At 35.3% G+C, this 115,343-nt stretch carries 96 protein-coding genes and 3 tRNA genes (2 of these 99 running past the window's edge); 51 read left to right on the top strand and 48 right to left on the bottom strand.

Translation table 11 applies throughout. The annotated features are described in order from the left end of the window. Positions 1 to 105 carry the 3' portion of a PorP/SprF family type IX secretion system membrane protein gene (locus MR053_RS01460; protein ID WP_242130727.1) on the top strand. Its footprint begins 897 nt before the window's first position, so the window shows 105 of its 1,002 coding nt (coding positions 898-1,002); its start codon lies beyond the left edge, outside the window; its stop codon occupies positions 103 to 105. A 148-nt stretch (positions 106 to 253) separates the two neighbouring features. Here the strand turns inward: MR053_RS01460 and MR053_RS01455 are convergent, their stop codons facing one another. Then, on the bottom strand, positions 254 to 970 hold the full coding sequence (locus MR053_RS01455; RefSeq protein ID WP_242130726.1) for an SIMPL domain-containing protein: 717 nt from the start codon (positions 968 to 970) through the stop codon (positions 254 to 256). A 209-nt stretch (positions 971 to 1,179) separates the two neighbouring features. Between MR053_RS01455 and MR053_RS01450 the strand changes: the two genes are divergently transcribed. The 4 genes from MR053_RS01450 (at position 1,180) to MR053_RS01435 (ending at position 5,691) form a co-directional block, all read left to right on the top strand. Further along, positions 1,180 to 3,351, top strand: coding sequence for a histidine kinase (locus tag MR053_RS01450; RefSeq protein WP_242130725.1), 2,172 nt, complete (start codon positions 1,180 to 1,182; stop codon positions 3,349 to 3,351). A 266-nt stretch (positions 3,352 to 3,617) separates the two neighbouring features. After that, positions 3,618 to 3,953 (top strand): GIY-YIG nuclease family protein, encoded by a 336-nt coding sequence (locus tag MR053_RS01445; protein ID WP_242130724.1) that lies wholly within the window; start codon positions 3,618 to 3,620, stop codon positions 3,951 to 3,953. Positions 3,954 to 4,247: 294 nt separating this feature from the next. Beyond that, positions 4,248 to 4,982 (top strand): LytR/AlgR family response regulator transcription factor, encoded by a 735-nt coding sequence (locus MR053_RS01440; protein ID WP_242130723.1) that lies wholly within the window; start codon positions 4,248 to 4,250, stop codon positions 4,980 to 4,982. Between the two features lie 190 nt (positions 4,983 to 5,172). Continuing rightward, a complete protein-coding gene (locus tag MR053_RS01435) occupies positions 5,173 to 5,691 on the top strand; it encodes a gamma carbonic anhydrase family protein (RefSeq protein ID WP_242130722.1) in 519 nt (172 codons plus the stop codon). Between the two features lie 11 nt (positions 5,692 to 5,702). Here MR053_RS01435 and murI read toward each other — a convergent pair whose 3' ends face one another. The 8 genes from murI to MR053_RS01395 all read right to left on the bottom strand — a co-directional run bounded on the left by murI (position 5,703) and on the right by MR053_RS01395 (position 14,208). Continuing rightward, positions 5,703 to 6,482 carry a glutamate racemase gene (gene murI / locus MR053_RS01430; protein ID WP_223551404.1) on the bottom strand — a complete coding sequence of 260 codons (780 nt, stop codon included), beginning with the start codon at positions 6,480 to 6,482 and terminating at the stop codon, positions 5,703 to 5,705. A 218-nt stretch (positions 6,483 to 6,700) separates the two neighbouring features. Continuing rightward, positions 6,701 to 7,207 carry an OmpH family outer membrane protein gene (locus MR053_RS01425; RefSeq protein ID WP_242130721.1) on the bottom strand — a complete coding sequence of 169 codons (507 nt, stop codon included), beginning with the start codon at positions 7,205 to 7,207 and terminating at the stop codon, positions 6,701 to 6,703. A 33-nt stretch (positions 7,208 to 7,240) separates the two neighbouring features. After that, complete coding sequence (locus MR053_RS01420) at positions 7,241 to 8,269, bottom strand: OmpH family outer membrane protein (protein WP_223551402.1); 1,029 nt, start codon at positions 8,267 to 8,269, stop codon at positions 7,241 to 7,243. A 243-nt stretch (positions 8,270 to 8,512) separates the two neighbouring features. Further along, a complete protein-coding gene (locus tag MR053_RS01415; protein WP_242130720.1) occupies positions 8,513 to 11,161 on the bottom strand; it encodes a BamA/OMP85 family outer membrane protein in 2,649 nt (882 codons plus the stop codon). Beyond that, complete coding sequence (locus MR053_RS01410; protein ID WP_242130719.1) at positions 11,094 to 11,834, bottom strand: isoprenyl transferase; 741 nt, start codon at positions 11,832 to 11,834, stop codon at positions 11,094 to 11,096. The genes MR053_RS01415 and MR053_RS01410 overlap by 68 nt, the downstream gene beginning before the upstream one ends. Further along, complete coding sequence (porG, locus tag MR053_RS01405) at positions 11,835 to 12,524, bottom strand: type IX secretion system protein PorG (RefSeq protein WP_223551399.1); 690 nt, start codon at positions 12,522 to 12,524, stop codon at positions 11,835 to 11,837. 134 nt (positions 12,525 to 12,658) lie between these two features. Continuing rightward, positions 12,659 to 13,543: an NAD kinase gene (locus MR053_RS01400; RefSeq protein ID WP_223551398.1), complete on the bottom strand. Its 885-nt coding sequence runs from the start codon at positions 13,541 to 13,543 to the stop codon at positions 12,659 to 12,661. Positions 13,544 to 13,548: 5 nt separating this feature from the next. After that, entirely contained in the window at positions 13,549 to 14,208 is a 660-nt protein-coding gene (locus tag MR053_RS01395) for a CBS domain-containing protein (protein ID WP_223551397.1), read from the bottom strand. Positions 14,209 to 14,296: 88 nt separating this feature from the next. Between MR053_RS01395 and MR053_RS01390 the strand changes: the two genes are divergently transcribed. The 7 genes from MR053_RS01390 (at position 14,297) to clpX (ending at position 20,862) form a co-directional block, all read left to right on the top strand. After that, positions 14,297 to 15,013, top strand: a complete 717-nt coding sequence (locus MR053_RS01390) for a pyridoxine 5'-phosphate synthase (RefSeq protein WP_223551396.1) — start codon at positions 14,297 to 14,299, stop codon at positions 15,011 to 15,013. Between the two features lie 79 nt (positions 15,014 to 15,092). Beyond that, positions 15,093 to 15,854 (top strand): alpha/beta fold hydrolase, encoded by a 762-nt coding sequence (locus MR053_RS01385; RefSeq protein ID WP_242130718.1) that lies wholly within the window; start codon positions 15,093 to 15,095, stop codon positions 15,852 to 15,854. 8 nt (positions 15,855 to 15,862) lie between these two features. Further along, complete coding sequence (locus MR053_RS01380; RefSeq protein WP_242130717.1) at positions 15,863 to 16,723, top strand: class I SAM-dependent methyltransferase; 861 nt, start codon at positions 15,863 to 15,865, stop codon at positions 16,721 to 16,723. A 139-nt stretch (positions 16,724 to 16,862) separates the two neighbouring features. Further along, complete coding sequence (locus tag MR053_RS01375) at positions 16,863 to 17,210, top strand: phage holin family protein (protein WP_223551394.1); 348 nt, start codon at positions 16,863 to 16,865, stop codon at positions 17,208 to 17,210. Between the two features lie 93 nt (positions 17,211 to 17,303). After that, positions 17,304 to 18,632 carry a trigger factor gene (gene tig, locus MR053_RS01370; protein WP_242130716.1) on the top strand — a complete coding sequence of 443 codons (1,329 nt, stop codon included), beginning with the start codon at positions 17,304 to 17,306 and terminating at the stop codon, positions 18,630 to 18,632. Between the two features lie 257 nt (positions 18,633 to 18,889). Then, positions 18,890 to 19,564, top strand: a complete 675-nt coding sequence (gene clpP, locus MR053_RS01365) for an ATP-dependent Clp endopeptidase proteolytic subunit ClpP (RefSeq protein ID WP_223551392.1) — start codon at positions 18,890 to 18,892, stop codon at positions 19,562 to 19,564. A 65-nt stretch (positions 19,565 to 19,629) separates the two neighbouring features. Beyond that, complete coding sequence (gene clpX, locus MR053_RS01360) at positions 19,630 to 20,862, top strand: ATP-dependent Clp protease ATP-binding subunit ClpX (RefSeq protein ID WP_223551391.1); 1,233 nt, start codon at positions 19,630 to 19,632, stop codon at positions 20,860 to 20,862. Positions 20,863 to 21,097: 235 nt separating this feature from the next. On the opposite strand, the gene MR053_RS01355 is transcribed toward clpX, so the two are convergent. Beyond that, the gene (locus MR053_RS01355) at positions 21,098 to 22,612 is read right to left on the bottom strand and encodes a GH3 auxin-responsive promoter family protein (RefSeq protein WP_223551390.1); all 1,515 of its coding nucleotides are present in this window, start codon (positions 22,610 to 22,612) and stop codon (positions 21,098 to 21,100) included. A 42-nt stretch (positions 22,613 to 22,654) separates the two neighbouring features. On the opposite strand from MR053_RS01355, the gene MR053_RS01350 reads away from it, so the two are divergent. Continuing rightward, on the top strand, positions 22,655 to 23,449 hold the full coding sequence (locus tag MR053_RS01350) for a DUF2797 domain-containing protein (RefSeq protein WP_242130715.1): 795 nt from the start codon (positions 22,655 to 22,657) through the stop codon (positions 23,447 to 23,449). Between the two features lie 91 nt (positions 23,450 to 23,540). Here MR053_RS01350 and MR053_RS01345 read toward each other — a convergent pair whose 3' ends face one another. Together MR053_RS01345 and MR053_RS01340 are read right to left on the bottom strand one after the other, a co-directional pair. Further along, positions 23,541 to 26,225, bottom strand: coding sequence for an AsmA-like C-terminal region-containing protein (locus tag MR053_RS01345; protein WP_242130714.1), 2,685 nt, complete (start codon positions 26,223 to 26,225; stop codon positions 23,541 to 23,543). A 202-nt stretch (positions 26,226 to 26,427) separates the two neighbouring features. Continuing rightward, on the bottom strand, positions 26,428 to 27,132 hold the full coding sequence (locus MR053_RS01340) for a queuosine precursor transporter (RefSeq protein ID WP_242130713.1): 705 nt from the start codon (positions 27,130 to 27,132) through the stop codon (positions 26,428 to 26,430). A gap of 72 nt (positions 27,133 to 27,204) precedes the next feature. Here MR053_RS01340 and folK point away from each other — a divergent pair, with 72 nt between their 5' ends. Continuing rightward, positions 27,205 to 28,335 carry a 2-amino-4-hydroxy-6-hydroxymethyldihydropteridine diphosphokinase gene (gene folK / locus MR053_RS01335; RefSeq protein ID WP_242130712.1) on the top strand — a complete coding sequence of 377 codons (1,131 nt, stop codon included), beginning with the start codon at positions 27,205 to 27,207 and terminating at the stop codon, positions 28,333 to 28,335. A 105-nt stretch (positions 28,336 to 28,440) separates the two neighbouring features. On the opposite strand, the gene hemG is transcribed toward folK, so the two are convergent. The 3 genes from hemG to MR053_RS01320 all read right to left on the bottom strand — a co-directional run bounded on the left by hemG (position 28,441) and on the right by MR053_RS01320 (position 30,406). Next, positions 28,441 to 29,022 (bottom strand): menaquinone-dependent protoporphyrinogen IX dehydrogenase, encoded by a 582-nt coding sequence (hemG, locus tag MR053_RS01330; protein ID WP_242130711.1) that lies wholly within the window; start codon positions 29,020 to 29,022, stop codon positions 28,441 to 28,443. A gap of 158 nt (positions 29,023 to 29,180) precedes the next feature. Then, positions 29,181 to 29,840 (bottom strand): class I SAM-dependent methyltransferase, encoded by a 660-nt coding sequence (locus MR053_RS01325; protein ID WP_242130710.1) that lies wholly within the window; start codon positions 29,838 to 29,840, stop codon positions 29,181 to 29,183. Between the two features lie 29 nt (positions 29,841 to 29,869). Beyond that, a complete protein-coding gene (locus tag MR053_RS01320) occupies positions 29,870 to 30,406 on the bottom strand; it encodes an RNA methyltransferase (protein WP_242130709.1) in 537 nt (178 codons plus the stop codon). Between the two features lie 173 nt (positions 30,407 to 30,579). Between MR053_RS01320 and mutS the strand changes: the two genes are divergently transcribed. From mutS to MR053_RS01300, 4 genes are all read left to right on the top strand, one after another. Next, a complete protein-coding gene (mutS, locus tag MR053_RS01315; RefSeq protein ID WP_242130708.1) occupies positions 30,580 to 33,210 on the top strand; it encodes a DNA mismatch repair protein MutS in 2,631 nt (876 codons plus the stop codon). A gap of 117 nt (positions 33,211 to 33,327) precedes the next feature. Next, a tRNA-Gly gene (locus tag MR053_RS01310) sits at positions 33,328 to 33,399 on the top strand. A gap of 38 nt (positions 33,400 to 33,437) precedes the next feature. Next, positions 33,438 to 33,522: transfer RNA gene (locus tag MR053_RS01305), tRNA-Leu, on the top strand. A 480-nt stretch (positions 33,523 to 34,002) separates the two neighbouring features. Further along, positions 34,003 to 35,325, top strand: coding sequence for an alpha-L-fucosidase (locus tag MR053_RS01300; RefSeq protein ID WP_242130707.1), 1,323 nt, complete (start codon positions 34,003 to 34,005; stop codon positions 35,323 to 35,325). Positions 35,326 to 35,522: 197 nt separating this feature from the next. Here the strand turns inward: MR053_RS01300 and MR053_RS01295 are convergent, their stop codons facing one another. Both MR053_RS01295 and MR053_RS01290 read right to left on the bottom strand, forming a co-directional pair. Next, positions 35,523 to 35,681 (bottom strand): hypothetical protein, encoded by a 159-nt coding sequence (locus tag MR053_RS01295; protein ID WP_242130706.1) that lies wholly within the window; start codon positions 35,679 to 35,681, stop codon positions 35,523 to 35,525. Positions 35,682 to 35,848: 167 nt separating this feature from the next. Then, the gene (locus MR053_RS01290) at positions 35,849 to 37,111 is read right to left on the bottom strand and encodes a 3-deoxy-D-manno-octulosonic acid transferase (RefSeq protein ID WP_242130705.1); all 1,263 of its coding nucleotides are present in this window, start codon (positions 37,109 to 37,111) and stop codon (positions 35,849 to 35,851) included. Between the two features lie 126 nt (positions 37,112 to 37,237). Between MR053_RS01290 and MR053_RS01285 the strand changes: the two genes are divergently transcribed. Beyond that, positions 37,238 to 38,371, top strand: a complete 1,134-nt coding sequence (locus MR053_RS01285; RefSeq protein WP_242130704.1) for a DegT/DnrJ/EryC1/StrS family aminotransferase — start codon at positions 37,238 to 37,240, stop codon at positions 38,369 to 38,371. Then, positions 38,364 to 39,383 (top strand): UDP-glucose 4-epimerase GalE, encoded by a 1,020-nt coding sequence (gene galE / locus MR053_RS01280; protein ID WP_242130703.1) that lies wholly within the window; start codon positions 38,364 to 38,366, stop codon positions 39,381 to 39,383. Before MR053_RS01285 ends, galE begins: the two co-directional genes overlap by 8 nt. A 52-nt stretch (positions 39,384 to 39,435) precedes the next feature. Here galE and MR053_RS01275 read toward each other — a convergent pair whose 3' ends face one another. Together MR053_RS01275 and MR053_RS01270 are read right to left on the bottom strand one after the other, a co-directional pair. Further along, positions 39,436 to 40,551 (bottom strand): sensor histidine kinase, encoded by a 1,116-nt coding sequence (locus tag MR053_RS01275; RefSeq protein ID WP_242130702.1) that lies wholly within the window; start codon positions 40,549 to 40,551, stop codon positions 39,436 to 39,438. 8 nt (positions 40,552 to 40,559) lie between these two features. Further along, positions 40,560 to 41,354, bottom strand: coding sequence for a LytR/AlgR family response regulator transcription factor (locus MR053_RS01270; RefSeq protein ID WP_223549015.1), 795 nt, complete (start codon positions 41,352 to 41,354; stop codon positions 40,560 to 40,562). A 523-nt stretch (positions 41,355 to 41,877) separates the two neighbouring features. Here MR053_RS01270 and MR053_RS01265 point away from each other — a divergent pair. Together MR053_RS01265 and MR053_RS01260 are read left to right on the top strand one after the other, a co-directional pair. Further along, positions 41,878 to 44,949 (top strand): SusC/RagA family TonB-linked outer membrane protein, encoded by a 3,072-nt coding sequence (locus MR053_RS01265; protein WP_242130701.1) that lies wholly within the window; start codon positions 41,878 to 41,880, stop codon positions 44,947 to 44,949. A gap of 11 nt (positions 44,950 to 44,960) precedes the next feature. After that, positions 44,961 to 46,532, top strand: a complete 1,572-nt coding sequence (locus MR053_RS01260) for a RagB/SusD family nutrient uptake outer membrane protein (RefSeq protein WP_242130700.1) — start codon at positions 44,961 to 44,963, stop codon at positions 46,530 to 46,532. 45 nt (positions 46,533 to 46,577) lie between these two features. Here the strand turns inward: MR053_RS01260 and lspA are convergent, their stop codons facing one another. From lspA to MR053_RS01240, 4 genes are all read right to left on the bottom strand, one after another. Beyond that, a complete protein-coding gene (gene lspA / locus MR053_RS01255; RefSeq protein ID WP_223549010.1) occupies positions 46,578 to 47,066 on the bottom strand; it encodes a signal peptidase II in 489 nt (162 codons plus the stop codon). Continuing rightward, positions 47,067 to 47,960, bottom strand: coding sequence for an ACP S-malonyltransferase (gene fabD, locus MR053_RS01250; protein ID WP_223549009.1), 894 nt, complete (start codon positions 47,958 to 47,960; stop codon positions 47,067 to 47,069). Between the two features lie 123 nt (positions 47,961 to 48,083). Further along, positions 48,084 to 49,139, bottom strand: a complete 1,056-nt coding sequence (locus tag MR053_RS01245) for a DUF6340 family protein (RefSeq protein ID WP_242130699.1) — start codon at positions 49,137 to 49,139, stop codon at positions 48,084 to 48,086. 11 nt (positions 49,140 to 49,150) lie between these two features. Next, positions 49,151 to 50,062, bottom strand: a complete 912-nt coding sequence (locus MR053_RS01240; protein ID WP_242130698.1) for a dihydrofolate reductase — start codon at positions 50,060 to 50,062, stop codon at positions 49,151 to 49,153. A gap of 277 nt (positions 50,063 to 50,339) precedes the next feature. Here MR053_RS01240 and MR053_RS01235 point away from each other — a divergent pair, with 277 nt between their 5' ends. Further along, entirely contained in the window at positions 50,340 to 50,636 is a 297-nt protein-coding gene (locus MR053_RS01235) for an isoamylase early set domain-containing protein (protein ID WP_223549003.1), read from the top strand. A 54-nt stretch (positions 50,637 to 50,690) separates the two neighbouring features. On the opposite strand, the gene MR053_RS01230 is transcribed toward MR053_RS01235, so the two are convergent. From MR053_RS01230 to MR053_RS01210, 5 genes are all read right to left on the bottom strand, one after another. Further along, on the bottom strand, positions 50,691 to 51,515 hold the full coding sequence (locus MR053_RS01230) for a thymidylate synthase (RefSeq protein ID WP_242130697.1): 825 nt from the start codon (positions 51,513 to 51,515) through the stop codon (positions 50,691 to 50,693). Positions 51,516 to 51,711: 196 nt separating this feature from the next. Then, positions 51,712 to 53,247 carry a NupC/NupG family nucleoside CNT transporter gene (locus MR053_RS01225; RefSeq protein ID WP_394800311.1) on the bottom strand — a complete coding sequence of 512 codons (1,536 nt, stop codon included), beginning with the start codon at positions 53,245 to 53,247 and terminating at the stop codon, positions 51,712 to 51,714. Between the two features lie 10 nt (positions 53,248 to 53,257). Beyond that, complete coding sequence (locus tag MR053_RS01220; protein ID WP_223548999.1) at positions 53,258 to 53,869, bottom strand: bifunctional nuclease family protein; 612 nt, start codon at positions 53,867 to 53,869, stop codon at positions 53,258 to 53,260. A gap of 122 nt (positions 53,870 to 53,991) precedes the next feature. Next, entirely contained in the window at positions 53,992 to 54,951 is a 960-nt protein-coding gene (locus MR053_RS01215; RefSeq protein ID WP_242130696.1) for an electron transfer flavoprotein subunit alpha/FixB family protein, read from the bottom strand. A gap of 95 nt (positions 54,952 to 55,046) precedes the next feature. After that, positions 55,047 to 55,793 (bottom strand): electron transfer flavoprotein subunit beta/FixA family protein, encoded by a 747-nt coding sequence (locus MR053_RS01210; RefSeq protein ID WP_242130695.1) that lies wholly within the window; start codon positions 55,791 to 55,793, stop codon positions 55,047 to 55,049. 234 nt (positions 55,794 to 56,027) lie between these two features. On the opposite strand from MR053_RS01210, the gene MR053_RS01205 reads away from it, so the two are divergent. Together MR053_RS01205 and MR053_RS01200 are read left to right on the top strand one after the other, a co-directional pair. Then, a complete protein-coding gene (locus MR053_RS01205) occupies positions 56,028 to 57,005 on the top strand; it encodes a pyruvate dehydrogenase complex E1 component subunit beta (protein WP_223548994.1) in 978 nt (325 codons plus the stop codon). 45 nt (positions 57,006 to 57,050) lie between these two features. After that, positions 57,051 to 59,573 (top strand): DUF5686 and carboxypeptidase-like regulatory domain-containing protein, encoded by a 2,523-nt coding sequence (locus tag MR053_RS01200; RefSeq protein WP_394800310.1) that lies wholly within the window; start codon positions 57,051 to 57,053, stop codon positions 59,571 to 59,573. Positions 59,574 to 59,708: 135 nt separating this feature from the next. On the opposite strand, the gene MR053_RS01195 is transcribed toward MR053_RS01200, so the two are convergent. From MR053_RS01195 to MR053_RS01185, 3 genes are all read right to left on the bottom strand, one after another. After that, entirely contained in the window at positions 59,709 to 60,584 is an 876-nt protein-coding gene (locus tag MR053_RS01195; RefSeq protein WP_242130694.1) for a hypothetical protein, read from the bottom strand. 158 nt (positions 60,585 to 60,742) lie between these two features. After that, complete coding sequence (locus MR053_RS01190; RefSeq protein WP_223548990.1) at positions 60,743 to 61,234, bottom strand: YdcF family protein; 492 nt, start codon at positions 61,232 to 61,234, stop codon at positions 60,743 to 60,745. 35 nt (positions 61,235 to 61,269) lie between these two features. Then, the gene (locus MR053_RS01185; protein ID WP_242130693.1) at positions 61,270 to 63,441 is read right to left on the bottom strand and encodes a M1 family metallopeptidase; all 2,172 of its coding nucleotides are present in this window, start codon (positions 63,439 to 63,441) and stop codon (positions 61,270 to 61,272) included. Between the two features lie 176 nt (positions 63,442 to 63,617). On the opposite strand from MR053_RS01185, the gene MR053_RS01180 reads away from it, so the two are divergent. The 3 genes from MR053_RS01180 (at position 63,618) to MR053_RS01170 (ending at position 67,770) form a co-directional block, all read left to right on the top strand. Next, positions 63,618 to 64,145 carry an inorganic diphosphatase gene (locus MR053_RS01180; RefSeq protein WP_223548986.1) on the top strand — a complete coding sequence of 176 codons (528 nt, stop codon included), beginning with the start codon at positions 63,618 to 63,620 and terminating at the stop codon, positions 64,143 to 64,145. Between the two features lie 127 nt (positions 64,146 to 64,272). Further along, a complete protein-coding gene (locus MR053_RS01175; protein ID WP_242130692.1) occupies positions 64,273 to 66,666 on the top strand; it encodes a sodium-translocating pyrophosphatase in 2,394 nt (797 codons plus the stop codon). A gap of 108 nt (positions 66,667 to 66,774) precedes the next feature. After that, the gene (locus MR053_RS01170; RefSeq protein WP_242130691.1) at positions 66,775 to 67,770 is read left to right on the top strand and encodes an App1 family protein; all 996 of its coding nucleotides are present in this window, start codon (positions 66,775 to 66,777) and stop codon (positions 67,768 to 67,770) included. On the opposite strand, the gene MR053_RS01165 is transcribed toward MR053_RS01170, so the two are convergent. From MR053_RS01165 to MR053_RS01150, 4 genes are read right to left on the bottom strand one after another with little or no spacing between them, the layout of a single operon-like run. Beyond that, complete coding sequence (locus tag MR053_RS01165) at positions 67,767 to 68,381, bottom strand: deoxynucleoside kinase (RefSeq protein ID WP_223548980.1); 615 nt, start codon at positions 68,379 to 68,381, stop codon at positions 67,767 to 67,769. The genes MR053_RS01170 and MR053_RS01165 overlap by 4 nt on opposite strands. Before the next feature lies 1 nt (position 68,382). Beyond that, the gene (locus MR053_RS01160; RefSeq protein WP_242130690.1) at positions 68,383 to 69,162 is read right to left on the bottom strand and encodes a hypothetical protein; all 780 of its coding nucleotides are present in this window, start codon (positions 69,160 to 69,162) and stop codon (positions 68,383 to 68,385) included. Between the two features lie 34 nt (positions 69,163 to 69,196). Further along, positions 69,197 to 69,880 carry a response regulator transcription factor gene (locus MR053_RS01155; protein ID WP_223548976.1) on the bottom strand — a complete coding sequence of 228 codons (684 nt, stop codon included), beginning with the start codon at positions 69,878 to 69,880 and terminating at the stop codon, positions 69,197 to 69,199. Continuing rightward, positions 69,873 to 71,378: a sensor histidine kinase gene (locus MR053_RS01150; RefSeq protein WP_242130689.1), complete on the bottom strand. Its 1,506-nt coding sequence runs from the start codon at positions 71,376 to 71,378 to the stop codon at positions 69,873 to 69,875. The genes MR053_RS01155 and MR053_RS01150 overlap by 8 nt, the downstream gene beginning before the upstream one ends. A gap of 123 nt (positions 71,379 to 71,501) precedes the next feature. On the opposite strand from MR053_RS01150, the gene MR053_RS01145 reads away from it, so the two are divergent. The 5 genes from MR053_RS01145 (at position 71,502) to MR053_RS01125 (ending at position 77,376) form a co-directional block, all read left to right on the top strand. Then, positions 71,502 to 72,356 (top strand): GLPGLI family protein, encoded by an 855-nt coding sequence (locus MR053_RS01145; protein ID WP_242130688.1) that lies wholly within the window; start codon positions 71,502 to 71,504, stop codon positions 72,354 to 72,356. Positions 72,357 to 72,459: 103 nt separating this feature from the next. Next, positions 72,460 to 73,320, top strand: a complete 861-nt coding sequence (locus MR053_RS01140; RefSeq protein ID WP_242130687.1) for a GLPGLI family protein — start codon at positions 72,460 to 72,462, stop codon at positions 73,318 to 73,320. Positions 73,321 to 73,423: 103 nt separating this feature from the next. Then, positions 73,424 to 74,287: a GLPGLI family protein gene (locus tag MR053_RS01135; RefSeq protein WP_242130686.1), complete on the top strand. Its 864-nt coding sequence runs from the start codon at positions 73,424 to 73,426 to the stop codon at positions 74,285 to 74,287. A 36-nt stretch (positions 74,288 to 74,323) separates the two neighbouring features. After that, positions 74,324 to 77,044 (top strand): TonB-dependent receptor, encoded by a 2,721-nt coding sequence (locus MR053_RS01130; RefSeq protein WP_242130685.1) that lies wholly within the window; start codon positions 74,324 to 74,326, stop codon positions 77,042 to 77,044. Between the two features lie 249 nt (positions 77,045 to 77,293). Next, a tRNA-Tyr gene (locus MR053_RS01125) sits at positions 77,294 to 77,376 on the top strand. Positions 77,377 to 77,651: 275 nt separating this feature from the next. Here MR053_RS01125 and metK read toward each other — a convergent pair. Next, positions 77,652 to 78,905 carry a methionine adenosyltransferase gene (metK, locus tag MR053_RS01120; RefSeq protein ID WP_242130684.1) on the bottom strand — a complete coding sequence of 418 codons (1,254 nt, stop codon included), beginning with the start codon at positions 78,903 to 78,905 and terminating at the stop codon, positions 77,652 to 77,654. A gap of 693 nt (positions 78,906 to 79,598) precedes the next feature. Between metK and ilvD the strand changes: the two genes are divergently transcribed. From ilvD to ilvA, 5 genes are read left to right on the top strand one after another with little or no spacing between them, the layout of a single operon-like run. Next, the gene (ilvD, locus tag MR053_RS01115; protein WP_242130683.1) at positions 79,599 to 81,284 is read left to right on the top strand and encodes a dihydroxy-acid dehydratase; all 1,686 of its coding nucleotides are present in this window, start codon (positions 79,599 to 79,601) and stop codon (positions 81,282 to 81,284) included. Positions 81,285 to 81,324: 40 nt separating this feature from the next. Next, positions 81,325 to 83,061: a biosynthetic-type acetolactate synthase large subunit gene (gene ilvB / locus MR053_RS01110; RefSeq protein WP_242130682.1), complete on the top strand. Its 1,737-nt coding sequence runs from the start codon at positions 81,325 to 81,327 to the stop codon at positions 83,059 to 83,061. Positions 83,062 to 83,072: 11 nt separating this feature from the next. Continuing rightward, a complete protein-coding gene (gene ilvN / locus MR053_RS01105) occupies positions 83,073 to 83,606 on the top strand; it encodes an acetolactate synthase small subunit (RefSeq protein WP_223548960.1) in 534 nt (177 codons plus the stop codon). Positions 83,607 to 83,621: 15 nt separating this feature from the next. After that, positions 83,622 to 85,097: a ketol-acid reductoisomerase gene (ilvC, locus tag MR053_RS01100; protein WP_242130681.1), complete on the top strand. Its 1,476-nt coding sequence runs from the start codon at positions 83,622 to 83,624 to the stop codon at positions 85,095 to 85,097. A 36-nt stretch (positions 85,098 to 85,133) separates the two neighbouring features. After that, entirely contained in the window at positions 85,134 to 86,399 is a 1,266-nt protein-coding gene (gene ilvA / locus MR053_RS01095) for a threonine ammonia-lyase (protein ID WP_242130680.1), read from the top strand. An 82-nt stretch (positions 86,400 to 86,481) separates the two neighbouring features. Here the strand turns inward: ilvA and MR053_RS01090 are convergent, their stop codons facing one another. Further along, positions 86,482 to 87,924, bottom strand: coding sequence for a Gfo/Idh/MocA family protein (locus MR053_RS01090; protein ID WP_242130679.1), 1,443 nt, complete (start codon positions 87,922 to 87,924; stop codon positions 86,482 to 86,484). A gap of 14 nt (positions 87,925 to 87,938) precedes the next feature. Continuing rightward, positions 87,939 to 88,736 (bottom strand): 3-keto-disaccharide hydrolase, encoded by a 798-nt coding sequence (locus MR053_RS01085; RefSeq protein WP_242130678.1) that lies wholly within the window; start codon positions 88,734 to 88,736, stop codon positions 87,939 to 87,941. A gap of 427 nt (positions 88,737 to 89,163) precedes the next feature. Here MR053_RS01085 and MR053_RS01080 point away from each other — a divergent pair, with 427 nt between their 5' ends. Both MR053_RS01080 and azu read left to right on the top strand, forming a co-directional pair. Continuing rightward, a complete protein-coding gene (locus MR053_RS01080) occupies positions 89,164 to 90,756 on the top strand; it encodes an NADP-dependent glyceraldehyde-3-phosphate dehydrogenase (RefSeq protein WP_242130677.1) in 1,593 nt (530 codons plus the stop codon). 126 nt (positions 90,757 to 90,882) lie between these two features. Continuing rightward, positions 90,883 to 91,398 carry an azurin gene (azu, locus tag MR053_RS01075; RefSeq protein ID WP_242130676.1) on the top strand — a complete coding sequence of 172 codons (516 nt, stop codon included), beginning with the start codon at positions 90,883 to 90,885 and terminating at the stop codon, positions 91,396 to 91,398. Between the two features lie 323 nt (positions 91,399 to 91,721). Here the strand turns inward: azu and MR053_RS01070 are convergent, their stop codons facing one another. The 7 genes from MR053_RS01070 to MR053_RS01040 form a co-directional block, all read right to left on the bottom strand. Continuing rightward, positions 91,722 to 93,161 (bottom strand): Gfo/Idh/MocA family protein, encoded by a 1,440-nt coding sequence (locus tag MR053_RS01070; protein WP_242130675.1) that lies wholly within the window; start codon positions 93,159 to 93,161, stop codon positions 91,722 to 91,724. Between the two features lie 15 nt (positions 93,162 to 93,176). Further along, entirely contained in the window at positions 93,177 to 94,100 is a 924-nt protein-coding gene (locus tag MR053_RS01065) for a hydroxypyruvate isomerase family protein (RefSeq protein ID WP_242130674.1), read from the bottom strand. 12 nt (positions 94,101 to 94,112) lie between these two features. Next, positions 94,113 to 95,441, bottom strand: coding sequence for a Gfo/Idh/MocA family protein (locus MR053_RS01060; protein WP_242130673.1), 1,329 nt, complete (start codon positions 95,439 to 95,441; stop codon positions 94,113 to 94,115). 25 nt (positions 95,442 to 95,466) lie between these two features. After that, positions 95,467 to 96,414, bottom strand: a complete 948-nt coding sequence (locus MR053_RS01055) for a formylglycine-generating enzyme family protein (protein ID WP_242130672.1) — start codon at positions 96,412 to 96,414, stop codon at positions 95,467 to 95,469. A 6-nt stretch (positions 96,415 to 96,420) separates the two neighbouring features. Then, positions 96,421 to 97,182, bottom strand: a complete 762-nt coding sequence (locus MR053_RS01050; protein ID WP_242130671.1) for a 3-keto-disaccharide hydrolase — start codon at positions 97,180 to 97,182, stop codon at positions 96,421 to 96,423. 224 nt (positions 97,183 to 97,406) lie between these two features. Next, the gene (locus MR053_RS01045) at positions 97,407 to 98,012 is read right to left on the bottom strand and encodes a gluconate 2-dehydrogenase subunit 3 family protein (RefSeq protein WP_242130670.1); all 606 of its coding nucleotides are present in this window, start codon (positions 98,010 to 98,012) and stop codon (positions 97,407 to 97,409) included. 13 nt (positions 98,013 to 98,025) lie between these two features. Then, positions 98,026 to 99,750, bottom strand: a complete 1,725-nt coding sequence (locus tag MR053_RS01040) for a GMC oxidoreductase (protein ID WP_242130669.1) — start codon at positions 99,748 to 99,750, stop codon at positions 98,026 to 98,028. Between the two features lie 108 nt (positions 99,751 to 99,858). Between MR053_RS01040 and MR053_RS13980 the strand changes: the two genes are divergently transcribed. The 6 genes from MR053_RS13980 (at position 99,859) to MR053_RS01010 (ending at position 106,292) form a co-directional block, all read left to right on the top strand. Next, positions 99,859 to 100,905 (top strand): AraC family transcriptional regulator, encoded by a 1,047-nt coding sequence (locus MR053_RS13980; RefSeq protein ID WP_242130668.1) that lies wholly within the window; start codon positions 99,859 to 99,861, stop codon positions 100,903 to 100,905. Positions 100,906 to 101,082: 177 nt separating this feature from the next. Continuing rightward, positions 101,083 to 102,039, top strand: coding sequence for a sugar phosphate isomerase/epimerase family protein (locus tag MR053_RS01030; protein ID WP_242130667.1), 957 nt, complete (start codon positions 101,083 to 101,085; stop codon positions 102,037 to 102,039). Between the two features lie 25 nt (positions 102,040 to 102,064). Beyond that, positions 102,065 to 103,273, top strand: a complete 1,209-nt coding sequence (locus tag MR053_RS01025; protein WP_242130666.1) for an MFS transporter — start codon at positions 102,065 to 102,067, stop codon at positions 103,271 to 103,273. Positions 103,274 to 103,298: 25 nt separating this feature from the next. After that, positions 103,299 to 104,447, top strand: coding sequence for a Gfo/Idh/MocA family protein (locus MR053_RS01020; RefSeq protein ID WP_242130665.1), 1,149 nt, complete (start codon positions 103,299 to 103,301; stop codon positions 104,445 to 104,447). A gap of 20 nt (positions 104,448 to 104,467) precedes the next feature. Continuing rightward, the gene (locus tag MR053_RS01015) at positions 104,468 to 105,520 is read left to right on the top strand and encodes a sugar phosphate isomerase/epimerase family protein (RefSeq protein ID WP_242130664.1); all 1,053 of its coding nucleotides are present in this window, start codon (positions 104,468 to 104,470) and stop codon (positions 105,518 to 105,520) included. 37 nt (positions 105,521 to 105,557) lie between these two features. Continuing rightward, positions 105,558 to 106,292: a 3-keto-disaccharide hydrolase gene (locus MR053_RS01010; RefSeq protein WP_242130663.1), complete on the top strand. Its 735-nt coding sequence runs from the start codon at positions 105,558 to 105,560 to the stop codon at positions 106,290 to 106,292. Between the two features lie 37 nt (positions 106,293 to 106,329). Here MR053_RS01010 and MR053_RS01005 read toward each other — a convergent pair whose 3' ends face one another. Both MR053_RS01005 and MR053_RS01000 read right to left on the bottom strand, forming a co-directional pair. Beyond that, positions 106,330 to 106,761 carry a doxx family protein gene (locus MR053_RS01005; protein WP_242130662.1) on the bottom strand — a complete coding sequence of 144 codons (432 nt, stop codon included), beginning with the start codon at positions 106,759 to 106,761 and terminating at the stop codon, positions 106,330 to 106,332. A 78-nt stretch (positions 106,762 to 106,839) separates the two neighbouring features. Then, the gene (locus MR053_RS01000; protein ID WP_242130661.1) at positions 106,840 to 108,339 is read right to left on the bottom strand and encodes a vanadium-dependent haloperoxidase; all 1,500 of its coding nucleotides are present in this window, start codon (positions 108,337 to 108,339) and stop codon (positions 106,840 to 106,842) included. Positions 108,340 to 108,586: 247 nt separating this feature from the next. On the opposite strand from MR053_RS01000, the gene MR053_RS00995 reads away from it, so the two are divergent. Further along, positions 108,587 to 109,267 carry a LytR/AlgR family response regulator transcription factor gene (locus tag MR053_RS00995; protein ID WP_242130660.1) on the top strand — a complete coding sequence of 227 codons (681 nt, stop codon included), beginning with the start codon at positions 108,587 to 108,589 and terminating at the stop codon, positions 109,265 to 109,267. Here the strand turns inward: MR053_RS00995 and MR053_RS00990 are convergent. Continuing rightward, positions 109,251 to 111,884: an ATP-binding protein gene (locus MR053_RS00990; RefSeq protein ID WP_242130659.1), complete on the bottom strand. Its 2,634-nt coding sequence runs from the start codon at positions 111,882 to 111,884 to the stop codon at positions 109,251 to 109,253. The genes MR053_RS00995 and MR053_RS00990 overlap by 17 nt on opposite strands. A 469-nt stretch (positions 111,885 to 112,353) precedes the next feature. Here MR053_RS00990 and MR053_RS00985 point away from each other — a divergent pair, with 469 nt between their 5' ends. The 4 genes in view from MR053_RS00985 to proC are tightly spaced (at most 51 nt apart) and all read left to right on the top strand, a layout consistent with a single transcriptional unit that may run on beyond the window. After that, a complete protein-coding gene (locus MR053_RS00985; RefSeq protein WP_242130658.1) occupies positions 112,354 to 112,971 on the top strand; it encodes a GNAT family N-acetyltransferase in 618 nt (205 codons plus the stop codon). 4 nt (positions 112,972 to 112,975) lie between these two features. After that, positions 112,976 to 114,154, top strand: coding sequence for an argininosuccinate synthase (locus tag MR053_RS00980; RefSeq protein WP_242130657.1), 1,179 nt, complete (start codon positions 112,976 to 112,978; stop codon positions 114,152 to 114,154). Between the two features lie 51 nt (positions 114,155 to 114,205). Then, entirely contained in the window at positions 114,206 to 115,189 is a 984-nt protein-coding gene (gene argC, locus MR053_RS00975) for an N-acetyl-gamma-glutamyl-phosphate reductase (protein WP_242130656.1), read from the top strand. 51 nt (positions 115,190 to 115,240) lie between these two features. Beyond that, a protein-coding gene (gene proC, locus MR053_RS00970) for a pyrroline-5-carboxylate reductase (protein WP_242130655.1) crosses the window boundary here: on the top strand, positions 115,241 to 115,343 show its 5' end (the start). 692 nt of this gene lie beyond the right edge of the window; 103 of the gene's 795 nt are visible here — the first part of the coding sequence; the start codon lies at positions 115,241 to 115,243; its stop codon lies beyond the right edge, outside the window.

The following is a 115,343-nucleotide window of genomic DNA, read 5'->3' as shown; positions in this document are numbered from 1 at the left end:
AATTCATTAGTGTTTACCAATGGCGGTTTTCATCAAATTACCTTGGGTTATAATTTTAACTGTAAAAGGGAACGCTATGATTGTAATTGTCCAGCGGTAAATTAGGCTAATCTCTCTTGTATTTGATAGATTTCCTTTCTTTAAAATTAATCTACTGTTTTTATTAAAAACTATTCCCTAGTCCAAATTACTTAAAGTTGGATTTAACTCTCGTAGAATTAAATGAAGAAGAGGAAGTTTTTTTAAGACCTTATTAGTTAATAATAAACCTAGCTAGTACTGAGGCGTTAACTGCAATGTTCTTAAAGTTTAGATTTTGAATTTTTTCTTCAAATGCTCTTGAACCATAAAGACTACTTGCGCCCCGTATTACTATACCATTTGCGTAACCATTTAAAGTGCTTAAATTGGCTGAGTTTTGCTCTTGGATGAAAATGGCTTTTCCAATAGTTTGGTTAATAGCACTGGCATAATCGTTAGCTTTTTCTTTTGCAACTTTTAAGGCTTTAAGTTTAATTTCCTTTGTTATACTTTCAATATCTGTATGACTAACTTTTGTAATCGATAGGTTTGAAATGTTTAGGTTGTCCAATGCTAAATAAACCTTTCCCAAAGTCTTGCCATCATGAACAATTAACTCATAGCGTTTGGTTTTTGTAACCTCATTTTCGCCCAGAAATTTTCTTTTGAAATACCCATCAAAGGCTAAGATGGAAAAGTCTTTTTCTAAATCAATCTCTAATGATTTCAATACGGCAATCATTCTATTTTCCTGTTCTTCAACACTTAATCGTCCTTTTGAGTTGTTTTCACTTAAAACGATGTTAAGATAAATTTCATTGGGTGTAATTTCGGTTTCAATAGTTCCTGTAACTTCAATATAGGGAAGGTCTATAAAGTTTTTTGTGCCATTTTGTGCATGAGTGCAAGTAGTTACAAAGATTGCCAACAAGAGTGATTTAATTTTCATAGGATTAATGTTTATCGATTAAAGGATTAAATCTAAAATCAAACTTTTCAATAAAAAATTTACAATGAGCGAATGGCATACTTCATTATGTAAAACAACGACTAGAATTAGGGAAGCATCTATTTTTAATTAAAAATCATTGTTTTTCATTTAAAGAGCATTTTATTATACCAGGTAAAGTGCGTAAGTTTAGCAGTATAAAAGTTATTATGGAACGCGTCAAAAACATTGTCCTGTTGTTTTGGTTGGTCTTGAGTACTGTTGCTGTAACAGCTCAAGATAGAGGGGGCATAGGTGATAATTCAAGATTTGTGGTAAGAGGTTCTGTAATAGAAAGCGATACCCGTAACCCTATTCCAAATGTAAATATTGAAGTTAACGGAGGTGTTTACACTTATACAAATAGTTTTGGTGAATTTAGGATTGAAGTGCGTATAGGTGATGAATTGACCATAAGTCATACCGATTTTCAAACTATTTATTATACCATACAGAGCAACGAACGTATTGAAGTACAGGTTGAACCTAATAATGATAATAGAGAATATATTAGGAGCAAAAAGAAAATGAAAAAGGAAACGTCCTTTAAATCTTTGGTGGATTCTGCTGAAGCCTATCTAAAAATTGATGCCCAAAAAAGCATTCAGTTTATTACTGATGCTTTGAAGGTAAGTAGCTCCGTAAAAGAAAATAGTGAGATATATGAAGTTTTAGGCGACATTAATATGCATTGGAAACAATACGATTTGGCTGTTTATAATTACAGGATTAGTCTTCAAAGTGTAACGTCCAATGAAACAAATTTGAAGTTGGCTAAGGCCTACATGTTAAACAAAAATTATCAGGAAAGTTTACAGATATATAAGGCTATTAATAAAAAGGAATTGTCTAATTGGCATTTGGTATCCTTGTATGAAGGTTTAGGTAATGTTTATTTTTTAATCAAAGATTTTGATGCTTCGATACATGCTTATAAAAAGGGCTTAGAGATAGCAAAAGAGCATGGGATTAAACCTAAGACAACCGATTTAAATTCAAAATTGGCAGAGGTATACAATGCTAAAGGAGAACCCGAAAAGGCTAGAGACTACTTTAATCAATCGCTTAAATTGGCTAATACGGTCAACAAGAAGCGGGCGGTTGAAGAAAAATTAAAAGTGGCCGATTTTGAAAACGATATCAATGAATTTTCAAGTGAAATCTCATTGCGCAAAGAAGCCTTAAATGAGATTAATGAAATAGAAAAAGACTCTGTTTTTAATAATGAAAGTGCACTAACCCCCCAAAAGCAAAACTATAAAATAGGGAATGCCTATGCTCTTCAGGGTAATTACGATAAAGCCATACCTTATCTGGAAAAAAGTATCGAGGAAGCTCATGATAAAGCCGATTTAATTGTAAAAAAGGATGCAACTAGAAAACTTTCGGAAGTGTATAAAAGTGCGGGCGATTACGACAAGGCACTGGTAAAATATCAGGAATATGTAGATTTAGTAGATCAAGTTTATATAAAAAGGGAGCAAGAAATATCACAAGCCGAGCGTATTCGCCGAGACCTTACCGCAAAACAAAACCGTATTTTAAGTTTGGAAAGCGGACGTGCTCTTTCCGAAAGTAAATATCAGCTATCCATAGAGCAGTCCAAGCGTCAAACACTTATTATCTATTCACTTATTGGAGGTTTGCTGTTACTATTGTTAACGGCTTTTTTAATGTATAAGTATATAAGGCAACAACGGTTAGCAAATTATTTATTGGCACTAAAAAGTTTGCGTAGCCAGATGAATCCGCATTTCATTTTCAATGCCTTAAACTCGGTAAACAGTTTTATTGCTTCAAACGACGAACGCACGGCCAACAAATATTTAAGTGATTTCTCCCTATTGATGCGTGCTGTTTTGGAGAACAGTGATGAAGATTTCATTCCTCTGGGAAAAGAGATTGAATTGCTTAAACTGTACATCCAATTAGAACATTTTAGGTTTCAGGATAAGTTTGATTATACCATAAACGTTGATGAACATGTCAATATTGACGATTTTGTAATTCCTCCAATGTTGTTGCAGCCTTATATAGAGAATGCGGTGTGGCACGGCCTTAGGTATAAAAAAGAAATGGGATACTTAGCTATTTCAATAACACAAACCAAGGATGATGAAATAACCATAAGCATTACCGATGATGGTATTGGTAGGAGAAAATCAAAAGCCTTAAAAACAAAACACCAGCAGAGGCAAAACTCAAAAGGTATGGGCAACATTAAAAAAAGGGTCGCTATTTTAAATACCATGTATAAAGACAAGGTTAATGTTTTTGTTAGCGATTTACAAGATGCGGATGATACAGGCACAAAAGTAACAGTAACACTTAAAAGGGATTAAAAAGTTGGCAGTATGCAGTTGCAGTAACCAGTTCATGTGTGTTAGAATGAGCAGTAAAACCAAATCAATATGTTTTGTCATGCTGAGCTTGTCGAAGCATAAACTGGCGCGAGTTAAGGAAAGTTCATCCTCGACAGGCTCGGACTGACAGTTCAACTAGGAATAGGCAATGAAGAGGAAAATTTCAAATTAGCCCATGAATGAGTAAAAGGACAAATTAAGGGACTATGTCATGCTGAGCTTGTCGAAGCATAATCAATAATAGTATGAAGTTTTATTATGTATACATATTGATCTGTTCAGACAATACCTATTATACTGGTATGACAAATGATTTGGAACGAAGACTTAATCAACATCACCAAGGATACAAAATAGATGGTTATACATTTTCAAGACGTCCAGTTGAACTTAAATGGTATTTGCAATGTACCAATCCGAGTGAAGCAATTGAAATTGAAAAACAAATCAAAGGATGGTCCCATAAAAAGAAGGAGGCATTGATTAATGAAAACTGGAATGACTTGGTTGAATTTTCAAAAAATTATTCAGAATATGGGCATCCAGATAATAGAGATAAGTCCTCGACAAGCTCGGACTGACAGAGTAACAATTGCATTGGCATCATAACAGCATATAATCTGGTTTTACAATAAGAACCGTAAAGCCAAATGGAAGCACAATGTCATGCTGAGCGTGTCGAAGCATAAATGGGATAGCTAGGTAAACAAAGACCGTCCTCGACAGGCTCGGACTGACAGTTCAACTATAAATTGTCAGCTAGGGTAAAATTTAAACTGGGCCAATCAATGAGCAGTAAAGACAAATCAATGAACTATGTCATGCGAAAGGAGCGTGTCGGAACATATTAAAGAATTAATAATAAAATCAAAAATATGAAACTAAACGCCATCATAGTCGAAGACGAAGAAACCAGCAGGGAAATTCTAAAGAATTACCTTAAAAAATACTGCCCTAGCATTATGGTTTTGGGTGAAGCTGTCAATATAGATGATGCCCTAGTTTTAATACGTAACAACGATTTAGATTTGGTCTTTCTGGATGTAGAAATGCCCTATGGCAATGCCTTTGATTTATTGGAAAAGGTAGGCGATGTTAACTTCGAAACTATTTTTGTTACTGCCTACAACCATTATGCTATAGAAGCCCTAAATGCGCATGCCTCTTATTACTTAATGAAACCTATTTCTATTGATGAACTCATTAAAGCCGTAGATTATGTTACAGAGATTAAGATTAAAGAAGAGGCTCTGCAAAATCAGGTATTGGTTCCAAAAACAAGTACCGTGAATGGTAAGATTACCATTCCGCAATTAGATGGGTTTGAAGTCATAGATACATCTGTCATTTTATATTGTAAAGCCGATGATAATTATACCGAAATCTATTTAAAAAATAATAAAAAGAAACTGGTAAGTAAGACACTTAAATATTTTGAAGATGCCTTAGTAAATGCTAGTTTTGCACGTGTACATAAATCGTATTTGGTAAACGTAAACGAAGTGGTAAAATACCAAAAAGGAAAAGGCGGGAGCGTGGTTTTAAGTAACGGAAAGGAACTTATGGTATCGGCTTCCAGAAAATCGGAGTTGCTGGCTTATTTTAAATGACCCTTTTGTCATTCACGCGAAGGTGGGAATCTCAATATGTATAATCTAGTTTTAATCGAAAAGAATTCCCTGTATGCTTGCATCGGGGTTTCCGCTGAAATTGTCATTCCCATGAAATCGAAGATTCATGAATTCATGAATATGAAATAAGAATCAATGAATAAAAAGGGAATCTAAAATAACCGAGTTTATGCCAATAATAAAATCAGTAAAAGGAAGGTCACCCCAAATACCAAGTGACTGTTATATTGCCGAAAATGCAACCATAGTGGGAGATGTAGTTATGGGAAACCAGTGTAGTGTATGGTTTAATGCCGTAATTCGAGGTGATGTGCATTATATAAAAATGGGTAATAAGGTTAACGTTCAAGATGGGGCAGTAATACATGCCACTTATCAAAAATCACCAACCAATATAGGTGATAATGTGTCCATTGGGCATAATGCCATTGTACATGGTTGTACCATACATGACAATGTGTTGGTGGGTATGGGCAGTATTATTATGGACGATTGTGTGGTAGAGAGCAACAGCATTATTGCGGCAGGAGCTGTTGTTACACAAAATACGCGGGTCGAAGCAGGAAGCATTTATGCAGGTGTACCGGCCAAAAAAGTAAAGGATATAAGTGAGGAGCTTATTTCGGGTGAAATCAATCGAATTGCCAATAACTATATTAAATATTCTGGGTGGTTTAAGGAAAAGTGAATGTTCTGAAATTAAAAACTTAAATATTTAATAGAGATGTTTTTACCTAAAACGGATTGCATTACTTCTGGATTACCATTTGTAAAAAACTGAATTTGTGCTTTGTTTTTTTGTGGGTTAATCAATTGATTTTTTTCCAATACAGCTTTGGTTTGCCGTGCCACAGCTTCACCTGAATCTATAATTTTTACATGATGAGGCAGTAAATCGTTAAGAATAGGGATTAAATATGGGTAATGGGTGCAACCTAAAACCAAATAATCAATATTGGCTTCAAGCATGGGCTTTAAATATAGGTTTAAAAGGGCCCTCATGTCATCTGAATATAGTTTCCCTGTTTCAATAAGTTCCACAATGCCATCACCAACCTGTTCTACCACTTTAATATTGCTGGCAAACAAGGTAGAGGTCTTAGAAAATAAAGAACTGCTTAATGTCCCTTTGGTAGCTAATATGCCTATGGCTTGATTTTTAGTTTGAAGCGCTGCAGGTTTTATGGCAGGTTCTATACCTATAAAAGGAACGTTATAGTTTTGCCTTAGGTAATCTATGGCATTAGTGGTGGCTGTATTACAGGCTACCACAATAAGTTTGCAGTTTCTTTCTAAAAGGAATTCGGTGTTTTTTATACTTAAATCAATGATGGTCTGTTTGCCTTTTATGCCATAAGGGGCGTTGGCACTATCGGCTAGATAAATAGTGTTTTCATGTGGTAAAAGGGTATGTATCTCTTTCCAGATAGATGTGCCGCCAACACCAGAGTCGAAAATACCAATAGGTTGTTTGTTCATTTAACTTAAATTCCTATAAAATTAACTATTTCTTTTGTCATTCAGAAGGAGGCCAAAGGTTGACTGAAGGATCTATTATACTACAATAAGAGATTCTTCACTGCGTTCAGAATGACAAATCCAAGTTAAAGAAAAAGCTGCTAATTACTTTGAATAGCCTCAGTAAACAGCAGCTTTTTTGTTATTTGGAAAGATTCCTGCGTAGGCAGGAATGACAATTAAATACCTAATTCTTTCTTAACGTCGTCCAATAGGTTTTTGCCATCAGACATAATAACGATATTTTGTGAAGAATCCAAAACATAATCGAAGCCTTGGGCCCTTGCGACTTTTAAAATAGCCGTTCTGGCTTTTTCAGTTATTGGCTTTAATAAGTCAATTTCTTTCTTCTGCATATCTTGTTGTGCATCGGCTTGAAACTGTTGGATGCGTTGTTGCTTTTCCTGTAGTTCTAAACCTCTTTTTTGGTTCTCTTCATCAGTTTTTGTAGCTGCTTCGGCTTCATATTGCTTTACTGTATTTTGGTACTCGGTAATGGAAGCTTGCATATCAGCCTGATAGGTTTTTCCTAAAGACTCCAATTCAGATTGAGCCTCTTTCATTTCTGGCATCGCGTTAATCAATTCAGCAGTATTTATATGAGCAACTTTACTCTGGGCTTGTGAAAAACTAACCGTTCCTATACATAATGCCGCTGCCAATAAAATAGTTTTTAAATGTTTCATTGTTTTAAATAGTATTAAATGTGTTATAAATTGTTAATTGTTGTTTAGAGAGTCCTTGGCCTTTTGTCGTTCTTCAATAGCTTTTTGGCGCTCTTCTAATATTTTCTTTTTACGTTCTTCTAGTTCCTTTTTACGTTTTTCCCTATCTGCTAATTTTTTTTGTCGGTTCTCTTCAATGAGTTGCTCCCTGGTTTTAGGAGTTTCTACAGTTATTGAATCCTTAGTGGTTTGAATGCTACTTTTTTCAGTTGCACTTTTTCCATCGTCATTGGTGTTTTCGTCCCTCGATTGTAACTTATCCTCCCTTGCTTTGGCACGTTCGTCTAAAATTTGTTGTCTGCGCTCTTCAGCAGCTTTCTTTTTAGCTTCTCTGTTTGCTAAAATCTCTTGTCTTCGTTTTTCAATGGCACTTTCCCGTTCTGTTTTTTTCTCCTCTAAGGCTCGTTCGCGTTCTTCGAGTTCATAATTTATTTCTGGAACCAACTCTTCTTCCTCGGCAGCTTTACGCTCCGCTTTCGATGAAACTTGTCTGCGTTTGGACGATCGTGTTATAGTTCTTAATATTTGATCGCTTAAATCGTAGGCCTTATTGGAGTACAACATCACCACATCTGCCGACTTATCAAAAATAAAATCATACTTTTTACCAGCTGCTACATCTTGTACTGCGGCGAAAATTTGATCTTGTATGGGTTGCATCAATTGTTTTTTCTGAATAAACAGGTCACCATTAGGGCCAAATCGCTTTTGCTGATAATCCAAGATCTCCTTTTCTTCATAATACAAATCCTCTTCACGTTCATCGATAAGCTCCTTGGTCAATAAGGCTTTTTCATTACTCAGTGCGGTACGCTTTTGATCCAATTCACTTAAACGTCCATCAATTTCAGTTTTCCATTTTTGAGCCTTATTTTCCAATTGCGTTGTAGCTTCTTGATATTCTGGTACATTTTCCAAAATATACTCTGTGTCTATATATCCAATTCTTACACCTCTTTGCGCTTGAACAGAAAAACAGGACAAGAATACGAATGTCAATAAAAAAAGAACCTTATGTTTCATCTTGATTAATTTCATTAATTTTTAATAGTTGGATACCATTCGCAAAATAAAAATTTTAGATTGCTCATTTCAAAATTAACGAATTTTAATCTTAAAAATTTCATCTGTTTATATTTCATTGTTTTTTATTGGTCAGATGTAATTCACCAATAATCATTTCGGTTGGTATAAACTTCTTGTTATAGCTCATTTCTTATCAATACATAGATGTTAGAAAATATCGTGCCAAAATTAAATACCTAATTAAAATTGTTGTCCAATAATAAAGTGGGTTTCCCACCCATGCTTTGTGCCAGTATCTCCAGGAATGGTATCGAAACCATGCCCAAAGTCTATTCCTAACAACCCAAAAGCAGGCATAAAAATACGCACGCCCAAACCAGCAGAACGCTTAATATTAAATGGATTGTAATCCCTAAAACTGTTATAGGAAGCACCACCTTCTATAAACGTAAGCCCATAAATTTTTGCTGATGCACCAAGCGTAATGGGGTAGCGCAATTCCAAAGAAAATTTATTGTAAATGGTGCCACCATCTTGATTGGATAACGATTGGTTAGGATAACCTCGTAAAGCAATAGTTTCCCGGCCATCTAGGCTATAACCTCCTAAGCCATCACCACCTAGGAAATAACGTTCAAATGGAATAACTCCTCTATCATTATTATAGGCTCCTAGAAAACCAAACTCTATACTTGGCTTTAAAACTAGGTTTTTCACAAGTTGTGTATACCAATCACCCTTAAAGCTAATCTTATAAAATTCTAACCAATTGTAGCGTTCCTGGTCTATTTCACCAATTCTATTTGAAGCATCTGTTCTGTCAGCATTTGAACTATTTGGATTGGATAAAACTTCTTGCTTTTCATCGCGTTCACTTTTTAAGGCTGCATAATCTACATTGTTAAATAATGAATAAGGAATAGATAGTTTGGCAGTAACTGCAAAACTAGATCCTCCCGTAGGAAAAATAGGATCTATACGTGTATTGTTTCTGCTTAAACCAACGGTGTAGGACAAGTTCTTTGAACTACCGTTGCCAAACGTAAAAAGTCCTGTATTGTAATTTTGTAAATCGTAGTGTTGAAAACTAATAGCTTGTGATAAGGTAAAATAATCATCTGGCACCGATAAACGCTTTGCTAGTCCAAGTGTAACTCCCGTAATATTAAACCGTCGGGATTTATCAGCCTTTCTTGTTATAAAATCATATAAAAACTGTTTGGTATGGGAAATGGATGCCGAAAACTGTACAGGACGTTTACCGCCTAACCATGGCTCTGAAAATGAAAAACTATAGGTTTGGTAAAAACGACTGGCTTGCAAACGTAATGCTAATTTCTGGCCATCTCCCATAGGTATGGGTTTGTAGGCCTTTTTGTTGAAAATATCTTTTATGGCAAAATTGTTAAACGAAAGCCCTAAAGTACCAATAAAGCCACCGCCTCCATAGCCGCCTTGAAGCTCAATTTGGCTGGATCCAGCTTCTTTTACCTTGTATTCAATATCTACCGTACCTTCATTAGGATTAGGGTTTTGTATGTCTGGAGTTAATTCCTGCGCGTCGAAAAAACCTAACTGTCCCAGTTCCCTTATGGTACGTACTACATTGGCTTTACTATAAAGTTGTCCCGGGCGTGTACGTAGTTCACGGTATATTACATGGTCGTTGGTTTTGTCGTTACCAGAAACACTAATGTTGTTAAAATAAGCCGGTTTGCCTTCTATGATTCTAATTTCAAGATCAATAACATTATTGTCGGCACTTACTTCAACAGGGTTAACATCTGAAAACAAATAACCATTGTTTTGGTATTGATTTTTAATATCAATTGCATCCGGCTTAGAGGGATCTTCAATTCTTTTTTCCAATAGCACACCATTGTATGTATCTCCCTTTTTTATACGTAAGATTCTGTTTAAAAATTGGTCGCTGTAAACCGTATTACCAATAAATTTAATATCTCCAAAGGTATATAGGTTACCTTCGTTAACATCGATCTTTAATGATATGGTTTTATCGTTATTTATAATTAGGCTGTCAGATATAATACGGGCATCCCTGTAACCATTTTCTTTATATTTATCTATAACATGACCTAGATCGGCTTGGTAGGCAGAATCGACATATTTTGAGCGTTTAAGGATACGAAGCCTATTTATTTTTTTTGTGCTCTTCATAGCCTTTCTAAGCTTTTTGTTATTTAAAACCGTATTGCCATTAAACACAATATCCTTAATTTTAACCTTCTCGCCTTTATCGATATTAAGGACCATGTTTACCCGAGGGGTTTTAATGGAGTCTTTAACCTCTATGGTGTTAATGTGTACTTTAGTGTTTAAAAAGCCTTCCTTTTTGTACTTGGTCTCTAAAAAGTTTTCGGTAGTTTTAATAAGGTTTTCAGTAACCTTAACACCTTTATTTAATTTATTGTCTTTAATAATAGCTTCTATTTTTCCTTTTTTTACACCATTAACCTTAATCTCATTAAGTTGAGGTAAATCGGATAATCTGATTTCCAAGTAAACGGTATCCCCTTCAAAAACACGGTAAATTTCAATATCACTAAACAATTTAGAGTCCCATAACTTTTTAATTGCAAAAGCAATATCTTCTCCAGGAACACTTATTTCCTTACCTTCCCTTAATCGGGAATATGAAATTATGGTTTGATCGCTAAAGGTTGTGTTTCCAGAAACTGTAATGCCTCCAATAGTATATTTTTTACTGTTCGATATATTTTGAGCTTGTAGGCAATTGAAGCTGGCAATGAAAACTAAAACTATTGCACAGGCTTTTTTATAAGCAGATAGGTATAGACTCTTAGCTGAGTTGTTCACTTGTTTTCCCAAATCGTCGTTCTCTTTTTTGATATTCAATAATCGATTCATACAAATGTTGCTTTGTAAAATCTGGCCAAAGTGTATTGGTAAAGTACAATTCGGCGTATGCAATTTGCCATAGTAAAAAGTTACTTATACGTTTTTCTCCACTGGTCCTGATAAGTAAATCTACGTCTGGTAAATTTTGCGTGTAAAGATGCTCATTTATAATTGATTCATCAATTTTTTCGGGCGAAATTATATTATTTTTAACTTTAATGCTAATTTCTTTAACTGTGTTTATCAATTCTTCCCTAGAACCGTAGCTTAGCGCTATGGTTAATATCATACGATTATTGTTTTTTGTGGCTTCAATAACCTCAAGCAGTTCTTTATGAACCTTAGTTGGTAAAGTTGTTAAGTTGCCTATTGCAGAAAGTTGTATGTCATTGTCTTGAAGAGTTTTAATCTCTTTTTTTAACGAAGTAACCAAAAGCTTCATTAAGGTTTGTACCTCTAGTTTGGGCCTGTTCCAGTTTTCTGTAGAAAATGCGTAAAGTGTTAAGTTTTTTATACCCAATTCAGCCGAAGCTTCAACAGCTCGTTTAACAGCCTTAGCGCCATTTTCGTGGCCAAAAGTACGCAACATGCCTTTTTGTTTGGCCCACCTGCCATTGCCATCCATAATAATAGCTATATGTTTGGGTAGTGTTTTACTTTTTATGTCTTCAATTACATCCATTTAATTTTCTGGGCAATAACAAGGGTTTAGTCCAAAAGTATAGGTTAGTGTGATACCTGAAAACACATACCAATCGTAGTTGTTTATATTTCCAAATCTATATTGTTGCAAATTTTCATCATTGGGTACACTGCCATCCAATCCATCTGAAAAGGTATATCTAGCACCTACTTCTACACTTAAAATAAAATTATCTAGAAACGTCGTTTTTAAGCCTAGGGCCATTGGAATACCAAAGGTCCAGTTACTAGTATTTTCTTGAGTTTGAACGCCATTCAAAAAATAATAGTCGTCGTGATGGGCAACACTAATACCTCCATATAAATAAGGTGTTGTCAATTTTTTTCCGGTATGCAGATCGAAATCAAAAAAAGTAAATTCCATTCCTAAAGAAAGTTCTATGATTTCATTAGTAAATTCATAGCCTCTTTGTATTCGCCTTAGATCGTCTGAATTTGTGTCGACGCCTTCTAATTCTGTAAAAATTAATGATGCACGCCACGAGTGTCTAGGGCTTCTATTCCATTTATAAACGCCGCCAAAAGCAAGTTGATTTGGGGCTATATAATTTGTAGCACCAACATCACCAATAAAATTACTACCTCCCAAAAAAAGTCCAACTTCATGAATTTGGGAATGAGATAAATGGATACTTAAAATGCTTAATATCAATATGGTTAAATGCCTCATATATATACAAAAGTTTGCAAATATAATAAATAAGATGGGCCCATAATAATTTGAACCCATTAGTCTTGTTTAAAACTACAAATGCCCAAAAATATTGTTTAGAACTTCTTGGGGGTTAATAGTGTTTTTGCTCGTTAATTGCGTTTGTCCTGGCCCCAAAGCAGTTTTTTTCTAAGGGTAACCAAAAAGCTTTCGTTTAAAAGATCAAGCATCTTAATCTTAAAATTGGCTTTTTTAATAGTAATGATAGTGCCATTGTTAAGTGTAGCGATTCTGGAATCTAAGGATATTAGATGTTGTGCTTCCCTGCCATCTACTTTTAACTGTATTTGTGTTGAGTCTGGAATGACCAAGGGGCGAACACCTAAATTATGGGGAGCAATAGGGGTTAATACAAAACTATTGGCACCAGGGGTAATAACTGGCCCGCCACAACTTAAAGAGTACCCTGTTGAGCCTGTTTGTGTAGATATAATTAAACCATCACTCCAATACGATGTTAGGTATTCACCATCCATAAGAGTTTCAACAATAATCATGGAGGCGGTGTTTTTTCTGCTAACCGTAACCTCGTTTAATGCAAAATTGAAAGACGAAATGCTTTTATTTTCAGGCTGTGTTTCAACAGAAAGTAAACTGCGTTCAGAAATTTTATAGTTACCATCAATAATGTCTTGTATAGCACTCTCGATTTGGTCGTCCTGGATGGTTGCTAAAAAACCTAAACGCCCAGTATTAATACCTATAATGGGAATATCTGTATCCTTAACAAAGGTAATGGCCCTTAAGATGGTACCATCACCACCAACGCTAATGAGCAAATCAAATGAATCATCTAAAGTATCGAAGGTTTTAAAGGATGCAAAATCTTTAATGATAGTTGAATTGTTTTTTATAAGCTGATAGAATTCTGTTTCTATATAAGCTTCAATATTTTTTTTTAGTAAATAATTAAAAAGCGTCAATACCGAAGCACTTGTGGTTTTGTTATAAAAGCGTCCAAAAACTGCAACCTTCATAAGTATTACATGTTTAAATATTTGTTCAAATAATCTGAGCGATCTTTAAGTGTTTTATTGTAGGTGTCATCTTCGTGACCCGATACAATATTATAGCTATACCTTCTAAAGGTATGCAGCACATCATTTAATGAAGCATTGCTAATTTTAATAGTAACCTGTACCACATCGTTTTTTGTTTTAGAAACAAAAGCACCTAATAACTTTCCGTCATTAGATTCAATGATTTGACTAATTTCGCTAAACGAATAATCGTTGATGCCCTTTTCAATTACCAGTATTTCTCCTGGTTCTATAAAGAAGGGTGATTCACCAAAAAGACTTATTACATCATTAAGTTCATAGTATCCTAAATAACGATTGCCATCATCTAAAACAGGCATGATGTTACTGGAATTTCTGGCAAAAGCCTCGAGTACATCTAGCCATAACGTAGTGTTTTTAACATAGAAATTTTCATAGGCATAGCTAAAATCACTTATGGGTTTGCTGCCATCAAAACAATGCACATCGGTTTCAAACAAACATCCTAAATAATTAAAGTCATTATCAATAACAGGGATATGGGAATAAGTTAACTGATTGAACAATAGTTGCAAATCACTTATTTGTCCTTTATTGTTTACAGGTGTTATGTCATTTATAATTAATTCTGAAAGTTTCACTTAATGAGGGTTTACAGCATGCAAATTAATTAAAAAAATAGTATTTAAGGTTGTTCTACTTTGTATTTTTGCCTTTTAAAACAAATACATGACAAAGTTAAGCGTAAATATTAATAAGATAGCCACATTGCGTAATTCCAGAGGAGGCGATGTGCCCAATGTGGTACAGTTTGCAAAGGATGTGCAGCGTTTTGGAGCTGAAGGGGTAACCATTCATCCAAGGCCAGACGAACGTCATATTCGTTACCAAGATGCACGTGATTTAAAGCCAGAGGTTAACACTGAATATAACATTGAAGGGAATCCTATTGACTCTTTTGTTAAATTGGTTTTAGAAGTGAAACCAACACAGGTAACTTTAGTGCCAGATGCAGTTGATGCCATTACCAGTAATGCAGGTTGGGATACCTTAAAACACAATAGTTTTTTAATGGATGTTATAAAAGAGTTTAAAAATAACGGTATTAGAACCTCTATTTTTGTTGATCCAGTCTTAAATCAAATAGAAGGGGCAAAGGCTACTGGAACTGATCGTATTGAGTTATACACTGAGGCTTTTGCGCATCAATATAGTCTAGGAAACGAAAAGGCGGTTGTGCCTTATGTAACATGTGCTCAGTTAGCGACTAATTTGGGAATGGGTGTTAATGCCGGTCATGATCTGTCATTGGACAACATCGAGTTTTTTAAAAATGAAGTGCCAAACTTATTAGAGGTTTCTATTGGTCATGCATTAATAGCTGAAAGTTTATATTTGGGTGTGGAAAATGTGATTCAGATGTATCTTAATAAACTTAAAGGGTAGAATTATGGAGACTGCGTTTATCGAAGTCTCAAAATTTAGATTATAGTGGCTTCGAGAGCCTTGCCACTAAGAGAATTTTATGATATTACATTCAAATATAATAGGAGAAGGTAAACCACTTGTGATCCTACATGGGTTTTTGGGTATGAGTGATAATTGGAAAACACTGGGTAAACAATTTAGTGATTTCGGTTTTCAAGTGCATTTGGTAGATCAGCGGAACCATGGTAGAAGTTTTTGGAGCAACGAGTTTAATTATGAGTGCCTTGTAGAAGATTTAAAAGTTTATTGCAACCATTATCAGTTAGAAGATATTATTTTGCTAGGGCACTCCATGGGAGGTAAAACGGCTATGTTGTTCTCTACCTTATATCCGGAATTGGTTTCAAAATTATTAGTGGTCGATATTTCTCCACGATTTTATCCCATACACCACGATTTGATTTTGGAGGGGCTTTCGGCATTAAACTTTGATGAAATACAAAGCAGGGCAGAAGCCGATAGCGTTTTAAGTCACTATGTTTCAGATTATGGGACACGTCAATTTTTATTGAAAAACTTGTATTGGGAAGAGAAAGGACGTTTAGGATTGCGTATTAACTTAGACATTTTAAAACAAGAGGTTGGCGAGGTAGGTGAAGCCTTGCCTGCATTTGCTACGTTTGATAAGAATGTCCTGTTTTTAAGAGGAGATCGATCGGAGTATATAGGTATTGATGACGAAAATATAATCCTTAATCACTTTCCCCAAGCTAAAATAGTGACCATTGCAAATGCGGGACACTGGCTCCATGCTGAAAATCCAAAGGACTTTTTTGAAGCGGTTATAAAGTTTGTTTAATTTTTTATATGAACAAGACAAAGCGATTACGGGATTTTTGGTACAGATTATCTTCGAATCAAAGGTTTGTGATAAGAAGATTGTATTATTTACCTATAGATTTGTGGGATACCTTTTTAGGAAAAAGACATAAATATGTACCGCCAAGGGGAATGATTTACACAGGTTCTTCCATAGGGTCAAAGGCATATATAAAACAGGGTCAGTTTCAGTTAAATTTACTAAAAGAAGAGATAGATTTATTGCCTAGCGATAATGTTTTGGATATTGGTAGTGGGGTAGGAAGAACTGCAATAGCTCTTACAGAGCATCTAAACAATGAGGGGGCTTATGATGGGTTTGATGTTGTGAAAAAAGGTGTAGATTGGTGTAATAAAGGAATAGGTAAGGATTTTTCTAATTTTAAGTTCAAATATGTTCCTCTTTTTAATGATTTGTACAATACTTCCAAATTGAAGGCTACAGAATTTGAGTTTCCTTATGCAGATAATAATTTTGATAAGGTGTTCTCAATCTCATTGTTCACCCATTTGCAATTGGAAGAAATTCAACACTATTTTCATGAAATATCTAGGGTGGTGAAGCCAAATGGGATGTGTTTTTCAACATTTTTCTTGTACGACTCAAATGATGAAGAGTATATAGCAAATCGTGATTATTTTAATTTTCCGCACAAAAGAGAAGGGTTTAGGTTAATGAATGAAAATGTTAAATCTGGTAATATTGCCATTCATAAAGATGAGCTAAAGCGGATGCTTAAAAAAGCTGGTTTGGAGTGTTTAAAAATTGTGGATGGGTTTTGGAAGAGTAAGGAGGTAGATGATTCAAGAAAAGAATATCAAGACATTGTGGTTTTTAAGAGAGTTTAATAGCAGGCCGTTCCCTAAAATATTCACCATTGCAAATGCGGGACACTGGATCCATGCCGAAAATCCGAAGGACTTTTTTGAAGCGGTTATTAAGTTTGTCCTTTAGTTTTTTTGTATTTTTATTGAAATCTCAAAAATTATGAAATTGATTCTTAAACTTTTATTAAATGCTCTAGCGGTTGTAATTCTTGCCAATATATTGTCTGGGGTTTATGTAGATGGCTATGTTACCGCTATTATTGTGGCCCTAGTCCTATCTGTTTTAAATTTATTGGTTAAGCCTATTCTAATCATTTTTACATTGCCAATAACCATAGTGACCTTAGGCCTGTTTTTACTCATTATAAATGCTCTGATCATCTTATTGGCCGATAATTTAATTACCGGATTTTCGGTAACAAATATTTGGTGGGCATTAATATTTAGTGTGTTACTTTCCATACTGCAATCTATACTACATTCACTTTTAAAAGAAGATAAAAAATAGCTTCAAAATCAAGCAATTAAAACTTTGTCGGGATGCAAAAAATATTATACTTTTGCATCCCGATTTTGGTTATCTAATATTATAGTTTAAAACATGAATATTACAAGAGAAAACGTTGATGCATTGAATGCGGTAGTAAAAGTAGATATTGCTAAAGAAGACTACAGTGATAAGGTTGAAAAAATCTTAACAGATTATCGTAAAACGGCAAACATTCCTGGCTTTAGAAAAGGACATGTGCCAATGGGTATGGTGAAAAAGCAATATGGTAAGGCAGTATTGGTCGATGAAGTAAACAAACTATTGCAAGGCGCATTAAACAAATATCTTACCGAAGAAAAGTTGGATGTTTTAGGGCAGCCACTTCCAAAGCCACAGGATAACATCGATTGGGATGCCGATGCGTTTACATTTGAATTTGAGTTAGGGTTAGCTCCTGAATTTGAAGTCAATCTTAAAAGTAAAAAGGCTATAACCCATTACAATATTGTTGCCGATGATAAAATGATAAGTGAGCAAGTAGAGCGTATTCAAAAACAGTACGGTAAGTTAGTCTCTCAGGATGTAGTTGAAAAGGATAGTGAGGTAACAGGTGCTTATAAAAACGAAGAAAAAGAAATAGACAATACGGTTACTTTAACTTTAGATAAATTTAAGGGTAAAGCTACCGAAAAGAAGTTTGTTGGTGCTAAAGTTGGTGATGTTATAACATTAAAAACAAAAGGACTTTTTGATGATGAACATGAGTTGATGCATGCCTTGAAACTAGGACATGATGAAGTTCACGGCTTGGATATTGAAGTAACTTTTACTATTACAGAAATCAATAAGCGCGAATTAGCCGATTTAGATCAAGAATTATTTGATAAACTTTTTGGTAAGGATGTGGTAAAGTCGGTAACCGAATTGAAAACAAAAATAAAAGAGGATGCCGAAAAGCAATTTGTGCAACAAGCCGACCAAAAGTTGTTGAATGATGTTACCGAATATTTGGTTGATAATACAAAGTTTGATTTGCCTGCTGAATTTTTAACAAAATGGTTACAGGCTTCAGGTGAAAAGGAAATGGACTCAGAACAGGCTAAAGAAGAGTATGAAAAGTCAGAAAAGAGCTTGCGTTATCAATTAATTGAAGGAAAGCTTATTGAAGACAATAACATTAAAGTGACCATGGATGATATTAAGAATCATGCAAGACAGATGATTAAAGCGCAAATGGCTCAATTTGGACAAATGAATCCTTCTGATAAGGAATTAGACGATATTGCAGCTCGTGTGTTGTCCAATCAAGAAGAAGCCCGTCGTATTTCAGAACAATTAATAAGTCAGAAATTATTGGAAGTTTACAAAGAAAAAGCAAATATCAAGGTAAAAGAATTGAGTTATGAAGACTTTGTTAAAGAAGTCTACGGCGACAAATAAATCAAATAATAATTCATTATATTTAGGCGCTTAAACTCATTTGGTTTAAGCGCTTTTTTATTCGGGGTAAATAATTAATTAGTTTGCCCGAATAAAAATTAGTTCATTGTCACTCAGGGTGTAAGCGAAGAGCTTATCTTTTGTTTGAGATTCCATGCCTCGCTTCTAGGAATTTTTATTTCATTTCAACACACACTGCATGGCGCATTTAGAATGACGTATTTTAAGTTAACCGAATTAAAAAACAAAAATATATTATGGATTACGCAAAGGAATTTCAAAAATTCGCGATAAAAGACCAAGGCATTAGTAGCACATACTATAATAAAATAATAAGTAGCATGTACCCTACTAATTTAACGCCAAACATTATTGAAGAACGCCAGATGAACATTGCTATTTTTGATGTTTTTTCCCGTTTAATGATGGACCGTATCATTTTTATGGGTACAGCTATAAATGATCAGGTAGCAAACATTATTCAGGCACAGTTGTTGTTTTTAGAAAGTGTAGACGCTTCAAAGGATATTCAAATATATATTAATTCTCCAGGAGGTAGTGTTTATGCAGGTTTAGGGATTTACGATACCATGCAGTTTATCAAACCAGACGTAGCCACCATTTGTACAGGTATGGCAGCCTCTATGGGAGCCGTGTTGTTATGTGCTGGAGAAAAAGGAAAACGTAGTGGATTGACCCATTCCAGAGTAATGATTCACCAACCCTTAGGTGGAGCACAAGGACAAGCCAGTGATATAGAAATTACAGCTAGGGAAATATTAACCCTAAAGGAAGAACTTTATAAAATCATAAGTAAGCACTCTGGACAAGATTATGACAAAATATATAATGATAGTGACAGGGATTATTGGATGAAAGCCGATAAAGCTAAGGAATATGGTATGATAGATGAGGTTTTGACAAGGAATTAAAATAAAATTTGTAGTTTTATATTGCCTTAGAAATGAGGGTTTAAGAGGGATTAAAAAAGTAATTAATGGCAAAAGAAGAATTAGAATGTTCGTTTTGTGGTAGAAAAAAGCCAGAAACCAACTTGTTAATTGCTGGGTTGGACGCACATATCTGTGATAGGTGTATCGAGCAGGCTCATGGTATTGTAATAGAAGAATCTAAGCAAAGCGACAGTAGTGATCTATCGGCTGAGCTTAAACTGCGTAAACCACAACAGATAAAGGACTTTTTAGATACTTACATTATAGGTCAAGAAGCCACAAAAAAAGTAATGTCGGTAGCAGTATATAACCACTATAAGCGTTTGTTGCAACCACAGTCTAATGACGATATTGATATTCAAAAAAGTAATATCATCATGGTGGGGCAAACAGGAACAGGTAAAACACTTATGGCCAAAACTATAGCTCGGATGCTTAATGTGCCTTTGGCCATTGTAGATGCTACAGTGTTAACAGAAGCGGGTTATGTTGGAGAAGATGTAGAAAGTATTCTAACACGTTTATTACAGGCTGCAGATTATAATCTGGATAAAGCCGAAAAAGGACTTGTATTTATTGATGAGATTGACAAGATTGCCCGTAAAAGTGATAACCCTTCCATAACCAGAGATGTTTCGGGAGAAGGTGTGCAACAGGCCTTATTGAAACTTTTAGAGGGAACTGTTGTTAACGTACCCCCAAAGGGTGGTAGAAAACATCCAGACCAAAAGTTTATTGAGGTGAATACCGAAAATATTCTTTTTATAGCGGGTGGTGCTTTTGATGGCATTGAACGCATCATTTCAAAACGTTTAAACATGCAGGCGGTGGGTTATAGTGCTTCAATGTCGGATGACGTTGTAGATCAAAACCATTTGTTGCAATATATCATTCCAAAAGATTTAAAGGATTTTGGACTCATCCCAGAAATCATTGGGCGTTTACCTGTTCTTACTTACATGGATCCATTGGATGCCAAAACATTACGAGCTATTTTAACAGAACCTAAAAATGCTATTATCAAGCAGTACAAAAAACTGTTTGCCATGGATGACATTGATTTTAGTATTACTGATGGGGCTTTAAATTTTATTGTTGATAAAGCCATTGAGTATAAGCTAGGTGCCCGTGGATTGCGTTCACTTTGTGAAGAGATTTTAACAGATGCTATGTTTGAATTGCCAAGTAGCGACGAGAAGAAATTTAATGTTACAAAACTTTATGCTGAGGAAAAATTAACAAAGACAACTCTAAAGAAATTAAAAGCGGTGTCTTAAAATATTTACATTGATATACAAAGAAAAACCACGCCAAAAGCGTGGTTTTTCTTTGTATGGATATAATTAAATAATAATCATTATGAGGAATTTTATCAATGCTATTAATAATTTATAGTCTAAAAATAGACTTAAATAATTGCCCTTCAAAAGTTTTTTAAAGCTTTTAGATAAGGCGAACAAATAATCGTCAAAAGACTTTAAGGCATGCCGTTAGTCGATTAAATAAGCAGGGTTACTGATTTAGGTGTAAGAGCTCCTCTAAGTAAATTCTAGTGTTGGATAATCTGGGTATTTTATGTTGTCCCCCCAACTTATTGTTTTGTTTTAACCAGTCGTAGAAAAGGTTTTGGCGTGCCACATGAATCGTTGGTTTGTTTAAGGTCATGTTGTTGTATCGTTTTGCCTCGTAGTCTGAGTTTAAGGCTTTTAAGGCATTGTCAAATAACTCTGTAAAATAATTAATGTCCTTAGGAGGAGTTTTAAATTCAATGAGCCATTCATGTGCTCCTTTTTCTTTGCCGTCCATAAAGATTGGAGCCGCAGTAAAATCTACAATATCAGCTTTGGTACGCTTGCATACTTTTTTAAGTGCTTCTTCTGCATTTTCAATGATTAACTCTTCACCAAAAACATTAATGTGATGTTTGGTCCTACCCGAAATTTTAATGCGGTAGGGGCTAAGCGAAGTGAACCTAATCGTGTCCCCTATTTTGTAACGCCACAAACCAGCATTGGTTGTTATAATAACCGCATAATTTATATTGAGTTTTACGTCACTAAGAGGAATAGCTTTTTCTTGTTCTGTGGCATAAATATCCATAGGAATAAATTCGTAAAAAATGCCATAATCCAGCATGAGTAACAATTCATCAGAATTATTCTGGTCTTGAATGGCGAAGAACCCTTCTGAAGCATTATAAATTTCGTAATATTTAAAATTGCTTTTGGGCAGTATGTTTTTGTACTGATTTATATATGGTGTAAAACTTACGCCTCCATGAAAATACACTTCTAGGTTAGGCCAAATCTCAAATAAATTAATCTTACCTGAAGTTTCAAGAACATTATTAAGGAGTACAAGCATCCATGAGGGTACACCAGCAAGACTGGTAACGTTTTCATGAATAGTTTCATCAACAATGGCCTGCATTTTATGTTCCCAATCGCTCATTAAAGAAACTTTATTGCTTGGGGTACTGCTAAATTCTGCCCAAAAAGGCATATTGTCAATTAATATGGCTGATAAATCACCGAAAACGGTTCCATTTTCTTTATATAATTCCTTGCTTCCACCTAATCGAAGGCTTTTACCGGTAAATAATTGAGAATCCTCATTGTTATTTAAATACATGCATAGCAAGTCCTTGCTGGCAGCATAATGACAATCTTCAAGCGATTCTTCACTAACAGGAATAAATTTGCTTTTAGAGCCCGTTGTGCCACTGGATTTGGCAAACCATTTTATTGGAGTAGGCCAAAAAATATTAGATTCCCCTCGCCTGGAGCGTTCTATGGTGTCTTGCCAACCTTCGTAATTTTTTATGGGGATGCGCTCGGCAAAAATGTCGTAATTTTTAATAGAAGCAAAGTCATATTGTTTGCCAATTTCGGTATGCTTTGCAAAGTCTAAAAGACTTAAAAGTAGTTCGTTTTGAACTTCATGGGGGTATTTAAGAAACAATTCAATTTGATGAAACCGCTTCTTTAAAAACCAAGAAGCAATAGAATTTACTAATGGAATTGACATATTTATATTATCTTTAAAATCCTAAAATAATACTTTTTTTTAATGTACTATCAAGGTGTTTTAACAAAAATGGAAACCGAGTTTTCTAAACCTATCCAATATTATTTGGTGTTTGAAAATGACTTCATCAATATAAATCAGTTGCTCAATAAAACCATAACTATTCAATTTGTTAAGTATCAATGTTTAAACTGTGGCGTAGATAAGCCTATATACCGTCAAGGATTTGATAAACAGTGTTTTTATGAAGTGCCCCAAGCAGCCGATTGGGTCATGCGCCCTGAATTAAGCACAGCGCATTTAGGAAAGGAAGACCGCGATTTGGAATATGAAAAACAAGTTCAATTGCAGCCTCATATTGTTTATTTAGCTAATTCTAGTAATGTAAAAGTGGGAGTAACCCGAAAAAATCAAGTACCTACCCGATGGATTGACCAAGGGGCGCATGAAGCTATTGAAATAGTAGAAGTTCCTAATCGTTATTTGGCTGGAATTACCGAAGTAGCATTAAAAGACCATGTGAGTGATAAAACTAATTGGCGTACTATGCTTAAAAATGAGATTAAGGATGAAGATTTGGTAGCATGGCGTGAGCGATTAAAACAATACATTCCTGATGAGGTTAAGGACTATTTCATAGAAACGAATACCGAAACCAACTTAGACTTTCCAGTGATTAAATTTCCTGAAAAGCCTAAAAGCTTAAATATTGTAAAACAGTTGGATTATAAAGATAAATTGGTTGGCGTAAAAGGACAGTACCTCATTTTTGAAGATGAAACGGTATTTAATATCCGCGCCAATGAGGGTGTTGTGGTTAAAATATCTATTCGTTAAGGTATCTTTTCTATTAAAAGTTGTTTCTTTCCCTTATTACGGGAAAGTGTCCAAAGAACAGAAAGGTTTAAACCATTTTGCAGCCATTTTACTAGTTTACCGTATCTTTCTGTGTTTTCTTTTGCCCACCTAATAAACCACCCAAAACATTCTTAATTTTTTTCTCTGGTGTTTTTGTTGAATCGGTTGGTATGGAGTCGGTTTGAGTACCCTGGGGTTTTATGATGCCACTTAATATATCTTTAACCGAATTATCTTGCAGTTTCTTTATGGAATCCGTTTTTGTTTTGTTAGCGCCAACAATATCTCCTAACATATTTTTTACCTTGTCTTTGCTTTGATTGAGCAATTTTTGCTTTTCGATTTTTATGAGTTGTTGTGTTAAGTTTTTAACGCCACTCGAAAGGTCTGTTTTAACAGTCGGATTGGTGAAAGAACCTGTTATTTTGGCCGTAACGGGGATAGAAAGGCTATTGGCTTCAACCATATCTATTTTACCAATAAGGCGGTTAACATCACTGCCCAAATATTTAGTGGGGACATTAAAAATAGCTTTGTAGTCTACAGTTTTATCAAAACCGTGAGTGCCCGAAATTTCAATAGCAATATCTTCATATTTCAATTTAAATGGTTTAACGGCAACTTTGCCATCGGCAAATTCAAATTGCGTTTTTAAATCGTTTAAATTTAATGTGTCAAAATCTATAAAATTTAGTGCACCTTCAAGGCTGCTAATTAGTTTGGATTGATCTGTATTGAACTTAGTGCTTAACAATTCTGCTAAGGCATTTCCTGTAACCGAACTTAAAACAGGAGAGAAATCGTTGTCTAAATTTCCTTTTAAAGTGATATTGGTATTTAGTTTACCTTGAAGCAGCTTGGCGATAGGCGCCAAATTTTGAAGTAGTTCCATACCATTAAAAGATTTGGCAATATCAAAATCGTTGGCGTTTAAGTTTAGGTTAAAATTAGGGGTTTTACCTTTAGTTGTTACATCACCTGCCAAGGCCAGAGCACCATCGAACATGCTAGAGGTCAAGTTATATAAAGATGCTTTTTGATCTTTTATGACAAGGGTACCTTTAACATCTTTTAAGTTCAAATTATCATAAACAACAGTATTTGCATTAGCATTTATGGTGCAATCCAAAAAGGCTGGAATTTTTAATGATTCATCTTCGTTAATGATTTTCTTCTTTTGGGTTGCTACATTTTCAGTCATAAAATCACTAACCTTAAATAGTGATGAGTTGACTTTAAAATCGCCTTGCAAATTACCGTCACTTAACAAAAAACCTAATAGATTTTTAATGGTTCCTGTAGCGTTTAAGTCACTATCACCCGTTTTGACTTTAAAATTATTTAGAGATACCGTGCCTGTATTAAAGTCCATATTGGCTTCTGTAATGTGAATTGGGTTTGCAATAGCTTCAGATGAAAAAATAAAATCAGTAATGCTTACAGAGCCACTGTTTTTAATCCGGGCGTAAGCATTGGTTTCAATAGCCTTCATATCGAAAGCCGTATTGAAGTTACCTCTTAAAATACCGGTTAAAGGGGTTTCTAATGTTATGGGGTAGGCTTTAGCAATGTTAGCTAAGTTTAAAACTCCATTAATGTTAGCATTCACCAACATGTTTTTGGTAAGGTTTTTTAAAGTTGCAGACGATTTAAAAACGTCACCGTCAATTATAAAATCTAGTGTTTTAATATCAACAAAAGTGTCATCGACGTTCCCAGTAGTGTTTTTTATAAAGGTGCTAATATTAATATTACTAACTCGTTTTGGTAAGTCAGGGTATTTAAAGGAAGCGTTATTTGAGGTAATGGAAATGTCAAAGTTGGGAATGGTTTCTTCAGAACTTAGTCCTTTTATAGTACCTTTTATTTTAAAATCACCGGTAGTTTGAACATTTTCAATATTTTTCGAATATACCTTAGGTATTACAGCTAGGAAATTTTTGAAATCAGATTCAGGATTTTCAAAAGTAATATCGATATCCTGTCCGTTATCCAATTGCTGTATATGACCTTTGAATTCAATGGGCAATTCATTTATAAACCCTTGGTTTTCTTTAAAAGTATAGGTGTTGTTGCTTAAGTCTAATCCAATTAAAGCATCTAGTTTAATAGTGTTGTTACTCAAATAATTCGTGCTGTCTATACTTAAACTAACATTAGCTTCGCTGGTGGTCTCCAATTCCGAAGTTTCTGAAGAAAAAATACCATGACCAGCATGGTTAAGTTTAGTAATATAAACGGATACATTGGTGCCTTCATCAATATAAGTTAATGCGCTATTATTTATGCTGTAATCTTCAATATTTAAAGCAAAGTTATTTTTATTGCCTTTAGGAGATACTGTATTATCGGTTTTAGTGATATCGTAATTGTTATTTCCAAATTCATCAGTTTTTAAAGCCAATAAAACCTCATCAACACTTATGGAGTTAATAACTATAGGTTCTTTGTTGATGTCCTTAAACAATTCTTTAATAGACATGCTAAAAGCAATGCCTTTGGCAGTGGCTAAAGTTTCATCCTTAAAAGGTTCAAAATTTGTAATGACCAAATCATTAACGTTTACATGGGCTTTTGGAAAACTTCTAATAAAACTCAAGCTAACATCATTAAATTCCACTTTAGCATTAAGGTTGTCATTTATAACCTTTTTAACCATATCAGTTATTTTGCCTTGAAAGGCAAAGGGAATTGCTATTAGAAGTCCTAGAACAATTAATAGTGTAATGCCAATGATTTTAAAATTTTTTTTCATCTGTTTAAATTTTATGGTTTTTATAGGTCAGATGTAATTCGCCAATAATCATTTAGGTTGGTATCAACTTCCTGTTATGTCTCATTTCATATTGGGGATTTATAGGATCTTATTTTTTTGAAATTTAGCTCAAAAGAATATACGTAGAAAAGTTGTTAAAGGTTGAAAAATGTATCTTATCATTTTGTTAAGGTTTGAAGTTTTAGAGCAAATCAATCTCTTCATTTACTTTTAACTTAAATCTTCTTCTAAAAAAGTAAACACCAATATATAAAAAAGGTGTATCGCAAGCCGCTACAATTACTTTAAATAAAAAGCCACTAACTAGCAATCCTTTAAAGTTTACCCATTCAATGATACCAAAAGAGCATAGTAAGAACACTATAGTAAAGGTGTCAACAAATTGGGAAAACCAAGTAGAAAAGTTATTACGAAGCCATAAATATTTACCTTGAGTTAATCTTTTCCAAAAATGATAAATCTGTATATCAATAAACTGGGCAAATAAGTAGGTAAGCATACTAGCAAAAACTGCTATGACTGAGTTTCCAAATACTTTTGTAAACAACTCATCATTAACATAAGACCATGATGTTGCAGGAACTTTACTAGCCACCAAAATGATTAACAAGGAAAACAGCGATGCAAATATTCCGGTAACCACAACATCGTTAGCTCGTTTTTTGCCATAAATCTCACTAATTAAATCGGTGATTAAAAAGGTAAGAGGGTAGGGTAATATGCCCACCGATATTTCAAAAAGCTTACTGCCAAAAAATTCAATATCAAAAGGATACCAATAAAAGAATTTTTGAAAGATCAGGTTGGAGACAACCAATGAGGTTATAAATAGCGCACCTAGCAAAATATAAATGCGTTGTGCTGCGAGTTTGTCTTTTGGTGTCATTTATAATTGTGAATAAATAGGTCTTGTAAATATAATGGATTAAAAATTGTTTTAGTTATTTTGCTTTTTACTATGGTAAAAGCAATGACATATCATATTGCATTGGGCAGTAATAAAGGAGATAAATTTAAGTATCTACAAGATGCCATAGATTTAATTTTTGAGCGTATAGGTACTATTAAATTAATATCAAAAGTCTATAAGTCAGCTGCTTTTGGTTTTGAGGGTGATGATTTTTTTAATTGCTGCTTGGTCATGGAAAGTGATTTTGAACCACAACAGGTTTTGGATCATCTGTTGGCTATTGAACACACATTGGGTCGGGTGCGTACTGATAGTGATAAATATGAAGCCCGAACAATAGATTTGGATATTGTTTTTGCTGAAGACCTAATTATTGATACTAATACCCTGCAAGTACCGCATCCCGAAATGCAAAAGCGTCAATTTGTTTTGCGACCACTTAATGATTTAGCATCAAAAATGATGCACCCAAAGTTAAAAAAAAAGGTATCGGATTTATTGGGGGAATGTAAAGATGAATTGGTATTGGAACATACTAAATTATGGTTAAAAAATCCAAGTAAACAATTAGGCTTCTCTAAATATAATTATATTGCCATTGAGGGAAATATTGGCGCAGGAAAAACCAGTTTGGCTACCAAAATATCTAATGATTTTAATGCAAAGCTGATTTTGGAGCGTTTTGCCGACAACCCCTTTCTACCCAAATTTTATGAAGAACCAAATCGCTATGCTTTTACTTTGGAAATGTCCTTTTTGGCCGACCGTTACCAACAAATAAGTGAGGACCTATCACAACTTGATTTGTTTAAGGATTTTATGGTAAGTGATTACGATGTGTTTAAATCATTGATTTTTTCGAAGATTACCTTACAAGAAGATGAATTTAACCTTTATCGTAAGCTATTTTATTTAATGTATAAGGATATTACCAAGCCCAATTTGTATGTGTATTTATATCAAAATACCGAACAGTTAAAACAGAACATAAAAAAACGTGGTCGTGACTATGAACAAAACATAGCCAATGAGTACCTTGAAAAAATCAATGCAGGTTACCTCGATTTTTTAAAAACCCAATCGGATGTTAAGGTTAAAATAATTGATATTTCCAATAGAGACTTTTTGGCTAACCGTAAAGATTATTTATGGGTATTGAATGCCATTTGTGGGGATTGATTTGAGTTGTGTTTATTGGGGTTTTGAAAGTGTAAGTTAGAATTTTAAAGCTGCTAATTCTCGATTAAGTACTTGTGCAGTATTTTTATGCTGATTCAGGCATATTTAATTTTCTATTATTGAAGCCGTATGTTCTTTCGTATGTTCTTGTTTGTTTTTATAGTTTTCGATTATTTTTAACCCAAAATCGTTCACCTTTTTCCAGTCGGTAAATTCAATTGGTTCTTTTGATTTAGTTGGACCATTAGTTAACTTCATAATTAGTTTAATCATTATTTTGTCAAAAAAAGAATAAGATTCATAGTCCAGCTTCCCAGCAAAAACTTCCATGAAATTCGCCTCCCATCCAATTTCTTTAAGAAATTTTATCATATAAGGATTTGTGTTGACTCCATTTTTCTCTTTTTTTCTTGCTACAAGATTAACAGAGAATAAGGCGGTTTGTATGACATTAAGCTTGTCCTTGTTATTTAAAATCAATTCGTAAACTTTGCTGTTATGCTTGCCATATCTAACACTTGCTCCAATTATGATCGTATGGCATTCAAATAAATCATTATTAAAGTCGTCAATAGAGTACAATTCTGTTTCTATTTGGTTTTTTCTAAAAAATAAATTTAATTTTTCACAAATCTTCTTGGTTTGGCCATCTACTGAAGAATAAATTATTCCAATCTTATGTTTCATAAAGCTATTTAGTTTGATAAGCTTTTTGTTTTAAACACAACGTTAAGTTATGGTTGTGTTTTAATAAACAAACTATATCGATAGATAAACGAAATTAGATTTTTTTGAGTTTAGAATCAAGTTAAATTATGTATAAAAATTTTCATTAAAAGGTTGAATTAAAACATTTTAAGTAGTAATGTTACAATTTGTCCTTTTTTATTTTCTAAAATGTATTCACCAAGTTGTTTTTTACCTTTAACCATTAAATTAAAAGGAGCTTCTAGAACATTAACACCACTATTTTGTTTTAATCGAATGCCTTGTCCCGAAATGATATCTTTATTAGGGGTAAAATCACCCATTGGGATGTGTTCGGTTAAAATAATGTATTTATATACTTTTAATCGACCTATAATACTTTGTATTTCTGTATTCGACAAATGTTGTAATACCTGCCTAAGTATAACGCAATCTGCTTTTGGAAGTTTGTCTTTGGCAATGTTCAAGCAATGAAACTCTAAGTTTTTATCTTTGTATAGTTTTTTGTTTCTTTCAATAAGGGATTCAACAATATCTATGGCGACGTATTTTTTTGCATAAGGAGCCAGTTGTCTGCCAATATTGAAATCTCCGCAGCCTAAATCACAAATAACTAAAGGTTTGTGTAAAGATCTTAAAAAAGTGTTTACAGCATTTAAATAGGGGGTTACAATGTTTGGGTCATGTGAGCCTTCACCAGAATAAAAATCGAAATTCTCACCTCCCCAGAGTTTCATATCGTAAATCTGGGTCATGGCAGCTTTGGTGGGCCAGGGCTTTTTAGCTTTATTTATCATTAGTTTAAGCTTTCAGCAACTGTGTCTTTCTAATTTTGTGGCTTTAACTTTGAATATACATCCCAAATTACCACTCCACAACTTACAGAAATGTTTAGTGAGTGCTTGGTGCCGTATTGTGGAATTTCAATTACCACATCACTAGCGCTAACCACTTTTTGCGCAACGCCTTTTACCTCGTTGCCAAAGATCAAAGCATATTTAGTATGAGATTCTGGATTAAAATCGTTAAGCATGGTGGCGTTTTCAACTTGTTCTATAGCACAAATCTTTACGCCTTCTACTTTTAGCTTTTCAACCAATTCCAATGTATCCTTAACATATTCCCAATCAACTGTTTCGGTACTTCCTAAAGCGGTTTTATGGATGTCCTTATGTGGTGGAGTTGCCGTAATACCACAGAGGTAAATTTTTTCAATTAAAAATGCATCGCTGGTTCTGAATACAGATCCTATATTGTTTAAGCTCCTAATGTTGTCCAATACAATAATGAGGGGTGTTTTTTTAGCCGCTTTAAAGGAGTTTAAACTCAAGCGATCCAATTCACTATTTTTTAGTTTTCTCATATTGTTTTATTAAGTTATTTTTACAGTGGCATATAGATTTTAAATAGATTATTGTTAAAATCTCGGTTTAATTGTAGATAACTTCTGTGGTGTCAACTTCATAAAACTTGAAATTAGTGCTACATTGCATGCTACTATTTTCGCAAAAGTAATATTTAAAAAACAAAACCCCATTGGCAAAAAAAGTAAAAAAGGAAACGCCGTTAATGAAGCAGTACAATGCCATAAAGGCCAAATACCCTGATGCGTTGTTGTTGTTTCGTGTGGGCGATTTTTATGAAACCTTTGGTGAAGATGCTGTTAAAGCTGCTGGTATTTTGGGTATTATTTTAACCAAACGCGGTGCCGGTAGTGAAAGTGAAACAGAGTTGGCCGGGTTTCCACACCATTCACTAAACACCTATTTGCCCAAATTGGTTAAGGCTGGTGAGCGTGTAGCTATTTGTGACCAATTGGAAGACCCCAAACAAACTAAAACCATAGTAAAGCGTGGTGTTACCGAATTAGTAACTCCTGGTGTAGCATTAAACGATGAGGTATTGGTCTCTAAATCGAATAACTTTTTGTGCTCGGTGTATTTTGATGCCTCAACACATTCAGCAACAAAATATATAGGAATTGCATTTTTAGATATCTCTACAGGTGAATTTTTGACCTCTCAAGGCAATGCTGAGTATATTGATAAATTACTTCAAAATTTTAACCCTAGTGAGGTGTTGGTATCTAAACAGAAACGAACTTTATTCCTTGAGACGTTTGGGCCTGATTTCCATAACTTTTATTTAGAAGATTGGGTTTATCAAACCGATTATGCTTACGAAACCTTAATCAAACATTTCAATACCACAACGCTTAAAGGCTTCGGGGTTGAGGATTTATATGAGGGTGTCATTGCGTCTGGTTCTATTCTGCATTATTTAAGTGAAACCCAACATCATAAACTACAACACATTACCTCTATTTCCAGAATAGCTGAAGATGATTATGTGTGGATGGATAAGTTTACTATACGTAACCTAGAACTTTACCATTCAACTAATAATAATGCTGTAACATTGCTAAACGTAATAGATAAAACCATCTCGCCTATGGGAGGCAGGATGTTAAAGCGTTGGTTGGCCTTGCCCTTAAAAAGTTTAGATAAAATTAAGCAACGCCATGAAGTAGTCTGCTTTTTGACCAAAAATAAAACAGAGCTTCAGAAAATACAGCATCATATTAAGCATATAGGTGATTTAGAACGGTTAATTTCCAAAATAGCAACTGGAAAAGTGAACCCCCGAGAGGTCATTCAACTTAAAAATTCCTTGGAAGCCATTGTACCCATAAAAGCTTTGGCTTCAAATTGTAAAAATGACTCTTTAGGGGTTATTGGTGATAATTTACAAAGTTGTGAGGTGCTTCGTGAAAAAATAAAGGAAACTTTAAATGAAGAAGCACCTGTAAATGTATTAAAAGGAAATACCATTACTTCCGGTTTTTCTCCAGAATTGGATGAGTTAAGAAACCTGTCAAAATTAGGAAAAGATTATCTGGATGATATGCTTGAACGTGAAACGGAACGAACAGGTATCACGTCGCTTAAAATAGCATCAAACAACGTTTTTGGCTATTATATTGAAGTGCGAAATACACATAAAGATAAAGTGCCTGCAAATTGGATTAGAAAGCAAACCCTTGTAAATGCAGAACGTTACATAACCGAAGAACTTAAAACTTATGAGGCTAAAATCCTAGGAGCAGAAGAACGTATTTTGTCTATAGAACAACAGTTGTTTTCAGAATTGGTAGCTTGGATGAACCAATATATCAAAGCGGTTCAACAAAATGCCCAGTTAATAGGTCAATTAGATTGTATGTGTGGGTTTGCACAATTGGCAAACGAGAATAATTATGTGTACCCAATCATTAACGATGGTTTTAATCTGGATATTAAAGAGGGACGCCATCCTGTTATTGAAAAACAATTGCCTATTGGTGAAGCTTATATCGCTAACAATCTATTTTTAGACAACACTTCACAACAAATCATCATGATTACGGGACCCAATATGTCGGGTAAATCTGCTATTTTGAGGCAAACCGCTTTAATTGTGCTTTTAGCCCAAATAGGAAGTTTTGTGCCAGCTCAAGAAGCCAAAATCGGATTGGTAGATAAAATCTTTACAAGGGTAGGTGCCAGTGATAATATATCTATGGGAGAAAGTACCTTTATGGTAGAGATGAATGAAACAGCATCTATTTTAAATAATATCTCCAGTAGAAGTTTGGTGTTATTGGATGAAATTGGGCGAGGAACCAGTACCTATGATGGGATTTCCATAGCCTGGGCTATTAGTGAGTACCTACATGAGCATCCGGCCAAACCAAAAACCTTGTTTGCAACACATTACCACGAACTTAACGAAATGACCGAAACTTTTGAACGAATTAAAAATTTCAATGTTTCAGTAAAAGAATTAAAAGACAATGTATTGTTTTTAAGAAAATTGGTTGAAGGGGGTAGCGCACATAGTTTTGGTATTCATGTGGCTAAAATGGCAGGCATGCCCCAACAGGTGTTACATAAAGCCAATAAGATTTTAAAGAAACTGGAGCAATCCCATTCTAGTGAAGAGCTTGCCGAGAAGGTAAAGTCCTTTAATAAGGAGATGCAACTTAGTTTTTTTAATCTTGACGATCCGTTGTTGGAAAATATTAAAGACGAGATTTTACATACCGATATAGATACCCTTACCCCTGTAGAAGCGCTTATGAAGCTTAATGAAATTAAGCGCATGTTGGTTAAGAAAAAGCAGGCCTAAAATAAATTCTATTTATTTTTATAAAAGGCTTTGGTTTTAGTAGAAATATTTTAAATTTGCATCCGCAATCGAAAGATTGAAAGCCTGTTTGTTACAGGTAGTTCATTTAAATAAATTGCGAAAGTAGCTCAGGGGTAGAGCATCACCTTGCCAAGGTGAGGGTCGCGGGTTCAAATCCCGTCTTTCGCTCTGCTTTTTATAAAAGTCCAAGTAATTAACTTTACTATGCAGAAGTGGTGGAATTGGTAGACACGTTGGACTTAAAATCCAATGGCCATTATGGCCGTGCGGGTTCAAGTCCCGCCTTCTGTACTTTCTGGGACAAATCTAATTTTTTAGATTTGTCCCTTTTTTTTTATTCCTTTGTAAACCCTTGTTGACACTAGCAATCTTTAAAAGGATTGGGTTGATATCAGCGGTTCGAACTTTATTTTCTTCAAATTGGAATTTTTCTGGAAATATCGAACCGATAAGCTCCCGTTTTAACCCAGTATCAGTATTAGAAAACGGATTGTTAAATCTCCTTTAAGTTTTTTATACCCACTAAAGCATCTTTTACTTGATTTTGTTAAAATATGTAGTTTTACGCTAAGCTTGAAATTTTATCTATATTTGATTAGTTGTGTAAAAGGAATCGTATAAAACGAATTTGCAGTTTGGATTAAAAATCAGTGATTTTCTTTTGGGCTCAACGAACTAACTTAATGCAAAACATAGTGTGTAAGCATTAAGCATGTGGGATTTAATTAGTACAGATAAAGTTTAATAGTTGAAGCAAAAATATAGTTTAGAATGAAATTACGTATAACGTTAGCATTTGTCTTGATAAGTGTATTTTTAGTAAAGGTTAATGCACAAGAGGTAAAACCATTAAATCTAAACAAGCCTGAAAGAGAGCAATGGTTTACAGACTTGGGTTTTGGAATGTTTATCCATTGGAGTATGGATGTTCAATTAGGAATGGTTATAAGTCATAGTATGGTTGGTGCTTCGAACGATTATCTTAACAGGTATATAAATGAACTTCCTAAAACCTTCAATCCTGTAAATTTTGATGCAAGAGAATGGGTGAGTGCAGCTAAGCTAGCAGGTATGAGATATATTGTTTTTACAGCCAAGCACCATAACGGCTATTGCATGTATGATACTAAAACAACCGATTTCAACATAATGAATAGTCCTTATGGTAAAGATGTTACAAAGATGCTTGTTGATGCTTGTCGTGAGGCTGGTATAGCAGTAGGGCTATACTTTTCTCCAGATGATTTTTATTTTCTACATAAACAAGGAACACTCATATCAAGGGTGCGAGAGGAGGCTCTTGCTAGTAGTAATCCTGAATTAAACGCCTATGTAAAAAAACAAATGAAAGAGCTTATGACGAATTATGGAAAAATTGATATTGTCTTTTTGGATGGTATGGAACAATTTTCAAAAACAGAGTTGGCCAAGGTGTGCTGGGATATAAATCCAGATGTGGTCGTTACCCGGGGAGCTATGGAAACCCCTGAGCAGGAAACTCCTGAAACCCCAATTCCTTCCCCTTGGGAGGCGTGCTACACTTTTGGAGATCAATGGCAATATAGACCCACAAATGAAAATTATAAAACAGCTAAAGATGCCATTCTTAAACTTATTGAAATAAAAGCAAAAGGAGGTAACTTATTATTAAATTTTGGTCCAGATGCATTCGGTAATTTTCCAAAAGAACAACAAAGTGCTTTAAATGAAATTTCTTTATGGATGTTTATTAATCAAGAGGCATTTAATCAAACCGAGCCACATCATACTATTAAGGAGGGTAACATGTGGTTTTTAACATCTAAAGATAAAAAAACAGCATATGTGTTTATAGATACGGACGAATGGAAATATGGTGATCGTAAATTATTTAGTATTGAAACATTGAAAGCTACAAAAAAGAGTCAAATTTTTGTTTTGGGCCACAATGGAATAGTTAAAGAATATGACAAGAATGTGGATCCAGCTCCTGTTATTAAACAAACAAACGAAGTAATGGAGATATCGATTACAAGGTCTCAGCGAATCTATAATGACCGTAAATGGAACAACCCAATTGTTGTAAAAATAACAGAATTAGATATAAGTGAGTAAACAAACTCCACGACATTAATATATTTTAAAAGTAGACAGGGATAGGTTTTAAATCTATTTTGATGATTCAAAATGGAATAGTCCCCGATAAAAAAGAACACTTCCAATATTTTGGTAGCGTTTGTTTAAAGTATTGGTTTCAACCTATAAAAAGACCGTTTTAAAACGGTCTTTTTTTATGGATACTATGAAGTTTTTTATTCTTCCTTTTTTATGGCATCGCCGACTGCTTCAACAGCATCTTCGGCTGCTTCTACAGCATTTTCAGTAGCTTCAGCGGCTTCATCCATAGCTTTTCCAGCTTCTTCTAATGCTCCTTCGATAGCTTCAGTTGCATTTTCAATAGTAGCTTCCATAGTGTCTGATTTTTTAGTATCTCGACATGAAGTAAAAGATAATACTAGTGCAAGTACAAGCACCACACTTAATAATGTATTTTTCATAATTTTCAATTTAGGTTAATTGTTTTTAAGTCAAAAGCCAATTTTAAAATTTTTGTTCACAAATTATATTTTCTGGCATACTATATACGTAGATAATCCAGTATTTGGATGACGGCACCTTTATTTTCTTTAATATAGTCTTGATTTTTTATACCACTAATCGATCGAAAATTAGAGTTTTGAAGTAATTTGTTTAGAATGGAATTAAATTCATTTGTGTCTTTAATCGAAAACATCCCACCCTTGGTAATCATAGCTTTGGCTTCTGGGAATTTTTGATGATGGTTTCCTATTATAATGGGAACGCCAAATACAGCAGGTTCTAAGGTGTTATGCAATCCTGTATTGCCTATGGCACCACCTACGTAGGCAATATCTGCATAACTGTAAATTTTAGAAAGCAAGCCAATAGTGTCAATAATTAAGACCTGACTATTAGCCAATGCATCTTTCTTTTTTTCAGAAAATAGTACAGACGTAGTATTGATCTGGTTTTTAAGTCTTTGTATTTGATTACTTTTTATATTGTGTGGAGCTATAATAAATTTAGTGTCTTTTGAAGCTTCTGTATTAATGTAATTTATAAGTAGTACCTCATCTTCAGGCCAAGTGCTACCAGCAACAACACACAGTTTGTCTTGTTTAAAGCTTTCCATAAAATCAAGAGCGTTATTTTGTTTCAACTGATTGGAAACCCTATCAAATCGTGTGTCTCCTGTAACAGTGACATCAAGGTAATTAATAGATTCTAAAAGTGTCTTTGAATTTTCGTTTTGGGTGAAAATATGTTCAAAAGCTAATAATGCATGCCTAAACAATCCACCATAAAATTTAAAAAAACGTTGATTTTTTCTAAATGCAGCAGAAATTAAGATGGCCCTTAAGTGTCTCTTGTTGATTTCATTCAAATAGTTGGGCCAAATATCATACTTTACAAATATTGTAAGGTCAGGGTTAACAATATCCAAAAAGCGTCTCGCATTTTGTTTGGTGTCCAATGGAAGATAAACAACGCAATCTGCGACTGGGGAATTCTTTCTAATTTCATAGCCGGACGGTGAAAAAAAACTAAGTATTATTTTATGTCTTTTATAATGATTCCTTAGCTCATTAAAAACAGGTAGCCCTTGTTCGTATTCACCAAGCGATGCGCAATGAAACCATAAGGTTTTGTCTCCTTGATTTAAATGTTCCTTAAGAATACTGAAGGTTTTAGAACGACCTTTAACTCCCAAAGCAATTTTTAGGTTAAAATTTGCAATGGATTTTAGTCCTAAATTAGCTAATCTTATAATATTGTCATATAAAACCCCCAATCCTATATTGTTTGTGCTAAAATACATTTCTTTAGAAGAAAACTATAAATAAACAGTATGAATTTTGTAATTTTGTGGGCTCAAAAATGACATACAAAATGCAAATCTAATTATGGTCATCCAGGTTAGATTTTGGTTCTTTAAACATAAAATATGAAGAAAATCCAAATGGTTGACCTTAAAGGTCAGTACTCCCAAATAAAGGATGTCGTTAATCCTGCTATACAAGAAGTTATTGAAAACACTGCTTTTATAAATGGCCCAAAAGTCCACCAGTTTCAGAAGAACTTGGAACATTATTTAGGCGTAAAGCATGTTATACCTTGTGCCAACGGAACGGATGCGCTTCAAATAGCTATGATGGGGCTTGGGTTAAAACCAGGCGATGAGGTTATTACTGCCGATTTCACTTTTGCAGCTACTGTAGAAGTTATTGCTTTATTGCAATTAACACCAGTTTTAGTTGATGTAAATGAAGACGATTTCAACATTAATATTGAGGCTGTTAAAAAGGCTATTACACCCAAAACCAAGGCCATTGTACCAGTACACTTATTTGGACAATGTGCAAATATGGAAGCTATAATGGAGATAGCCCATGCACATAATCTGTATGTAATTGAAGATAATGCACAAGCCATTGGTGCTAATTATACCTATAAAAATGGAAAAAAGGTAAAAGTGGGTACCATTGGACACGTTGGGGCGACTTCTTTTTTTCCATCCAAAAATTTAGGTTGTTATGGTGATGGAGGTGCTATTTTTACCAATGATGACACCTTAGCTAATACCATTAGGGGGATTGTTAACCATGGAATGTATGAACGTTACCATCATGATGTAGTAGGTGTAAATTCTAGGTTAGATAGTATTCAAGCCGCAGTTTTGGATGCAAAATTACCGCATTTAGATAGCTATAATACAAAACGAATTGAAGCGGCTAATAAGTATGATAGGGCTTTTAATCAAGTACCTAATATTGAAGTTCCTGTAAGAACAGGAGGTTTAGATAATCACGTGTTCCATCAGTATACATTAAAATTAAAAGATATAAATAGGAATGCTTTGGCTAAGCATTTAAATGAAAAAGGGATTCCTTTTGGGATATATTATCCTATACCGCTTCACAAACAAAAGGCATATGCCGATGTGCGATATAATGAAGCGGATTTTGTTGTGACCAATCAATTGGTTAAAGAGGTTATTTCTTTGCCTATGCATACTGAATTGGACGACGAGCAAATTGAATATATAACATCAACAATAATTAAATTTATAAATGGATAAAATATTAGTTACGGGAGGATTAGGGTTTATAGGATCACATACCGTTGTAGAATTACAAAATGAAGGATTCGAGGTTGTTATTATTGATGATTTATCCAACTCGTCTATTAGTGTTTTAGACGGTATTACTTCGATTACAGGTAAGAAACCTGTTTTTGAAAAGTTGGATTTAAAAGATAAAGCAGGTGTAGATGTTTTTTTTAATACCCATAATGATATTAAAGGAGTTATCCATTTTGCTGCTAGTAAAGCCGTTGGTGAAAGTGTTGAAAAACCGTTATTGTATTACGAAAACAATATAAATACCTTGGTTTACTTACTGAAACAATTAGAACAGTTACCAACAGCTTCATTTATTTTTAGTTCCTCCTGTACGGTTTATGGTCAGGCAGACAAATTGCCAATAACAGAAAATGCGCCGGTAAAACAAGCAGAATCACCATATGGTAACACCAAGCAAATAGGAGAGGAAATAATTAGAGATACTTGCAAGGTTACACCAAATTTAAAAGCTATAGCCCTGCGTTATTTTAATCCTGTAGGGGCACATGAATCAGCTAACATAGGAGAGCTCCCTATAGGGGTTCCTCAAAATTTAGTGCCTTTTATCACCCAAACAGGAATAGGCTTGCGTGAGCAACTGTCTGTTTTTGGAGATGATTACCCAACTCCCGATGGTACTTGTATTAGAGACTATATACATGTGGTTGATTTAGCAAAAGCTCACGTTGTAGCACTTAAGCGTTTGTTGGAAAATAAGAATAAAGCCAATTATGAAACATTTAATCTTGGAACAGGTAAGGGTAGTTCAGTTTTAGAAGTGGTTAAGGCCTTTGAGCGTGTTTCAGGTAAAACACTCAATTATAAAATTGTAGGCAGAAGGGAAGGGGATATCATTTCGGCTTATGCAGATACTACAAAAGCTAATGAAGAATTAGGCTGGGAAACAAAACTAACCTTAGACGATGCCATGCGCTCTGCTTGGAAATGGGAGCAGAAGATAAGAAGCTGATTTAAATTTTACATATTGAGAAAGGGCTGCTTATTAAGCAGCCCTTTCTTTGTTATTGATAGTCTTCACTTATTTCGGAGATTGAATATTGAATAGGGAAAATAATTTCGGTTATCACCCTGCTCTCATGATTATAGATTTTTAAATCATATTCAGTTTTGTATAGTGTTTTCAGTCGTTCATTGATGTTGCTTATCCCATTACCTTTTTTTAATAAAGCAAAAAGGGATTCGTTTATTTGTTTACCAGTGTTTTCAATTTTAATTTTAAGTTTTTCCTTGGCTTTTTTAATTGAAATATTAACATCAATGGTTTTATGGACGTTACTATAGCCATGTTTGGTGGCATTTTCAATAATGGGTTGCAAAATCATATTAGGCACTAATACGTTTTCTAAACTATCTTCAACATCAATAGTAAAGGTTAGTTGATCGGAAAAGCGTGTTTTTTTTATATGGATGTATTTTTTAAGTATGTCTAACTCCTCCTGTAATTCAATTAAGTTTTGGTCTTTTTTATCCAAAACATTTCTTAAGAGATCGCCTAAATCGACAATCATAGTTTTAGATTTTTCAGTATTGATATCTATCAATGAATGAATGCCATTTAAGGTGTTAAATAAAAAATGGGGATGCATTTGTGTTTGTAGAAACCTTAAATGGGCTTGAGATAATTTATCCTGCAATTTTATAGTTCTTAATTCGCTCTCTTGTGTTTTTTTAAAGTAGTAATACATGTATATAATGGTTACTAAAGAGATATAAATTAAAAAATGTAAATCTATAAGTCGAATAAAATGTATAACCATATCACTTAAGTCATTTTTCATATCAGCTTCTGTGGTACTTAATAAATCAATTCCCCATGAAATTCCTAGAGTGAAAGCACCAATAAAGAATGAGAAGAATAAATGAATGATAACTATATGTAAAAATTTTACTTTTTTAACAAATAAGTATTTGGTTGTCATGGCTATAAAAATCATAAAGACGGTAATAAGACACCAATCCAAAACATTTCCAAAAATGAAATTTCCCCAGGCTGTGTCTCTACCATGATAAATTCTCAAATACGCATTTTTAAATGAGTAAATAATGACGAAAACAGCATATACAAGAGACAAAATGCCTATAAGCTTAAAGTCGATGTGTTTTTTTAAGTTTCTCATCGTGAAATTTATATACCCATTTTTTTCTGAAACTCTTTTTTGTGAGTCTTACTTATTCTAAATAATTTTTCATCTTGCATTTTTACATCAATCTCACCATAATTGGAATATAATACTTCCTTAATTAAGGCTATATTAATAATTGTCGATCTATGTATACGTTGGAACTTATTTGCTTTAAGTTGATCGAATAATGAATTTAAGGACTCTCTTAAAACGTATTTCTTTTGTTCGGTATAAATTTCGGCATAATAACCCGATGCTAGAATATATTTTATATCATCTTTATTTATAAATGAGATTTTCCCGTTGGCCTTTATGGCCAATTTGGTTTGTTTTACTTCTGAAAACTCCTGATTGGGATTTTCAATATATTTTAATAGGTTGGTTATTTTTTTGCTTAAACCATTGGATTTATTAGAATTGAAAAGTTCAATAACCCGGTTTGTAGATTGAAAAAAGCGTTCATCCTTAAAAGGTTTCAACAAATAATCAAAAGCAAAAAAATCGAAAGCCTTTAAGGCAAATTCATCAAAAGCGGTTATAAATATGACCAAAGGCATATTGTTTTGATCTATTTCCTTTAAAATATCAAACCCAGTCATATCTGTAATTTTAATGTCTAAGAAAATTAAATCTGGCTTTATTGAGTTGATTTTTGCGATAGCCTCTTTTCCAGAGCTGCACTCATCTATAACCTCAATGTCCTTAATATCATTTAATAGGTTAGAAACACGCTTTCTAGCCAAAAATTCATCATCAATTATTATTGTTTTAATAGGACTAACCATAGGAATTGGCATTAATCAAGGTCTAAACTAGCATAAAAAAATGACTTAGCATGAGTGAATTTGTGTTGTTTGCATCAATTAATAAGCAACTCATATCATTTTAATCACTACAAACTTCAAAAAAATATATGTTCACATCAATATTGGAGCAATTTATTTCTGCTAGTTGTAAAAACGGTTTATTATTTTTAAATAACTGAATATAAGTGAGTTAAAATATTTTTATTCGAAATTTAAATATTCAAAGGTTAATTTATAATAACTTAAGTTTAATTGTATCATAAAAAGCTTATTCTACCCCATTTTATAAATAGGTCAAATCATAATTTTGTTAAGCGTACAATTAAACCATTTCCTTTACTAATGCAATTGTAAAAGGTAAGGTGGTTTAGAACTTTACTTATACACGCTGAGGTTTTCGCTAAACTTTAGTTTTTATTTTTTAGTATCGAATTTTTTTGAATTAGTCCTTAAAAAAAATCTTCGCCGCCTACCTTTCTTACAATCTGCTTAGACTAACTCAAATTTAAATAATATGAAAACAAAGTTTCACAGAATGCTGGCACTGTTCCTAGCGTTAGCTGTGCAATTTTCTTTTGCACAAGAAAAAACGGTTACGGGTAAGGTTTCAGATGGAAATGGATTACCATTGCCAGGGACAACCGTTTTAATTAAAGGTACTACTACAGGTACTTCAACTGATTTCGATGGTAATTATTCCATTCAAACTAGACAAGGACAAACACTAGTCTTTAGTTTTGTGGGCTATACTACCCAAGAAATTGCTGTTAGCTCATCAAATACCATTGATGTTACCTTAACAGAAGATGCCGAGTCTTTGGAAGAAGTGGTTGTAATAGGTAGTGCCCAAGGAAAATCAACAAAAGAACTAAGTTTCTCGGTTGGGCAGGTTAAAAATGATCTTTTGGAGAATGTTCCTGCAACCGATGCCGCTTCAGCATTGCAAGGTAAAATTGCTGGTTTGTCTGTGACGCCTTCAGGGGGTAATCCAGGCAGTAATGTGTCTATTCAATTGAGAACAGCTAACTCATTGGCCACAGGACAAGATCCTTTAGTTATTGTTGATGGCGTTATTTTGGAAGGTGGATTGGCCGATATTAACACTGAAGATATTGATAGAATTGAAGTAGCCAAGGGCGCTGCGGGAGCTTCTTTATATGGGTCTAGGGCTTCCAATGGGGTTATTCAGATTTTCACTAAAAGAGGAAAAGGAAATAACAAGGTTAATGTGACTTATAGAACGGAACTTGGTTGGAAAAATATACTCGATAAGTATGATTTAGCAACAACACACCGCTTTAAGTTAACGGCTGATGCTTCTGCATTCGATTTAACTAGTGGCTCACGAGAAGTAGATGCAGATGGTTTATCCGATAACCCTTACCCAGGAACTAATTACGACTATCAAGGTGAAGTTTTTGAAACGGGGATTTATAATACACATTATGCCTCTGTTACTGGAGGAAATGAAAATGCTAGGTATCTATTTTCTTATCAAAGACTTCAGGATGAAGGTATATTAGCGTTAGTAGAGGACTATAGAAGAGATAATTTTAGGTTGAACTTGGATAATACCATTTCAGAAAAAATTAAATTAAAAACATCATTCTTCTATAGTAATTCCAATAGGGATGCATCCATAAATGGAGGTACAACCTCTGAAAATCCTTTGTTCGAAGCCTTGATTACGGAGCCTATTTACGATTGGCAAGCACTGAATGAAGAAGATGGATCACCTTACAATTTTGATAGTAATACGTTCGATCCAAACATTTATAATCCTCTATATGAATTGGCCAATAGGGATTTGGTTGAAAAGAGAAACCGATTTTTAGGCAATGTATCCTTAGACTATCAGGTATTGCCTTGGTTAAAGTTAAACGGTGCCTATTCAGTAGACTTCGAAAACAACGCCTTTGAAGATTATATCCCTAAGGGGTATTTGTCAGCCAGTCCAGATGGACAAGCACAGAATATTGGATTTATTCAGCGATCAACATTTAATGGTAGGGCTCAAAACATTAGGTTCAACAGTTTAATAACCAAATCTTTTGGAGCTGATGATGATTATAACCTAAGCTTAAGATTGAGTTATCTGCATGAACGCTATATTAATGAATTTAATAATGCAGAAGGGTATAATCTTGCTGTATCCGATATCCGTTCTTTAGATAATATTTCAGATAGACCTTCTGTCTCTTCGGCCACCCAAGAAATTTTAACGGACAGTTATTTTGCTGTTGCAGATTTCGATTATCAAAAGAAATACATATTTAGTGGTGTTATAAGACGTGAAGGTTCTTCTTTATTTGGTCCGGATACCAGATGGGCAAACTATTTTAGAACAAGTTTGGCCTATCGTATAACAGAAGATATAGAAATCCCTAGCATTCAGGAATTAAAATTGCGAGGTTCTTATGGTACTGCCGGTATTAGGCCAACATACGAAATGCGTTTTGAAACTTTTGCTTTGCAAAATGGATCTCCTACCAAATCCACTTTAGGAAATAATGAATTAAAACCTGCAAAAACTGGAGAGTTGGAACTTGGTATTAATGTGGATTTCTTGGATCGTTTTTCTTTTGAATTCAATTATGTGAAAGCAAAAACCGATGATCAAATTTTAAGAGTACCCTTATCGGCAGCAACTGGTTTTGGAGCACAGTGGCGTAATGCAGGTGAAATAGACGCCACCACCTATGAGGCGTCTCTTAATGCCAATATTATAAAAAATGATGATTTTTCATGGGATTTGGGCATTATTTGGGACAAATCCAAACAAAAGATTAGTCGTCTAGATGTTCCATCATACTTAACTGGGCCTGGAGCACAGGAAACGACATTGTTTAGAATTGAGCAAGGTCAAAATTTTGGTGTCATGTACGGTAATATATTTATTAGAAGTTTGTCCGATTTGCCTACTGGGTTGGATCCTAATAACTATGCCATTAATGAGTTTGGTTATGTGGTTGATGCCGCTACAGGAAGTACAGCTGTAAAACAAGTAGATAGTGGAGGTAATGAATTCTTTGTTATGGGTGATATTACGCCAGATTTTAGAATGGCATTCAATACCACTTTAAAGTATAAAAATTTAGCATTTTATGCTCTTGTCGATTGGAAACAGGGTGGCGATATTTATAATAAAACCAAGCAGTGGTTATATAGGGATGGTAGACATTTAGATATTACCAGTGGCTTGCCGTATAACTTTTTCCAAGGTTTATACAATACCAATTTGGCGAGCTCTGCTTTTGTAGAGGATGGTACTTTTGTTAAGTTAAGAGAACTTTCACTTTATTACACTCTTAAAGGTGATGCGCTAGGAAACGTTGGAAACTTTGTCAACAATGTCAAGTTTGGCTTTGTTGGAAGGAACCTATTTACCATTACAAATTACTCTGGTTTTGATCCTGAAATCACAACGCAATCTGAAACTAACAGAGCTAATTTAACGTCTAGGGATACAGATGGTATTGGTAGTGATGTGAATACCCCTGGAGGTGATCCTAATGTTTTTAAGATTGATAATTTCCCATATCCTTCAACAAGAACATTTAGTTTTTCTGTACAATTAACCTTTTAAAAAAATTGAAAATGAAAAAAAATAATATTATAAAATTACAATTGGTTTTTGCCAATTTCTTGTTGCTGTTTTTTTCATGTAGCAATGAGATTGATAATGTTGTAAATTCGAATAACCCCGATAGGAATCAAGTTATCGCTAATGGTTCAGATTTAATAGGGGTAGTGAGCGGCGGATTTGTTACTTGGTGGCAATCTACGAGTAGGGATCTTTACCCGCCTTTGGCCGTAGCCGGTGATATTGCCACTTGTTCTTGGGGTAATTTTGGGATGCGTGTATTGTCAGCCGAACCTAGAAACCCAATTATCAATGCCGCATCATGGGCAGATGTTAGTGTATTGGAACAACCATGGCAAGGATGTTATGGTGCCATATCGTCTGCTAATGACGTTTTGGGTGCCATAAATAATAATGGAGTGACTTGGGTAGTTGCAGGTACCGATAATACACCTATGGTTTCAGCGGCAGCGTATCTACTTAGAGGGCTTTCTTATGGAAATTTGGGACTTTTATTTGAAAAAGGATTTTCGGTTGATGAGAATACAGATCTTTCCCAAAAATTGGAATTTGTTCCTTACCAAGATTTGATTGCATTAGCAATTGCAGATTTAGATAAAGTGATTCAATTGGCCAATTCCAACAGTTTTGAAATCCCTAATACGGTCATTAACGGAGTTTCATTGCCTTCGTCAGAACTAATAAAATTGTGCAACTCCTATAAGGCTAGGTTCATGGTGCAATCGGCTAGGGATATGACCGAAACCAACGCGGTGGATTGGAACCAAGTTAAAACCCTAACTGAAAATGGTATCACAGCAGATTTCGGGCCAACCGGAGATAACGGTATCAGTTGGTGGAACAATGCCAATGTATTAATGGATTCGCCCAATGGCTTTGGACCTTTTGGTGCACGGTTGGATATGCGGATTGTACATTTGTTAGACCCAAGTCAGCCCGAATTTTTCCCTGCCGGTTCAGGTTCTACATTAGATAATCCACAGATGACCACCAACGACGCTAGGGTTGGTCCCGGTAGGGATTTTGAATTTAGATCCGATATTTTATTTAGGTCGGAAAGGGGTAGATTTCATTATTCGCATTATATCCATACGCGATTCCAAAACGACCCAACCTTTTCTGACGGTGCTGATGCAAAACAGATCAAGACTTTTACTTTTGAGGATAACAGATTGTTAATGGCTGAGGCCAAAGCACGTACTAATGATTTGTCTGGAGCCATTGCCGATATTAATGCTGGTTCGAGGACGGCTAGAGGAGGATTAGCCGATTTGCCATCGGATGCAATGCAACAAGATATACTTGATGCCATATTCTACGAGCGTTTTATAGAGTTATTTAATACCGCTGTTGGAAGTGGGTATTTTGATAGGAGAAGGATTAATCAACTGCAAGTAGGAACCTTTAGACATTTACCAGTACCTGCAACCGAATTGGAAGTGCTATCTGAAGCATTATATACTTTGGGCGGAACCGATGCAGACCCATCGGGAAGGGTGCCACATTACAATTTAGCGGCTAAGCCAGAACGAACTGACGATTCTTTTATACCAACGTTTAATTAACCAACGTTCATAACAAGCCGTCCAAGTTTGGTTTTGGGTGGCTTGTTATTTTTTATCTTTTTTAAAATTAACTATAATTAAAATAGCCATTCCAGTGGTAACAAACATATCGGCCATATTAAAAATCCCTGTTCTTAGAACATCTGTAAGCTTAATAAATAGAAAATCGGTTACCGACCCGAAGGCTATTCGGTCAAAAACATTTGCAATACCACCTCCAATAATAGCAGAAAAGGCAAATAAAGACCATTTATCCAAAGCTTTGTCTTTAATGATATAGCGCAAGACAAAACCTAATACTACAACGGGTAAAATGAGTAATAAAATAACACGTAAAGGTTCATTTAATTCACTTCCCATACCCAAAAAAGCCCCTTCATTCTCTACGTTATGCAGTGAAAAAAAGTTACCAATTACAGGGATAACTTCATTTTTTTCGATAGAAGCCCTAACAATAACTTTAGTAATTTGGTCTATAACTATAGTTATTATTATTGAAGCAATAATAAAAATATTTCGATTGGATAACTTCATCTAGGCATTCATTTCAAAAGTTGCCGAAACGGTTTCTGCTTCCCGGTTTATTTTTTTAACCAAACCTTGCAATACCTTACCAGGACCTACTTCAGTAAATAAAGTGGCACCATCGGTAATCATCTGTTGTACAGATTGTGTCCAACGTACTGGAGCAGTTAATTGTGAAATTAAGTTTGCTTTAATGGCAGAGGAATCAGTAACCGCATTCGCAGTCACGTTTTGGTAAATAGGACAGTTTGGTGTTTTGAACGCTGTGCTTTCAATAGCTGCTGCAAGCTCTTCTCTGGCTGGTTCCATTAATGGAGAATGAAAAGCACCTCCAACAGGTAAAACTAAAGCTCGTCTGGCACCTTCTGCCTTTAAGGATTCACAGGCTTTATTGATAGCTTCAATTTCTCCAGAGATGACCAATTGTCCTGGGCAGTTGTAATTAGCAGCAACCACAACACCTTCAGTAGTAGCACAGATTTTTTCAACAATGTCATCATCCAAGCCCAAAACGGCGGCCATAGTACTTGGTTGCAGTTCACATGCTTTTTGCATGGCCAAAGCACGCTGGGAAACCAATTTTAAACCATCTTCAAAATTTAAAGAGCCATTAGCTACTAATGCAGAAAACTCACCAAGAGAATGACCAGCAACCATATCAGGTTTAAAGCTATTTCCTAATGTTTTAGCTAAAATAACAGAATGTAAAAATATAGCTGGCTGGGTAACTTTGGTTTCTTTAAGGTCTTCTGCAGAGCCCTCAAACATAATATCAGTAATATTAAAACCAAGAATATGGTTGGCTTGTTCAAACAGCTCTTGTGCTAGAGGTGAATTCTCATAAAGATCCAACCCCATGCCTGTAAATTGGGCACCTTGACCAGGAAATATATATGCGTTCATTTTAGTTCATTTTTAGTGCAGCAAAAGTACATGTTTTTTTTTATTTATAAATTCTGGTATAAATGAAAAAAAACATGTACAAGCCTAGCCGTTTCTCATTAGAAAAATAGGAATAAATTAGAACTAAAATGTATTGTAATTTTGTTCTGCCAGCCTTTGGTTTTGTGATACCCGATACTTAAGAATATTTAAGTATCGCAATGCTTCTTTGTTATTGTAATCACTATAAGCTTTTGATGCCCATTCAATAGCAGTCTCTATATCGCCATTAATTTCATTGATTATTGCCATATTGTAACAAGCGCGCCCTGCGATTTTGGATTTAGGGTTAGCAAGTTCCCTTTCCCAATGAAGTGCAGCACCATCCCAATCTCCTGTTTGGGCCTTGCGTTTGGCTATTTCAAATTGATCTGTGCCCTTTACAAAATAGTCTCGGGCCACTCTGGTTCTGTAAGGTACAATGCTTAATGCGTAGTTTTCTCCAATGAGCCTGCTAGCATCCATAACAAGGTCTTTTCGCATTTTAAGAGCCTCGAGTGCCTTGGCAGGATTTATGCCTTTCCCTGAAGTGGTAATCCCTTTAGAGAATGAAAATGAATCCAAAATCAATCGGTTGGTAGGGTCATAAATTTTAAAACCACCTTTTATAAGGGTGTTTGCCGTAGCATGGTGTTCTAAAACAGGAATTTTTACACCCAGTACATTTTGTGAAAAGGCTTGTTTTGTGTTATAGCTTATTTTGGAATCGGTATCAAAAAAGGATAAAACGTAAAGTACATCCACATCGCTAGCTTTACACAATTGTTCTACTGTATCCCAAGTTAAAGCTGTTGGGAAATCTACAGTATTGTTTGAAACTAACAATGAATCGTTTACAATAACAACATCAAATCGGTCTTGTTGTTTCAGTAATTCGTTTAAGCCTTCAATAACCTTGTTTGATGCGTCTCGGTCAAAGTTTTTGCCTTCAGCAGAGAAGACTTCATCAATTTTACTTATAACATTATCTGAGGTATTGTTAAATCGGTTTAAGATACCCACCCTGCTAATGTTTTTTGGTATGCTTACAGGGGCTGGTTCAGTGACGCTTATGGTTAATCTGTTAGTCGAAGCGCAACTAACCATGAGCAAAATAATACATAAAAAGGGAAACATTTTTTGTAGGGGCTTGGTTTCCATAATAGCTTTGTTTATATACGTTTATAAGTAATGAAGGAGTACTTATAGTCGTTGTTTTCATCTTTGTCATGCAAAGTGTGTGCCATTTCTTTCCAAATGGTTGTATCAATATTTGGGAAGTAGGTGTCTGCATCAAAATTTTCATGTACTCGGGTAAGCTCAATTTTATCGGCAATAGCCATAGCTTGGTTATATATTTCTCCACCTCCAATGATAAAAGGTTGAGAATCATTTTTAGCAGCATCTAGAGCATCATCTAAATTGTTTACTACAATAACACCGTCAGGGACAGTATAGTTTTCTTGCCTCGTAATAACTACATGGGTTCTATTGGGTAAAGGTTTAGGGAAGCTTTCAAAGGTTTTGCGACCCATTATAATAAAATGACCATTTGTTAGGTTTTTAAATCGTTTTAAATCGTCACTCAAATGCCATATTAATTTATTGTCCTTTCCAATAGCATTGTTTTTGGCAGCTGCGGCAATAATTGTAATTTCAGGCTTTTTATTCGAAGTCTTTTGAGTGTTTGTCAATTCATTTTTTACTGCTGCAGATTCATCTTTAATGAAATTAGCTTTTAGTTTTTCAATACGTTCCTGTTGTTTGGCAACCAATTTTTCCAATTGTCGTTTTTCCCAAGGTTTACCCATAAATTTATTGGTAATAAACACATTGAAAACATGATATAGAAAAAAGAAAGTCCATAATAAAATAGCATAAAGAAACCATGCTTTACCAAATAAGGTATATTCTTTACCAATACCCAATAGCGTATTGCTTATTATGAGCAATATGGTACCAATAAGAAAAACGACAAAGTGTATGTATAGCCATTTTTTCTGCCTAATCCGTTTTTGAGCATTTTCTATAAGCTCTAATTGGTCTTTATCAATCTTTATTTCTGGTTTCTTTTTTCCAAACATACTATTAGGTTAATTGCTGTAAATTTAGAACATTTTACCGAATTCCTTAAGTCTAATTGGGGAATCAATTAATTATTAAGGGTTGTGTAAATCAATAAAAAGGCTATTTTCAGTATGCTAATTTTATAATTTAAGCTTTAAATTTTTTTAAACATTAAATTAATGTAAAGGCATATTATGAAATTGATAATTCTTTAGGGTTTAGTATCATAGCGTATGAGTTGCCTCACTTCTTATTGTAAATTTGCCCTATGTTTAATGTCTAAAATAAGGAATTATGGCTATTAAAAAACAATACTTAAAAAGTAAACCGGTATGTAAAGTAACTTTTTCTATAGAAGCTGAAGAAGCTAAGAAAGTTTCAGTTGTTGGAAGTTTTAACGATTGGAATGCAAAAGAAGCACCTTTAAAAAAATTAAAAAATGGAACCTTTAAAGGGACGCTTGACTTGGAAAAAGACAATTCTTATGAATTCAAGTACATCGTTGATGGTGACTATGTTAACGACAGTGATGCAGATGCTTATGCTTGGAATGATTATGCAGGCTCTGAAAATAGTGTAGTAGCTGTATAATGATGTATCTCATTAAAAAACTAAAGGCTTCCCTAATGGAAGCCTTTCTCTTTTTTACACAGCCACCACCCCTTTGATATGGGGATGCGGGTTATAATCGACTAAAGTAAAATCTTCAAACGTAAAGGCGAAAATGTCCTTTACTTCTGGGTTTAAAATCATTTTTGGTAAAGGTCTTATGTCCCTTGATAGTTGTAGTTCCAATTGCTCATAATGGTTGCTGTATATATGGGCATCACCAAAGGTGTGGATGAATTCCCCTGTCTCATAGCCACATACCTGCGCCATCATCATGGTGAATAGGGCATAGGAAGCGATGTTAAACGGCACACCTAAAAAGATATCTGCACTACGCTGGTATAATTGGCAGGACAGTTTGCCGTTAGCTACATAAAACTGAAAAAAGGCATGGCAAGGCGGTAATGCCGCTTTACCATTGGCTACATTATCACTAAAGCTTTTTGATGTGTCTGGAAGTACAGATGGATTCCATGCCGATACTAACATACGTCGGCTATTTGGATTGTTTTTAAGGGTATGGATAACCTCTTTTATTTGATCAATGTCATCACTATTCCAGTTGCGCCATTGGTGTCCGTATACAGGGCCCAAATTACCATTTTCATCGGCCCATTCGTTCCAGATTCGTACCCCATTTTCAGTTAGATAGTTAATATTGGTATCCCCTTTTAAAAACCAAAGTAATTCATAAATGATTGATTTTAAATGCAATTTTTTTGTAGTGACCATAGGAAACCCTTCACTCAAATCAAAACGCATTTGATAACCAAAAACACTTTTGGTTCCCGTTCCTGTCCTATCATTTTTTTCGTTTCCGTTTTCTAAAACGTGCTTTACTAAATCGTGGTATTGTTTCATAAGCCAAATTCCTGTGAAAACAGGAATCTCTCAATTAGTTAAAAATTAGTTGTATAATCAAACATGATTAGGCATGGACGAATTTAAACAAAATGATGTTTTCAGAATGGATTTTAATAAGCCTAAATATTAAAAAGTTATTAACGTTGCAAAAGAGAGTTGGTCGACTAGATTCCCTGCTTTCGCAGAAAGTGTTTTACCCTATAATCATCCCAGCAATCGTAGCAGAAACCAAAGAGGCTATAGTACCACCAATAAGGGCTTTCATGCCAAATTGAGATAAGGTTTTGCGTTGTCCAGGTGCTAAAGAGCCGATACCTCCTATTTGAATGCCAATGGAGGCAAAATTGGCAAATCCACAAAGCATATAGGTGGCCATGATGATTGATTTTTCATTGTTGAGGTGAATGACGTTCGACATGTTTTTTAAATCGGCTAACTGAATATATCCAATAAATTCACTAGCTACTAATTTAATGCCAAGTAGTTGTCCCATAAGTGTCATGTCATCCAAAGGAACACCAATTAACCACATAACAGGAGCAAATAAATAGCCCAGCAAAAACTCTAATGAAAACGCATCATAAGTTGTATTATCTACAATCCAAGTATTTAAAGTAGTTACATTTCCAACCCACCCTAATATACCATTAATCATAGCGATAAAAGCTAAAAACACTAGCAACATTGCACCAACATTAACTGCCAGCCTTAAACCTTCTGAAGTACCATTGGCAATTGCATCTAGAATATTTGAACCAATGTTGTCCTTGGTTACTTTTATTTCAGAATTTATTTTTTCTGTCTGTGGATAAAGGATTTTAGAAATTACAACAGCACCAGGGGCAGCCATAACAGAGGCAGCCAATAAGTGCTTAGCATAAAATATTTCCATCACTGGATCTCCTGCCCCCAAAAATTTTATGTATGCAGCTAAAACGCCGCCAGCAACAGTTGCCATACCGCCTATCATGACAAGCAGTATTTCAGAACGATTCATTTTTTCCAAATAAGCTTTTATCATTAGGGGAGATTCTGTCTGACCTAAAAAGATATTACCAGCTACACTCAAACTTTCCGCTCCTGAAATTTGCAAAAGTTTAGTTAACAACCATGCAAGACCCTTAACTATTTTTTGGATAACACCTAGATAGAATAAAACGGACGTTAAGGCAGAAAAGAATATTATTGTAGGTAGTATGGTTATTGCAAAATTGACAAGAGAGCTTTCCAGTTCTTTAGAAACAAAAGAGTTAAATAAAAATTCTGTGCCAGCCATTGTAAAGTTAAGTATGTCCACAAATCGACCTCCTACCCACTCAAAAGTCAATTGTATAAAAGAAACCTTTAAAACTCCAATGGCCAGTAAGACTTGAGCTCCTAATCCTAGTCCAACGGTTTTCCAATTAATGCCTTTTCTGTTTTTACTAAATAGAAACGCAATAAAGATTAAGGAAATCATTCCTAAAACACCATGCCATAAACTTTTAAAAGAAAAGCCTTGACTAGGAATCAACGTTTGAGGCGTTTCTGAATTTATTTTTGATGAAATTTGGGTCTCAGTAGTTTCGGTTATTATTGTGTTTTCCATTTGGGCGATGGAATCTTTTACCGCAGTACTTTCTATTGTAATTGTGCTATCTGAAGCAATAGGAGTATTACCATCTTGAGCGTGTAAATTAGTGAAAAAGCATAGCAACAAGATGAAAAAGAATAATCGAAACTGCTTCATAAATCAAGGGTTATCGTTTGGAAATCTCGTCGCGAATTTTGGCAGCCTTTTCATAATCTTCATTTGCAACAGCTTCATCTAAAAGATTATGGAGTTCCTCTAAACTTTTGGTTTTGTAGGTTTCTTTTGGAACTTCCTCTAATTCATCTGCCATTAAATCGTCAACCAAAACACTGTCTTCTTGTTCATCGTCGTCTTTTTTCGGATTGACTTTTAAATAAATGCCAGCTTTATCCAAAATGTTTTTGTACGTAAAAATAGGGGCGTCAAAACGTAATGCCAATGCAATGGCATCACTCGTACGTGCATCAATTATTTCTTCAATTTTGTCCCGTTCACAAATTAAGCTGGAATAAAATACGCCATCAACTAATTTGTGAATAATCACTTGCTTTACAACAATATCAAATCGATCTGCAAAATTTTTAAACAAATCGTGGGTTAAGGGTCTGGGTGGACGAATTTCTTTTTCAAGTGCAATGGCAATAGATTGCGCTTCAAAGGCACCAATAACTATGGGTAATTTGCGGTCACCATCAACTTCATTTAAAATAAGTGCATAAGCACCGTTTTGTGTTTGGCTATACGAAATGCCTTTTATGTTTAACCTTACTAAGCTCATAAATTATAAAAACGCAAAGAACTGTTTAAATTAGGACTTTACCAACTGCCAAGGCAGAATTTGGAAATTTTATGCTAACTTAAGCAGTTCTAATACGGTTATACAAGTTATAAAAAAATAATTTATTGTTGTGCTTTAAAGGCCTTTAATTTTTCAATCAAAGTTGGTACGACTTCAAATGCATCACCTACAACACCATAGTCTGCAGCTTTAAAGAAAGGTGCTTCTGGATCTGTATTGATAACGACTTTAACCTTTGAGGCGTTTATTCCTGCCAAATGCTGAATGGCACCAGAAATACCTATAGCAATATACAAATTTGAAGCTACAGGTTTACCTGTTTGCCCAACGTGTTCGCTATGTGGTCTCCATCCTAAATCGGATACAGGTTTGGAACATGCCGTGGCAGCACCCAATATATTGGCTAGTTCTTCTATCATGCCCCAGTTTTCAGGACCTTTTAAGCCACGCCCTCCAGAAACAACGATGTCGGCATCAGCAATGGTCACTTTGTCGGTGGCTTTATCAACAGACTCAACTTTAATGGTGTTTTCTGAAAGTGTAGGAGAAAAAGCTTCTTTAGTAGCGTCACTTTTGTTTTCAACCAGCCCAAAAGAGTTACTGGAAATACCAATAATCTTTATCTCAGTATTTATTTGTGTTAATTCAAAAGCCTTATTGGTAAAAGCACTACGTTTTATAACAAAAGGTGATAAGCTTGTGGGAGCGGCTACTACATTTGATACATAACCTGCTTGCAGTCCAACAGCCAAAAACGGTGACATATACTTGCTGTTTGCTGAAGCGCTAACAACTATCACTTTAGCACCTTCTTTTTCGGCAGCTTGTTGTATGGCTTCAGCGTAAGACTTTGCATTAAACGAATCTAATTGTGAATGGACTATACTTAAAACTTTATCAACACCATAGTTGCTCAGTTCATTGGTATTATCGGCATTAATAGTAACCGCAGTAACGGTTGTGCCTAATTGGTTGGCAACAGCTTTAGCGTAAGATGCCACTTCGAAAGCTATTTTTTTAAATGCTCCTTGTTCGGATTCGGTATATACTAAAACAGACATAATTATTACAGTTGTTTGGGCACTGAGGCTCTTGAAGTGCCTTGAAATTGTTTAATTGTTCATTTCGAGAGCCTCAATGAACAAGTTTTACCAATTTAAATCACCTTAGCTTCTGTATGAAGCAAATCAATCAATTCATCCAAATTATCTGAAGCTACCAGCTTAACGGCGCCTTTTGGTGCAGGTTTTTCATAAGATACTGAAGTTGTATGTACTTTTGATTCTATGGGTTCAGTAATTGTTAGTGGTTTTTGTCGCGCCATCATAATGCCACGCATATTAGGTATACGTAAATCACTTTCTTCCACCAACCCTTTTTGACCAGCAACGACCAATGGTAATGTTGTAGAAACCGTTTCTTTACCGCCATCAATTTCACGAACAGCTTGGGCGATACCACCATTAATTTCTAAGCCAATACATTTATTTACAAAATTCATATTGGTCAACCCTGCAATCATACCTGGTACCATGCCACCGTTATAGTCGATAGATTCGCGGCCGGTAATTACTAAGTCAAAATCGCCATCTTCAACCACTTTCGCCAATTGCTTTGCTACAGAAAATCCGTCAGTTGCCGGGGTATTTATCCTAATGGCTGCATCGGCACCAATGGCCAAGGCTTTGCGTAGGGTAGGTTCAGTTTCTGGGCCACCAACATTAACAACTGTTACATTTGCACCTTGTTTTTCCTTAAACCACATGGCACGGGTTAAACCAAATTCATCGTTAGGATTTATAACAAATTGCACACCATTAGTGTCAAATTTGGTGTTATTTTCTGTAAAATTGATTTTCGATGTAGTGTCCGGAACATGACTAATACATACTAATATCTTCATTTTTTAAATACTTTTTAAAGATTGTATTTAACCGTAACCCAGCCAAGTGCTTTTATATTTGATTTCAAGAAAAAATTGCGGGTTAAAGCTAAAAAAGAACGATTAATTTTAGGATACGAAGGTAAATATTTTATTTCGATTATTTACTATGCATGCATAATAAAATTACATAATTCTTTTAAAGAGATTATGGCATTAATTATTATTTTTGCAATTCGATAAAAAACAGATTAAATGAAGACTATTCAATTTAGAGAGGCTATTTGTGAGGCCATGAGTGAAGAGATGCGCCGGGATGAGAGTGTGTATTTAATGGGAGAGGAAGTAGCAGAATACAATGGTGCCTATAAAGCGTCTAAAGGTATGTTGGACGAGTTTGGGCCTAAGCGTGTTATAGATACTCCTATTGCTGAGCTTGGGTTTGCAGGAATTGCTGTGGGGTCAACTATGACAGGCAATAGACCCATAGTAGAATACATGACCTTTAACTTTTCTCTTGTTGGAATTGATCAAATAATAAACAATGCCGCTAAGATTAGACAAATGTCTGGAGGACAGTTTAAATGTCCTATCGTATTTCGTGGGCCAACGGCTTCGGCGGGACAGCTTGGTGCAACTCACTCACAAGCCTTTGAAAACTGGTTTGCCAACACTCCTGGTTTAAAAGTGGTTGTGCCTTCTACACCTTACGATGCTAAAGGCTTATTAAAAGCAGCTATTAGAGATGATGACCCAGTGATTTTCATGGAGAGTGAGCAGATGTACGGAGATAAAGGTGAAGTGCCAGAAGGAGAATATATTTTGCCACTTGGTGTTGCCGATGTCAAGCGAGAAGGTACCGATGTAACTGTTGTATCTTTTGGGAAAATAATAAAAGAAGCCCATAAAGCTGCAGATGTATTGGAAAAGGAAGGTATTTCCTGTGAGATAATCGATTTGCGTACTGTTCGACCTATGGATAAGAATGCTATTATAGAGTCGGTTAAAAAAACCAATCGTTTGGTCATTTTAGAAGAAGCTTGGCCATTTGCAAATGTCGCTTCTGAAATTACTTATGTGGTACAAAACGAAGCTTTTGATTATTTAGATGCACCAATAATTAAATTAAACACAGCCGATACGCCTGCACCATATTCTCCTGTATTATTGGAAGAATGGTTGCCAAATAGTAACGATGTTATAAAGGCCGTTAAAAAGGTGCTTTACAAATAAATATAATTTTTTTACGTTATATAAACTTCATTAGCATATTTGTTGATGGAGTTTTTTTGTATGATGAACATAAAACGACTTATACTCCTATTTTTTTTCATAAGCAGTTCTACGTTTGCCCAAACCAAGGTAAGTGGTTATGTTTTTGATGAATATGATGCTCCAATTTCCTTTGCCAATGTCATTTTTAAGGGCTCCACAAAAGGGACGATTACCGATGAAAATGGTAAGTTTTATTTGGAGTCCGATGAAACATGGGATGCCTTAACCGTATCGTTTATAGGCTATGAGGTCTTAAATATTCCTTTAGAAAAAAGGGTAAACTACAATTTAAGATTTATATTAAAAGAAGAAACGGCACAGTTGGGTGAGGTGGTTATTATTTCTGGGAAACAATCTAAAAAAAATAATCCGGCCATAGATATTTTACGCAAAATATGGGCTAATAAACGTAGCAATGGCTTAAAGCAGTTTAAGCAGTACGAATACGATAAATACGAAAAAGTAGAGTTCGACATCAATACCATCGATAGTGCCTTAATAAAAAGCAAATTGTTTAGGGGTATGGAATTTGTCTTCAATGAGGTGGATACGTCTCGGGTGACAGGAAAGACATACCTTCCTATGTTTATCAATGAGGCTATATCGAAAGTTTATGGCGATAATAACTCTAATAAGAAAAAGGAGGTGTTAAAGGGAAATAAAAACTCTGGTTTTAGTGATAATCAGGTTATTATTGATTTTGTAGGTGACCTCTACTCCGATTTCAACGTGTACGATAATTATCTAAAGTTTTTTGATAAAAGTTTTGTGAGTCCACTGTCTAGAACAGGAATTAATACCTATAACTATGTGTTGTCCGATAGCACCTATATCGACAATAAATGGTGCTATAATATTATTTATTACCCACGCCGAAAAAACGAACTCACCTTTAAAGGTGATTTTTGGGTAGCAGATACCACCTATGCCATCAAGGAAATCAATATGCAGGCTTCCAAAAGTGCAAACATTAACTGGGTAAAGGAAATTTATATTGAGCAGGAGTTTGAAGTGTTGAACGACTCACTGTTTTTGGTAAAGCGCGATTATATGATGAGCGACTTTGCATTCAACAAAAAGGAAGCCTCCCGCGGTATTTATGGTAAGCGCACCACACTCTACGACAATTACCAATTTGATATTAAGAAAGACGAAAAGTTCTACGATACCGAGGTTTATAATTACGATCAGGATATTTACGATAGGGACGATGCGTTTTGGGATGCCAATAGGTTAGAAGCGCTTAGCAAAGATGAAAAAGGGGTTTACAAAATGTTGGATACCCTAAAGACGGTTAAAAAGTTTAAACAGCTTTACAATTTGGGAAGTATTTTGGCATCGGGTTATATTGAATTTAATAGCTTGCCCTTAGATTATGGCCCCATCTTTTCAACATTTGGTTTTAATGAGGTAGAAGGCTTACGCTTACGAACTGGTGGACGCACCTATTTTGGAAGAAATGACCTTTGGCGTATGGAAGGCTTTGTGGCCTATGGTTTTAGAGATGATAAATTTAAATATGGTATTTCGGGGAAATGGTTGTTGGATAAAAAAAGCCGACTTATTATTTCTGGGGGGAACCGTCGCGATGTGGAACAAATAGGAGCCAGTTTAACCACCTCTACCGATGTATTGGGGCGTAGTTTGGCATCATCGTCGGTAGTGGGCACCAGTGCCAACGATAAGTTAACCTCTATTAACCTAACGAGTTTTGCTGTTGAAGCAGAACCTTGGCGAAACCTTATTTTTAGATTGGGAGGTAATTACCGTACTTTAGAATCGGCATCACCAACTTTTAGCTTAGATTATAATACACCAACCGGGGTAGAATCTGAGATCAAACAATATGAAACCACCTTTTTCTTATCCTATTTTCCTAAGCGTAAAATGACCGGTTTTGGCGTGGAACGCAAAACTGCCAATGATGATTTTGCACGTTTGTTTGCCCAAGTGAGTCGAGGCGATAAAAGCCTATTTAATAGTGATTTCGATTATACCAAAGTACAATTCTCTTATGTGCAGCCTTGGCAAGTGGGCGGTTTTGGACGTTTGGTAACTACCGTGGAAGCTGGAAAAACCTTTGGTGAAGTGCCCTTGGGCTTACTGAGCGTTATTCCTGGAAACCAATCTTATTTCTCCATTTACAATACCTTTTCACAACTCGATTTTTATGAGTTTGTAAGTGATACCTATACGTCCTTTCATTTTGAACATAATTTTAATGGCAGGTTCTTTTCCAGAGTGCCACTTTTGCGTAAGCTTAATTTAAGGGAGATTATTAGTATACGAGGTGTTTGGGGCGAGATTTCCCAAGAAAATATTGCTTTAAACACGACCAACAACCCGAATAACATTCCGTTAATTGCCCCTAACGATAAACCCTATTACGAGTACAGTTTAGGGGTGGGTAATATTTTTAAGGTCTTTCGTATTGATTTTAACTTTAGGGGTAATTATAAAGATCCTGTGTTAAACCTCGATGCTCGAAAATTTGGCGTAACGGGTAGTTTTGGGTTTTATTTTTAAAGGTTGTTTAGCATTCAGGTTTATGAAAAATAATTTCATTCAGTATGCAGAATGTTTTTATCATTTAGTTGATTTTCGATTTTAATTGATGTTCTAGAGTAAATAAACTATTTTTATTTGCTATGTTAAGTGTTATTATTTCATTTGGATAATATACTCCTCAACAGATTTATCATCAAGTGATGTAACCTCTCTAGTGAAAATCATATACGTTGTCCATCCAGATCCATGAATTCTATTAGTAACATAGGTTTCGTTTTTTAATTCTGGTATTTGATCTTCTGGGATATTCAGTTTTTTTGCTACGACTTTTTTTAACTGATTTTCGTTAACATTTTGATAAGTTCTTAAGATATAATTGTTGTTTTCGGAGTCAATTTCATCAAGCCAAACCGTTACTTTTGTATCAAATGGATTATTGGTGTCATAGTTGTTTACTGTTTTCAAATTTCCATTGTATTCTTCATTTAAATCATACTTAGCTCCATGAAATGTGTAAAAACTTGATATGTCTTTAATTGAATTCGTTAATATGTATTCAGGATTTTCAAATTGTTTTCGAACTGAATTTATGGCTTCTAATGTTTGTTTGTCATCAGCATATGTATTCGATAATGAATTGAATTTTTCTCTGTAATATTCAGTTAATTCTTCAATATTCAGGATCTTTTTAAAAGCTCCAAGTTCATTTGTTTTAAAAACTACTTGAATTGTGTCTTTACCTTCAGAGAGTTTTCTAGCTAATTCCGTTCCTTGAATAAATTTGTGATTATGGTATATCCATCGAATGGTATATGTTGAATCTGTTTGGCCTAAAACTTTAATGTTTACATCATAGTTCATTTTTGAGAGATAAATGGTGTCCTGATTTTTGACCTTGTAATTGTCATAGCTTCCCGAAAAAGAATATTCTTCATTCAAGTCCCAGTATGCAACTGTTTGAACAGAAATTTGTGCATTTGATATAGTGAATGAAAGTAGAAATACGATTAGTAAAGATGAAATTCTCATTAAATAAATTTAGTTTATTGTATAGAAATTTTAAAACTTGGAGCTTATATTTTTTATTTAATAATGCCTAACTATAATGGATATAGAGTCGCTTTAATGATATATACCAAAAGCAAAACGAAGGTAGCCGAAAATTTTTACAAAGCCAACGGGTCCTTCTAAAAATAAAGCCCATGTTTTAAAATAGACTGTACCGCTTTTTCTTCATGGGCCAATAGGGACTTGTACTGGGCTTGGTCTAGATTACTTTTGGCTCCTATATATTCTATGGCATATTTTTTAAAAACGGCATTAAAGATCAGTTTCACTCGTTTTAAATGAAAGTCCGATGTAATAACAGTTAAAGCAACAGCATCCAATTTAGAGATAATCTCATGAGCTTTTACGGCATCTTCCACTGTATGTTTTGATAATGCAAATTCTAAAAAGGCACTTTCGGGTATGTCTTTACTTATAAGGTATTGCTTGGAATAAAAGGCATGAGGTTGTTGGGACGTATTAAAATGTTCGCCCCAACCACCCGTACAAAGGATTTTCATATTGTCCTTAAAATGGGCTAAACAACAATTTAACCGACTTAAGGCTATATCACTTAACTCACCATGAGGGCCATTGGGCGATCCCAAGACAATTACTATTTCGGTTGGCATGATGATGCAGAATCTTTTTACGGCATTAATTCGAGTTATTGATTGTTTTTAAATCGATCAAACACACTTTGCGATTCACTTTTTGGAAAACTGTTATTGTCCGTATTGGTATCAGCAAACTCAAAATTGGGATCGAGTGTTACGGTCTTAACCTCTTTATCCTTAACAAAGGTGTGTTTGACTTCGTATTCGTTTCTGCGCCATATATCGGCTGGCAATCGGTCTATTTCGGTAGAGCCATCGGTGTATGTCCATTCAATGGTGACGGGCATGACCAAGCCACCTACATTTTTAATGTTAACCTCATAGAGGTTTTTGCCCAATAGCTGCTGTCTTACTGCTTCTTCGTCCAATCTGGATAAAAAACCACCATAAGCATCATCTGGTGTGGCGCTCATTTTAATTACCTCAGGGCCATCTGAGAAATCTTGTGTTGCTACTCGCGTGTCTTGGTTTTCTGGTTTTAGTTGTATGTTTTGCTTGCGGTTTTCAATGTTTTGCTCAGCTTCATACACCTTAAACCATGTAACATTGCTTAATTCCATATCCACATGGTCTGTGGTAAAAAACCAGCCCCTAAAAAACCAATCCAAATCGGTGGCTGTCGCATCTTCAAGGGTCCTAAACAAGTCTCCTGGATTGGGATGCTTGTATTTCCAGCGGTTGGCGTATTCCTTAAAGGCGGCATCAAACAATTCTTTGCCAACAATAGAGTTTCTTAGCATTTGCAACCCTACGGTAGGCTTTCTGTAGAAGTTGGATCCAAACTGACTCAGCAGTTCGTTATCGGAAGTCGTCATGATAGGGCGTAAAATATTTTTATCACCACTCATGAAAGGCACAATGCTTTTAGGCGTGGTGCTGCTAAAATCGGGATAACGTTCTGCAACTGTACGTTGGTGCAAAAAGGTGTTTAGACCTTCGTCCATCCACATCCACTTACGTTCGTCTGAGCTAACAATCATAGGAAACCAATTGTGGCCCACCTCATGTATAATAGTGCCTATCATACCCGCTTTTGCATTTTTGGTCATTTGTCCATTTTTCGGCCTTCCCCCATTAAAACTAATCATGGGAAATTCCATGCCAATATTAGAAGTGTTTACCGAAATACAAACAGGATAAGGATAATCAAAAGTCGCTTCAGAATAAACTTCTAAAGCATGTTTAATGGCTTTGGTCGATTCTTCTTGCCATACAGGCATGCCTTCCTTTGGGTAAAACGACATGGCCATAACCGTATTGGTAGGTAATTTAACCGCTTGGGCGTCCCATATAAATTTCCGTGATGAGGCAAAGGCAAAGTCACGTACATTTTTAGCTTTAAATCGCCATGTTTTCTGTTTTTTTGTTTTTGTCTTTTCGTTGGCTTTGGCTTCTTCTTCAGTTACAATTAAAATGGGTTGGTCAAACGATTGCCTTGCTTTCTCCAATCGGTCACGCTGTGTTTTGCTAAGTACATCTTCTGCATTCTGTAATGTTCCTGTTGAAGCTACAATATGGTCTTCGGGTACGGTGATTTCAACCTCATAATCCCCGAATTCCAGAGCAAATTCACCCAGCCTTTGAAATTGTTGGTTTTGCCAGCCTTCGGTGTCATTATATACCGCCATTCTTGGGAACCAATGTGCAATTAAATAAACGGTATTGTCATCACTAGGGAAATATTCGTAACCTTCCCTGGATAGTTTAAACATACTGCGATCGGTAATAGTATAAGACCACCCAATTGAGAACGTTAAAGAGCTTCCTGATTTTAACGGTGTGTTCAATAACACTTTCATCATGGTATTGTTTATCAAGAATTTCAAAGAGTTGCCTGAATTGTCCTTTATATATTTAATGGAATAACCAGCAGGGAAATCTATAGCTCTAGTTAAAAATTGCATGTTCCTTGCGGTGATGCCATCTTTTAAATCATTGCTAATACCCCCAAAATCCTGATTCCCTTTTTTATTAACGTTTTGTTCCAACTGAATCCACAGATAGTTTAAATCGTCTGGGGAGTTGTTATAGTATGTTATGGTCTCATTACCTGAAATGGTGTTATTGGTTTCGTCTAAAGTTACCTTTATGTTATAATCGGCACGTTGTTGCCAATAGGCTTTTCCAGGGGCGCCACTGGCCGTTCGGTAGCTATTAGGCGGCGCAATCATATGGTCAATGGGTTCAAATTTACCTTGCCAAGGTTGTGTTTGTGCTTGCATATTCAGAAAAAATAAAGCACAATAACAGATTAAAATAGTTTTCATAGTATTTGAGTTAGTCACATTCAAAATAAAATAAGTTTGCCAAGGTAAGAAATAAAGTATAAATCTAGGCTTTAATTGTTGTTTAAACTTGAAGTGTTCAGTACATTTGCAGTCTTTTAAGACTAAAGTATATGAGCGAAAATAAAAAAATAACATTTGATGTATTGATAGAGATACCCAAAGGAAGTAGAAATAAATACGAATACGATTTTACTTTACATAAAATTAGGTTCGACCGTACTTTGTTTTCTTCTATGATGTACCCTGGAGATTATGGGTTTGTACCAGAAACATTGGCGCTGGACCAAGACCCTTTAGACGTATTGGTTTTATCAACAGAGCCTTCTTACCCTATGGTAGTTATGGAGGTTAGGCCTATTGGGGTATTTCATATGGCAGATGAAAAAGGACCAGACGAGAAAATTATTTGTGTGCCCGTATCTGATCCTGTTTGGAGTCAACGTAGTGATATAACCCATTTGAATCCACATCGTTTAAAGGAAATAGAACACTTTTTTCAAGTGTACAAGGATTTAGAAAAGAAAAAAGTTGATGTTGGTGGATGGGGTAATGCTAAAGAAGCAGAGGAAATTTACCTTAAATGTGTGAAGCGTTATGAAGAAAGTGAACACAAGAAAAAAAGAACGTTTACTATCTAATTGAAAGATTAATAATTCAGCCTAAAAAAATTAAACCATCTTTAATTTAAGGTGGTTTTTTTTATCACTTATATTTTCCTATTTTTAGCTCCGTTAATTTTTTTTTACTAACAACTAATCTAAAAAAATGGAATTATTATTAAGATTTTTACCTGCTTTTGGAGCTTTAGGTCTCCTTTTTGTTTTTATAAAAAACGTTTGGATTACCAAACAAGATGTTGGTTCGCAAAAGATGGCCAATATCGCAAAACATATAGCAGATGGTGCTATGTCATTTCTAAAAGCTGAATACAGAATTTTAGCAATTTTTGTGATTGCAGTAGCCATACTGTTATTCTTTAAGGGAAATTCTGAAGAAGGTTCCCATGGTATGGTTGCTTTATCTTTTGTGGTTGGAGCTATTTGTTCAGCTTTAGCAGGATTTATTGGTATGCGTGTAGCTACTAAAGCCAATGTAAGGACAACACAAGCAGCTAGAACATCCTTAGGAAAAGCCTTAGAAGTGGCTTTCGCTGGTGGCTCAGTTATGGGGCTTGGTGTGGTTGGATTAGGTGTGTTGGGCCTAAGCGGCTTATTTATAATTTATCAAAATATATGGCCGGGTTCAGAAAATATCCCTATGGTTTTAAATGTGCTTTCTGGCTTTTCTCTTGGGGCATCTTCTATTGCGCTTTTTGCCCGTGTGGGTGGCGGTATTTATACTAAAGCGGCAGATGTGGGAGCCGATTTGGTTGGAAAGGTTGAGGCTGGAATTCCTGAGGATCATCCATTAAATCCTGCAACTATAGCAGATAACGTGGGAGACAACGTAGGCGATGTTGCTGGTATGGGAGCCGATTTATTTGAATCTTATGTAGGGTCTATTATTGGTACTATGGTATTGGGAGCTTTTATCTTTACCCCAGAATATGGAGGATTGGGCGCCGTTTATTTGCCATTGGTGCTTGCGGCTGTTGGTATTGTGATGTCTATTTTAGGAACACTGTTAGTAAGGGTTAAAGACGGAGGGTCACCTCATAAAGCCCTTAATTTAGGTGAGTTTGGTTCTGGGTTATTAATGATTATTGCATCTTATTTTATAATTGATATAATGCTGCCTGAAACTGTTGAAGGGTTGCCTTATGGTTCTTTTGGCGTATTTTGTGCCACACTTGCAGGTTTAATTGCTGGTTTTTGTGTTGGAAAAGTTACAGAGTATTATACAGCAACAGGAACAAAACCTGTATCGTCTATTGTTAAACAATCTGAAACGGGATCTGCTACAAATATCATTGCCGGTTTGGGTGTAGGAATGATGTCAACAGCACTTCCAATAATATTGATTGCTGCTGCTATTTTAGTATCGCACTACTATGCTGGATTATATGGTATTGCTATTGCAGCTGTTGGTATGCTTGCCAATACAGGAATTCAATTGGCTGTAGATGCTTATGGACCGATTTCAGATAATGCTGGTGGAATTGCAGAAATGGCAGAATTACCAAGTGAAGTGCGTCAACGTACCGATAAATTGGATGCAGTTGGAAATACAACTGCTGCAATTGGAAAAGGCTTTGCTATCGCTTCAGCAGCACTAACCGCATTGGCATTATTTGCTGCATTTATGAAGACTGCAGGTGTTACAGCAATCGATGTATCTCAACCTAAAATCATGGCAGGGTTATTAGTGGGAGGTATGTTGCCATTTGTTTTTTCTGCTCTGTCTATGAATGCTGTTGGGCGTGCGGCTATGGCCATGATTGAAGAAGTACGTCGCCAGTTCAGGGATATCCCTCAACTAAAACAAGCTTTAGAAGTGATGCGTAAGTATGATTCGAATATGAGCAAAGCTACTGAGGAAGATAGAAAAATATTTGACGAGGCCGATGGTTATGCTGAATACGAAAAATGTGTGGAAATTTCTACAACAGCTTCCATTAAAGAAATGGTATTACCAGGATTATTGGCATTAGCGGTACCTGTTGCCGTTGGATTTTTAGGAGGTGCAGCAATGTTAGGTGGTCTTTTGGCCGGTGTAACTACTTGTGGCGTACTTATGGCAATTTTTCAGTCCAATGCTGGAGGTGCATGGGATAATGCTAAAAAAACAATAGAGGAAGAAGGTCGTAAAGGGACAGATGCCCATAAGGCAGCTGTTGTAGGCGATACAGTAGGTGATCCTTTTAAAGATACTTCAGGACCTTCATTAAATATTTTGTTAAAATTAATGAGTGTTGTGGCCTTGGTAATTGCTCCTAGTATTGCAATGACATCCGATACGTTAACAGCTTATAATAGCAGTACAAGCCAAGTTGAAGAAGTGTCTAAGGAAGTTAAAGTTAAAATGACGGCTAACGATGATGGTACTGTTACGGCTGTTGTAACTACAGTAACTACTAAAAATGGAGAAACGTTTACAGCTTATGAAACTTTTGAGGGTACAGAAGGTGAGGTTAAAAACAGTATAGAAGCTTTAAAAACTAATGTGCATACGGTAAAAGACAAAGTTGTTGAAGACATTAAAGAAGAGGTTACGCGCTAACCTTTTCAAGTTTAAAATTAAAACCACATCTTCTTTCCGCTAACCAGAAAGGAACGATGTGGTTTTTTTATTTTTTAACCACCAAATTAAGATTTAGTAGACGATTATATGTTTAAAAAAGATCCGCTTCAAATTATTGTTTTTCAAACTTATGGAACTTCTAATCATGTTTACTTAAGGGGAAGGGCTATTGAAGATGAGAATATCAATTTAGAGGAGAAAGGAGCTTTTAAGTTACTTTTTAATGCTTGGAAACGATTTGAAACAGACGAAATAAAAAATTCAAAAATTAGAATTAGATTGGGTGACAACCATCCTTTTTATGTAAAAACCGATAATGACGGTTATTTTTTGTTTGATGAAACGATAGAAGGTCTTGGTAATTTTGCCAATAGTGAGGGTTGGGTGACTTTTGAACTCTCCTATGAAGAAAGTCAGTTGAAAAGGGATATACAATCTAAAAATTGTTTCCCGGGAGAAATGCTTATTCCCTCCCAAAAGGCTTCATTTGGAGTGATAAGCGATATAGACGATACTATATTGCATACAGGTTTGGTGTCTGTTTTAAAATGGCGTGTTGTCTTTAACACATTATTGACTTCAGCAGCTAAGCGTTTGCCTTTGGAAGGTGCACCAGAATTTTATAATTTATTGCACCAAGGTAAAACAGGAGAAGAAGCCAATCCTATTTTTTATGTAAGCCATAGCCCATGGAACTTATATCGTTATTTGGAATATTTTTTAAAGAAAAATCATTTTCCAAAAGGACCTATAATACTAAGAAATTTCCCGAAGCCGTTTTCAAAAAAGAAAACGGAAAAACCTCAAAAGCAAAAAGAAATTTTAAACCTTTTAAAGACCTATCCAAAATTAAATTTTATACTTATGGGAGATAGTGGTGAATATGATCCGGATATTTATTTGGAAATTGCTCGGCAGTACCCTAACCGTATTTTGGCAATTTATTTAAGAAGTGTAAACCACCAAAAGAGAACGTTGCGTGTCTCTAGTTTATATGAAGGTTTTGAATCCACTCCCGTACTGTTTATGGAAAGTAGTGAACAAGCCATAATACATGCCAAAAAACATGGGTTTATAAATTAAAATAAGCCGTGTATTTCGGCATCAATTCTATTGATAACATTTCCTAAATCTTCAGGGTTATCTACAAAGTTAAGTTTGTCAACATCTATAATCAATAATTTACCTTTGTTGTAACCATGAATCCAAGCTTCATAGCGTTCGTTCAAACGACTTAAATAATCAATGCTTATAGAGTTTTCGTAATCACGGCCGCGTTTATGTATTTGAGATACCAAATTAGGAATGGAACTTCGTAAATAAATTAATAAATCGGGTCCCTGAACCAAGGACTCCATTAAATCGAATAGATGACGGTAATTTTCAAAATCCCTGTTGGTCATCAAGCCCATAGCATGTAAATTGGGAGCAAAAATGTGGGCGTCTTCATAGATGGTTCTATCTTGAATAATATCCTTACCACTTTTCCTTATTTGTAACACTTGACGAAAACGGCTATTTAAAAAGTATACTTGCAAATTAAAGCTCCAGCGTTCCATTTGGTTGTAAAAATCATCCAAATAGGGATTGTCTACAACATCTTCCAATTGAGGTTCCCACCTATAGTGTTTAGCCAAAAGCTTTGTGAGTGTTGTTTTTCCGGCGCCTATGTTTCCAGCAATTGCAATGTGCATGTTACTTTAATTTTAAATGGTATTCGTAAAGAAATTTAGAATCGTAAATATACAAGGTTTCGTTGGTTGCAAAAAACTGATTTATCAACAAATTTGAGGTTTCAATAGGTGCAGGGATTCCTTTGCCTTGCTTTAAATAAAATAAACTATTCTCCTTTTTTAAGTAGAGATTATTGTTGTTTTCAGAGAGTTGTGTATAACCGTTGTTTTTCATTTTTGCCAATAAACTGCCAAAATAATTGTATACATATAAATACTCTTTAGTGAGTAACCAACAGGTGTTGTAGTTACTTTTTAAATCTAAAGTCTCGGTTTGTACAGGTAGGGTTTTGGCTTTTGTATAATTGGCTTTATAATCGTAAAGCTCCAATTGTTGGGTATCTTGGTTAAACAGCCAAAGTGTATTGTCATGTCCGGTAGATACATGTGTCACATTTCTATATTCTGAAACGGTATTAAAATCGATTTTAAATATTTCGGCTAATCTATTGTCTAAAATAATAACGGTATTGAAGTCCTTATAAAACAAATTGATTTTAAGTGGATTAAAAATATCAATACTGGTTAGATTACCTAACTGTAAATTATTATAGCTTATGGTTTTTAAAGCCGAATTTTTATAAAAGACATTATTTTGAATGTAGTAAGTCGATTTAAAATTATCAATGCCTACGAAGGTTTCGATTTCTAATTTCGTTTTTTTGATAAGTGTGGTTGCTATAGTTTCTTGGGAAACTAAAGATAATGGAAATAATAAAAATAAGTAAAATAGCGTTTTCATGTGCGACATGAAAAATACAAAAATCAAACCACATTTAGCAAATTAACTTATAGCCAAATCCACGTACGTTAATGATTTGTATGTTCTCATCCGAACTTAGCTTTTTGCGTAGTTTGGTAATGAACACGTCCATGCTTCGCGCACTAAAAAAATCATCATTGCCCCATAGTTTTGTTAGTATTAATGAGCGATCCAATACCTGATTTTTATTTTTAATTAAATGGAACAACAAGTGAGCTTCCCTGTGGGTTAATTGTACTTGGGTTTCTTCTTTGTATTGAAGCAACTGCTTAGGGAAATTAAATTTATAGTGCCCTAAATGTAAAATTGTACTTGCTTTCTGTAGCTTAGTTCGGTTTAATAAATTGTTAATACGAACAATAAGCTCTTCCATACTAAAGGGTTTTTTTAAATAATCGTTGCCACCAATGGTAAAGCCTTCAACCACATCTTGGGTTTGCGATTTGGCCGTTAAAAAAATAATGGGAATGGTGTCATCTAAAGCTCTTACGTCTTTTGCTAAAGTAAATCCATCTTTTTTTGGCATCATCACGTCTAGAACCAACAGCTCGGGATTTTCCTTTTGGTACACGTCAAATGCATCTATCCCATTTTCACACAGCAGTACCTTAAAATTTCGGGTTTCCAAGCTCTCTTTTATAATTTGTCCCAATGCTGGTTCATCTTCTGCTAAAAGTATCGTGGTCGTATTATCCATTTGGAAGAATAATTTTAAAAGTGGTTTTGTGGTTAGACACATCAACTTTTATTGAGCCATTGTGTTTTTCTATTATGGTTTTGGTATAGTAAAGTCCTATGCCAAAACCTTTAATGTCGTGGGTGTTTCCCTTAGGCACGCGGTAAAACTTTTCAAATATTTTGTCTTTGTTGGCTTTTTTTAAGTTGTTTCCATTATCTAAAATGGAAATGTTGATATTGGCCTTGTCTTGAGTTAAATAGATTTCAATACTGTTACCACCATATTTAACAGCATTGTCCAAAATGTTGTTTAGTGCATTTTCAATATGAAAGGCATCAGCATAAATATTTTGTATATCAGAATAGTTGCTAAGAATGAATGCTTTATCTTGATGTTGCATTTTATAGCGGGTCACTAGGATTTCCAGTAAGTTGGCCAAATTCAGATTTTCTTTTTTGAGTTCTAGGGTCTCACTGTTTAAAGTTGCTGTTTCCAATAGTTTTTCAACCATAATATTTAATTTGTTTAGTTGGTTGGAAGACATATCTAAATATGTTTTGGTTTTAGCTTTATCATTAATAACATTAAAGTTGTTGATACTTTCTAATGCTACACCAATAGTAGCTATTGGGGTTTTAAACTCGTGTGTAATATTGCTTATTAAGTCGTTTTTTACTTCGGCCAGTTGCTTTTGGTACTTTATGATTTTTAATAGGAAAAATAAACAGCTTACAATGGCTAGTACTAAAAGAGTAGATATTAAAATGCCAAACAGGCTTCGCTTTAAAATGGTTTTTGTGGTGTTGTTAAAATATACTTTTAGTTTAGTGTCTTGAGGCAAATAATTAGAACTAGAAATAACATTTAAGCTTGAGGAATTAATGTTTTCAGGTTTTAGTTTCTGAATTTTTTTTAAAGGCGATTCTAGGGTTATTCCATAATCAAGGTCAATTTGTTTTCTTAGTAATGCTTTGTTGAAAAGACTATCTATGGTATTAAGTTGTATATTGTCATTGGTCATTGAAATAATGACTTTAGTGGTTAATCTTCGAAAATCTTTGTAATTAAAAATTGATCCAGAATCCTTTACAGAAAATTTTCTTGTAGTAAGTTGTGTTGAATCACTATAACCGTTATGTAAAATACCAAATAAAGAATCAACACTTTTGCTTTTAAAAATGGAGACATTTTCAGTGAATTCTCCTGGAATTGAATCTATATTTATGGTTTTATGAGCTTTTAATCTAATAGTTTTTAAAATACTGTCTATCTCTTTGCTGTTGTCAAACAGGCTGTCAGTCGATTCGCTTTCTATAGCATAGGCAATAGTGCTTTTTTCTGCAAGATTGGCAAAATAGGTTTCAATAGCACCATCAGTACACTGTTGCACATCATTAGTTAATTGCTGTTTGTTTATAAGATAGTTTTTGTAATTCCAATACACCTGAATGCCAATTGTGGTTATAATTACAAGTACAATAGAGTAGAGCAACCAACTGTATTTCATGTTCTTCATAATTCAAAAATAGAAGTAAAAACTAAAGAAAACTAATCGCTTAACACTAGTTAACACTAGTTAACGCTTTTATTGATATGAATCTTCCATTTTTGTACTGTTAAATCAAAATCAAATCAAAAAATGAAACAGTTAATTATCATATGCCTGGCGTTCTGCCAAATGCAACATACTTTTGCTCAGGATTTTCAGGGTATTGCTACCTACAAATCGTCCCGCAAATTGGATATTCAATTAGACAGTACCCAGATGAATTCTGAAATGCACCAACGCATGATGGATATGATGAAAAAGCAATTCCAGAAAACTTATCTTTTGAGCTTTAACAAATCAACATCTATTTACAAGGAGGATAAAGAGCTAGGACCCCGACAACCAATGGGTATGGAAGTTATTATTGTAAGCTCGGGAGATTCAGATATTTTGTATAAAAACTTAAAAGAAAATCGATTTACCAATCAGAATGAATCCTTTAGTCGATTGTTTTTAATTCAAGATGAATTACAAAAACACGATTGGACTTTAACCAATGAAAAGAAATTTATTGGAGCGTATGAATGCTTTAAGGCGACTAAAATGATCGAAGTACCCATAATGCGTACAAGAATTAGTATGAATGGAGATAGGGATTTGGATGCTGAAGAGGAAAACAATGATCCAGAAACAAGAATGCAGGAAGTTGTGGCTTGGTATGCACCTAAAATTCCAGTAAATAACGGACCAGCAAATTATCATGGCTTACCCGGGTTGATTTTAGAGATTAATGATGGCACAACAACTATAATTTGCAGTAAGATTGTGTTGAATCCAGAAAAAGGTGTGCGTATCGTTGAGCCTAAAAAGGGTGATAAAATGAATCAAGAGAAATACGATGCAATTATGGAGAAGAAGATGAACGAAATGCAGGATCGTATGCGCGATAACCGTAGAGTTAGGGATGATGGTGCTCAGGAACTTGAAATAAGAATTAGCGGTTAGTTTTAAGAATAATTTAACGTTTTAATAATTAAACCTAGTACTCTGGTTTTGGTCTAATAGGGATAATGTGTTAGTTTTAAAAAACTAATAAAAAATTAGACCAATGGTGCGCCGTGTAATTAAAATTCGACTTTCAATTATTTTTATCCTAACTACTTTAAATTCATTTGCCCAAAAAGATTTCCAAGGAAAGGCCTATTATGAATCGAAAACTACTGTAGACATGACTAATTTTGGTGGTGGGCAATTAAGTGAAGAGCGTAAAAAACAAATAGCCGACCGTATGAAAAGTGCCTTAGAAAAAACTTTCATACTTAATTTTAATCAGTCGGAATCCCTATACCAAGAAGAAGAGCGTTTGGATGCACCTGGACAAGGGCGAGGCTTCCGATTTGGTATGATGAGTAGTACTGGAGGCGATTTATATAAAAATGTGAAATCGCAACAGTTGTTGCAAGAACAAGAGTTTTTTGGAAAGCAATTTTTGGTAAAGGATAGTTTAAGCAAGCTGGATTGGCAATTGGGTTCAGAAACTAAAACTATTGGTCAATATACTTGTTTTAAGGCCACCGCCGTAAAACAAGTAACGGGTTTCGATTTTAATAGCTTCAGGAGAGGACCAAGTAACGAAAAACCAAAAGACTCAACAAATACTCAAAACGATGAAAATAATGATAATACCGAAACGCCTAGAAAAGTTTTTGTAACTGCTTGGTATGCACCACAAATACCAGTTAATCAGGGTCCTGATGTATATTGGGGTTTACCAGGATTAATATTGGAGCTAAATGTTGATAGAACAACCATTTTGTGTTCTAAAATTATTTTGAATCCATCAGAAAAAGAGGTTATAAAAATGCCATCAAAAGGAAAAGAAGTGTCACAAACAGAATATGATAAGATTGTAAATAAAAAAACTGAGGAAATGCGAGAGATGTTTAGGGGCAGAGGAGGACGAAGATAAGGTATAGAAAGATGATTAGTCTTGAAAATAATAATTAAATGTTAAAGCTAATATATTGTTTAATAAATACTTATATTTGTTAAACAAAAAAATTATATTGATTATGAAGAAAATATTAATAAGATTATTAGCTTTTTCGTTAGTGTTATTTATAAATAAAACTCTTAGTGCTCAGAGTTTTCAAGGTAAAGCATATTATTATAAGAAGACCAAAATGGAACTTGGTAGTTTTGGTGCTCGTATGAGTGAGCAACAAAAAAAGCAAATAGAGTCACGACTGAAAAATAGACTTGAAAAGACATATCTGTTAGCATTCAATAAAGAAGAGTCAATTTATAAAGAAATTGAAAAATTGGATGGAATATCGGGAGCAACAGACTCTTGGGGCAAAAACTTTTCTCCTGGTAAGTTATATAAAAATGTAAAAACAAATACATTACTTCAACATCAGGAATTTTATGGTAAGAGGTTTTTAATTAAAGATGATTTACAGTCACTAAAATGGAATTTAGGTTCTGAAACAAAACAGATTGGAAACTATACTTGTTTTAAGGCTACTGCAGTGGTACCTAGTTCAGAATTAGAATGGTGGTCGTTCTCTTGGGATAGATTGAGTAACATAGATAGGACAAATGCCCAGCATAATGATACTATAAATAAGGAAGCTGAATCAAATATGGATTTAATGGATAAGGATAATATTCAATTAACCCAGGTTATAGCTTGGTACTCTCCGCAAATACCTGCTGCCCATGGTCCATTGGAATATAATGGGCTTCCTGGATTGATTTTGGAGGTTAGTGCAGGTAATACCGTTATACTTTGTTCCAAGATAATTTATAATCCTGATGAAAAAGAAGAAATTGATAAGCCTAGTAAAGGAGAAGAGGTTACCAAAAAGGAGTATCAAGAGATTGTTATTAATAAAATGAGAGAGTTCAGGGACAATCGACTGGGAAGAAGGTAAGGGCTTCATTTATGTTTTCAACCAAATAATAACCAAATGAATAAAGCTAATAGTACATTTTATATTTTGCTTTTTAGTATTAGTTTCATCGCTAAAGGCCAAGTTAAACTAGAAGGAGTCGTAAAAGACAGTATTGGAACACCGCTCGAATTAGCAAATGTTATAGCCATTAATCAAGAGTCACAAAAACTAGATTCTTACGGGATAACTAACAACGAGGGTTATTATAAGTTATCACTGGAAAAAAATACCAATTATAAAATTCAAGTGAGTTATATAGGGATGAAAACTGCTCAAGAAGATGTTCAAACTACCGAAATTGATTTAGTTAAAAATTTCATCCTTCAAAATGACAATACTTTAGACGAAATTGAACTGATTTACGAAATGCCTGTTACCGTTAAAGGCGATACCATAGTTTACAATGCCGATTCTTTTACATCGGGTACAGAGCGTAAATTGGGTGATGTGCTTAATAAACTGCCAGGTGTTGAAGTGAATGACGAAGGACAAATTGAGGTAGAAGGTAAGGCCGTAGGTAAAGTGATGGTTGAAGGCAAGGATTTTTTTGACGGCGATTCTAAATTGGCCACCCAAAACATACCGGCTAATGCGGTCGATAAAGTAGAAGTTCTTAAGAATTATGCTGAAATTGGGCAGTTAAGTGGTGTAACAAATAATCAAGATAATATTGCTATAAACATTAAACTTAAGGAAGGCAAAAAGAATTTTTGGTTTGGTAATATTACAGCTGGTGCAGGTGGAGCTGATGATAAAACATTGTATTTGGCTCAGCCAAAAATGTTTTATTATAGTCCGGAGTACAGTTTAAATTTTATAGGAGACATGAACAATATTGGCGAAATAGCCTTTACCCGACGTGATTATTTCAATTTTATGGGAGGTTTTAGGAGTCCCAGTAGAAGCAGTGGTACTAACATTAATTTAGGTAGTAATAATTTAGGTTTTTTGTCCCTTCAAAATAACAGGGCAAAGGATATTAATACCAAGTTTGGCGCAGCTAATTTCAGTTACTCACCAAAAAAGACATTAGATTTAAGCGGGTTTGCCATTTTTTTAAGTAGTAGAACCGATTTGCAGGAAAATAGCTCAGTGGTTTATACTAACCCAGATTTAAACATTCCAGATGAAACCACAGAAAGTAACACCACACAACGTAGTGATTTGGCTATGGCTAAGTTTAGTGCCAAGTACAAACCCAACACCAACAATCAGTTGGATTATGACGTTTTGGCACGGACTTCAAAAGAATCACAAGACCAGTTGTTTTACTCTTCTGTAAATGGTAACATAAATGAATTGGAAAACGCAAAGCCTTTTAGCATCAATCAAAATGTGAATTATTATTATACCTTGGATGACGCTAATATTTTTGCTCTAGAGGTTCAGCATTTGTGGCAGGATGAAGATCCGTTTTATAATGCGTTTCTAGAAGACAAAGATAGTTATATCAATACTGCTCAAGTTTTGGGATTTGATAATACCCAAATAGGTTATGATGTAGCACAGGAAAAGCGTGTAAAATCTAACCAATTAGATGCCAAGTTGGATTATTGGAATATTTTAAACACCAAAAGCGACATTAATTTCACTTTAGGGACCATTTATAGCAAGCAGGATTATAATTCTGATATTTTCCAATATCTTGATAATGGAAGCAAATATGACAATGTGCCTACCCAAAATAACGGATTGGACATTAATGACATTGCCTATCGCTTTTCTGATGTGTATTTGGGTGTTCATTACCGTTTGAAATTGGGGATTTTTACGTTTACCCCAGGTTTTTCAGCGCATGCTTACAGTGCTAAGAACAGTCAGTTTAATGAAACGTATACCGATAACTTTTTCAGGCTGTTGCCCGATTTCAACACTCGAATCCAATTAAAAAAGAGTGAACAGCTTATTTTCAACTATAGAATGCAAACCCAATTTACCGATGTCAACCAATTTGCAAGGGGTTTGGTTTTAAATAGTTATCGTTCAATATTTTCAGGAAATCCGGAATTGGAGAGTGCCTTGTCCCATAATGTGAATTTGTCCTATTTCAGTTTTAATATGTTTAACTATACCAACGTAAATGCAAGTATAAACTATAGCAAAGCGGTAGATAGAATAAGAACCACATCCCAGTTTTTGACCAATAGTGTAGTGCGGGTTAGTACACCATTTAATTCTGGTTTGGCCGATGAAAGTGCAGGTGCCAATGCACGCATCCAAAAAACATGGGGTAAATTTAGGGGAACGCTTAACGGCAACTTTAACTATAGTAAGTTTAACCAGATTATTAATGGACAAACTTCGGTAAATGAAAACTATTCCCATAGCTATAGGGCAGAACTACGAACTAATTTTAGGGAAGCGCCTAATTTTGAACTGGGCTATCGCTATAGCATACAAGATAATGACCAAGGCGATCGACGCACCAAGTTTTTTACTAAAGCACCTTCGGTAGAATTTGATGCGCTTATTTTTAAAACTTTCACGTTTAAAACTAACTATTCCTATAATAGTTTTAGTGACGAAGACAGAAAAATCAATTCCTTCGAATTTTGGGATGCCTCGCTAGCTTACAGGAAAAATGCAGACAGCAAATGGGAATATGAAATTAAAGCCACAAACTTATTGGATACCCAATCACAGAACACCAGTAGGTCGGGGAATATTTCAGTAAGTGCCACCGAGTATTTTATCCAGCCCCGATTTATTACGTTTAGATTACGTTATGAGTTATAGTCAATTTCTCTTGCTAAAAGATATTTTTATAAAACAGGATTTTCCTTTGCATAATAGAGAAACAATAATATATTTGCGCTCGGTTATACTGGTTCTGATTTAAAATTGCTCAAATAAAACACAGTAATTTTTTTATCTAGGCAAGAAAGAAAATTTAAGCATAGCCTAAGCTACGGTTAAATTTTATTTTGAAGCATAGGAGAAAAAGGGCAAATTTTAATGAATAATTTTAAGTTAGAAATGGTATTAGGGAAGATACTCAAGCGGCCAACGAGGACAGACTGTAAATCTGTTGGTTTTCACCTTCGCAGGTTCGAATCCTGCTCTTCCCACGAATAAACAAAAAAGCCAAACGTCAAATCAAGCTTGTATGAATTTGTAAGTTTGGCTTTTTTGTTTTCAAAGCGAGAGAAAAAGGATATGCAATCCTGCATGACTTTTTATCTCGATTTGTACCTGTTGAAGTTGTTCATTAACCTATTGAAAATAAAAATTTGCGGCAGTAGTGAGGCTTTTCATTTTCACAAGAGGGTAAAAGGATATGCAATCCTGCATGGCTTTTTATCTCACTTTATATTTAAAAATGTATAGGATAATAGTTTAGTTTTTACAGTCCAAAAATTTCCTTTACCCTATCAACATAATCCAGTTTTTCCCAAGTAAACAACTCAACATCTAAGGTGACACTTTCTCCATTAGGTTGGGTAAAGGTTTTGGTAACAGTTTCGTTGGTGCGCCCCATATGGCCATAGGCTGCTGTTTCACTATACATGGGTGAGCGTAGTTTTAAACGTTTTTCAATAGCGAAAGGACGCAAATCAAAAATCTGTGATACTTTTTCTGCAATTTCGCCATCGGTCATATTAAACGGACAAGTGCCATAGGTGTCAATGAAAATTCCCATAGGTTCTACAACACCAATAGCATAACTTACTTGTACCAAAACTTCGTCGGCAACACCAGCAGCGACTAAGTTTTTGGCAATATGTCTTGTGGCGTAAGCCGCACTGCGGTCTACCTTACTGGGGTCTTTTCCAGAAAATGCACCACCGCCATGGGCGCCTTTACCACCATAGGTATCTACAATAATTTTACGTCCGGTCAATCCCGTATCGCCGTGTGGCCCACCAATAACGAATTTCCCTGTGGGGTTAATGTGGTATTTAATGTCACTGTTAAACAGTGCTTGTGTGGCTTTTGGTAATTTGGAAACCACACGTGGGATTAAAATGTCAACAATGTCTTTTCGTATTTTAGCCAACATGGTCTCATCATCGGCAAAATCATCGTGTTGAGTAGATATTACAATAGCATCAATTCGCTGAGGGATATTGTCATCGCTATATTCAATGGTCACTTGGCTTTTGCTATCAGGTCTTAAATAAGTAATGTCTTTGTTTTCTCGTCGTAGCTCAGCCAATTCCTTTAGTATACGATGTGATAAATCTAATGCCAATGGCATATAATTTTCAGTTTCATTGGTAGCATATCCAAACATCATCCCTTGGTCACCAGCACCTTGCTCTTCTTTAGTTGCTCTATCTACACCACGGTTAATATCGTCCGATTGTTCATGAATAGCCGAAAATACCCCGCAGGAATTTCCGTCAAACATGTATTCTCCTTTAGTATATCCTATTTTATTAATAGTATCCCGAGCAATTTTCTGCACATCTAAATAGGTATGCGATTTAACCTCACCAGCAAGTACTACTTGTCCCGTGGTAACCAAGGTTTCACAAGCCACTTTCGACTCTACATCAAAAGCCAAAAAGTTATCGATCAGGGCGTCGCTAATTTGGTCAGCAACTTTATCTGGATGTCCTTCAGAAACACTTTCTGAAGTAAATAAATAAGCCATAAAATAAAATTTATCGGGAGATTTGACGATAGCGTCAAAGGAAGTTTACACTGCCTTTAGCATTTTTTCTTGAGGTTGCAATCAGTCAAATCTATCCTCTATTGTTTTACTCAGGCAAAATTAAAAAAATAAAAAGAAATGAAGATGAATTACATATCGATTTTAACTTTTTTTTCAAAATTAAAATTGAGCTTAAAATTTATTTTTGAAAATTTGTAATCTTGAAGATTAATGAACAAGTGTTTCATATCATTTCTGTTATTGTGCTTATGTCAATAGAAAAAACATGATATATGATAATATAAAGTGTATTGGGCCTTCCTTAACAGGAAGGCTTTTTTTATTGTTTTAAGTTATTGCCTTAAAGCAATAATCCTGAATTCATTTTGGGATTTATATATAGAACTATTTAAAGAATTATTCTTCAAGTAATAGCTTATGGGTTTGAGTGGATATTTTTTGATTTTTTGAACGTCATAAAAAACACAATCTAAATACTTGATATATAGATTTTTATCTAAAATTTTAGTATTGTGGGTTTAACCTAGTTTTATAAAGAAAACAATGTATAAGTGCTCAATAATTTAATTTCGACAAGTATTTTAAAATATTGAAGATTTTTTACAAAAAAACTTAAAACACAAAGAATAATAAATCATAATAAGACAGAACCTAAAATTATCTGTAATAAAAATGAAGGAACTCAATAAATATAGCAAAAGACTAACACAGGATGAATCGCAGCCTGCATCACAGGCCATGTTATACGCAGTAGGATTGACTGATGAGGATATGCATAAACCACAAGTGGGGATTGCCAGTACGGGTTATGATGGTAACCCGTGTAATATGCATTTAAACGGTTTGGCAGGTGAAATAAAGATTGAGTGTAACATAGCGGGTATGGTTGGTTTAGGGTTTAATACCATTGGTGTTAGTGATGGTATTTCTATGGGGACTTCAGGTATGAATTATTCCTTGGCTTCTCGAGATATTATTGCAGATTCTATAGAAACGGTAATGAATGCCCAAAGCTACGATGCGTTGATATCGGTTGTTGGATGTGACAAAAATATGCCTGGAGCGATTATCGCCATGTTGCGTTTAAATAGACCGTCTATAATGATGTACGGTGGTACCATAGCTTCTGGTAATTATAAAGGTAGAAAGTTAAATGTTGTTTCGGCTTTCGAAGCGTTAGGACAAAAAGTAGCAGGAGAAATAGATGAAGAAGAATACCGTGAAATTATAAAAAGGGCCATTCCTGGTGCAGGAGCTTGTGGTGGTATGTATACGGCTAATACTATGGCTTCGGCAATCGAATGTATGGGCTTAGCATTACCCTATAATTCATCTATTCCAGCTGAAAATCCAAACAAACTCTCTGAGGCAGAAAGAACAGCAAGGGCTATTAAAAACCTATTGGAATTGGATTTAAAACCGTTGGATATTATTTCTAAAAAATCCATTGAAAATGCTATTACATTGGTTAATGCCTTGGGAGGTTCTACCAATGCGGTGTTGCACTTTTTGGCCATTGCTCATGCAGCCGATATTGAATTTACATTGGAGGATTTTCAACGTGTGAGTGACAGAACCCCATTAATAGCCGATTTAAAACCATCTGGTAAATATTTAATGGAAGATGTTCATGGCGTAGGAGGAACACCAGCAGTAATGAAATATTTATTGGATAAAGGCTATTTATATGGTGATTGTTTAACTGTAACAGGTAAGACTTTGGCTGAAAACTTAAAGGATGTGGCACCACTTGAATTTGAAAATGATCAGGATGTCATTTACCCAACGGACAAAGCTTTAAAATCGTCTGGTAATCTTCAGATCCTTTATGGAAACCTAGCTACAGAAGGTGCTGTTGCAAAAATTTCTGGAAAAGAAGGTTTGGTGTTTGAAGGTAAGGCTGTGGTTTTCGATGGCGAACAGGCAGCCAATAAAGGAATATCTAATGGAGAAGTTGAGAAAGGTGATGTGGTTGTTATCCGATACGTTGGTCCCAAAGGTGGGCCAGGTATGCCAGAAATGTTAAAACCCACGTCGTTAATTATGGGTGCAGGATTAGGAAAGTCGGTAGCTTTGATTACCGATGGCCGATTTTCTGGAGGAACTCATGGTTTTGTGGTCGGTCATATTACTCCCGAAGCACAAACAGGAGGAGCTATCGCCTTGATTAAAACGGGAGATCGTATTCGTATTAGTGCTGAAGACAATTCTATAAACGTGCTTCTACCAGATGAAGTATTGGCTGAAAGAAAGGCACAATGGCAAGCTCCAGAATTGAAACATAAAAAAGGAATATTATATAAATATGCAAAATCGGTAGCTTCGGCCTCAAAAGGTTGTGTTACTGATGCATTTTAATTCCTGCGAAAGCAAGGAATCTTTCAAAATAGTTAAGCTTATGAAAGAAACACAAACTTTAGAAACAAAGAAAAATTCAGAACGTTCAACCGAACGTATCTGTGGAAGCGAGGCCGTTATAAAATGTTTAATAGCCGAAGGTGTTGATGTGCTTTATGGTTATCCTGGAGGTGCTATTATGCCGGTATACGATGAGTTATTCAAATATCAAGACCAGATTCATCACGTACTCACACGTCATGAGCAGGGAGCTGCCCATGCCGCACAGGGATATGCTAGAATATCTGGTCGAGTAGGTGTAGCAATGGCTACGTCTGGTCCTGGGGCAACCAATTTAATTACGGGCATTGCCGACGCACAAATAGACTCTACGCCATTGGTGTGTATTACTGGGCAGGTACCATCCCATTTATTAGGTAGTGATGCTTTTCAGGAAACAGATATTGTTGGTATTTCTACGCCGGTTACGAAATGGAATCACCAAGTAACCAGGGCAGAAGATATTCCTGAAGTTATAGCCAAGGCGTTTTATATTGCGAAAAGTGGACGCCCTGGACCCGTATTAATTGATATTACAAAGAATGCCCAGTTTGGAGAACTGGATTTTAAATATGAAAAATGCACGGGTGTTAGAAGTTATATTCCAGTGCCAAAAACAGCTCCCGAATCTTTGCAAGCGGCAGCCGATTTAATCAATAGAGCCAAGAAACCAATGATTGTTTGGGGTCAAGGCATTATTTTGGGAGAAGCAGAAGCAGAACTAAAAGCCGTTATTGAAAAAGCGGGTATACCAGCAGCTTGGACCATTATGGGAGCTTCGGCAATACCAACATCTCACCCGCTAAATGTAGGTATGGTAGGGATGCATGGCAATTATGCACCAAATGTTTTAACCAACGAATGTGATGTATTGATAGCTATAGGAATGCGTTTTGATGATCGTGTTACGGGCGATTTAAATACTTATGCAAAACAAGCCAAGGTAATTCATTTTGAAATCGATCCTGCTGAGGTCGATAAAAATGTAAAAACTGATGTGGCTGTTCTAGGAGATGCCAAAGCCAGTTTGCAAGCTTTATTGCCTTTACTAAATGAAAATTCACATACGGATTGGCTACAAGAGTTTAGAAAGCTTTACGACATCGAGTTTGAAAAAGTAATAAAGCATGATATTACACCTACCAAAGAAGGTTTGACCATGGGTGAGGTACTCAGGGAAATTAATAAACAAAGTGGTGGTAATGCAGCTATTGTTTCCGATGTGGGACAGCACCAAATGATTGCTTGTCGCTATTCTGAATTTAATAAAACAAAAAGTAACATTACCTCAGGAGGTTTGGGCACTATGGGATTTGCACTACCAGCAGCTATGGGTGCTAAAATGGCTGAGCCGGAACGCGATGTGGTTGCTATTATTGGTGACGGTGGCTTCCAAATGAATATTCAAGAGTTAGGGACTATTTTCCAAACGCAAATACCAGTTAAAATAGTGGTTTTGAACAATGAGTTTTTAGGTATGGTACGTCAGTGGCAACAATTGTTTTTCGATAAACGTTATGCCTCGACCGAAATGACCAATCCTGATTTTATAACTATAGCTAAAGGATATCATTTAGAAACAAAACGCGTAACGAAAAGAGAAGAATTGGCTGGAGCTGTAGAAGAAATGATGGCCTCAGAAGGAGCATACTTTTTAGAGGTTTGCGTAGAAAAGGAAGATAACGTATTCCCTATGATTCCTTCAGGAGCATCGGTTTCAGATATTCGATTAAGCTAAATTTTGAAAACATGAACGAAGCAATAAAAACATTTACGATATCGATTTATACCGAAAACAACATCGGTTTACTAAATCGTATTTCAGCAATTTTTCAGCGTAGACATATCAATATCGAAAGTTTAACCACGTCACAATCAGAGATCGAAGGGGTTAATCGTTTTGTAATCGTGGTGAATATTACCGAATCTCAGGCTAAGAAAATCATTGGTCAGATACAAAAGCAAGTTGAGGCCATTAGAGCTTATTATCATACCGATGAAGAGACCATTTTTACGGAGTCTTGTATGTTTAAGATAAAGTCCGATTTATTGTTTGAAGAACCACAAATTCAAAACATCATAAAAGACAGTGATACCAGAATAGTTACGGTAAACAAGGAATTTTTTGTTTTGGAAAAATCTGGAAGACGTCACGAGATTGAAAATTTACGTAAGGCCTTAAGTGCTTTTGGGATTATGCAGTTTGTGCGCTCGGGTCGAATAGCCGTAACAAAAGAAGAAATGAAAATAACCGAAATGCTTTTAGCATTCAATAATCAATAGTAATTAAAATTAGAAATGGGAAATTATTTTAACACCTTATCATTAAGGGACAAATTAGAGCAGTTATCGAAGTGTAGATTCATGGAAACTTCAGAATTTGGAGATGGTGTAAATGCTCTTAAAGGCAAGAAAATAGTTATAGTAGGTTGTGGGGCTCAAGGCCTTAACCAAGGATTAAATATGAGGGATTCTGGATTGGATATTTCTTATGCTTTACGGGCTCAGGCCATAGCAGAAAAGCGTAAGTCGTTTGTTAATGCAACAGAAAACGGATTTAACGTAGGAACCTATGAAGCATTAATTCCAACAGCCGATTTAGTATTAAACTTAACACCAGATAAACAACACACTAGTGTGGTAAATGCGGTTATGCCTTTAATGAAAAAAGGGGCAACATTATCTTATTCGCATGGCTTTAACATTGTTGAAGAGGGAACGCAAATTCGTGAGGATTTAACCGTAATCATGGTGGCACCTAAGTGTCCAGGATCTGAGGTAAGGGAAGAGTATAAAAGAGGATTTGGTGTGCCAACACTAATAGCAGTACATCCTGAGAATGACCCAGAAGGAAAAGGTTGGGCACAGGCAAAAGCGTATGCAGCTGCAACTGGAGGTGATAGGGCAGGTGTTTTGGAGTCCTCTTTCGTGGCTGAGGTAAAATCGGATTTAATGGGAGAGCAAACCATTCTTTGTGGGTTGTTGCAAACAGGATCTATACTTTGTTTTGACAAAATGATTGAAAAAGGAATTGAGCCTGGATATGCATCAAAATTAATCCAGTATGGATGGGAAACCATTACCGAAGGTCTTAAATACGGTGGAATTACCAATATGATGGATAGGCTTTCTAATCCAGCTAAAATTAAAGCGTTTGAGTTATCGGAAGAATTAAAAGACATCATGCGTCCGTTGTTCCAAAAGCATATGGATGATATTATGGAAGGTCGTTTTTCTAGTGGTATGATGGAAGATTGGGCTAATGGTGATGAGAAACTATTAACATGGCGAGCAGCAACTGCAGAAACAGCTTTCGAAAAAACGCCTGCAGGTGATGTTGAAATTACAGAACAAGAGTACTACGATAATGGCGTACTAATGGTTGCTATGGTTAGAGCTGGTGTAGAATTGGCTTTTGAGGCTATGACCGATTCTGGAATTATTGATGCTTCAGCTTACTACGAGTCATTACATGAAACACCACTTATAGCCAATACTATTGCAAGACGTAAATTATATGAAATGAACAGTGTAATATCTGATACGGCGGAGTATGGGTGTTATTTATTTGATCATGCCTGTAAGCCATTATTGTCAGATTTCATGAAAACCATTGACACCGATGTAATAGGAAAAGCTTATGCAAAAGATAACGGTAAGGCAGTTGATAATGCGAAACTTATAGCAGTAAACAAAGCATTACGATCCCATCCTGTTGAAAAAATAGGTGAATTTTTAAGGGCATCGATGACGGCTATGAAGCCTATAGTGTAATATAAAGACTCCAGAAGTCAAAAAAAACAGTTTGTCATGAATCAGGAAAAAATCACATATTTTCCTAATATTAGTGATATAAAGCTAGCTGCCGATACGATTAAAAACGTATCGGCAGTTACGCCTTTAAGCCCTAGCTTTAGGTACTCCAAACAGTTTGATGCTAATATCTATTTTAAACGTGAAGACCTTCAACAGGTACGTTCTTATAAAATAAGAGGGGCGTACAATAAAATTAATTCTCTAAATTCTGAACAGGCAAACCATGGAGTGGTTTGTGCAAGTGCGGGAAACCATGCCCAAGGAGTAGCTTTATCTTGTAAATTATTACAGATACATGGAACCATTTATATGCCAGCACCAACACCTAATCAAAAGGTGGAGCAGGTTAAAATGTTTGGTGAGGATTATATAGATATTAAACTGGTGGGCGATACCTTCGACGATGCCTATTATGCTGCCATGAAAGAATGTGATGAATTGGAAAAAGCATTTATTCATCCTTTTGATGACGAAAAGGTTATTGAGGGACAAGCTACGATAGGACTGGAAATTTTAGAGCAATCAAAAGACACTTTAGATTATGTGTTTGTTCCCATAGGAGGTGGTGGTTTGGCCGCAGGTTTATCTACGGTGTTTAAAATCTTATCGCCCAATACAAAGATTATTGGGGTTGAACCAGAAGGTGCCCCCGCTATGAAAATCAGTATTAAGAATAACCAAAATACGGAGTTGGAACACATTGAAAAATTTATTGATGGCGCTGCCGTAAAACGTGTAGGTGATTTAACCTTTGATATCTGTAAATCCCAACTTCATGATATTGTAACTGTGCCAGAAGGTAAAGTATGCGAAACCATATTGGAACTGTACAATAAGGATGCCATTGTGGTAGAACCAGCAGGAGCCTTAAGTATTTCGGCATTGGATTTTTATGCTGAAAATATTAAAGACAAAAATGTGGTTTGTGTGGTTAGTGGTAGCAACAATGATATCATCCGAACTCCTGAGATTAAGGAGCGAGCCTTGTTGTATGCTAATTTAAAGCATTATTTTATAGTGAAATTCCCCCAACGGGCTGGTGCTCTTAGAGAGTTTGTAGTTGATATTTTGGGACCAAACGATGACATTACTTATTTTCAGTATGCCAAAAAAACCAATCGTGAAAATGGATCTGCCGTAGTGGGTGTTCAGTTAAAAGCTGCTTCTGATTTGGAACCACTTATTTCCAAGATGAAAAAGCACAATTTTTATGGGGATTACCTAAACAACAAACCCGATTTGTTTCAGTTTTTGGTTTAGTTATAATTAACTCATCTTCAATTATAATTTAGATAAAGGAAACATGAGTCAAAAATTGGTTAATAACGTATAAATGTCTTATTTAAAATTTACGATACTTTCCTTCTAAATATTGATTTGCCTCTTCCTCAGTAAATTTTGCTTTTTCGCTATCCCAATGCAGTATTTGATTAGGGAAGCGACCAGCGATTACACCCAGAAGAATGGTTTCGGTTAGTTTTGATGCATATGAAAAAGGAGCACTACAATTTCCTTTGCCCAAACAGGCATCTATAAATTCGTGATAATGTTTTGGTCCTTCGGAATCATAATTACGAATTGGCTCACCTAAGTTATTTGCTTTTGCAATTGTTTCAATTTCCGATGAAATGTCAACGTATTCACCATCGACAATTTTTTTGGGTAATTGCATAAAGTGAGGCAATAGTAAACGGCCTTTTTCACCTACGAACATGGCACCTTGTTCTGGCAATTTGCCTTCTTCGGCAATTTTAGCATCCAGTGATATTTTATCTTCTAAACTGGCATCTTGTTCTGATGAAGAGGGTTTGTTTACAGAAGCTTCTGCTCCAGGTAATTTTAAATCGTCATGTGCTCTTGGGGCATCAGGTCCATCGTACCATATCCAAGTTAAAGTTTCTGCGGTATATTTGGTTTGAGGGAATTCGTAAGTAACAATGTTGCGTTCTGGGTATCCAAAGCCATTGGTTGCTTCACATTCGTTTTTAATGGTTAAAGGAACATCAAGAGCCAAAGCATTGTATGGTGTGTCAAAAATATGAACGCCCATATCACCTAAGGTGCCACAACCATAATCCATTAATTTACGCCAATTACCAGGATGGTATACCCCTTCTTTGTATGGTCTTTCTTTAGATGTACCTAACCATAGATTCCAATCTAAAGTTTCAGGAATAGGATCACTGCCTTCAGGAGCTTCACCATCATAACCCCAATTTTTTGGGGACCACGCATGAACAGTATGGACTTTTCCAATTATACCGGATTGAATCAACATGGTAGCTAATTTATAATCGAAAAATGAATGTACCTGAATTCCCATTTGGGTAATGAGATTCTTTTTCTGAGCCAATTTATTCATGGCTCTAGCTTCAGAGACATAATGGGTTAGTGGTTTTTGGCAATATACATTTTTGCCTAGATTCATAGCTAATAATGAAGCGGGAGCATGAGTGTGGTCTGGAGTAGACACGATAACCGCATCAATATCATCTTCCAATTCTTTAAGCATTACCCTGTAATCTGAAAAAGTTTTTGCGTTAGGATGCAATTTTTTTGCTTCTGAAAGAAAATTAGAGTCTACATCACATAGGGCAACAACATCCACTAAAGGATGTGAGGCTATGGCATTAAGGTCCGCATTGCCCATATTGCCAACCCCAATATGAGCTGTTCGAATACGTGTTTTAATAACAGGTTTTTCTTTGCACATAACTAGTGATGGAGCTAAAACCAATCCAGTGACTCCTAAGCTACTTCTCTTTAAAAATTCTCTTTTGTTCATGATCTAAGTTTTAGCTATAGTTTTTTAATTTTAATGTTTCTAAACCAAATGGAACTGGCATGGTCTTGTAGCCCAATATACCCCGTTTTATATTTTCCATAATCTGGGCTGTTTTTCCACTTATCGGAATTCTTTTTTTCATGCCAAGCTTCATCCCAAGGTACAAATTCTAATAATTTTTTTCCATTAAGCCAATGCTCAACTTTTTCTGGTGTAAAAATAATTCTAGAGGTATTCCATTCTCCAATGGGGTTAAGTACTTTTTGCGACTGATCGGCGGGGTGCATGGCGTAATCCGATCCTGTTTTTTGTAACGGTTTTAACTCTTCGGGATTTTCAGTATAACCTAAACTTAGGTTGTATTCGGTAAGGTCGTGAATTTTAGCATAACCTAAATCATCAATAAGTTGGTATTCAGGAGAAGTCTCTGGTAAAGATTTATGGCCTTCTTTAACATGGTAAAAAATACCACTGTTACCGCCTGGTGGAAGTTTCCATTCCACGTGAAGCTCAAAATTATCAAATTCTTCAGCAGCATAAATAATATCCTTTCCACCGGTGTAATTCTGCTCTAGGCCAAGTTCTGTATTAAATGTTAGAACATTGTCTTCTATAGTCCAACCTGGAGGTAAGGCCTCCTCGTTGTATGCACGCCAGCCCTCTAGGCTAGTACCGTCAAATAGATAAATCCAATCGGTATTGTCTGCTTGATTTTCTTGGGTGGCTTCTAGAGTAAGTTGTTCCGATTTTTTTTCTTCTTTACAGGATATTAAAACTGTTGTAATAGCTAATGCAGTAATTAAATATTTCATCTGTTAATATTATTTGTTTTTAATTGTCAGATGGAATGCCCTAATTATCATTATCGGTTGGTTTGCAACTTTTGTTAATGGCATTTCATAGATAAAAATTCAAAAGTTGCTAAATATAATAAATCGAAAGGTTTTGTGACGGGATAGATTGAACTTTTATATATGAAATAGATAATTTTTGATTTCAGCATAACAAAAATGATAAAACCATACGCTTTGATAAATAATTCGAAATAAAATTAATAACCGAAAACGATTGCGTCTTAAATTATTTATGAGCAAGTGATTGAAGTGTTGAAAATTTAGAATTTCTTTTGGATTAGTTCTCTGATAATAAGGGGGTTCAGTCAAAATATAGATATCTTAGTACTTGCAAAACACATTTTAATCTTACCAAAGTTATACTACTACTTAAAACTACAAAAACATGAAAACGCCTTTTATTGAAATTCCTGAGGAATACAAAATAAAATCACTTCGCCATCAAACGACTTATTTGGTGGACGGAGAATTAAAACAGTGGAAAGGAAATACAACTAAAGTTTTATCTACGATTTCTTCTACTCAAGAATATAAACCAACGCTTTTAGGTTCCATACCCGAATTGGGAGAAAAAGAAGCTTTAGAAGCATTAGATTCAGCAACTTCGGCTTATAACAAAGGCCAAGGCCTTTGGCCAACCATGAAGGTTGCTGATAGGATTTCCTGTATGGTAAAATTCGTAAAACAAATGAAGACCAAGCGGGACGAAGTAGTTAAGCTTTTAATGTGGGAGATTGGTAAAAACCTACCAGATTCTGAAAAAGAGTTCGATAGAACGGTAGATTATATATACGATACTATAGAGGCTTACAAACAAATAGACAGGGATTCGGCAAAGTTTGAAAAACATTCGGGTGTTTATGCGCATATACGTCGGGGGCCTTTAGGCGTTGTGCTTTGCCTTGGCCCTTATAACTATCCGCTTAATGAAACCTTTACCTTACTCATCCCTGCTTTGATTATGGGGAATACGGTAATCTTTAAGCCTGCTAAACTAGGGGTGTTGCTAATTTCACCACTGATGGAAGCCTTTCAAAGTAGCTTTCCCAAGGGGGTTGTGAATATTGTTTATGGCCGAGGGCGTGTTTTGGCAACACCTATAATGCAGACGGGCAAAATTGATGTACTTGCTTTAATTGGAAATAGTATATCGGCAAATGCTTTGCAAGCTGTTCATCCAAAAGGTAATAGATTACGTATGGTACTAGGCTTAGAAGCCAAGAATCCGGCCATAGTATTACCAGATGCCGATTTGGATTTAGCTGTTGAAGAATGCATCACTGGAGCTTTGTCTTTTAACGGGCAACGTTGTACGGCACTTAAGGTATTATATGTGCACGAATCTGTAGTTGAAGAATTTAATAGACGGTTTGCGTACAAGGTCGATCAACTTAAATTTGCTAATCCATGGGAATCAGGAGCTGCATTAACACCACTTCCAGAAAAAGATAAGCCTGCTTATATCCAGGAATTGATTGATGATGCACTGGAAAAGGAGGCTGAGGTTTTAAACAAAAAAGGTGGTGAAACTAATGAAAATTTTATTTTTCCAGCCGTATTATATCCAGTAACCAAGGAAATGCGAGTGTACAAGGAAGAACAATTTGGTCCCGTTGTTCCAATTGTTTCTTTTTCCGATATTAATGAACCTTTGGATGACATGGCTGAATCTAACTATGGGCAACAAGTGAGTTTGTTCGGTAAAAACATCCATACCCTTTCGCCTTTAATCGATACCTTGGTTAATTTGGTTTGTCGTGTAAATTTGAACAGTTCCTGTCAGCGTGGGCCAGATGTGTATCCATTTACAGGAAGAAAGGATTCTGCTTTCGGAACCCTAAGTGTGCACGATGCCTTGCGATCTTTTTCAATACGTACCTTTGTGGCTTCTAAAGATAATGATTACAATAGGGCTATTTTAAAGGAATTATTGGAAAAGAAAACTTCTAACTTTATTAGTACCGATTATATTTTATAATGAAACCCTTATTATTTTGTAGTTATAATTTTTTTCAGTGAACAATAATGAACAAGTGTATAGGTTTATATACTTATATTGCCGAGCTAAAATTAGGTTAACAACTATAAAATATTAAATGTTAAAATGAATTTACTAAAGTATGCAATCGTATCTATTTTTTCCTTTATCCTTTTAATAGGTTGTGGGGGAAAAGAAGAAAAGAAAAAGGACGGGTTCTCTTATGAAAAAAAAGAAAGTGAACCAAATAAAAAGGTTGATGAAAATGTTGCTAATGTGGTCATTTCTGGGAATGACATGATGAAGTTTGATAAGACAGAGATAAAGGTAGGAGCAGGTAAAAAAGTAAAGCTAACTCTAAGGCACACGGGTCAATTGGATAAAAATGTTATGGGGCATAATTTTGTGCTGCTAAAACAAGGAGTTGATTTAATGGCTTTTGGTATTAAAGCAGCTAGTGCTAAAGATACTGGTTATATTCCTGTCGAGGCAAAAGATGATGTGATTGCTTATACCAAGTTAATTGGAGGAGGTGAAACTACAGTTGTTGAGTTTGATGCTCCCGAATCTGGTGAGTATGATTTTTTGTGTAGTTTTCCGGGTCATTATGGCATGATGAAAGGAAAATTTATTGTCGAATAATTAACATCATATCGTAAAAGTAAAATCCAGGGTCCTGTGGCCCTGGATTTTTTTGTATTTTTTAATTGAATGAGACTGCATATAAAAGTGTGTTTATATTTATATATTTGGTTCGCTGGTCTTTAAATCGGTACTATAAACTATTTTGTGTTTTAGCTGAGCGTTAGTTTAAAAATGATTTTGAAATAGGCATATTGGTGTAATAATAAAATAGATGATAAACCTATCTAACCCTAAGGGTCATTAAGTTTTAAAATCGTAAACATGACAAAGATTGCACATAAAAGATAGTTGATTGTTTTTTTTAAAATTATTGTTAGGTTTTACAAGGTCCAACCTTCTCGGTATTCCCTTTTTACAAATTGATTGGCTTCATCAAAATTAGTAATTTTCATATTTTCACCATCCCATAACAGTTTTTTTCTACCGGAATATTCAAATCCATTACCCTTAGGGGTCCTTAAGTTATAGCTTCTAATGGCAAGATTGCCCATTAAAATACTTTCCGTTAAAGGCCCAGCGTAATCAAATGAAGAAGTCAAGGCTTCATGTTTTGCCTTGCCAAATCCTTCTTTACAGGCTTCAACCCAAGCCACATGGTGCCCATGTTCTGGAAGAGTATTCTTTTCTAAATCGTCAAAAGTTAACAAGTCCCCATTATTTAAATATACTTTTGGTATCCTGCCGTAAACATCACAAGTCATGATGCCTTTTTCTCCAATCATGATAACACCATTGGCACTATCGTTGCCACCAACAGGATGGTCTGCTGGGATTAAATCGGGATGGAAGGGACGTAATCCTCCATCAGTCCATGTTAATGTTACTTCTGATTTATTTTTAGCTGATGCAGGAAACTTTAATTGTATTCTTGAAGAGGGCGGACAGGAATCGGGTAGATATTCTGGTGACCAGTCTCTTTTAAAAATAGCGCCAACACTGCTTTCAACTTCGGTAGGATAGCCTAGACCTAAAACCCTATATGGGGGGTCCATTAAATGACAACCCATATCTCCTAATGCACCTGTACCAAAATTCCACCAACCACGCCATTTAAAAGGATGGTATAGGGGATGATAATCTACCCATTGAGCTGGACCAATCCAAGTATCCCAATCCAAACCATCTAATAAAGCTGGTTTTTCGGTTGGTGTAGCAATGCCTTGCGGCCATACGGGCCTGTTGGTCCAAACATGTACTTTGCTTACATTACCAATGATGCCTTCGTCAAACCATTTAATCATTTGTTTGACGCCTCCTCCTGAAGCTCCTTGATTGCCCATTTGGGTAACAACTTTATGTTTGTTGGCGGCTTCTGTAAGTACTCTAGCTTCATGAATACTATGGGTGAGCGGTTTTTGAACGTATACATGTTTACCAGATTTAATGGCAGACATAGCAATGACAGCATGAGTATGGTCTGGCGTAGAGATTGTTACGGCATCAATATCCTTTTGGTAATCAAATAACTTTCTAAAATCTTTATATTTGGTCGCATTTGGAAATTTTTCCATTAATCTTTTGGATTGATTCCAATCCACATCACAAATAGCGACAAGGTTTGATGTGCCTTTGTTCCATACGTTTAATGCATCAGAATAGCCTTTGCCACCACCGCCTACTACCGCAATATTTAATTTGTCACTGGGGGGTACAAAACCCTTTCCCATTACATGTCTTGGTATTATACTAATACCTATACCAGTTAATGTGGTATTTTTTATAAAAGATCTTCTGCTGTTTGGGGTATTGTTTTTTTTCATTATTTAGAACTATTTTTAGAAATTATCTGAAGCCTTGTATGCTTCAATGACCTTTATTTCGCCTTCTTTACCGTTGATGGAATTGCCATGCTCCATACCTAAAATACCATTGTAGCCTTTATTATGGATAAATTTAAAAACATTTTTATAATTAATCTCACCAGTTGTGGGTTCATTGCGGCCAGGATTGTCACCAATTTGAAAATAGGCAATTTCATCCCAGCAAGTATCAATATTCGGGATTAAATTTCCTTCCTGAATTTGTTGATGGTAAATATCGAAGAGTATTTTACAAGCAGGAGAATCTACAGCTTTGCAAATTTGGTATGCTTGTAGTGATCCAGTTAAGAATAATCCTGGGTGGTTTCTATAATTTAGAGGTTCCAATACCATAGTTAGGTTGTGGGGTTCTAAAATAGCTGAAGCTTGTTTTAAGGACTCAATAACATGGGTTGTTTGGTAATCTTTATTTTGACTTAAATCCACATGACCGGGAACAACCGTCATCCATTTCGCATTGACGCGTTTGGCCACCTCAATTGAAGATTTAATTTGGTTTAAAAATTCCTGACGTTTGATTTGGTTGCCACTAGCTAGATTAGGCTCTTTCCAATAGATTTTATGAGCTACAAAAACACCCATGGTAATTTTTCTGCTCGCCATGGTTTTGGCCATTTTCTTCTGAATATCTATAGGGCGATTTTTTATGCCATTGTCTTCAAAAGCTGTAAATCCCTGGTCTGCTATAAAATGTAGTTGATCTATAGGGTCGTCACCTGCGTGGGTTTTAAACATGCCCAGATGTGGGGCATATTTCAGCTTAAATTTATGTTTTGAGACTGTGTTTTTTGAATTTTGTAAAGCATGTAAGCCGGTAACACCAATACTCAATGCAGAGGCTGTGGCTGTTGATTTTTTTATAAAATCTCTTCTTTTCACGTTTAGTAAATTTTAAAAATATGAGGTTTGTCCAGGCACAGGTATAGGATATTCACCATGTTCGTTTGGAACTACCGGTGGAAGCGAGTTGAAATCTAAGAGATCTTCATTGGGTACTAGCCCTAAATTAGAATCCATTGCAGCATCCCAAGTAATCTCTTTACCAGAATATGTAGCCATACGCCCCATAATTGCGGTCATTGTACTTTCAACTCCAATCTCAGTATCATTAATCACTTCTTCTCTACTTCTTATGGCAGCAAAAAGGCGGTCGTGTTCTACTTGGTATGGGTTTCTGTCATTTTCACCATCATGTTTGTATATGTTGTTCCCTGAATAAGATTTCAAAATGGCTGTATTGCCACCTCCTGTATAAGAGGTGCCCTGTGTGCCCTGGAAGGTCTCAGCTACCTGACTAAAGCATCCTGGTTGATGCCTGCATTGGCTGGAAATAATTGTGCCACTAGGATAGGTAAATTCTACAAAGTGATGATCGAATATTTGTCCGTGATCCTTTCCTTTCCTTACCTCCCTACCGCCCATACCTTGAGCTTTAATGGGATGTTCACCAATAAACCAATTGGCAACATCTATGTTGTGAATGTGCTGTTCTAAAATATGGTCTCCACAAAGCCAGTTAAAGTAGTACCAATTTCGCATTTGGTATTCCATTTCAGTCATGGAAGCTGTTCTTGGGCGTACCCATACACCGGCACCGTTCCAATAAATTTGTCCGGAAATAATTTTTCCCAATTCGCCATTTTTTATACGTTTGTTTAACTCTAAATATTCAGCTTGGTAACGTCTTTGTAAACCCACAACAACATTTAGTTTTTTTTGCTTAGCTAGTTTAGCAGCTTCGAGTACTTTTTTTATGCCTGCTACATCAGTAGCGACAGGTTTTTCCATAAATACATGTTTGCCTTGTTCTATGGCATATTCAAAATGTTGAGGCCTAAATCCGGGAGGCGTTGTTAAAATAACTACATCGGCTTCGTCTATGGCTTTTTTGTAAGATCCAAAACCTGCAAATTTCATACTCGGCTTTACTTCAATACGGCTAGTGCCAAATAAAGAGGATAAGTTGGTATACGCTTTTTCAATTTGATCTTCGAAAGCATCGGCCAAAGCTGTCAATTTCACATTGTTGTCTGCTTTAAGAGCTTGGACTACAGCTCCAGTACCGCGACCTCCACAACCCACAAGAGCCAATTTTAGTGTTTTTTCCTTTTTAAATGATGAAGTGGGAGAACCAAATAACGAAGAGCTTAATAAAATACCGCCTGTTGCCAATGAGGATTCTTTTACAAAATGCCGTCTAGATATTTTTTTTTGTTTCATACAAGTAGTTTTTAATTGGTGAAGGCTAAAAATCTGTAAATGCTTTAAGCCAATATGCTTTTATGTCTTCTTTTGAAGGGAGAACTCTGGGCCTAACTACCCTAAAACCAATAAAAGGGGCATCGGTATGCCACCAATTACTTTTTGGTATTTGAGGATCCCTGCGTTTCCACTTTGGATTTGAAGTTTGTCTTGAAGAACAGCATAGTTTGTCTGCAGTGTCTTTCCAAGATCCACCGCGTAACACACGTGGATATAGTTTGGTAGGCTTGTTCCAAGGGTTTGATTTAGGTGAATTCTTATAATAATCTGTATCGTATTGATCTAAAACCCATTCTGATACATTACCCAATAAATCATAGATGCCTAAATCGTTGGCTTCCTTAGTACCTGTTTTTTTATATTTTTCGCTACTGTTCTCAGCATACCAACTAATATCATTTAGGGAGTCTTTTTTAGTATTACCTTTTTTGCAAACGTATTCCCATTCAGCTTCTGTTGGTAATCGATAAAATATTCCAGTTTTTGAAGTGAGCCATTTGCAATACATTAAAGCTGCGTATTGGGTCATGTTTACAGCAGGAGAACTGCCTTTTCCCATATTAAAGCTCATATCAACATAAGGAGGGGTTGCCCCGGTAACGGCATCGATTCCTAAATCTTTTAATTTGTCTTTACTCTTAAATTGTTCTGGACCAAATTCACCAAAAACAAAGGCATCATATTGGTCCCATGTGATTTCGTATTTGCCAATCCAAAAATCATTTATGGTAACTTCATGGACTGGTTTTTCATCTTCTTTACCATTGTTATTGCCCATCTGAAAGCTGCCTCCTTTTACTGCTACTAGGTCTATGGTAATGTTTTCTCCATTTACTGTTTGTGAATAATCTTCGAAATTTTGTGATTGGACAGAGCTAACCTGATAAAAAATAAAAAACAGAAAACTTAATTTAATACAAAATGAGTTCATTATTATTTATAGTTCTAAAATCTCAATATTTTTAAATTCAACAGGATGACTCTCACTTTGTAATGAAATAAATCCTTTTTTTAGTGGTGTACCCGTTTTACTTTCCCATAAATCGTTATTGTAATCTACAGGCCCTCCAATTTGAGGTTTATAATAAGTAAGGACATTATCGCCATTTATAAAATGCTTGATAATGGAATCGTTTCTTACTTCAATTTCAACATTTACCCATTGGTTTCCATTATATGTTTTTGATGATGAATTGATACAGTGGGGGGTATATAGTTCGTTGTTTATAACAACATGGGTACCTGGTGTACATAAATTACCTGTGGAACGTTCCCCATTGTCTAGACCTCCAAGAAGCTGAACTTCAATTGAAACCGGGAAATTCTGGTTTAAACCTATGTTTTTTGGATCTTCGCAGTGTACCATAATACCACTATTTCTAGTTGCCCAACCTGCACCACCTTTTAATTGTTCTCCGGTAAAACGGTATTGCATTCTAAATTTGTAGTTGCTAAAAGGTGTTTTGTAGTAAATGTGCCCAAAAGCACTATTGAAGGAGTCATATTCTTTATAGTTAACTTTAATAGCTCCATCTTCAACAATGAAAGTGTTTTTGTAATTTTCACCAAGCGGATGCCCCTTAATTTTAATAACCCAATCGTTTAGATCCTTCCCATTAAACAGAGGTTTCCATTTTTTCTTGTTTTGACAATTGGTTAAAGTCATCAAGCAGATAAAAAGAATAAGGTAATTTTTCATTCGTTTAAATATTAATAATTGAGTGTATTAAATTAATAACAAAATTTAAGACTCACAGAAGAAATAGGGACAATCTCTACTTGCCTACATTCTATAACACGTTCGTTTCGGGCGGGCGGACACACATTAATAAATTTTAAACATTGCCTTGTGTAAAGTAAATATTAAAATTTGTTAATGTTCGTTTCATTTATACTAAATGTTTCATGGTTATTTATAAATGGTTATTTATAAACTGACCATGATTTTCCACCAGTTAATTCATTTAAGTCTCCACAGTAATAAGCACCGGGTATAGGATCGTATGCCAATACATTTTCACCAATATATTGGGATGTTTTATAGGCATTTATAGTCATCCACTTGATGTCGTTTAATAATTCGGATTTTGTTAGTGCCAAGGTTTCAGGATTAGCTTTCCGTTCTTCATCAATTTCACCTTTAATTATTAGGTGTTTGTCTAAAAGGGTTTTGTAGTTTTCGGATGTTACTTTTTCTATGGTGTGAGACGTATTAGGTTTTAGTAAAGCTATTATGTTTCCAAAAGCAGATTTATACCGTGCCTGCATATCTTCGTCGAAAACCTCGTATGCATATTTGTCTATAAATTGGGGGATATTAAGTTCTGAAGCAGAAGGTAGGTCCTGGGTTTTGGGTAAAATCACATCGACTAAATTTGATAAAACAACACCTTCTTCTTTACTAAAAAAATCTGGAATCCAAGTTTTGGTTTCAGCGGTACAACTTTGCAATAAACTAATTACAGAAGGTGTTACCGTAAAAAAGGCAGTAGTTAAACCTATGTTTTTTAATGCGTCTCTCCGTTTCATAAGATGATGTTTGTTAAATATTGGATTTTTTAAGTTCTTCAACGGCATAATTTGCTGCCCTGGCGGTAAAGGCCATATAGGTTAAGGAAGGATTTTGGCATCCTGATGATGTCATAAAAGCACCATCGGTAACAAATACATTTTTACATGCATGAATTTGATTGTGTTTATTTAATACAGATGTTTTTGGATCATGTCCCATTCGTGCTGTACCCATTTCATGAATGCCAAGCCCCATGGCTCTGCTATCAGTAAGATCGTAGCCTTGCACATTTTCAAAACCAGCTGCTTTTAATATTTCAATGGCTTGGAGTTTCATGTCTTCTCGCATTGCCAATTCGTTTTCCCCAAAATCGGCATCAAAAGTAACGGTAGGTAACCCCCATTCGTCTTTCTTTTCATAATCAAGGTACATTCTGTTATTGTGGTTTGGAAGAGTTTCACCAAATCCGGTTAATCCAACAGACCATTCACCAGGTTTTAATAATTCTTCTTTTAATTGAGAGCCATACTTAAGTTCAGATACCAATTCGCTAAAACGCTCTCTAGAGGCACCGCCTTGATAACCATAACCGCGTAAAAAGTTGGGCGAATCGGTCTTGCCACCCAGATTCCTGAATCGGGGTATATAAATACCGCTAGGGCGCCTGCCTTTATAATATTTGTCGTTAAAACCCTTTACAGTGGCCCTTGCGCCAATTTTAAAATGATGGTCCATGATATTATGTCCTAATTCACCACTGTCGTTACCTAAACCATTAGGGAAGCGTTTGGACTTTGATTGTAAGAGAATAGCTGCTGATGCGATTGCCGAAGCACATAAGAAAACCATTTTAGCCTTAAATACATGTGTTTCTTTAGTTTCGGCATCAATCACTTTAACACCGGTAGCTTTTTGAAGTTGTTCATCGTAAATAACTTCGCTAACTATTGAGTGGGGTCTCAATGTCATATTTCCAGTGGCCTCTGCCATAGGGAGTGTCGACGAATTACTGCTAAAATAGGCGCCATAGGGGCAGCCTCTCATGCATCTGTTTCGGTATTGGCAGGTACTTCTTCCTAATCCAGGTTTAGTGCCCTCTGTTATATGGGCGTTCCTGCCTATGGTAAGTATGCGGTCGTCAAAATGTTCGGCAATCTTGGTCTTTAAATGTTCTTCTACGCAGTTTAAAGCCATGGGTTTGAGAAATTCGCCATCAGGCAATTGGGGCAAACCCAATTTTTCTCCACTTACGCCAATGTGATTTTCAACATAACTATACCATGAGGCAATATCTTTATATCGAATTGGCCAATCTACACCGTGACCATCCTTTTTATTAGCTTCAAAGTCAATGTCGCTCAATCTGTAACTTTGCCTACCCCACATAATGGAACGACCACCTACATGATAACCCCTAATCCAATCAAAGCGTCGGTCTTCATTATAGGGGTGTTTTAGGTCGTCAACGAAATAATGTTGTTGGGCGGTATACATAATGTAGATGCCAGACCTGTTTTGTTTGTGTTTGCGTATTAATTGTTCCCTTGTAGGGGCACCTCCATTGGGTAAATCCCAAGGATCTAAATAGGCAGTATGATAATCTTCAATGTGTTTAATCATTTTGCCACGTTCAAGCACAAGGGTTTTTAGCCCTTTTTCACAAAGTTCTTTAGCTGCCCAGCCGCCAGAAATTCCAGTGCCCACAACAATGGCATCAAAAATATCTTCGGTTGGATTTGTATTGGATGGATGCATGTAGATTGTTCTATTTGTTTGGATAAATAAATTTAATTGAAAGATAATGAATGTTTAAATTCAGGAAAAATAATTATTTTGCAGACATTTAATGTTCATTATCTTTCAGTGAAAATAAATATACAACAAATAACGCCTTTTGAGGCAGAAGGAGTGGTTTATCATGCCGATACGTGTTTGCCCTTGGTGGATGCTGTTAAAAGGAGGAAGTTGAAATTTAAAGCTTTAGCCCGTTATACTTATCCTGGCGATAGGTTGACTGATGATACATTAGGTTTGAATAGTATAGGTTATTGGGATGCCAATGAACCACAAGATTGGGGGTTGGATTGGCACAGGAATGAAGGTATTGAAATTCATTTTTTAGAGTCGGGTACAATGCCCTATTCCCAAGAGGGTCAAGATATGGTGTTGACTCCTAATAGCCTCACCATTACTAGGCCTTGGGAGGTTCATAAAGTAGGTAATCCTCAAATTGGAATGGGTAAGTTTTATTGGGTGATATTGGATTTAGGAGTACGCAGACCACATCAAAAATGGGTGTGGCCAGATTGGATTATGTTGGCGCCTAACGATCTAGAGCGTTTGACAGCCATTTTGAGGCAAAATGAGAAAATACATTGGAAAGCAGACAATAGGATTCGTGATTGTTTTCAACGGATAAGTCAGGTTGTCAATACTGATATTGAAGGGAGCAATGCATCAAGAATAAGATTGCTTATTAATTATTTGTTGATTTCAATTTTGGATTTGTTGGATTCTGAAGATGTAAAACTTAATGAAGGCCTTATTGACAGCTCAAGAAGTGTGCAATTATTTTTGAATGAATTGGACAAAAACCTTTCTGATGATTGGACAATTGGTAAAATGGCAAAATCGGCAGGTGTAGGTTTAACACGATTTACGCACCACTGTAAGCGTTTAACCAACTTAACTCCAATGCGTTATTTGATGATTAAACGTGTAGGGTTGTCTAAGAAGCTTTTATTGGAAATGCCAGACTTAAGCATTGCCGAAATTGCCTTTAGTTGTGGTTTTTCAACCAGCCAGTATTTTTCAACTGTTTTCAAAAAGCACGAAAAATGTACACCTATAGAGTATCGGGATAAGTTCTTCCTTAAAGAAATACCGTTTAAAGAAATGGTTTCTTTTTAAATTTCTTACCAAAAAACTTGTATAAATCCTTTCACTGAATAAAAATAAACAAGAAATGTAATTTGATTTTATAATTTCACAATAATTAATTTCAAATTAGACAACTGTAACATACAGATACCTAAAAGATATATTGTTTGGTTTCCATGGTTGTTTCTTTTGTATAATATTATATGTATGAAACTTAAAAAATTAATTTTTAAAACGTCTACAACTGTTATTTTGCTTCTAGCGGTTGTTTCCTGTGCTGATGGTAAGAAAAAAGAGGAAGCTGTCAACAATTCATTAAAACAAATGGAATCCAAATCTTTTTTTAAAATTTCTTTAGCGCAATGGTCTTTGCATAAAAAAATAGGAAAAGGGGAAATCAGTCCTTTCGATTTTGCTAAAGAAGCTCATGCTTTAGGTTTTGAGGCTATTGAATATGTAAGCGTATTATACAAGAGTGATGTTGAGGAAATTGGAATTAAGGAGGTCGTTAATAAGATGAAGGTAGAAAGTAAAAAGTATGGAGTAAAAAATCTTTTGATAATGGTTGACGGTGAAGGTAATTTGGCCACCAGTAATGCAGAAGAACAAAATATTGCTATTGAGAATCATAAAAAATGGGTCGATGCAGCAGAAGCGTTAGGATGTCATTCAATCCGAGTTAATGCTCATGGGGACGGTAGTTATGATGAGGTTATGGCTCAAGCTGTTGTAGGATTGGGAAAATTATCTGAATATGCAAAAACTAAAAACATCAATGTTATTGTTGAAAATCATGGGGGATATACTTCTAATGGTCAATGGTTGGCTTCGGTTATGAAGCAGGTAAATATGCCCAACTGTGGAACGCTTCCCGATTTTGGTAACTTTTGTATCAAGGGAAGTGTCCATAATTGTAAAGAAGCCTATGATAAATATAAAGGAGTTGAAGAATTAATGCCTTTTGCTAAAGCCGTAAGTGCAAAATCGTATGATTTTGATGAAGAAGGTAATGAAACCAATATAGATTATACTCGAATGCTCAAAATTGTTAAAGAGGCAGGTTATAAGGGTTATGTTGGAGTGGAGTATGAAGGGAGTAATTTAAGTGAAAAAGAAGGTGTTCTAGCAACTAAAAAATTGCTCGAAAAGTTGCAAAACATATAATGGAGAATAACTAAACAAACAAAGAATGAATAATATAAACAAGAACAGACTTTTTATTGCAAGCTGTATTGCATTAATAGTTACTGCAATGACATTTGCCATTAGGGCTGGTATTTTAAGTCAGTTAGGAAACGACTTTCAATTATCGGATACCGAGTTGGGCTGGATCAACAGTATGGCCTTTTTAGGGTTTCCAATTGCTACGATATTTGGTGGGCTTGTGTATAATTCGTTAGGTGCCCGTAAGCTTATGGTCATAGCTTTTGTATCTCATATATTGGGATTGGTGCTAACGGTTTTTGCCGGAGGCTTCTGGAGCTTGCTTATTTCAACCTTTTTTATTGGTTTTGCCAATGGATCCGTAGAAGCAGCCTGTAACCCGCTTATTGCTGATATGTACACCGATAATCGTACCACCATGCTCAATAAGTTCCATGTATGGTTTCCGGGTGGAATCGTTATAGGGGCTTTGGCTTCAAAGTTTATGACCGATTTTGAAATGGGCTGGCAAATACAAATTGCCATTATGCTAATTCCCACTTTGCTTTATGGTATCTTATTCTTTGGGCAAAAATTCCCCAAAAACGAAAATATTGTTTCCGACACCAAAGTAAATATAAAAAGTCTTCTGTCTCCATTATTCATTTTTATGGTGGTTTGTATGACGCTTACGGCTACTACCGAATTGGGAACCCAACAATGGGTTGAAAAGATATTGGGTAATTCTGGAGCTAGTCCTATGCTTATTTTAGCAATGGTTACTGGCCTAATGGCCGTTGGCCGATATTTTGCCGGGCCTATTATCCATAAATTAAATCCACCGGGAGTCCTGTTAATGTCTGCCATAATTTCCACAATAGCTATTTTTATGATGAGTTCTGCAACAGGAGGTATGGTATATGTAGCCGCTATTCTATTTGCTATTGGCGTATGCTATTTCTGGCCAACTATGATTGGTTTTGTAAGTGAGTACATTCCTAAAACAGGTGCGCTGGGCATGTCTTTAATTGGAGGCGCAGGTATGTTTGCTACTAGTATCTGGCAACCTGTAATTGGTTCTTGGTTGGATAATGCTAAAGCGGTGGCTTTGGAATCTGGAGCTGCTTTGGAGCAAGCTGAGTTATTAGCTGGACAAGAAACCTTAGGTAATATAGCTTTGTTTCCATTAGCATTGATACTTCTGTTTGGAATTTTGTTTACCCAACGAAAAAAATTGGAAGTGGATCGTGTGTAGGTTACCATAAAATTCTAAAAAAAATATGTCAAGAAAATTAAGAATGGGAATGATTGGTGGAGGTACAGGTTCGTTTATTGGAGATGTACACAGAAAAGCGGCTTCCATTGACGGTATGATAGAATTGGTTTGTGGTGCCTTTAGTAGTAATGCTGAAAAATCCAAAGTATCTGGAAGAGCACTTTTTCTTCCTGAAGAACGATGTTATGGTGATTTTGAAGAGATGATTCTGAAAGAAAAACAACTTCCAGAAGATGAAAGAATGGATTTTGTTGCTATTGTGACCCCTAATCACATGCATTTTCCGCCTGCAAAAATGGCATTGGAACATGGGTTTCATGTGGTTTGTGACAAACCTATGACTTTAACTCTGGATGAAGCTTTTGAATTAGAGAAAATTGTAGAACATAGTGGTAAATTATTTGCTTTAACCCATAATTATACGGGGCATCCCATGGTGAAACAGGCTAAGGCCTTGGTGGCTCAAGGAGATTTGGGAACTATTAGAAAAATACAAGTTCAGTATTTGCAAGGTTGGTTATCTACGGCTCTTGAAAAAACCGATCATAAACAAGCATCTTGGCGTGTCGATCCAAAAAAGTCAGGTATAGGAGGCGCACTTGGTGATATTGGTACGCATGCTGAAAATTTAGTGGAATATATCACAGGTTTAAAGATAGATGAATTGGCGGCAGACTTGGGGCGTTTTGGAGATGGCAGGATATTGGATGATGATGGTAATGTGTTAATACGTATGAATAATGGAGCAAAAGGCACCATGTCCTTTTCACAAGTGGCTTTGGGAGAGGAAAATAATTTAGCTATTAGGGTTTATGGTGACAAAGGGAGTTTGGAATGGCATCAGGAAAATCCTAATGAGCTTATAACGCGTTGGTTAGGAAGTTCTAAAAAAACATTTACACCTCAAAGCAGCGATTTATATCCTGAAGCTCTTAAAGCTTCAAGAATTCCAGCAGGGCACCCTGAAGGGTATTTAGAGGCATTTGCTACCATTTATAAAAATTTTGCAACACATTTACTGGCCGTTTTATATGATCAAAATGTAGAAATCTCAGATTACCCTACGGTAAAGGATGGTGTTCGTGGGATGCAATTTATTTACGCCTCTGTGGAAAGTGATAAAAATAATGCCAGTTGGACAAAATTAAATTAAGATATATTTAGAGAAAATAAATGAAGACTATAAAAGGACCTGCCGTTTTTTTAGCACAATTTGTAGGTAATGAACCACCATTCAACAGTTTAGATGGTATTTGTCAATGGGCTGCAGATTTGGGGTATAAAGGCATTCAAATTCCTACCTGGGAAACTCATTTAATCGATATAGATAAGGCTGCTGAAAGTCAGGTCTATTGTGATGAATTAAAAGGAAAAGTGAATTCATATGGATTGGAAATAACTGAATTGTCCACACATTTACAAGGACAATTGGTTGCCGTTAACCCTGCCTATAATGTCATGTTCGATGGTTTTGCTCCAGAAGCTGTAAGAAATAATCCAAAAGCCAGAACAGATTGGGCCATAGATTTTGTAAAAAAATCGGGAACGGCTAGTAGAAGGTTGGGCTTAAAGGCTCATGCTACATTTTCAGGAGCTTTGTTATGGCATACTATTTATCCTTGGCCACAACGTCCCAACGGTTTGGTAACTATTGGATTTGATGAGTTGGCTAAACGTTGGTTGCCTATATTAAATCATTTTGATGAGCAAGGTGTAGATTTGTGCTATGAGCTTCATCCTGGTGAAGATTTACATGATGGTACTACGTTCGAAAGGTTTTTGGAAGCTACTGGAAACCATAGTCGAGTCAATATACTTTACGACCCAAGTCATTTTGTGTTACAGCAATTGGATTATCTTACATTCATTGATTATTACCATGAGCGTATTAAGGCATTCCACGTAAAGGATGCAGAGTTTAATCCAACTGGCAGACAAGGTGTTTATGGAGGTTATTCAGATTGGAAAGATCGTGCGGGGCGTTTCCGTTCTTTAGGTGATGGTCAAACTGATTTCAAAGGTATTTTTTCAAAATTAACACAATACGGATGTAATGTTTGGGCTGTTATGGAATGGGAGTGTTGTATAAAGTCATCCCACCAGGGGGCACGAGAAGGAGCACCTTTTATTCAAAAGCATATTATTGAGGCGGCAGAGCGTAGTTTTGATGATTTTGCAGGAGGTGATATTGATAAAGAAGATCTTAAAAACATATTGGGTATTTAAACCTACTTAATAATATTTTAGACATATGAATAAAATAATGATTCTAATATTTGGTTTTTTGTCGTTGATTTCCTGTAAAAAAGTGATAAATACAAATAGTTATGAAACTGTTAATGAAGAAGGGCTAGAAAAAAGATTGGAAAATGATACTTCGGAATGGATAATACTTTTCGATGGTACATCCTACGATAATTGGAGAGGTTATTTAAAGGAAGGTATGCCTAAAGAATGGGCTATTGAAGAAGGGTCTATGGCTTTTAAACCTAGTGAAGAGGGAGGTAAAAGTATTATAACAAAACAAAAGTTTACCAATTTCGTTTTGTCGTTGGAATGGAAAATCTCAGCAGGAGGCAATAGTGGTATTTTTTGGGGCATTTTTGAAGATGAAAATTTTGGGAAACCCTACCAAACAGGGCCAGAAATACAAGTGTTGGATAATGATCGCCATCCAGACGCTAAAGCCAATCCTAAATTTCATCAAGCCGGAGCTTTGTACGATTTAGTTCAACCCATGTATGATGTGTGTAAGCCAGCTGGTGAATGGAATTTATGTATTTTAGAAGTCAATTATAAAAGAAACAAAGGTTCTGTAAGGTTAAATGGAACCCAAATTGTAACTTTTCCCCTATATGGAAGCCAATGGGATGCTATGGTTGAAAACTCCAAGTTTAAAGGGTGGGAAGGTTTTGGAGAATACCATACAGGGCACATAGGTTTACAAGATCATGGTGATAAGGTGTGGTATAGAAATATTAAGATAAAACCTCTTTAAAAAAATCACTTCCTTTTACAATCAATAAAAGATATTATTAAAGTGCCTTTGCCTTGTAATTGTCTAATGGATAAATAAATAACAGAGCACTAATAATTACTATGTTCTTAATAATATACTGTCCCACAAGTGTTAGAACTAATGGGACTTCTGCAAATGAGACTTCTGGGAAAAACAATACAGGAATAAACGTTAATATTAGATGTAAAATGGCTGCCGTTATGGTTTTTTTAATTTGAAAATTACAAATTAAAAATATACCAATTGTAACCTCTATAAAGGCTAGCATTAAAATGCTAATAGTCTCAGGAATTAGTCCAATAGTTAAAAACGTAATTGTTTGTTTGGCTAAGGCATCTGCCGGACTTAATTCTGGAAAAAATTTTAGTAAACCAAACCACACATAAATGATGCCTATGCTAATGCTTAATAAACGATGTTTATTTATTCTTGAAATGAAACGTCCCATATTACTTACACTTTTTGTGTTTGCCCCTCAATATTTTATGTTAAATATTGAGGGGCGAACTTATTAACTAAAACTACACTATTTAACTAAATTATCATTATTTGCTTCTCCTATGAGCTCGAGATATTTTTTGTAATTGTATTGTGCTATATTACGGCCTAAATTAAGTCCTTCAATATTGTCAGCCTGAATATGGTAACCACCCATAACTCTTGATATGCCAGCCATTTCACCAGTTTTGGTAAATGTTGGAAACTTAAGGACAACCGGATCACCTAAATTATTGGGTTCGGTAAGTGCACCAGGAATTAGTTCTACTTCCTCACCAAAGGTATCGTCTCCAGTAAATAGTTTTAGCGCTTCAGCACATCCACCGCTTATGGTACTGTGTCCAGATACATAACTTGGGAACGGGGGGCATAAAAAGGTGTCAGGGGAGTAGGGTCGCCATTCTTGCCCCTTCATTTTCATCATGCCCTTATCGGGGCCTCCCCAAGCTTCAATAATTTGATTTTGATAATAGTCATGAACCAAGGCATATGGTCTGGCAAAATCGTAATGCATTTTAGAGTCCCAACAAGCTATAAAACCATCCATAGCTACAGATTCTACAAAAAAATACATTTTTACATCTTCATCAAGGGTATGCATGTCCCTTCTCGATACATCTTGGGCAAATTTCAACCAGTGTCCCGCTTGTTGAACCGATTTAGGGCCATCACGCATAAACTCAACCAAAGCTTTATTCTCTGGAGTTAAATTAGCCTGAAGGTCTATAACTTCTTTGACCTCCTTTTTTAATTGTTCTGAACCAATCATAGGCGGTGGTCCAGGACGAAATTGATCAGCTGTCTCTAGTAAAAGAGGTTTTACTTTTTGCCAATAGGGTGTTAAACAACCTGGTGCAAATTTGCCACCTTTACCGTCTGAAAAGTATTTAGGCTGCCATCTGTTGAGGTCAACCATGTTCTCTACATCATTAACTGGTGAATATCCAGTGTAATCAAAATAGGGCTGTCCATCCGAGCCTTCCACATCGCCATATTGGTTTGAACCATCATGCCTACGGGCATCGATAACCATTTTAGCGGCAAGGTTGCCAATGCCTTCGGGGGTATTGGGGTCTAATGAGGTGTTATTAGGATCTAAACCTAATTTTATCATTTTATTAATGAACATGGTACTATCTGTATAGTAATATTCACATAAAGCACGGTAGGCAGCATAGCTCACCGCTATTTCTTTGTTTTTAATACTTCTTTTGTCTTTAGATTGTCTTGCAACGTTTTTAAGGTAAACTGCGGTTGCCTTGTCGTCATAACGTGTCCAAGCATCAAACATCGAAGTGAAAATTAACCCTAGAAATCTTGAAGTTATAGTGGGTCTAGGCTTAAACCTATCGGTATCTTCTGCGGTACCTTCAAGCGCCATAAAAGCCCATTGGTAAGCGACATTGTCTTCTCCTTTAGCTTGTTCTTCTATTTGAGTTGAAGAAATATCTTTTTTTTCGTTTTTACAATTAGTAAAAAAAAATAGGGTAGCCATTAAAAGTAACGCCTGTGGTAATTTTAATTTCATAGATTTTGGTTTTAGTTGTGCCAATATTAATGTTTTGCCCAACATATTTCTTTATTATTTTACGGATTCACTATCTTGCTTGATGAAATATGCTTTTTATTTGATGAACTTATGAAATACGCATAAGCAAATCCCATCATTTTATGTTAGCTCATATGATTAAATTTTTATATGATTTTCTTAAGGAGCGTTGTCTATGCTTTGGGGTTAGTTTTATATTTTTAGTAAACTATAAAATTTTAAACAGATGAAATGTCTTATTGTAGATGACGACCCATTGATGTGTGATTTGCTTGAACATTTCTGTAGTAAGATTGATGGTATTACCAGTGTAGTAACAACAATTTCTGGCTTTGAATCGATTAACCTAATTAATAGTTCGCCATTTGATATTATCCTACTGGATTATAACCTTCCCGATATTACGGGTGAGGATATTTTGAAAATAACGTCTCCAAATACGGCTGTTATTATGATAACATCAAACAAAAATTTTGCACCAAAATCTTATGACTATGATCAGATAGTAGATTTTTTAGTTAAGCCTATTAATTTTCCGCGCTTTTTTAAAGCGTTTCAAAAAGCACAAACATTCCATTCTAAATATCAAAATAATGAACCGAGATTGTTCATTAAAGATGGCAATAAGTTAGTGAAGATAAATTTAGAGGAGGTTTGTTATTTTAAGTCCGAAGCTAATTATATTTCTGTAGTTATGGCAAAGAAAAAGATATTAACTTTAATGGCCTTAAAGGATCTAGAAGTTAAATTGCCCAATTTTTTTCAGCGTGTTCATCGCTCTTATATAGTTAATCTAAATAAAATAAGTGCAATTGGTAATAATGCTCTAGAAATAGGAAAGGACCATATCCCGCTCAGTCAGAGTTATGAAAAAATATTGTACCAGAAAATCAATCTTTTGAATTAATTCTTTTTTCTACCCTAAAACAACACAGGTAATAGGCAAAAACATTTATAATGGCTGATAATCCTTTTAAATTAAGGGCTTCAACTTTTTCTGGCAAAAGTGTTAAAAGTGAATTTAGTTCTAAATTATTTATATGGGTGATTAATTTATGTAAAATGGCATTCCATTCATTTTGATCTTTACGTTTTATTGCTTTTTCTATACGGGTTTTATAAGTTTCAAATTCATCAATAAGTATGTTAAGTACCTTTACTATTTTTTCTGGATTGTTGTCGTAGTTATTATATAGGTTTGAAAAATTAGGTGCAGAGAATTCATTTGATCCCAAAGTTTTAAAAGTATAATCCTTTAACTCGTTTATGCTAAATGGCTTTTGGAAATAAATGGAGGTAATGGATTGCATGATTTTTGGTTCGGTTGCGGAAACCAATACCAGTGGACAGCTTATTGTTTTTGATTTTAACAATTGTTTCAAGGGTTTTTTTAAATCTAAATGATTTAATAATAGGTCGCTAAAAATAAGGTTGGGTTTATGTTTTTCTATATAACTTAAAGCGTCATTTAATTTACTTACTTGTTTTAATTTGATAGAAGTGTCCAAAAAAAGATGTTTTACAAGCTCTAGGGTAGGTGTATCATCTTCAATATGAAGTATTTTGTACCTCTGTTTTAATTCGGGAAAATCTTGAGCTTTTATTGAATTACCATGATCAGCCTTGACCTCTTTAACAGGTACTGTTGGAATTGTGATACAAAATGTTGAACCACCACCTTTTTTTGAATTTACATTTAGTTGCCCTCCAAACAATGAGGCTAATAGTTTTACTATGGATAGACCAAGACCATAGCTCCCATATCTTCCAGAAAGTTCTTTTTGTTCTTGAAAATAGCGGTTGTTTATTTTATTAATGTTTTCTGGAAGGATACCAACTCCTGAATCAACCACTTTTATTTCTAATTGTGTTGATCTGTGCTTTATCTGTGCTAGTAATTTAACTTCACCTTTGTCAGTAAATTTAAGGGCATTTACCACTAAATTTGTTACCATTTGAGACAATCTTAATGGGTCTGTTTTAAAATTACTTTTTTCAAGCCTATCATCTATTTCTAAGGTAAAGTCTAACCCTTTTCTTATGGCTTCGTATTGATAGCTAGAGTAAATGTCCTTTAATAAATGGGCTATATTTGTAGATTCATATTCAATATGTAACGTGCCTTCTATTAGCTTTTTATGGTCTAGAACATCATATACCAAGCCAGCTAAGTTAGTTGCACTCCTGTCTAAGGCATCAATAATTGGTGATTGGGAACTTGATGCTGCATTTTTTTTGAGTAACTGTGTGAGTCCTAATATGGCATTAAGAGGTGTACGCAATTCATGGCTCATATTTTGCAAAAACTCATCCCGTTGCTGTCTCGCTTGCATTTCTTTTTCAAGCGCTGCATTTAGCTTGTTAACATTCTGATCAATTTTGGTCTTCATTTTTTTGAACGTCCTAGCTAACACCCCTATCTCGTCATTTCTATTAGTAGGTAATGGTATGTCGCTTGCTGTTCCTTCATCATAGGTACTTATAGCCTTGGTTATTTGATTAATTTTTTTAGACATTATGCTCACAAAAAACCATGAAAGCAAAATACAGACAAAGCACACCAAAAGAAGTGTTTGTATACTGTTGTCCCTAACCTTATGCGCGCTTTGTAATAAAATATATTGTTTTACGGCAACCACTAAATAGAGGTTACGTTTACCATTAAAATAGCTTAAAGGCTTTATGTAGCCAAGTATATTAGTGCTTAAGTTTGTGACTTTCCCTGTGCTTAAATTATCCTGGTTAAGAGTAATGGTTGAATCTATTTTAAAATCCAAATTAAAATTATGTGTTTTAGCAGTTTGTGAGGCAAATAGTTTATCTTTTTCGGGCGCATACAAATATTCACCATCTTTGTTTATTAAGTAAAGTTGAGATTCTTCTTTAGATATTTTATCCAAGGTTTGATATAGTTTGCTTAAGTCCACATTAATTATAACAATACCGGCAACTTGGTTGGAGGCATTAAAAATAGGACTTGCGGCTCTTAATGTTGGAGTATAAGGTTTGCTTATTACACCATATTCTTCATTAAGGTTAATCTTCGAAAAATAGAGCTCTCCTTTTTTAATGTTGATGGCTTCTTTGAAATAATCCCGATCACCTTTTTCCTGTAGATTCATCGATTGCAATACTAAACCTTTCTTTTTGTCAAAACGAATAATTTCCTTTCCATTATTTTTTATCCCTATATAACGAACTTGAAAGTATGAAGCTTTGTTGCTAAGAGTGCTTTCGAATAACAGATTTACATCTTGAAGGGCCTTTATTGAGGATGTATTTACATAATTGTTTAATGAGGGATTTGAGGCTATAACGGCAATGTCATTGGAAACTTCATTTAACAATGCATAAAAAGCTTGTTCAGCCAACTCCGATTCATGAATTATGCGGGTCTTTGCGTATTCGGTAATAACTTTTGAAGATTTTTCGAAAACTAAATAACCTGACAATAAAATAGATAATATAATCAAGCCTGTGAAAAACAGTGCCAAGCGGATTACTATGGAATTTCGAAATTTCATAAAAATTAGCTAATATAAAACATTACCTAATAATGTAATTTTTAAAAAATCAAATAGTTACCTTGAAACATTCATTATTTTTCAATAAACAGACCTTTTTTATTGAAAATTTGTAATTCTCTTTAAAAGTAAATGATTTTTATTCATGGTATAGATTAAAATTAATAGTTTTACATTATGAAAAATTTAAAAAATAAAATACGTAGGTCTATACCCAGTTTGCCGGTGCCCCGTCGCCGCTGTTTCTAATACTTCAAATTAGTAAAACCAAACGTCATTTTAATTTTTTTCACATTGTCCAAAAACCCAATCATAACATTTCAAAGCACAGTTAATCCAATAATTAACCCTAATTCCATGCGCCATAATTTTCCTCGTCGCCCGTAAGGGTGTTTAATAGTTTATTGAACTAGGTGAGTCCAGTTCAGCAATAAAAAAGAATAATATTGAACTTAATACAGACAAGGAAATGAAGGTTGTAATAGCCGATAGATCACATATTAAATACGCTGAGATTATTAGCGAAACCATTGCAGAGTCTGCAGCGGTTAGAGGTACGGGTATAGCAAGACGTACCCCTGAATACATTGCTACAAAAATGGAAAATGGTAATGCCGTAATTGCGTTGGATGGCGATAAATTTGCAGGATTTTGTTATATAGAAAAGTGGGGTCATGGTAAGTTTGTGGCCAACTCAGGCTTAATTGTTCATCCCAATTATCGGGGAGGAGGTTTGGCTAAGCAGATAAAACATAAAATTTTCGCCCATTCTAGGGCAAAATTTCCAGAAGCCAAAGTGTTTAGTATTACTACTGGTTTAGCAGTTATGAAAATGAATAGCGATTTGGGGTATAAACCAGTACCATTTTCAGAGTTAACAGACGATCCTACTTTTTGGGACGGCTGCCAAACCTGTAAAAATTATGATGTGCTAACACGAACCAATAGAAAAATGTGTTTGTGTACGGGCATGTTGTATGATACTAAGTCTAAAGAAAATAGTAAACACAAATTAATAAAAGAAAAGGTTTTCAATAGGCTCAAGCATATTAAGGAAACCATGTTTTTAAAACGAGATAAAAAATAAGATCATGAAGAAATTAGTTATTGCTTATAGTGGCGGATTAGATACATCGTATTGTGCAGTAAGTTTGTCGAAAGAATTTGAAGTACATGCTGTAAGTGTTAATACAGGAGGATTTACCAAGAAAGAAATAGACTATATTGAAAACAATGCCTATAAAATGGGTGTTACAACTTATAAAAATATAGACGCGGTAACCACATTTTATCAAAAAGTGGTAAAGTATTTAATTTTTGGTAATGTATTAAAAAACAATACCTATCCATTGTCGGTTAGTGCAGAGCGTATTATTCAAGCTATTGAAATAATTGAATATGCTAAAAGTATTGATGCACAATATATCGCCCACGGTAGTACAGGAGCTGGGAATGATCAAGTGCGTTTCGATATGATTTTTCAAACATTGGCACCCAACGTAGAAATTATCACGCCAATCAGGGACAAAAAGTTAACAAGACAGGAAGAAATAGACTATCTAAAATCAAATGGTATTGATATGTTCTGGGAAAAAGCCAGATATTCCATTAATAAAGGATTATGGGGCACAAGTGTTGGAGGTTCTGAAACCTTAACTTCAGATAAACCATTACCTGAAGATGCTTATCCGTCACAAATAAAACATGCCGAAGAGGAAAAAGTGAAACTAACCTTTGAAAAGGGCGAATTGGTTTCTGTTAATGGTATTGAAAACGATCCTGAAGTTAATATTGAAATCTTAAACAATTTAGCTTCAGCCTATGCCATAGGGAGGGATATTCATGTGGGGGATACCATTGTGGGCATAAAAGGGCGTGTTGGTTTTGAGGCAGCCGCTGCTTTAATCACTATTAAAGCACACCATTTGTTGGAAAAGCATACCTTAACTAAGTGGCAGTTGCAGCATAAGGAATATATTGCAAGTTTCTATGGCATGCATTTACACGAAGGCCAGTATTTAGATCCCGTGATGCGAGATATGGAAGCCTTTTTAGAAAGTAGTCAAGATAAAGTGAGTGGTGATGTTACAGTGACCTTAAAGCCTTACCATTTTTCATTAGATGGTATTTCATCAAAACATGATTTAATGAGTGCTGAATTTGGAAGTTATGGTGAAGAAAATAAAGGTTGGACTGCTGATGAAGCTAAAGGATTTATTAAAATTCTTGGTAATCAAAACAAAATATATCAGCAGGTAAACTCAAATTAAAATGATAAGCATAAGTCATTTCGACAAGACTTATTGATAAAATAGATAAAAATGAAAAACATCAAAGTAGGCATTATAGGTGGCGCAGGGTATACAGCGGGAGAACTGATTAGGCTCTTAATCAATCATCCTAATGCTGAAATCGATTTTGTGTATAGCACCAGTAATGCAGGGAATAAAATAAGCAAAGTCCACCAAGATTTAGTGGGTAATTTGGACTTGGAATTTACCGATACCACCAACCCTAACGTCGATGTGTTGTTTTTGTGTTTGGGTCATGGGAATTCGGTTAAGTTTTTATCGGAGAACACATTTTCTGAAAATACTAAGATCATTGATTTAGGAAACGATTTCCGTCTGGAAAAAGACAAGTTTTTTAATGGCAATACTTTCGTTTATGGTTTGCCCGAATTGCAAAAGGAGGCCATAGAAGCAGCTAATTATGTAGCCAATCCAGGTTGTTTTGCAACAGCCATTCAATTGGGATTATTGCCTTTGGCAGCTAGTGGTTTTTTGAAGAATGATGTGCATATTAATGCGGTTACAGGGGCTACTGGAGCTGGAACTTCATTATCTGCAACATCGCATTTTCCGTATCGCGACAACAATTTTTCATATTACAAACCTTTTACGCACCAGCATTTAGGTGAGATTAATCAGTCTGTGAAGCAATTGCAAAAAAGTTTTTCATCAGACATTTTGTTTATGCCTAATCGAGGGAATTTCTCGAGAGGGATTTTTGCTACACTATATACCGATTTTGAAGGCACTGTCGAGGAGGCTATAGCTATATATAAAACCTTTTATAAAGATGCTGCATTTACTTTTGTTTCAGATGACGTATTACATTTAAAACAAGTAGTAAATACCAATAAATGCTTGATTCACTTGCATAAATACAATAATAAAATATTGATAACAAGCATTATAGATAATTTATTAAAGGGGGCTTCCGGGCAGGCTATTCAAAATATGAATTTAATGTTTGGCTTGGAAGAAACCACAGGCTTAAACCTAAAAGCAACCTATTTTTAAACGAATTGTCATTCCTGCGAAGGCAGGAATCTATATTAAAATAAAACAACCATGAAGATAGCTATTATAGGAACCGGAAATTTAGGAAGCTCTATTGCTAAAGGGCTTATTAAGAACAATAATTTTACATCGTTGTATTTAAGTGATAGGAACA

The sequence above is a fragment of the Aestuariivivens marinum genome (genome assembly GCF_022662175.1).
Taxonomy (GTDB): Bacteria; Bacteroidota; Bacteroidia; order Flavobacteriales; family Flavobacteriaceae; genus Aestuariivivens; species Aestuariivivens marinum.
This window is presented reverse-complemented; position numbering and strand designations above follow the sequence as displayed.

Bases quoted from the DNA above. Each gene is read 5' to 3' on its own strand.
- MR053_RS01455 (WP_242130726.1), bottom strand. From the start codon at position 970: ATGAAAATTAAATCACTCTTGTTGGCAATCTTTGTAACTACTTGCACT.
- MR053_RS01450 (WP_242130725.1), top strand. From the start codon at position 1,180: ATGGAACGCGTCAAAAACATTGTCCTGTTGTTTTGGTTGGTCTTGAGT.
- MR053_RS01445 (WP_242130724.1), top strand. From the start codon at position 3,618: ATGAAGTTTTATTATGTATACATATTGATCTGTTCAGACAATACCTAT.
- MR053_RS01440 (WP_242130723.1), top strand. From the start codon at position 4,248: ATGAAACTAAACGCCATCATAGTCGAAGACGAAGAAACCAGCAGGGAA.
- MR053_RS01435 (WP_242130722.1), top strand. From the start codon at position 5,173: ATGCCAATAATAAAATCAGTAAAAGGAAGGTCACCCCAAATACCAAGT.
- murI (WP_223551404.1), bottom strand. From the start codon at position 6,482: ATGAACAAACAACCTATTGGTATTTTCGACTCTGGTGTTGGCGGCACA.
- MR053_RS01425 (WP_242130721.1), bottom strand. From the start codon at position 7,207: ATGAAACATTTAAAAACTATTTTATTGGCAGCGGCATTATGTATAGGA.
- MR053_RS01420 (WP_223551402.1), bottom strand. From the start codon at position 8,269: ATGAAACATAAGGTTCTTTTTTTATTGACATTCGTATTCTTGTCCTGT.
- MR053_RS01415 (WP_242130720.1), bottom strand. From the start codon at position 11,161: ATGAATCGATTATTGAATATCAAAAAAGAGAACGACGATTTGGGAAAA.
- MR053_RS01410 (WP_242130719.1), bottom strand. From the start codon at position 11,834: ATGGATGTAATTGAAGACATAAAAAGTAAAACACTACCCAAACATATA.
- porG (WP_223551399.1), bottom strand. From the start codon at position 12,524: ATGAGGCATTTAACCATATTGATATTAAGCATTTTAAGTATCCATTTA.
- MR053_RS01400 (WP_223551398.1), bottom strand. From the start codon at position 13,543: ATGAAGGTTGCAGTTTTTGGACGCTTTTATAACAAAACCACAAGTGCT.
- MR053_RS01390 (WP_223551396.1), top strand. From the start codon at position 14,297: ATGACAAAGTTAAGCGTAAATATTAATAAGATAGCCACATTGCGTAAT.
- MR053_RS01385 (WP_242130718.1), top strand. From the start codon at position 15,093: ATGATATTACATTCAAATATAATAGGAGAAGGTAAACCACTTGTGATC.
- MR053_RS01380 (WP_242130717.1), top strand. From the start codon at position 15,863: ATGAACAAGACAAAGCGATTACGGGATTTTTGGTACAGATTATCTTCG.
- MR053_RS01375 (WP_223551394.1), top strand. From the start codon at position 16,863: ATGAAATTGATTCTTAAACTTTTATTAAATGCTCTAGCGGTTGTAATT.
- tig (WP_242130716.1), top strand. From the start codon at position 17,304: ATGAATATTACAAGAGAAAACGTTGATGCATTGAATGCGGTAGTAAAA.
- clpP (WP_223551392.1), top strand. From the start codon at position 18,890: ATGGATTACGCAAAGGAATTTCAAAAATTCGCGATAAAAGACCAAGGC.
- clpX (WP_223551391.1), top strand. From the start codon at position 19,630: ATGGCAAAAGAAGAATTAGAATGTTCGTTTTGTGGTAGAAAAAAGCCA.
- MR053_RS01355 (WP_223551390.1), bottom strand. From the start codon at position 22,612: ATGTCAATTCCATTAGTAAATTCTATTGCTTCTTGGTTTTTAAAGAAG.
- MR053_RS01350 (WP_242130715.1), top strand. From the start codon at position 22,655: ATGTACTATCAAGGTGTTTTAACAAAAATGGAAACCGAGTTTTCTAAA.
- MR053_RS01345 (WP_242130714.1), bottom strand. From the start codon at position 26,225: ATGAAAAAAAATTTTAAAATCATTGGCATTACACTATTAATTGTTCTA.
- MR053_RS01340 (WP_242130713.1), bottom strand. From the start codon at position 27,132: ATGACACCAAAAGACAAACTCGCAGCACAACGCATTTATATTTTGCTA.
- folK (WP_242130712.1), top strand. From the start codon at position 27,205: ATGGTAAAAGCAATGACATATCATATTGCATTGGGCAGTAATAAAGGA.
- hemG (WP_242130711.1), bottom strand. From the start codon at position 29,022: ATGAAACATAAGATTGGAATAATTTATTCTTCAGTAGATGGCCAAACC.
- MR053_RS01325 (WP_242130710.1), bottom strand. From the start codon at position 29,840: ATGATAAATAAAGCTAAAAAGCCCTGGCCCACCAAAGCTGCCATGACC.
- MR053_RS01320 (WP_242130709.1), bottom strand. From the start codon at position 30,406: ATGAGAAAACTAAAAAATAGTGAATTGGATCGCTTGAGTTTAAACTCC.
- MR053_RS01300 (WP_242130707.1), top strand. From the start codon at position 34,003: ATGAAATTACGTATAACGTTAGCATTTGTCTTGATAAGTGTATTTTTA.
- MR053_RS01295 (WP_242130706.1), bottom strand. From the start codon at position 35,681: ATGGAAGCTACTATTGAAAATGCAACTGAAGCTATCGAAGGAGCATTA.
- MR053_RS01290 (WP_242130705.1), bottom strand. From the start codon at position 37,111: ATGTATTTTAGCACAAACAATATAGGATTGGGGGTTTTATATGACAAT.
- MR053_RS01285 (WP_242130704.1), top strand. From the start codon at position 37,238: ATGAAGAAAATCCAAATGGTTGACCTTAAAGGTCAGTACTCCCAAATA.
- galE (WP_242130703.1), top strand. From the start codon at position 38,364: ATGGATAAAATATTAGTTACGGGAGGATTAGGGTTTATAGGATCACAT.
- MR053_RS01275 (WP_242130702.1), bottom strand. From the start codon at position 40,551: ATGAGAAACTTAAAAAAACACATCGACTTTAAGCTTATAGGCATTTTG.
- MR053_RS01270 (WP_223549015.1), bottom strand. From the start codon at position 41,354: ATGCCAATTCCTATGGTTAGTCCTATTAAAACAATAATAATTGATGAT.
- MR053_RS01265 (WP_242130701.1), top strand. From the start codon at position 41,878: ATGAAAACAAAGTTTCACAGAATGCTGGCACTGTTCCTAGCGTTAGCT.
- MR053_RS01260 (WP_242130700.1), top strand. From the start codon at position 44,961: ATGAAAAAAAATAATATTATAAAATTACAATTGGTTTTTGCCAATTTC.
- lspA (WP_223549010.1), bottom strand. From the start codon at position 47,066: ATGAAGTTATCCAATCGAAATATTTTTATTATTGCTTCAATAATAATA.
- fabD (WP_223549009.1), bottom strand. From the start codon at position 47,960: ATGAACGCATATATATTTCCTGGTCAAGGTGCCCAATTTACAGGCATG.
- MR053_RS01245 (WP_242130699.1), bottom strand. From the start codon at position 49,139: ATGGAAACCAAGCCCCTACAAAAAATGTTTCCCTTTTTATGTATTATT.
- MR053_RS01240 (WP_242130698.1), bottom strand. From the start codon at position 50,062: ATGTTTGGAAAAAAGAAACCAGAAATAAAGATTGATAAAGACCAATTA.
- MR053_RS01235 (WP_223549003.1), top strand. From the start codon at position 50,340: ATGGCTATTAAAAAACAATACTTAAAAAGTAAACCGGTATGTAAAGTA.
- MR053_RS01230 (WP_242130697.1), bottom strand. From the start codon at position 51,515: ATGAAACAATACCACGATTTAGTAAAGCACGTTTTAGAAAACGGAAAC.
- MR053_RS01225 (WP_394800311.1), bottom strand. From the start codon at position 53,247: ATGAAGCAGTTTCGATTATTCTTTTTCATCTTGTTGCTATGCTTTTTC.
- MR053_RS01220 (WP_223548999.1), bottom strand. From the start codon at position 53,869: ATGAGCTTAGTAAGGTTAAACATAAAAGGCATTTCGTATAGCCAAACA.
- MR053_RS01215 (WP_242130696.1), bottom strand. From the start codon at position 54,951: ATGTCTGTTTTAGTATATACCGAATCCGAACAAGGAGCATTTAAAAAA.
- MR053_RS01210 (WP_242130695.1), bottom strand. From the start codon at position 55,793: ATGAAGATATTAGTATGTATTAGTCATGTTCCGGACACTACATCGAAA.
- MR053_RS01205 (WP_223548994.1), top strand. From the start codon at position 56,028: ATGAAGACTATTCAATTTAGAGAGGCTATTTGTGAGGCCATGAGTGAA.
- MR053_RS01200 (WP_394800310.1), top strand. From the start codon at position 57,051: ATGGAGTTTTTTTGTATGATGAACATAAAACGACTTATACTCCTATTT.
- MR053_RS01195 (WP_242130694.1), bottom strand. From the start codon at position 60,584: ATGAGAATTTCATCTTTACTAATCGTATTTCTACTTTCATTCACTATA.
- MR053_RS01190 (WP_223548990.1), bottom strand. From the start codon at position 61,234: ATGCCAACCGAAATAGTAATTGTCTTGGGATCGCCCAATGGCCCTCAT.
- MR053_RS01185 (WP_242130693.1), bottom strand. From the start codon at position 63,441: ATGCAAGCACAAACACAACCTTGGCAAGGTAAATTTGAACCCATTGAC.
- MR053_RS01180 (WP_223548986.1), top strand. From the start codon at position 63,618: ATGAGCGAAAATAAAAAAATAACATTTGATGTATTGATAGAGATACCC.
- MR053_RS01175 (WP_242130692.1), top strand. From the start codon at position 64,273: ATGGAATTATTATTAAGATTTTTACCTGCTTTTGGAGCTTTAGGTCTC.
- MR053_RS01170 (WP_242130691.1), top strand. From the start codon at position 66,775: ATGTTTAAAAAAGATCCGCTTCAAATTATTGTTTTTCAAACTTATGGA.
- MR053_RS01165 (WP_223548980.1), bottom strand. From the start codon at position 68,381: ATGCACATTGCAATTGCTGGAAACATAGGCGCCGGAAAAACAACACTC.
- MR053_RS01160 (WP_242130690.1), bottom strand. From the start codon at position 69,162: ATGAAAACGCTATTTTACTTATTTTTATTATTTCCATTATCTTTAGTT.
- MR053_RS01155 (WP_223548976.1), bottom strand. From the start codon at position 69,880: ATGGATAATACGACCACGATACTTTTAGCAGAAGATGAACCAGCATTG.
- MR053_RS01150 (WP_242130689.1), bottom strand. From the start codon at position 71,378: ATGAAGAACATGAAATACAGTTGGTTGCTCTACTCTATTGTACTTGTA.
- MR053_RS01145 (WP_242130688.1), top strand. From the start codon at position 71,502: ATGAAACAGTTAATTATCATATGCCTGGCGTTCTGCCAAATGCAACAT.
- MR053_RS01140 (WP_242130687.1), top strand. From the start codon at position 72,460: ATGGTGCGCCGTGTAATTAAAATTCGACTTTCAATTATTTTTATCCTA.
- MR053_RS01135 (WP_242130686.1), top strand. From the start codon at position 73,424: ATGAAGAAAATATTAATAAGATTATTAGCTTTTTCGTTAGTGTTATTT.
- MR053_RS01130 (WP_242130685.1), top strand. From the start codon at position 74,324: ATGAATAAAGCTAATAGTACATTTTATATTTTGCTTTTTAGTATTAGT.
- metK (WP_242130684.1), bottom strand. From the start codon at position 78,905: ATGGCTTATTTATTTACTTCAGAAAGTGTTTCTGAAGGACATCCAGAT.
- ilvD (WP_242130683.1), top strand. From the start codon at position 79,599: ATGAAGGAACTCAATAAATATAGCAAAAGACTAACACAGGATGAATCG.
- ilvB (WP_242130682.1), top strand. From the start codon at position 81,325: ATGAAAGAAACACAAACTTTAGAAACAAAGAAAAATTCAGAACGTTCA.
- ilvN (WP_223548960.1), top strand. From the start codon at position 83,073: ATGAACGAAGCAATAAAAACATTTACGATATCGATTTATACCGAAAAC.
- ilvC (WP_242130681.1), top strand. From the start codon at position 83,622: ATGGGAAATTATTTTAACACCTTATCATTAAGGGACAAATTAGAGCAG.
- ilvA (WP_242130680.1), top strand. From the start codon at position 85,134: ATGAATCAGGAAAAAATCACATATTTTCCTAATATTAGTGATATAAAG.
- MR053_RS01090 (WP_242130679.1), bottom strand. From the start codon at position 87,924: ATGAACAAAAGAGAATTTTTAAAGAGAAGTAGCTTAGGAGTCACTGGA.
- MR053_RS01085 (WP_242130678.1), bottom strand. From the start codon at position 88,736: ATGAAATATTTAATTACTGCATTAGCTATTACAACAGTTTTAATATCC.
- MR053_RS01080 (WP_242130677.1), top strand. From the start codon at position 89,164: ATGAAAACGCCTTTTATTGAAATTCCTGAGGAATACAAAATAAAATCA.
- azu (WP_242130676.1), top strand. From the start codon at position 90,883: ATGAATTTACTAAAGTATGCAATCGTATCTATTTTTTCCTTTATCCTT.
- MR053_RS01070 (WP_242130675.1), bottom strand. From the start codon at position 93,161: ATGAAAAAAAACAATACCCCAAACAGCAGAAGATCTTTTATAAAAAAT.
- MR053_RS01060 (WP_242130673.1), bottom strand. From the start codon at position 95,441: ATGAAACAAAAAAAAATATCTAGACGGCATTTTGTAAAAGAATCCTCA.
- MR053_RS01055 (WP_242130672.1), bottom strand. From the start codon at position 96,414: ATGAACTCATTTTGTATTAAATTAAGTTTTCTGTTTTTTATTTTTTAT.
- MR053_RS01050 (WP_242130671.1), bottom strand. From the start codon at position 97,182: ATGAAAAATTACCTTATTCTTTTTATCTGCTTGATGACTTTAACCAAT.
- MR053_RS01045 (WP_242130670.1), bottom strand. From the start codon at position 98,012: ATGAAACGGAGAGACGCATTAAAAAACATAGGTTTAACTACTGCCTTT.
- MR053_RS01040 (WP_242130669.1), bottom strand. From the start codon at position 99,750: ATGCATCCATCCAATACAAATCCAACCGAAGATATTTTTGATGCCATT.
- MR053_RS01030 (WP_242130667.1), top strand. From the start codon at position 101,083: ATGAAACTTAAAAAATTAATTTTTAAAACGTCTACAACTGTTATTTTG.
- MR053_RS01025 (WP_242130666.1), top strand. From the start codon at position 102,065: ATGAATAATATAAACAAGAACAGACTTTTTATTGCAAGCTGTATTGCA.
- MR053_RS01020 (WP_242130665.1), top strand. From the start codon at position 103,299: ATGTCAAGAAAATTAAGAATGGGAATGATTGGTGGAGGTACAGGTTCG.
- MR053_RS01015 (WP_242130664.1), top strand. From the start codon at position 104,468: ATGAAGACTATAAAAGGACCTGCCGTTTTTTTAGCACAATTTGTAGGT.
- MR053_RS01010 (WP_242130663.1), top strand. From the start codon at position 105,558: ATGATTCTAATATTTGGTTTTTTGTCGTTGATTTCCTGTAAAAAAGTG.
- MR053_RS01005 (WP_242130662.1), bottom strand. From the start codon at position 106,761: ATGGGACGTTTCATTTCAAGAATAAATAAACATCGTTTATTAAGCATT.
- MR053_RS01000 (WP_242130661.1), bottom strand. From the start codon at position 108,339: ATGAAATTAAAATTACCACAGGCGTTACTTTTAATGGCTACCCTATTT.
- MR053_RS00995 (WP_242130660.1), top strand. From the start codon at position 108,587: ATGAAATGTCTTATTGTAGATGACGACCCATTGATGTGTGATTTGCTT.
- MR053_RS00990 (WP_242130659.1), bottom strand. From the start codon at position 111,884: ATGAAATTTCGAAATTCCATAGTAATCCGCTTGGCACTGTTTTTCACA.
- MR053_RS00985 (WP_242130658.1), top strand. From the start codon at position 112,354: ATGAAGGTTGTAATAGCCGATAGATCACATATTAAATACGCTGAGATT.
- MR053_RS00980 (WP_242130657.1), top strand. From the start codon at position 112,976: ATGAAGAAATTAGTTATTGCTTATAGTGGCGGATTAGATACATCGTAT.
- argC (WP_242130656.1), top strand. From the start codon at position 114,206: ATGAAAAACATCAAAGTAGGCATTATAGGTGGCGCAGGGTATACAGCG.